Consider the following 112,951-nt stretch of genomic DNA (forward strand, 5'->3'; position numbering starts at 1 on the left):
GGCCGGAAACCGCCGTGCCGGTACTCAAGGAATCCGTCGAGGGCTACCTGGGGATGATGGGCAAGTTCGCCGCCGACCGGCACACCGCACTGATCACCGGTGTTCCGATCCGCCAGGAAGTGCACCACCAGAAGCGCTATTTCAATGGCGTCACCGTGGTGGGTGAAGGCGACGGCACCTACCTGAAGCAGAAGCTGGTGCCCTTCGGCGAGTATGTACCGCTGCAGGACATGCTGCGCGGGCTGATCGCCTTCTTCGACCTGCCGATGTCGGACTTCGCCCGCGGCCCCGCCGACCAGGCGATGCTGCAGGCCAAGGGCTATCAGATCGCGCCGTTCGTGTGCTACGAAGTGGTGTACCCGGAATTTGCCGCCGGCCTGTCGGCCCAGAGCGACTTGCTGCTGACCATCAGCAATGACACCTGGTTTGGCCGCTCCATCGGCCCACTGCAGCATCTGCAGATGGCGCAGATGCGCGCACTGGAGGCGGGTCGCTGGATGATCCGCGCCACCAACAACGGCGTGACCGGACTGATCAACCCGTTCGGGCAGATCACCGCACAGATCCCGCAATTCGAGCGCGGCATTCTGTACGGCGAAGTGGTGCCGATGCACAACCTCACGCCGTACCTGCAATGGCGCTCGTGGCCGTTGATCATCCTGTGCCTGGGGCTGTTTGGCTGGGCGCTGCTGGCGAGCCGGATGGCCAAGACAGTCTGACAGACACGACAAAACAATGTGGGAGCGGGCTTGCTCGCGAAGGCGTTAGTTCAGCCAACAGCTACGTTGACTGACACACCGCCTTCGCGAACAAGCCCGCTCCCACATTTGCAGGGCGGCGCTAGCGGTAGAACAACCGATAACCCACCTGCCCCACCGCCTCGTTGATCAACTGCCCGCTCTGCCACACCGACTTGAATTCCGGCATCCAGCCGCCCAGCGGCCGGGCATTCTCCACGCCCAGGAAGCCTACCGGCGCCGGGACCACGCTAAAGCCAGCCTTTTCAAAGCTCCACACCGAGCGCGGCATGTGCCAGGCCTGGGTCACCACCACCACGCGCTTGATGCCTTCGGGCAGCAATATCTCGGCACTCATTTGCGCATTTTCCCAGGTAGTACGGCTGCGTTCTTCCTTCCAGCGCACCGCTACGCCGAAGTCGTCGTGCATCGACACCGCCATCAATTCGGCCTCGCTGGGCGGCGTGCCGTAATGCAGGCCGCCGGAGGTCAGCACCGGCAACCCGGATGCCTTGGCCAGGCGCGCGGCATAGCGCTGGCGCTCCAGGCCGATACCGGTCGGCTGATCGGCGCCCCATGCCGGGTCACCGCGTTCGCGGCCGGAGCCCAGCACCACAATGGCATCGGCGCGCAGGGCCAGGGTCGACCAGTCTTCCCGCGCCAGCGGCGGTTCGGTCTCCAGCGCACGGGCGCCCCACTCCACCATCACCGGCAGGCTGATCAACCACATGCCGCCCAACCCGAGGGCAAAACAGACACCGGCCAAGCGTGGGCGGCTGCGACGAAACCACCAGGCAAGCGCCAGCAACAGCAAGAGGATGCCGGGCGGCAAGAGCAGTTGTTTAATGAAATAGCGAATAGGCATCGGGCATCTCCATAGATGCCCGAAGCCTAAGGTGTAACGGGGTTTAGCGACAATCTTTACGCTGACATGACGCGATAACGCAGCTCAGGGGGGAATGAACTACTTGTAGCGGACGGACCGGAGCTTTTCCGGGCCGCGACCGGCCGACAAGTCCTTGAGCCACACCACCTTGGCTGAGTGCGTGGGTTCCTTGGCTGGCGGGGGTGCTACCCAAGGAGGCGCACTGCGCCCGTTTCGTTCCAGATAAGCCTTGATCAGTTCCAGCTCCGCGCGGCTCAGACCGCGCAGTTCCAACTCGACAGGCCGTTCATCACGCAATCGGCCCGCTGTTCTCGCTGCATCCAATGCACGACCCAATCGGTCGATCAGTCCTTCGTAGATTTCCGGTTTCGTTGCGATTCGCTGCGATTCAACCATCCCCTCACCTCATTGAAGATATGACTCATTCCCCAATAAACAGCGTAGTCCTAGTGGCTGCACCTGCCTGGCGCCGCGACAGACGGCCCTGCCTGCGCAATCAGGGTTTCCCTCGATAGAGTGGGGTCATGTATGCTACGGCGCTTCCTGTAACTCCACTTCCCGCAGGGTTTGGGCACGGACGCGCCGCTTTTTGGTGTCGAACAACCCGGACAGTGCACCGAAGAGGATTAGGCCACCCCTATTCAGTTCAAAAGTAGCCATGCACGAACAATATCAGCCCCGTGAAATAGAAAATGCCGCCCAAACCTTCTGGGACGAGCAAAAGTCCTTTGAAGTCAGTGAACAGCCAGGCAAGGAGACTTACTACTGCCTATCGATGTTCCCTTACCCCAGCGGCAAGCTACACATGGGGCACGTGCGTAACTACACCATCGGCGACGTCATCTCGCGCTACCAGCGCATGCAAGGCAAGAACGTCCTGCAACCCATGGGTTGGGACGCCTTCGGCATGCCGGCAGAAAACGCCGCGATGAAAAACAACGTGGCGCCCGCCAAGTGGACCTACGAAAACATCGCCTACATGAAGACCCAGCTGCGCAGCCTGGGCCTGGCGGTGGACTGGTCTCGCGAAGTGACCACCTGCAAGCCGGATTACTACCGCTGGGAACAATGGCTGTTCACGCGCCTGTTCGAAAAAGGTGTGATCTACAAGAAGAGCGGCACCGTGAACTGGGACCCGCTCGACCAGACCGTACTGGCCAACGAGCAGGTGATCGACGGTCGCGGCTGGCGCTCCGGCGCGCTGATCGAAAAGCGCGAAATCCCGATGTACTACTTCAAGATCACCGCCTACGCGGATGAACTGCTGTCGAGCCTCGATGACCTGCCGGGCTGGCCTGAACAGGTCAAGACCATGCAGCGCAACTGGATCGGCAAGTCCAAGGGCATGGAAGTGCAGTTCCCGTACAACGTCGACTCGATCGGCGAAGCGGGCGCACTCAAAGTCTTCACCACCCGTCCGGACACCCTGATGGGCGCGACCTACGTCGCCGTGGCCGCTGAGCACCCGCTGGCCACCCAGGCCGCCCAGAACAACCCTGAGCTGCAGGCGTTCATCGCCGAATGCAAAGGCGGCAGCGTGGCCGAAGCCGACGTCGCCACCCAGGAGAAAAAAGGCCTGCCGACCGGGCTGTTCGTCGAGCACCCGCTGACCGGCGAAAAACTGCCGGTGTGGGTCGCCAACTACGTGCTGATGCATTACGGCGATGGCGCAGTAATGGCAGTACCGGCCCACGACGAACGCGATTTCGAGTTCGCCACCAAATACAGCCTGCCGATCAAGTCCGTGGTGCGCACCAGCTCGGGCGACACCAACCCGGCCCCGTGGCAAGACGCCTACGGCGAGCATGGCACACTGATCAACTCCGGTGAATTTGACGGCCTGGACTTCCAGGGCGCTTTCGACGCGATCGAAGTTGCACTGGTGAAGAAAAACCTCGGTGCCTCGCGCACCCAGTTCCGCCTGCGCGACTGGGGCATCAGCCGCCAGCGCTACTGGGGCTGCCCGATCCCGATCATCCACTGCGACAGCTGCGGTGACGTCCCCGTGCCGGAAGACCAACTGCCGGTCGTCCTGCCGGAAGACGTGGTGCCGGATGGCGCTGGCTCGCCCCTGGCGCGCATGCCCGAGTTCTACGAGTGCAACTGCCCGAAATGCGGCCAGCCTGCCAAGCGTGAAACCGACACCATGGACACCTTCGTCGAGTCCTCGTGGTACTACGCACGCTACGCTTCGCCGCACTATGAAGGCGGCCTGGTGGAAAAAACCGCGGCCGACCACTGGCTGCCGGTAGACCAGTACATCGGTGGTATCGAACACGCCATTCTTCACCTGCTGTACGCGCGCTTCTTCCACAAGCTGATGCGCGACGAAGGCCTGGTGAGCTCCGATGAGCCGTTCAAGAACCTGCTGACCCAGGGCATGGTGGTCGCCGAGACCTACTATCGCCGCGAAGCCAACGGCGCCTACACCTGGTTCAATCCGGCCGACGTCGAGCTCGAGCGCGACAGCAAAGCCAAGGTCATCAGCGCCAAGCTGATCGCCGACGGCCTGCCGGTGGAAATCGGCGGCACCGAGAAGATGGCCAAGTCGAAGAACAACGGCGTCGACCCCCAGTCGATGATCGACCAGTTCGGCGCCGACACCTGCCGCCTGTTCATGATGTTCGCCTCGCCGCCTGACATGAGCGCCGAATGGTCCGACTCCGGCGTCGAAGGTTCGCACCGTTTCCTCAAGCGCGTCTGGCGCCTGGCGCATGCCCACATCAGCCAGGGCCTGCCGGGCAAGCTGGATGTCGCAGCACTGAGCGACGAGCAGAAAGCCATTCGCCGCAGCACCCACCTGGCAATCAAGCAAGCCAGCCAGGACGTGGGCCAGAACCACAAGTTCAACACCGCCATTGCCCAGGTGATGACGCTGATGAACGTGCTGGAAAAAGCCCCACAGGCCACCGAACAGGACCGCGCGCTGGTACAGGAAGGCCTGGAAACAGTCACCCTGCTGCTCGCGCCGATCACCCCGCACATCAGCCACGACCTGTGGAGCCGCCTGGGCCACAGCGACGCGGTGATCGATGCGCGCTGGCCGGTGCAGGACGACAGCGCCCTGGTACAGGACACGCTGCAGCTGGTAATCCAGGTCAACGGCAAGCTGCGTGGCCAGATCGACATGCCGGCCACCGCTACTCGCGAGGAAGTCGAAGCAGTCGCACGCGTCAACGAGAACGTGCTGCGCTTTACCGAAGGCCTGACGATCCGCAAAGTGATCGTGGTGCCTGGCAAACTGGTCAACATCGTCGCTAGCTAATCGGATCGGGCGCAGGGCTTGAGCCCTGCGCCGAACAAAGCCTTCAGGGCCTCGATAAGGCCCACATGGTTTCAAGGGGAGCAACAAAATGATCAAACGCAACCTGCTGGTTATGGGCCTCGCCGTGCTGCTGAGCGCTTGCGGCTTCCAGCTGCGCGGTACCGGCACCAACGAACTGGCGATCAAGGAACTGGACGTCAGCGCCCGCGACGCCTACAGCGAAACCGTCACCCAGCTGCGTCAGGTCCTGGAAAACAGCGGCGTTCACGTCTACACCGGCGCGACCTACAAGCTGTTCCTGGCCAATGAAAAAGAGACCCAGCGCAACCTGAGCTACGCCAGTGCCGGCCGTGCTTCCGACATCGAACTGAGCACCGTGCTCAGCTTTGAAGTCCAGGGTCGCGATCACCTGCCCCTGATGAATGACGACATCCAGGTGCAGAAAATCGTCAGCCACGACGGCAACAACCTCGTGGGCTCGGACTCCGAAATCATCCAGGTGCGCAAGGAAATGCGTCGTGAGCTGGTACAGCGCATGGTCCTGCGCCTGTCGATGATCACCCCGGAACAACTCGCGACCTTGCAACAACGCGCTGACGACAAGGCCAAGGCCGATGCGGACGCGCTGAAAGCGGCGCAAGAGTACGAAGACAACACGCCGAAACAGTCGCCTGTTGAAGTCCCAGTCGAGTAAGCCCGACGGGGCGCCCCAGGCGCCCCGTTCGCCCTGCCTATGAAACTCGCCCCCGCCCAACTCGCCAAACACCTGCAAGGTGGCCTCGCGCCTGTCTACATTGTCAGCGGGGATGACCCGCTGCTGTGCCAGGAAGCCGCCGACGCGATTCGCACCGCCGCACGCCAGCAAGGCTTCGATGAACGCCAGGTCTTCAGCGCCGACGCCAGTTTCGACTGGGGCACGTTGCTGCAAGCCGGCGCGAGCATGTCGCTGTTTGCCGAAAAGCGCCTGCTGGAACTGCGCCTGCCTTCGGGCAAGCCCGGCGACAAAGGCGCGGCCGCCCTGATGGAATACTGCTCGCGCCCCGCCGAGGACACCGTGCTGTTGATCAGCCTGCCCAAACTTGACGGCAGCGCGCAGAAAACCAAGTGGGGCAAGGCCCTGGTGGAAGGGGCGCAAACCCAGTTCATCCAGATCTGGCCGGTGGACAGCAACCAGTTGCCGCAATGGATTCGCCAGCGCCTGTCCCAATCCGGCCTGTCGGCGACCCAGGACGCCGTGGAGCTGATCGCCGCCCGCGTGGAAGGCAACCTGCTTGCCGCCGCCCAGGAGATCGAGAAGCTCAAGCTGATGGCCGAAGACGGGCAGATTACCGTCGAGACCGTCCAGGGCGCCGTGGCCGACAGTGCGCGTTTTGACGTGTTCGGGCTGGTGGACGCGATCCTCAACGGTGAACCCGCCCACGCCCTGCGCATGCTCGAAGGCCTGCGCGGCGAAGGCGTCGAGCCACCGGTGATTCTCTGGGCGCTGGCCCGCGAACTGCGGGTACTGGCCAATATCTCCCTGCAATACAGCCAGGGCACGCCGCTGGACAAATGCTTCAGCCAGGCCCGGCCGCCGGTATGGGACAAGCGCAAACCCCTGATGAGCAAAGCCCTGCAACGGCACTCGGCGCAACGCTGGGCGCAACTGCTGCTGGAAGCGCAGCGCATCGATGCGCAGATCAAGGGCCAAGCGGCCGGTTCGCCATGGATGAGCCTGAGTCGCCTGTCGCTGTTGATGGCCGGCCAGCGCCTGACATTGCCCGCCGAATAGCCCAGCGCCCTGCAGGCGCCGGCTGGCCGGCGATGAGTCCCTAGGCCAAGAACACTATCGCCGGCAAGCAGGCTCCTACAAGTTATGGCGCACGGTCTGACATATCAGCGGGCTTTACAGCGGCGCAACTTCGGCAGATTATTTGCGCCGTTGCCCCACCCCACGAGAGTACCGACCATGAGCAAAAAGCCATCCAAGCATGGCCCCAACAAGGCCAAATCCATCATCGCCCAGCCACTGTTCCGCAGCCGTCAGGAACGCGCCGGCAAGGGCAAAGGCAGCTACCGCCGCGAAGCCTTCCAGTCTAATAGCTGGGAGGCTTCTTACTTTCTGGCTGCCTGAAGGCAAGCGCCCCTCTGGCATGATAAGGTCTGCACCTGATTTGTAATCCCTGGACCTGTGCATGCCCTCTAGTCTTTCCCGTCGTTGGCACCTTCGCCAATTGATCGCTGCCTCCAGCCTCATTCTGCTTGTCGCCTGCGCGGAAAAACCCACCGCTGCTGACGCCCAGCCCCTGCCGACGCTCCAGACCGCCCCTGTCGCAGCGCCCGCCGTCGTCGCCCCGCTGGCCGTGGACAACCTCGATATCCAACCGACCCAGACCTTTGCCGAATGGCAGGCTGGCTTTCGTGTGCAAGCCCTGCAGGCCGGCATCACTGCCGCCGTGTTCGACAATGCCTTCGCCAATGTCACCCCCGACATGGCCGTGATTCGTGCCGACCGCAGCCAGCCGGAATTTTCCCGTCCAGTGTGGGAATACCTCGACGGCGCGCTGTCGCCGGTGCGGGTGCGCAATGGCCAGGCGCTGCTGATCAAGTACGCCGACACCCTGCAAAGCATCGAACAACGCTACGGCGTCGACCGTCAGGCGCTGGTATCGGTGTGGGGCATGGAGAGTAACTTCGGCCAGTTCCAGGGCAACAACTCCGTGATCCGCTCCCTGGCGACCCTCGCCTATGAAGGCCGTCGCCCGGCCTTTGCCCAGGCGCAATTGCTCGCGGCGCTGCAGATCATCCAGCACGGCGATATCCAGGCCGACCAGATGAAAGGCTCCTGGGCTGGCGCCATGGGCCAGACCCAGTTCATCCCGACGACCTACAATACCCACGCCGTGGACTTCGACGGCGACGGTCGCCGCGACATCTGGAACAGCCCGGCCGATGCCCTCGCCTCCACCGCGCATTACCTGCAAAGCTCCGGCTGGCAGAAAGGCCAGCCGTGGGGCTTTGAAGTCAAGCAATTGCCGGCGAACTTCGACTATGCACTCGCCGATGGTGGCATCCGCAAAAGCGTGGCCGACTGGCTGAAGTTGGGGATTCAGTTGCCACCTGGCGCGAGCCTGCCACCGAATGTCGATTCGTTATCCGCCGCCCTGCTGCTGCCGGCCGGCTACCGTGGGCCGGCGTTCCTGGTGCTGGATAACTTCCGCGCGATCCTCAAGTACAACAACTCGTCGTCCTATGCATTGGCGGTGGGGCTGCTGTCGGAGCGCTTCGCCGGCGGCGGCGTGATTCGTGGCGATTGGCCCAAGGATGAGCTGCCGCTGAGTCGCTCCCAGCGCATTGACCTGCAGACGGCGCTGGGCGCCAAAGGCTATGACGCCGGCAACCCGGACGGCATCATCGGCGCCAACACGCGCAAGGCGATTCGTGCAGCCCAGCAGGCGCTGGGCTGGCCGGCGGATGGCTATCCGACGGTGAAACTGCTGGAGTCGCTGCAGAACCGGTAGGGCGTCGTAAGGCAACTACCGCTATCGCAGGCAAGCCAGCTCCCACAGGGGAATGCATTCCAAATGTGGGAGCTGGCTGGCAGATGGCTATCCGACGGTGAAACTGCTGGAGTCGCTGCAGAACCGGTAGGGCGTCGTAAGGCAACTACCGCTATCGCAGGCAAGCCAGCTCCCACAGGGGAATGCTTTCCAAATGTGGGAGCTGGCTGGCCGGCAGATGGCTATCCGACAGTGAAACTGCTGGAGTCAATGCAGACACGGTAGAGCGTCGTAAGGCAACTACCGCTATCGCAGGCAAGCCAGCTCCCACAGGGGAATGCATTCCAAATGTGGGAGCTGGCTATCCGACAGTGAAACTGCTGGAGTCAATGCAGACCCGGTAGAGCGTCGTAAGGCAACTACCGCCATCGCAGGCAAGCCAGCTCCCACAGGGGAATGCATTCCAAATGTGGGAGCTGGCTTGCCTGCGATGGCGGTGTGACAGGCAACATCAAACTCAGCCTTTGAGCACGACATCCTGCTCCAGCACCAGCTGCTTCTCCCCGGCATCCAACCGCACCAGCGCGCCCATCGGCAGCGTCAGGTTCGGGTCGCAATGTCCGCTGCGCCAGCCAGACAACACCGGAATGCCCAACGGGGCGAAGGTCTGTTTTAGCAGGCGCTCCAGCGCCACAGCGTCCACACCCGCCACATCCCCCACCAGCACACCGGCCACTTGTGCAAGCTTGCCCGCCAGGCGCAGGTGCGTCAGCAGGCGGTCGATGCGGTAGATGGGCTCGTTGACGTCCTCGATCAGCAGGATGATGCCCTGCGCGTCGATTTCAAACGGGGTGCCCATGACCGCGGCGATCATCGACAGGTTGCCACCCAGCAAGCGCCCACAGGCAATGCCAGGCTCAATCGTGGTCAACGGGTACGCCACCGGGTGTGCCAACAGGCTGCCGCTGCCCATCTGCCCCCGCAGCAGGCTGAACAAGGAAGACTCGGTGGGTTGCTGCTTGTCGCCGAGCAGGTCGGCATTGAGCATCGGCCCGTGGAAGGTCACGAAACCGGCGTAGCGGCTGATCGCCAGGTGCACCGCGGTGATGTCGCTGTAACCCACGAACGGCTTGGGATTGGCGCGCAGCAGGTCGAAATCCAGGCGATCGAGCAAGCGCGGCGTGCCATAGCCTCCGCGCAGGCAGAAGATCGCATCGATTTCAGGGTCGGCGAAGGCGGTATGGAGGTCATGCAGGCGCACGTCATCGCTGCCGGCCAGGTAGCCGTCGCGCTCATACACACCGGGAAAGATTCGCAGGTCGTAGCCACGGGCACGCATCCATTGCCCGGCTTTTTCAACGTCCAGCACGGCAGGGCCGGCGGGGGCGATCAGGGCGATGGTGCCTTCACTGCGTAAAGCAGGTACGGCGGCCGCGAGTTGAGTGGTCATCCATGCTCTCCGTATCGGTGACGCAGAAACAACTGTAGGAGCTGGCTTGCCAGCGATGCGGTCACTTCGATGCAACAGATGCACCGAGGTGAAGCTATCGCAGGCAAGCCAGCTCCCACACAAACCGGCTTCTACAATTGGATCGGGGCCGGCTTACGAAACCAGGCTGGCCTTGACCAGCTTGGCCTGTTCGTCAGCGTGGTACGAGGAACGTACCAGCGGGCCCGATGCGACGTTCTTGAAGCCCATCTTGTAGCCTTCCTCGGCGAACCAGGCGAAGGTGTCCGGGTGCACGAAGCGCTGGACCGGCAAGTGGCTGCGGGAAGGCTGCAGGTACTGGCCGAGGGTCAGCATGTCGATGTCGTGTTCGCGCATGCGCTTCATGACTTCGATCACTTCGTCGTCGGTCTCGCCCAAGCCCAGCATCAGGCCGGATTTGGTCGGGATGTGCGGCATCATCTGCTTGAATTTCTGCAGCAGGGTCAGCGACCACTGGTAGTCCGAACCCGGGCGCGCGGCCTTGTACAGGCGTGGCACGGTTTCCAGGTTGTGGTTGAACACATCCGGCGGCTCGGCAGCGGTGATTTCCAGCGCTACGTCCATGCGGCCACGGTAGTCGGGCACCAGGGTTTCGAGCATCACGTTCGGCGACAGTTTGCGAATTTCGCGGATGCAGTCGGCAAAGTGCTGGGCACCGCCGTCACGCAGGTCGTCGCGGTCTACCGAGGTGATCACCACGTACTTGAGTTTCAGGTCGGCGATGGCGATGGCCAGGCTTTCCGGTTCGTTGACGTCCAGTGGCTTCGGCCGGCCGTGGCCGACGTCGCAGAACGGGCAACGACGGGTGCAGATATCACCCATGATCATGAACGTGGCGGTGCCGCCGGAGAAGCACTCACCCAGGTTCGGGCAGGAGGCTTCTTCGCACACGCTGTGCAGCTTGTGTTTGCGCAGCAGGGCCTTGATACGGTCGACTTCCGGCGAAACCGGGATGCGCACGCGGATCCAGTCAGGCTTCTTCGGCAGTTCGGTGGTCGGGATGATCTTGACCGGGATGCGTGCAACCTTCTCGGCGCCGCGCAGCTTGACGCCGGCTTCCACCTTGGCACGCGGGGCCGGGGCCGGACGCTCGGTGATGTCCAGCGTCGGGATCATGGTTTGCACTGCATCAGTAGTCATAATCAGTCGATTCCGCCCGTGAGGGTCGTCTGCTCAGCATAGTCGAGGTGTTTGACGAGCTGCGCACGCAGCCGGGCACTTACCTCGGCAAATTTAATCGGTGTGGCGTGGTCGCTCAGTTGGGTCATCGCCAGCCCGGCGTAACCGCACGGGTTGATCCGCCGAAACGGCGCCAGGTCCATGTCCACGTTCAAGGCCAGGCCATGAAAGGAACAACCGTGGCGAATGCGCAAACCGAGGGAGGCGATTTTCGCGCCGTCCACATACACACCGGGTGCATCGGGCTTGGCCGCGGCGGTCACGCCGTAACTGGCCAACAGCTCGATCAGGCAAGCCTCCATGCGGCTCACCAGGTCGCGTACGCCAAACCCAAGCTTGCGTACGTCCAGCAGCAGATACGCCACCAGTTGACCCGGCCCATGGTAAGTCACTTGGCCACCTCGGTCGACCTGCACCACCGGAATATCACCCGGCAGCAGCAGATGTTCGGCCTTGCCGGCCTGGCCCTGGGTAAATACCGGCGGGTGTTCCACCAGCCAGATCTCATCGGGGGCCGAGCTGCCGCGCTCATTGGTGAAGCGCTGCATGGCGTGCCAGACGGGCTCATAGTCCATCTGGCCGAGCTCGCGAAAGCCCAGGGTATGCGACATCACAGCACCATGTGCACGAAGCCGGTGGCCCGCAGTTCACTGTTGATGTTGTAGAGCTGGTCCTGATCCGTGGCAACGATGTGCAACTGGATCGTGGTGTATTTGCCGGTGGAGCTCTGACGCTCGTCCACACGGTTGTCGTTGATCGTCGCGTGTTTTCTGACGATCTCGAGAATCTTGTCCTTGCGGCCCACGCCGGTATCGCTGATCACCTTGACGGGATAATCCGTCACTGGGAATTCGATCTTTGGCGCCTTTACTTCTACTTCTTTATCGGTCATGGCGAAACGGCCTCGTAAGCGTAAGCCGTGGCGACGGGCAAAGCCCCGTGTCGGATCAACACGGGGCTTTGCAGGTGCACACTAATCAGTTGAACAAGCTGTAGAAGAATAGACGGATGCTATCCCACACGCGGCGGAAGATACCACCTTCGTCGACGGCGTCCAGCGCGATCAGGTCGGCGCTGTGCACCACCTTGTCGTCCAGCTTCACTTCGACCTTACCGATCACGTCACCCTTGGCGATTGGCGCGACCAATTGCGGGTTCATGGTCATGCTGGCAGCGAGCTTTTTCAGCTGGCCTTTAGGCATGGTCAGGGTCAGGTCTTCAGCCAGGCCGGCCTTGACCTGCGAGGTTGCGCCTTTCCAGACCGGAGCGGTCGCCAGCTCAGCACCCTTCTGATAGAAGGTCTGGGTTTCGAAGAAGCGGAAACCGTAGGTCAGCAGTTTTTGCGTCTCGGCCGCACGGGCCTGCTCACTGTTGGTGCCGAATACGACGGCGATCAGGCGCTGGCCATCACGTACGGCGGACGACACCATGCAGTAACCGGCTTCTTCGGTGTGGCCGGTTTTCAGACCGTCGACGGTCTTGTCGCGCCACAGCAGCAGGTTGCGGTTAGGCTGCTTGATGTTGTTCCAGAAGAATTCCTTCTGGGAGTAGATCGCGTAGTGCACCGGGTCGACGCGGATAATCGCGCGCGCCAGGATCGCCATGTCGTGAGCCGACGAGTAGTGCTCTGGGTTTGGCAGGCCGGTCGGGTTCATGAAGTGGCTGTTGGTCATGCCCAGGTCAGCCACGGTTTTGTTCATCATGTCGGCGAACGCGTCTTCGCTGCCGGCGATGTGCTCGGACAGGGCCACGCTGGCGTCGTTACCGGACTGAATGATGATGCCGTGCAGCAGGTCGCTCACGGTCACTTGCGAGCCGACCTTGATGAACATCCGCGAACCGCCGGTGCGCCAGGCATTTTCGCTGACGGTGACCGGGTCGTTCTCGCCGATCTGGCCGCGACGGATTTCCAGGGTCGCGATGTAGGCGGTCATCAGCTTGGTCAGGCTGGCTGGGGGCAGGCGCTGGTCACCGTTGTTCTCGACCAGCACGTTGCCGCTGGCGGCATCCATGAGGACCCAGGCCTTGGCAGCCAGTTGCGGGGAAGCCGGCACCATTTCAACCGCCCAGGCGGCCGGGGTGATGATCAGCGAAAGAAGCAGGCACGTGCGTTTGGCTAAGGTGGTGATGTTCATCCGTCTCTCGAAATTGCTTATGGAAACTTGCCCTCGCGGGCAAAACTTATTCAGACAGCCCGCTACCAGACTGTCACGTGTTCGGTTGCCCGCTCACCCCTTGCCCCTGGGTTTTTATTGTTCAACGAGCCAACAACCAGGGTTCAAGCCCGCGCACGGGCCAGAACCATCAATCTTTATTATTCGGCGGTGACCACGCTGGGTTGCCCCAGGTTGGCCAGGCGCACGCTGTTCTGCACTTGCGCGACCTCGCTCGGCGAGCCGATCGGGCCCATGCGCACACGGTGCAGGGTCTGCTGGTTACGCACGATGGAGCTGATGAAGACCGGCGCGCTGACCATGCTGCTCAGCTTGGACCTTAACAGTTCTGCCGCATCCGGGTTGGCGAAAGCGCCCACCTGCAGGTACTGCCCGCCCGCCATCGAACTGCCCGGCGCGGCCTGAGGCACGGCCACGGTGTCCGGCGCGTGCTGCGCCGGCGGCGGTGTCCACTGCTCGACCTTGCCGGCCGACGCGGTAATCTGTGGTTGCGGCGTTTGCGGTTCGTTGAGCATCAACGGCGCCGGCTTGCCACGCTGGGCCCAATACTGCGCCGGGTCGATGCCTTCGACCTTGACCCGCGCGGTGCCGGTTTCGGCGTAGCCGAGTTTCTTCGCGGCGGCGTAGGACAAGTCGATGATCCGGTCCGAATAGAACGGCCCGCGGTCGTTGACGCGCAGGATCACCGTGCGATTGTTGTCCAGGTTGGTCACGCGCACATAGCTGGGCAGCGGCAGGGTCTTGTGCGCCGCGCTCATGCCATACAGGTCATACACTTCGCCGTTGGCGGTGTTCTGGCCATGGAACTTGGTGCCGTACCAGGACGCCGTGCCCGATTGCACGTAGGTCTTGGATTCCTGCAGCGGGAAATAGGTCTTGCCCAGCACGGTATACGGGTTGGCCTTGTAGGCGCCGGTGTGCAGGGTTGGCGTGGCATCCGGGATCTTCGATACGTCGACATCCCACCACGGCGCGCCATCTTTGTGCGCGCGGTTGATGTCCAGGCCAGGCTGGGAACGGATGGCGGTGCCGCCGGACTTCTGCGCCGGACCGCGACTGGTGGAACAACTGACAACCAGCAAGGACAACGCGGCGAACGCCACCAGCTTGAGCGGTTTATTGAACGGCGATGCCCGCATTACTTGTTGCCCCGTGCTTGGACCAGCATGTCTGACAGCTGATGCACGGCCATGGCGTACATCACACTGCGGTTATAACGCGTGATTGCGTAGAAATTCTTCAGGCCCATCCAGTATTCAGGGCCATTTTCGCCTTCGAGGCGGAACGCCGTCACCGGCATATCATCGCGTGGCGCATTCTGACTCGACCAGCCCAGCGCCCGCAACTCCCCGACCGTCTTGGCCGGCTCGATACCCTGGGTCAGGCCTTCATCGGCGCGATCGCCGGTCACATCGGCGCGGATCACCACCGGTTCGCCGGCGACCCAGCCGTGGCGTTTGAAGTAGCTGGCCACACTGCCGATGGCGTCGTCGGGATTGCTCCAGATATTAATGTGCCCGTCGCCGTCAAAATCCACTGCATAAGCGCGGAAGCTGCTCGGCATGAACTGCGGCAGGCCCATGGCACCGGCGTAGGAACCCTTGAGGGTCAGCGGGTCGACCTGCTCTTCGCGGGCCAACAGCAGGAACTCACGCAGCTCCTTGCGGAAGAAGTCGGCGCGCGGCGGGTAGTCGAAACCCAGGGTCGACAGGGCGTCGATCACCCGGTAGCTGCCGGTGTTGCGGCCGTAGAAGGTTTCGATGCCGATAATCGCGACAATCACCTGGGCCGGCACGCCGTACTCCTGCTCGGCGCGGGCCAGTACGGCCTCGTGCTGGCGCCAGAAGTCCACCCCACGAGCCACTCGGGCGTCGGTCAGGAACATCGGGCGATATTCCTTCCACTGCTTCACGCGCTCGGCGGGACGGGAGATGGCGTCGAGAATCGCCTGCTTGCGCTGGGCTTCGCGGAACACGCCCATCAGTTGTTCACCGGCGAAACCGTAGTCGCGGGTCATCTCACCGACAAATTCGGCGACCTGGGGTGAGCCATCGTAGTCACCGGCCTGCACCTCCTGCGTTGCCCCCAGCAGCCCGATCAGGCCCATCCAGGACGCATGCCGAGTCGCCCAGCCGCGCATTACTTGCATTGACATCTTCACCTTATTCAAACCTGTGCGATCCATTTGCGATGCGTATGAATCGACATCAAAACCCCAAACGCTGACAGCAATGTCACCAGCGAAGTTCCGCCGTAGCTAATGAACGGCAACGGCACCCCAACCACCGGCAACAGGCCACTGACCATACCGATGTTGACGAAAACGTAAACAAAAAAAGTCATGGTCAGGCTGCCGGCGAGCAATTTGCCGAACAGCGTCTGCGCCTGCGCGGTGATCACCAGGCCGCGACCAATCAACAGCAAATAAATCAGCAACAGCGCGCAAATGCCCACCAGGCCGAACTCTTCGCCCATCACCGCAATAATGAAGTCGGTGTGGCTCTCGGGCAGAAAGTCCAGGTGCGACTGGGTGCCCAGTAACCAACCCTTACCAAATACACCGCCGGAACCGATGGCGGCCTTCGACTGGATAATGTTCCAGCCGGTGCCCAGCGGGTCGCTTTCCGGGTCGAGGAAGGTCAGGATCCGTTGCTTCTGGTAGTCGTGCATGAAGAAGAACCACATGGCCACGGCCACCGGCACGGCGGCGGCCAGCACGCTGAGGATCCAGCGCCAGCGCAGCCCGCCCATGAACAGCACGAACGCACCGCCCGCCAGGATCAGCAGCGAGGTCCCGAGGTCTGGCTGGCGCACGATCAGGATAAACGGCACGCCGATCAGGAACAGGCTGATGGCCACATGCTTGAGCTGCGGCGGCAAGGTGCGCTTGGACAGATACCAGGCAATGGTCGCCGGCATCAGGATCTTCATGAATTCCGACGGCTGGAAGCGAATCACCCCGGGAATGTTGATCCAGCGCGTCGCCCCCATGGCGTTGTGGCCCATCACGTCCACCACCACCAATAGCAACACGCCAGCAACGTAGCCCAAGGGCACCCACCGCGCCATGAACCGCGGTTCGAGCTGGGCAATCACCAGCATCGACAACAGGCCAAGGCCAAACGACGAGGCCTGCTTGATCAGCAGGTCCCAGTTCTTGCCGCTGGCCGAATACAGCACGAACAGGCTGCCGGCCGCCAGGGTCAGGAGCAGGATCAGCAACGGGCCATCGATGTGCATGCGCTGCAGCAACGTCGCGCGGCGACGCATCACATCCTCGCTGGAGAGGATGCGGTCAAAATTACTCTTCACTGGCCGTAACCTCGGTGCTTGAAGGGGGGCCGCCATATTCGGGCTTGAGCCTGCCGTCGTCGGCCAACAGCCAGGCATCCATCACTTGGCGCACCACGGGCGCAGCAACGCCGGAGCCGGACTCGCCGTTCTCGACCATCACCGCCACCACGATTTTCGGGTCGTCCGCCGGGGCAAAGCCGACAAACAAGGCGTGGTCACGGTGGCGCTCCTGAACCTTGGAGCGGTCATATTTCTCGCCCTGCTTGATCGCGACCACCTGGGCGGTCCCGCTCTTGCCGGCAATCCGGTACTGCGCGCCGACCGCCGCCTTGCGCGCGGTGCCACGGGCGCCGTGCATCACTTGCTGCATGCCGTGGTTGACCTTGGTCCAGTCCGACGGGTCGCGCAGCACGATGTCCGGGATCGGGTTTTCATCCAGCGGCTTTTCGCCCTCGATGGTCCTGGCCAGGTGCGGCCGATTCCAGACGCCTTTGTTCGCCACCAGCGCCGTGGCCTGGGCCAGTTGCAGCGGCGTGGCCTGCATGTAGCCCTGGCCGATCCCGAGGATCAGGGTTTCGCCCGGGAACCAGGCCTGGCGACGGGTCGCGCGCTTCCACTCGCGAGATGGCATCAGGCCAGGGGATTCCTCGAACATGTCCAGGGAGACTTTCTGGCCCAGGCCGAACTTGCCCATGTAGGCAGACAAACGGTCGATGCCAAGCTTGTGGGCCAGGTCGTAAAAATAGGTGTCGTTGGAGCGCATGATCGCGGTGTCCAGGTCGACATAGCCATCACCGGTGCGGTTCCAGTTACGGTATTTGTGATCGTAGTTGGGCAGCATGTAGTAGCCCGGGTCGAACACGCGGCTGGAGGCGGTGACCACGCCCGCATCCAGGCCGGCAATCGCCACCGCCGGCTTGATCGTCGAACCCGGCGGGTACAGGCCGCGCAACACGCGGTTGAACAGCGGTCGGTCGATGGAATCACGCAACTCGGCGTAGGCCTTGAAGCTGATCCCGGTAACGAACAGGTTAGGGTCGAAGCTCGGCTGGCTGACCATCGCCAGCACTTCGCCGGTATTCGGGTCCAGGGCCACGACCGCGCCACGACGCCCACCCAGGGCCATCTCCGCCGCTTCCTGCAGCTTGATGTCCAGGCTCAGCACAATGTCCTTGCCCGGCACCGGGTCGGTCCGCTTGAGCACCCGCAGCACGCGGCCGCGCGCGTTGGTCTCGACTTCTTCGTAACCCACCTGGCCGTGCAGTTCCGGCTCGTAGAAACGCTCGATGCCGGTTTTGCCGATATGGTGGGTGCCGCTGTAGTTGACCGGGTCGAGGCTTTTCAGCTCTTTCTCGTTGATCCGCCCCATGTAGCCGACCGAGTGCGCAAAGTGCGGCCCCTGCGGGTAGTGACGCACTAACTGTGCGACCACTTCCACGCCCGGCAGGCGGAACTGGTTCACCGCGATCCGCGCGATCTGCTCTTCGGTCAGCTCAAACAGGATCGGCACCGGCTCGAAAGGCCTGCGCCCCTGCTTCATGCGCTTCTCGAAAATCACCCGGTCTTCCGGAGTCAGCTGCAGCACCTCGACGATGACATCGAGGATCTGCTGCCAGTCTCCGGAACGCTCGCGGGTCATGCTCAGGCTGAAGCTGGGACGGTTATCCGCGACCACCACGCCATTGCGGTCGAAAATCAGGCCACGGGTCGGCGGAATCGGCTGCACGTGCACCCGGTTGTTTTCCGACAAGGTGGAGTGATAGTCGTACTGGATCACCTGCAGGAAATACAGGCGGGCAATCAGCACCCCCAACAGCACCACGACCATGATCGCGCCAAACACCACGCGCGCGCGTACCAGACGTGCGTCTTTCTCGTGGTCCTTGATGCGGATCGGCTGGGTCATCGGGAGGGGCGCAGATTATTTGTGGTAAGGGTGCCCGGACAGAACTGTCCAGGCGCGATACAGCTGTTCACCGATCAGGATCCTTACCAACGGGTGCGGCAGCGTCAGCGCCGACAGCGACCAGCGCTGATCCGCCCGTGCGCAGACTTCCGGCGCCAGCCCTTCCGGGCCGCCGACCATGAAGTTGACCGTGCGCGAGTCCAGGCGCCAGCGATCCAGCTCAACCGCCAGTTGCTCGGTGCTCCAGGGTTTGCCGTGCACTTCGAGGGTGACGATGCGCTCGTTGGGGCCGACCTTGGCCAGCATGGCCTCGCCTTCCTGACGGATAAAGCGTGCCACGTCGGCATTCTTGCCCCGGGTATTGAGCGGTATCTCTATCAGTTCCAGCGACAGCTCAGCGGGCAGACGCTTGGCATACTCGTGCCAGCCTTCTTCCACCCACTTGGGCATGCGTGAACCGACAGCAATCAGACGCAGGCGCACAGCCGTTCCTTATTCCTGGTCTTTGTTCAGCTTGTCGAAGTGCGCGTGGCCCACTTCCGGGCTGTGGTGCTTGCCGTCAGCCGCACGGCTCTGCTCGGCGCCTTTCCACAGACGCTCCAGGTCGTAGAACTGACGGGCGTTGGAAGTCATCATGTGAACGATCACGTCGTCCATGTCCAGCAGCACCCAGTCGCTGTCGCCCTTGCCTTCTTCACCCAGCGGCTTGACGCCCTGGGCCTTGACGGCTTCGCGAACCTTGTCGAGCATCGCGCCGATCTGGCGGTTGGAGGTACCGGTGGCGATGATCATGAAGTCGGTGATGCTCTGCTTGTCGCGTACGTCCAGGACCTGGATGTCCTGGGCCTTCACGTCTTCCAAGGCCGCCACGGCGACTTTTACCAGCTCTTCGCCAGCCAGCTCAGGGCCGGTGTGCGCTTCAACCGGCAGCGGGGCGCTTTTGAACGTGCCTTTGCGCTTAACTTTGCTTACGTCTTTGTTCGTCATAAAAAACTCGTTTTGCTCGTATGTTCGGGCGCTTGCTGCACGGTTGTCCGTGCGTTCAAGCGCGCCTTTTCAGTTCGACGCACGGTAAAGCCCGTGCGCATCGATGTAGGCCAGGACCGCGTCAGGCACCAGGAAACGTACCGACTTCCCGCTGGCCAGCAGTTGACGGATCTGGGTGGCGGACACCGCAAGCGGGGTCTGCCAGACGAATGCAATATTCCCGTTCGGCCCGGTCAGGGCCAAGGGGTCACTTACCGACCGCGCGGCCAGCAGGTTGCGCAAGGCATCCGGCGGTTCGCTGTCGGCATCCGGGCGTTGCAAAACCAGGATGTGGCAATGCTGGAGGAGTTCCTCCCAGCGATGCCAAGAGGGCAGGCCGCAAAATGCGTCCCAGCCCAAAAGCAGAAACAACTGGTCATCCGCGGCCAACTCGGCGCGCATCAGCTCCAGGGTGTCGACAGTGTAGGACGGTTTATCGCGCTTGAGCTCGCGATCGTCCACCACCAGCGGCGCTATGCCTTCCACGGCAAGGCGCACCATTTCCAGGCGCTGCTGCGGCGACACCTGTGGAGTATCGCGATGCGGCGGCCGGAAATTGGGGATCAGGCGCAGTTCGTCCAACGCCAGGGCATCCGCGACTTCCAGGGCACTGCGCAAATGGCCGATGTGCACGGGGTCGAAGGTGCCACCGAGCAGCCCGATGCGTTTAGCCATCAAGTGCGCACATGACCGTCGCCGAACACCACGTACTTCTCGCTGGTCAGGCCTTCCAGGCCAACCGGGCCGCGTGCGTGGAGCTTGTCGGTGGAGATGCCGATCTCCGCCCCCAGGCCATACTCGAAGCCGTCGGCAAAACGCGTCGAGGCGTTGATCATCACCGAAGCGGAATCCACTTCGTTGAGGAAACGCCGGGCATCGCTGAAATGCTCGGAAACAATGGCATCGGTGTGCTTGGAGCCGTAGGTGTTGATGTGTTCGATGGCCTCGTCGAGGTCGTCGACAATCTTGATCGACAGGATCGGCGCGGTGTATTCGGTGTACCAGTCCAGCTCGGTCGCCTCGATCACATCCGCGCCGAGCAGCGCACGGGTGCGCTCGCAACCCCGCAGCTCCACGCCCTTGTCACGGTAGATGGCAGCCAGCGGCGGCAGCACGCGCTCGGCAATGCCTGCGTGCACCAGCAGGGTTTCCATGGTGTTGCACGGGGCGTAGCGGTGAGTCTTGGCGTTGTCGGCGATGCGGATCGCCTTGTCGATATCGGCGGCCACGTCGATAAACACGTGGCACACGCCGTCCAGGTGCTTGATGACAGGCACCTTGGCATCGCGGCTGACGCGTTCGATCAGGCTCTTGCCACCGCGCGGCACGATCACATCGACGAATTCCGGCATGGTGATCAAGGCACCCACGGCGGCGCGGTCGGTGGTTTCCACCACTTGCACCACTTCAGCCGGCAACTCGGCCACCGCCAGGCCCTGCTGGATGCAAGCGGCAATGGCACGGTTGGAATTGATCGCTTCGGAGCCGCCACGCAGGATGGTGGCATTGCCTGACTTGAGGCACAGGCTCGCGGCGTCGATGGTCACGTTCGGGCGCGACTCATAGATGATGCCGATCACGCCCAGCGGCACCCGCATCTTGCCAACCTGGATGCCGGACGGCAGGTAACGCATGTCGCGGATTTCACCGATGGGGTCAGGCAGCTTGGCCACCTGACGCAGGCCTTCGATCATATCGTCGATACGTGCCGGGGTCAGCGCCAGGCGGTCCAGCAGCGCAGCCTCCAGGCCATTGGCGCGGCCGTTGGCCAGGTCCTGTTCGTTGGCGGCGGTCAGCTCGGAGCGCGAGGCGTCCAGAGCGTCGGCGGCTGCCAGCAGGGCACGGTTCTTCTGCGCGGTGCTCGCACGGGCGATCAACCGCGAGGCCTGACGGGCAGCGCGACCCAGGCGGGTCATGTAGTCAAGAACGGACTCAGTCATGGTCAGGGAGTCTTGGCAAAGAGGAAAGCGGCAGATTATAGCTGTGACGCCGCCCGACTGACAGCGGTGAGGGGCGGATGGTCGAAATGAACTGTAAAAACCTGGGGTTCAGCGGTAATTAAGGTGGGAGTTGTTATTATTCCGTCACATTTAGCCGTAATAACCCTGAACGCCATGTCCGGTTTGACCCCGCAACTCCCCGCCAGCGCCCTGCCCGACAGCTTCTTCGACCGCGATGCACAATTGCTCGCGCGCGAATTGCTCGGAAAAGTCATACGCCATCGTGTCGGCGATATCTGGCTTTCGGCGCGAATTATTGAAACCGAAGCCTATTACGTGGCCGAAAAAGGCAGCCACGCCTCACTCGGTTACACAGAAAAGCGTAAGGCTTTGTTTCTGGATGGCGGCCATATCTACATGTACTACGCCCGTGGCGGCGATTCGCTGAACTTCAGCGCCCACGGCCCGGGCAATGCGGTACTGATCAAATCGGCCTATCCGTGGGTCGATGAACGCTCCGGCCCCGCCAGCCTGGCGCAGATGCTGTTGAACAATCCGAACGCCGACGGCAGCCCCCGCGCCTCGCAGAAGCTGTGCGCCGGGCAGACGCTGCTGTGCAAAGCGCTGGGCCTGAAGGTGCCGGTTTGGGACGCCAAGCGCTTCGATCAGGACTTGCTCTATGTGGAAGACGTTGGCCAGACACCCACACAGATCATCCAGACCACCCGCCTGGGCATCCCCAGTGGCCGTGACGAACACTTGATGTACCGCTTCGTGGACGCGGGCTATGCGCCGTATTGCACGCGCAACCCGCTGCGTCGGGGCCAGGTCGAAGGCCGCGATTATTTTTTGATGTGATGACACGGCCTGCAGGAGCCCGGCTTGCCGGGCGCGTGCAAGGTGTACGAACTTGGATGGAGTGGATTGTATGGGCCAATGGCTCGATAGCATTACCGGCTGGCTGACCCTCAACCCGCAATGGCTGGCGGTGGCGGTGTTTATCGTCGCGTGCGTGGAATGCCTGGCGATTGCCGGACTGATCGTGCCTGGCACGGTGTTGCTGTTTGCCATCGCTGCCTTGGCCGGCAGTGGTGCGCTGTCGTTGAGCGAAACCCTGTCGCTGGGGTTTCTCGGAGGGCTGTTGGGCGATGCTGTGTCCTATTATCTGGGGCGTCATTTCCACCAGAACATTCGCCGCCTGCCCGGTCTGCGCCACCACCCCGAGTGGATGAGCGGCGCAGAGACCTACTTCCACAAGTACGGCATCGCCAGCCTGTTGGTCGGACGTTTCATCGGCCCGCTGCGCCCGATGCTGCCAATGGTGGCCGGCATGTGCGACATGCCGTTTCCGCGCTTTGCCGCCGTCAGCATTCTAGCGGCCGCCGGCTGGTCGGTGGCCTACCTGTTGCCAGGCTGGGCGACCGGCGCCGCGTTTCGCCTGCCATTGCCGCCAGGGTTCTGGCCGGAAGCGGGGATTGTCGCGGCGTGCCTGGCGATACTGCTGGGGCTGAGCTTGAACAGCAGCCTGCGCGGGCATCGTCGCGCGACGCTGTGGATCGGCTGCGCCAGCCTGACGCTGTTGCTCGCACTGTTTATCGGCTATCCGCACCTCAACGACTTTGACCAGGGCCTTAGTGCGCTGGTCCAGGAACATCGCAGCGCCTGGCTGGACGAGGTGATGGTGCGGATTACGCAGTTGGGTGAGTTCAAGAAGATGTTCGTCGCCAGCGCCGTATTCACCGGCCTGCTGCTCCTGGCACGGCAATGGCGGCATGCCGTGTTTGTCGGCGCCACACTGGCCGGGGCGGCGGTGATCAATACCGGGACCAAGCTGTTTTTCGCGCGCGGTCGCCCGGAGATCCTGACCGACCCACTCACCAGCTTCAGCATGCCCAGCGGCCACGCGTCCGGCGCGTTCGCGTTTTTCCTGGCATTGGCGGTATTGGCCGGTCGCGGCCAGCCCACGCGGCTGCGTCTGACCTGGATGCTGCTGGGCTGCATCCCCGCCGCTTTTATCGCATTGTCCCGGGTGTACCTGGGCGCTCATTGGCCCACCGATATCCTGGCGGGCACGCTGCTGGCGATGACCGTGTGTGCGTTCAGCCTGACCGTCAGCCAGTACCGCAGCCCATTGCCGCCGATGCCGCAAAAAGCCTGGTGGCTGTTACTGCCGGCGATAGTGGCGGTGCTGAGTTTTATCGCCTTTACCGGCACACCGCACGCGCTGCTCAGGTATGCCTACTGACTCCGGGCCGGCCCCAACCAGTCGACGGGAGCAACGCGACGCTCAATACAGCGTTCGCGTCGCTCCAACAGCATTTCATCGGCAATCTCTGCGGCGCGCTCGGCGATGTATTCCGCACCGCGCTTGGCGTCCGACTGCAGCAATTGCCCGGCAATGCTGACAAAAAAAGCGTCCCAGACCGCCTGCTCCGATTGCGCTAGCCGAATCATGTCCATTCCCCGATCATCGTTATGTGATCGGCGACTATTTCAGGCAACGCACAGCGGGCCGCGAAGAAACGTCCGAAAGCAGCGCCGGAGTTTTCCGAAACTCAGGTGAACAGCTCGCCTTGCAGTTCATCGAGCAACATCTGGATCGCGTCCAGCCGTTGCTGCGGGTCGTCGAGCTGCAGCAGGTCGATCTTGTCGGCCTCGGTGAACGGCAGCAGATACGCCAGTTGGTTGCCCAGGGCTTGCTGGCCGTCGGCGTGGGCGCCCATGTCCAGCGAGGCGACCATCGGGTGTTCGGCCAGGGCCTGCAGCAAGGCCAGGAGGTCGGCGTCCTCTTCTTCCAGCGCCTGGTCCGGTTGTTCTTCCAGCCACTGCACCTCGGCCACCAGCAACTGGTCTTTCTGCACGCCGGCGTCACGCACGCGGAAGCGACGGCCACCTTCGACGCGAATCCCAAGCAGGCCGTTGTCCTGTTGCTTGAAGTCGCGAATCAGCGCTTCGCAGCCGATCAGCGCGTAGCCGTCCGGGGCGATGCCCACTTCCTTGCCGTCGAGGATGCACACCACGCCGAAGCTTTCGCCCTTTTTCAGGCAGCGGCTGATCATGTCCAGGTAGCGCGCCTCGAACAGTTGCAGGTCGAGGGTGCAGCCAGGGAACAGCACGGTATTGAGCGGGAACAGCGCCAGACTCATAAAGGTTTCCTTAAACCCGGTTTAAACAATCACCGACACAGCCAGCGGCAGGAACACCGCCGTGGCCACGCCCATCAGACTCATGGCCAGCGCTGCAAAGGCGCCGCACTCTTCGCTTTCCTGCAGGGCCACCGAGGTGCCGACAGCGTGGGCGGTCATCCCCAGCGCCATGCCGCGCGCCTCGGGGCTGCGCACCCCCAGGCGCGACAGGTAAGCAGGCCCGATCATCGCGCCGATCACCCCGGTGATCAGTACAAACACCGCCGCCAATGCGGCCACGCCGCCGATCTGCTCGGCCACCAGCATGGCGATCGGCGAGGTCACCGACTTGGGCGCCATCGTCATCAGCATCCTATGCTCGGCGCCAAACCACCACCCCAGCAACACACACAGGCCGGTGGCCAACACGCCACCTATCACCAGCGTAGTAAAAATCGGCCAGAACAATTGGCGAATCCGCCGCAGGTTCAAGTACAGCGGCACCGCCAGGGCCACGGTCGCGGGGCCGAGCAGGATGCTCATGATCTCGGTGCTCTTGCGGTACTCGGCGTAGCTCAGCCCGCAGGTGAGCAACACGCCAATCACCAGCAGCATGGAAACCAGCACCGGCTGCAGGAAAATCCAGCGGGTTTTCTCAAAGCCCGCGAGTACCAATTGATACGCGCCGAGGGTGATACCGATGCCAAACAGAGGGTGGTGAATCACGGCTGTCCACGCGCCTTGCCAGTCGAAGATCATTGATCCTTCTCCTTGCGCTTGACCATGTGCTCCATCAACAGGCCGACAAAGCCCATGGCGATCACCAGCGACACCACCAGCGCGCCGACGATTGCCCAGAAGTCGGCGGCAATGTCCCGCGCATACACCATCACCCCCACCGCCGGCGGCACCAGCAGCAACGGCAAATAGCGCAACAGGCTGCTGGCCGCCAGGCTCAGGGGCTCGCCGACTTCGCCGCGCCACACCAGGTAGCCGAGCATCAGCAGCAGGCCAATGATCGGGCCCGGCAGCACCGGTAACAGCAAATGATTGATCGCCGTGCCGATCAATTGAAACAGCACCAGCCATGTCAGACCGCGTAACAGCATCCGTTCTCTCCCCCCTCAAGACCCGCCCGCATTATAAGCATGCCCGCCCTATGCATCGGCATTCGCCAAAAGCATGGTGGGTTGACCGGGCTGATTGGCCATGATGATCTACATTGGTTCTCTGTAACCCATAAAAACAGCACCGATGAACCAAGGAGAGACGCAATGCCCTATGTACCCGTAGCGCAGCTCAAAGATTATGTCGGCAAGGAACTGGGACGTTCCGAATGGCTCACCATCGACCAGGCCCGTATCAACCTGTTCGCCGAGGCCACCGGCGATCACCAGTTCATCCATGTCGACCCGGTCAAGGCCGCGCAGACGCCGTTCGGCACCACCATCGCCCATGGTTTCCTGTCGTTGTCGCTGATGCCCAAGCTGATGGAAGACCTGCTGATCGTGCCCGAAGGCTTGAAGATGGCCGTCAACTATGGCCTGGACAGTGTGCGGTTTATCCAGCCGGTGAAGGTCAATTCCAAGGTGCGCCTGAACGTGACCCTCAATGACGTCACCGAGAAAAAGCCCGGCCAATGGCTGCTCAAGGCCACCGCGACCCTGGAAATCGAAGGCCAGGAAAAACCCGCTTACGTAGCCGAGTCGTTGTCGCTCTACTTCGTGTAACCACCCGCCCCCGTGTAGGAGCTGGCTTGCCAGCGAAAAACGCACAGCCGCCGCATTCCCCCTGAATGCCCGCCGGCAAGCCGGCTCCTACGGATCTGTGGAAAGGCAAAATCCTTACCACAACAGATGTAAATTTATGTATGAAACCCGCAGCTGCGGCATACTCGGCGCTCAATTATCCGGATCCCGCTATGCGCCCACTCGCTCCCCTTGCCCTTGCCCTGTTGCTCACCGCTTGCGGAGACGGCGAATCGCTGTTGCCGCCCGATGCGCGCCTGCCCGATGGCGGCCGTTACCGGGGCGATGTGGTCGATGGCTTGCTGCAAGGCAAGGGTCGCGTGGACTACCCGAACGGCAGCTGGTACGCCGGGCAGTTCGACAAAGGCCAGTGGCACGGCCAGGGCGAGTGGCATGGCAGCAATGGCGAAGTCTATAAAGGCCAGTTCCAGCAAGGCCTGTTCGACGGCCAGGGCAGCCTGACCACGGCCGGCAGCCAGTATGTCGGCGGCTTCAAGAACGGTCGGCGCAACGGCGAAGGCACCCTCAAAGAGGGGCAGATGACCTATCGCGGCGAATTCAAGGACGACCAGTATTCCGGCCTCGGCCGCCTGGAACTGGCCGATGGCAGCCAATACCAAGGCCAGTTCGCCCACGGCAAGCCGAACGGCGAAGGCCAGCGCAACGATGACAGCGGCAACCAGTTCAACGGTCACTTCGTGGATGGCCAACTGGAAGGCAACGGCACGTTCAACAGTGCTGACGGCGACATCTATGTCGGCCAGTTCAAGCAGAACCAGCTCAACGGCAAGGGCCGCTACGAAAACGCCGACGGCGATGTCTGGATCGGCCAGTTCAAGGAAGGCGCCCTCAGCGGCAAGGGCGAGTTGATCGGCGTGGACGGCAGCCATTATGTCGGCCAGTTCGTCGACTGGCGCTTTACCGGCGAAGGCCGCTTGAACCTCACCGACGGCAGCTTCTATATCGGCGGCTTCGACAGCGACAGCTATCAAGGCAAAGGCACCCTGGTGCTGACCGATGGCACGGTGCAGGCCGGTACCTGGGTCAACGGCATGCGCGTGCGGGATGCCGACGGCAAGCTGCTGCCCGATCCGCTGGAGACCGGGATCCTGGCCCAGGGCCACCTGCTCGACGCCGCCCTCGCCGCGGTGCCCGCCTCCACCTCGGCGGTGGAGCTGTACACCCTGGTACTGGCCGGCGACGGCAAACAAAGCGTGTTCCTGCGCGAAGCCGATTACGTCAGCAATATGCTCGCCACGCGCTTCGGTGCCCGCGGGCAGATTCGCCTGGTCAACCACCGCGACCATATCGCCGACCGTCCGATGGCCACGCGCGAAAGCCTGCGGCGCGCCGTCCAGACCCTCGCCGAGCGCAGCGGGCCGGAAGACCTGGTGTTCATCTACCTGACCAGCCACGGCACCCACGAACACGAGCTGGTGCTCGACCAACCGCGCATGGAGCTGGCCGACCTGCCCGCCGATGAACTGGCGGCGGTACTCACGCCGCTGAAGAATCGCGACAAGATCATCGTGATTTCCGCCTGCTACTCCGGCGGGTTTATCCCGGCGCTGAAAGATGAACACACGCTGATCATGACTGCCTCGCGCGCCGACCGCGTGTCCTTCGGCTGCTCCGAGGAAGCCGACTTCACCTACTTTGGCGACGCCCTCTTCGCCCAAGCCTTCAACCAGACCGATGACCTGCAGCAGGCGTTCAAGCTCGCGCAGCTGCATGTGACCGAACGCGAACAGGCGGACAACTTCGAAGCCTCCGAGCCGCAGATCTGGGCCCCCAAGGGCGTCATCGCCCACTGGCAATTATTACGCAAGCAGCAGGCACGAAAGGCGCTCGAAAGCGTCTCAATGAATAGCAAGGAAGCCAAAGGCAACTAAGCTGTAATGTGTAACAAGGGGGAAACACCATGTACCTGACACCGCAGCATATCTTGCTCGCCGGCGCCTCCGGGCTCACCGGCGAACACCTGCTCGACCGTCTGCTCAACGAGCCCACCGTGACCCGCGTGCTGGCACCGAGCCGCAAGCCGCTGGCCGAGCACCCACACCTGGAAAACCCGGTCGGCGACCCGGCGGTCTTCCTGCCGCAACTGAGCGGCCGGGTGGATATCGCGTTCTGCTGCCTGGGCACCACCATCAAGCAGGCCGGCTCTGAAGAGGCCTTCCGCGCCGTGGACCTGGACATGGTCGTGGCCTTCGCCAAACGTGCGCGGGAAATGGGCGCACGGCACTTGATCGTGATCAGCGCGATCGGCGCCGACCCGAAATCCTCGATTTTCTATAACCGCGTCAAAGGCGAAATGGAACAGGCGCTGAAGGCGCAGGACTGGCCGCAACTGACCATCGTGCGGCCGTCGCTGCTGCTGGGCGAACGCCTGGAGCCGCGCCTGGCCGAGCAATTGGCCGGGCCATTGTCGCGGTTGATTCCGGGCAAATACCACGGCATTGAAGTCTGCGAACTGGCCCGGGCCATGTGGCGCCTGGCGCTGGAAGAGCAGGATGGGGTGCGGGTGGTGGAGTCGGATGAGCTGCGCAAGCTCGGCAAGTAACCTGACCTAAACCCCTGGCGCAGTTTCAAGTGTGGGAGCGGGCTTGCTCGCGAAGGCGGTGGATCAGTCAGCTTATTAGTTGACTGGCATACCGAATTCGCGAGCAAGCCCGCTCCCACATTGGCTTTGTGGTGTCTTTAACATCCAGCTCAAAGACCGCCTGTGGCGTTAAACCCAACCCCAAGCACCGTCAACACCGACAGTGGCAACAACAAGGTATCGAGCAGCGCACTGGCCGGCAGGTCGACGTGCGGATAGCTCGGCGCTTCAGCACCGAAGCGGTCCTTGGCGCAGCAGCCGCCGTTGATCGCATACAAATCCAGGCGCGTGCCGGCATACACCACCGGCGCGCCGGGCTGCGCGGCGTCCAGCGTGCGTGCGGTGGCGCAGCCCGCCAATTGCAACGCCATTATCACCAACAGTGCCTTATTCATCGCTGCTCAAATGGTGCTCGCCCCAGCGCGGTAGCATGTCCTGAGGGATGTTCAGCAGGTTGAGAATCCGCGCGACTACAAAGTCCACCAGGTCATCGATGGTCTGTGGCTGGTGATAAAAGCCCGGCGACGCCGGCAGGATGGTCACGCCCATGTTCGACAGCTTGAGCATGTGCTCCAGGTGAATGCTCGAATACGGCGCTTCACGCGGCACCAGGATCAATTGGCGACGCTCCTTCAGGGTCACGTCCGCCGCGCGCTCGATCAGGTTGTTGCAGGCGCCCGTGGCAATCGCCGACAAGGTCCCGGTGGAACACGGCACTACCACCATCGCCGCCGGCGCGCCGGAGCCCGAGGCCACCGGCGACATCCAGTCTTCCTTGCCGTAAACCTTGATCTGCCCCGCCGCCGCACCGGTGTACTCGGTGAGGAACGCCTGCATCATCTGCACCTTGGCGGGCAACGCGACATCGGTCTCGGTGGCCAACACCAATTGCGCGGCCTTGGAGATCAGGAAGTGCACCTCACGGTCCTCGCGCACCAGGCAGTCCAGCAGGCGCAGGCCATAGGGCGCGCCGGATGCACCGGTCATCGCCAGGGTGACGCGCTCCGGGCCACTCATTTCAGCGCCTCGGCAAGCTTGCCATGCAGGCCGCCGAAACCGCCGTTGCTCATGACCACCACGTGGGTGCCCGGCTTGGCCTGATGCTTGACGTGTTCGATGATGCCATCGATGGAATCACAGACGGTGGATGGCACTGTGCACAGCGCGGCAATCGCCGGCAGGTCCCAGCCGAGGTTGGCGGGGGCGTACCAGACCACCTCGTCGGCATCGTTGACGCTTTCCGGCAAGCCGTCGCGGTGTGCGCCGAGCTTCATGGAGTTGGAACGCGGCTCCACAATCGCAATGATCGGGGCATCGCCGACGCGCTTGCGCAGGCCGTCGAGCGTGGTCGCAATGGCGGTTGGATGGTGGGCAAAGTCGTCGTAGATGGTAATCCCATTCACGTCGGCGACCTTCTCCATGCGGCGCTTCACGCTTTTGAAGGCGCTCAACGCGGCAATGCCCATGGACGGCACGACGCCGACATGCCGCGCAGCCGCCAGGGTCACCAGGGCGTTGGCGACGTTGTGCTGGCCCGTCATGTCCCACTCAACGATGCCCTGGGCCTCGCCTTCAAACAGCACTTCAAAGCGCGAACCGTCTTCGCTGAGCAAGTTGACTTGCCACTGCCCGCCCGCACCGGTGGTTTGCACCGGGGTCCAGCAGCCCATGTCGATCACACGCTGCAGCGCCGGCTCGGTGGTCGGGTGGATCACCAGGCCTTCGCTCGGAATGGTGCGCACCAAATGGTGGAACTGGCGCTCGATGGCCGGCAGGTCGGGGAAGATGTCCGCGTGATCGAACTCAAGGTTATTGAGGATCGCCGTACGCGGGCGGTAGTGGACGAACTTAGAGCGCTTGTCGAAGAAGGCGCTGTCGTATTCGTCAGCCTCGATCACGAAGAACGGGGTATCCCCCAGGCGCGCCGATACCGAGAAATTCTGCGGCACACCGCCGATCAGGAAGCCCGGGCTCATGCCTGCGTGCTCCAGGACCCAGGCGAGCATGCTGCTGGTGGTGGTCTTGCCGTGGGTGCCGGCGACGGCCAACACCCAGCGACCTTGCAGCACGTGATCAGCCAGCCACTGCGGGCCGGAGACGTAAGGCAGGCCTTTGTTCAACACGTACTCGACCGCCGGGTTGCCGCGCACCATGGCGTTGCCGATCACCACCAAATCCGGTACCGGGTCGAATTGCGCCGGGTCGTAGCCTTGGGTCAGCGCAATGCCCTGGGCCTCGAGTTGCGTGCTCATGGGCGGGTAGACATTGGCGTCGGAGCCCGTCACGTGATGGCCCAACTCTTTGGCCAATACCGCCATTGACCCCATGAACGTACCGCAGATACCCAGAATATGAATGTGCATAGTCGACCTCGTAAAACATCGAGGCAGGTTAGCGCAGGGAGGGCGAAATCGCACCTTTTATACGGCCAAAGGCCGAGCGAAGAGCACCTGGGTACTACACTCGGCCCGGGCTGTGTTCAGGCGCTGGCTTCGGCTTTATTTTGACTGTCTTTCATCGCGGCCAGGAACCGCAACTTCTCATAAGCCTCGGTCATGCACGCAAACTTCTTTTCCATCAGGTCGAGGCGATCTTTCGGTTCAGTGGGGATGGGCGACCCGGGCTTATAGGGTTTGAACACCAGACCGTTCTGCCGCGAGGCTTTTTTCAGGTGTTGTTCCGATACACCGAGCAACTTCTCAAGATTACCCAGGCGCCCGACATTATCAGTCGGCCAGGTGTCATCCTTGGTAAATACACTGCTTGTATCCCCGAGTGTGAACATGACCGTCGTGGCCATGCCCAGCAATTTCATTTCAACCTCATCCAACTGTGCACTGATCGGATCTGCCGATGACGGGGTCGATTGCACGGGCGCAGATCCGCCCGTGGCCTTCGGCGGGCTGGCAGCCCCCGGCAAAAACGGAGGCGGCAGCACCCCGGGCGCATAGCTCGACTTGATGGACTCCCCCGAAGCGACAGAGCCTGCGTAGGCCGCGACGTTGATCGGCGCACTGACCAAGCCGGTGATCCCCGCACTGATGAACGCGTCACGGGCGACGCGGCTGGCATTGGGGCCAGTGGATATAACGCCGGCCTTGACCAGGCTATTGGCGTCGATCACTCGCTTGGCGGCCTCGGCAACAGTGATCGGCGCCTGCTTGCGCAACTGAGTCATGAGCAATTCGTCACTCACCTTGATTTTGTTGGCATGCACGATGGCCTGCCCGGCCTCCTTGAACTTGTCCACCGACAGCGGCTGGCCCGGTTTCACGGAGGGGCCGGGCTTGGGTAAAGGCTTGGGCGCGGGTGTCGGCGGCCGGGGGATGGGCGCAGTCGCAATGCTGCCAGGCGACGGCAGGGAGGGTGGCGCTGAAGGCCTTCGTCCGAACCAGGAAAAACCCTTTATCGCCCTCTTGCTGCGCATCAAGGGCTGATCGGCAGCGTCGGCGTGTTGCTCCACGGCTCGCGCGGGCGGCTCTTCTATCGATACGGGCTGTAGAGGAATGAAAGAAACAGCAGGCGGTGCAATTTTCATTAGGGATACCCATTAAGTTTTTATTGTTTGAAAGTTCACTTGGCGTTACCCAAGTTGAGTAACCCCGTGGCACTTAACAGTTCCTGTCAGAGCAGCCCAATACAACTTGAACGGGTTATTCCAACTTAACAATAAAAGCACTTAATGACTGATAACTGCAGAACATCCTCCCTACAAGAACCGTCGAAAAACACCGAACCTATACCCCGGCCAACCGCGTGATTCGATGTTTGCGCAACTTGCGATACAGAGTATTGCGGCTTACCCCCAAGTGCTCGGCAGTTTGGGTCATGTGCCAGTGCTGACGCTCCAGCGCCGCCAGCAAGGTCTGGCGCTCGGCATCATCGAGTGGCAACTCGGTGACCTTGTGCGCAGGCGCCTGGCGCAGCAACGCGGGTAAGTCCACCAGCCCCACACGCCCGTCATCACAAAGGGCGACCAACGTGCGCAATACCGTGCGCATTTGCCGAACGTTGCCCGGCCAGGCGAACGCCAGCAGTGCCTGGCGCGCGGCGGGTTCGAGGCTGACCGATTGGCCCGCTGATTCCTCAACCAGCAGGAAGTCGAGCAACTGAGGCCGGTCACTGCGCTCGCGCAGCGGCGGCAACGCGACCTCCAGGCCATTGAGCCGGTAGTACAAGTCTTCGCGGAAACTGCCGTCCTGCACGCGCCCGAGCAAGTCACGGTGAGTTGCGCTGATAATCCTGACGTTTACCGCCTGAGGCTCACCGCCGAGGGGCACCACCATGCGGTCCTCCAGCACGCGTAATAGACGGGTCTGCAATGCCAGCGGCATGTCACCGATTTCATCGAGGAACAGCGTTCCGCCGTCAGCCTGTTGCAGCTTGCCCTGCATGCCCTCCTTGCGCGCGCCGGTGAAGCTGCCGCCGCGATAGCCGAACAGCTCGCTTTCGATCAGGCTTTCCGGGATGGCGGCACAGTTGAGGGCCACGAAAGCCTCGTCGGCGCGCTGGCTGGCCTGATGCACCGCCTTGGCGAACGCCTCTTTGCCGGAACCGGTTTCGCCGTTGATCAGCAAGGGCACGTCGCGCTCGAATACCCGCAGTGCCTTGCGAAAATCATTCTGCAGCGCCGGGTCGCCCAGGTAGATACCGGGCAGGCGCGGCCGCGCAGGTTCCGGCTTGAGCAACGGCGCGGGCTGGCTGCGCGCTTGCCCACGCAGGGCGGCGAACAGATGCCGGCCATCCCGCGTGCGCAAGGGCCAACTGGCGGTGGCATTGGCGCTGGCGCGACCGAGCAGTTGATCCAGGGAACACTCGAAAAACGCCTCCACCGGCTGCCCCAGCAGACCACCGCGCCCCTGCCCCAGCAGGTTCAGCGCACTCTGGTTGACCGCACAGATGCGCCCTTCGCCGTCGAACGCCAGCAACCCTTCACTGAACAGGCCCACGGATTCGGCCTGCAGGTGAAAGCGCAGCAACCAGTGGTGTTCAAAGTGACGCAGGAAGTAGCAACTCTCGATCATCTTCGCCGACAGGTTGACCAGCGCCATGGTGTGGAACTGGCTCTGGCGCGAGACGGCTTCGCGGGCCGAGGACACATCCAGCACGGCCAACAGCTCACCGTGGGGGTCGAACACCGGGCTCGCCGAACAGGTCAGCCCGGTATGCCGGCCACGAAAATGCTCATCACGGTGAATCGTCAGGGATTGGCGCTCCACCAGGCAGGTGCCGATGCCATTGGTGCCTTCGCAGGCCTCACTCCAATCGGCGCCCAGCCAAAGCCCGGCGCGCTCGAAGATCCTGCGCTCGGACGGCGCGGTGACACAGTTGAGGATCACGCCACGCGCATCCGTCAGCAGCACGGCATGGCCGGCACCCGAGAGCTGCTGGTGCAGGCTGTTCATCTCGCTGCCCGCGATCTGCAATACCTGTTGCAAGCGTTCGCGGCTTTCCAGCAGACGACCATGCTCGAGCACGGTGGGGGCGATGGTTTGCGCAGGGTCGAGGTGGTAGTCCTCCAGGCACCGCAGCCAGGAGCGGGCGATGGACGGGTCGCTGGACGGATCGCGGCCATGGGCCACGGTGAGGACTTGCTGGGCATGGCGACTGAAATGATCGTTGTGCATTTCTTATTATTCTCCCTGCGTGAGAACAACCAGCATCCCCCAGGCATCCGGCCAATGCAATCCCGGGGCGACCCGTCGGTCACCGGCTGTACCGCCCATGGCACAAACTGTCACCCAGGCTGTACCGAAGGTGTCACAGCAACGCCTTGCAACAAACCCCAAGCCCTTGATTTACCTGGCCCACAAAGCACTGGCCCAACCTTTGCTCTACGCTTAATCAAGCGCTTTTGCGCGCTGTACTCCAATAAACATAAAAGCCAGGAGAATCCACCATGCGTTACGCACACCCCGGTACCGAAGGCGCGATCGTTTCGTTCAAGGCCAAGTACGGCAACTACATTGGTGGCGAATTCGTTGCGCCGGTCGATGGCAACTATTTCACCAACACCTCGCCGGTCAACGGCAAGCCCATCGCCGAATTCCCGCGCTCCACTGCCAAAGACATCGACAAGGCACTCGACGCCGCCCACGCCGCCGCCGACGCCTGGGGCAAGACCTCGGCCCAGGACCGTTCGCTGGTGCTGCTGAAAATCGCCGACCGCATCGAACAGAACCTCGAACTGCTGGCCATCACCGAAACCTGGGACAACGGCAAGGCCGTGCGTGAAACCCTCAACGCCGACATCCCGCTGGCCGCCGACCACTTCCGCTACTTCGCCGGCTGCATCCGCGCCCAGGAAGGCACCAGCGCCGAAATCAACGAACACACCGCGTCCTACCACTTCCACGAGCCACTCGGCGTGGTCGGCCAGATCATCCCGTGGAATTTCCCGCTGCTGATGGCCGCGTGGAAACTCGCCCCGGCCCTGGCCGCCGGTAACTGCGTAGTGCTCAAGCCTGCCGAGCAAACCCCGCTGGGCATCAACGTGTTGCTCGAAGTCATCGGCGACCTGCTGCCGCCGGGCGTACTGAACGTGGTGCACGGCTTCGGCAAAGAAGCTGGCGAGGCCCTGGCCACCAGCAAGCGCATCGCCAAGATCGCCTTCACCGGCTCCACCCCCGTGGGCTCGCACATCATGCATGCGGCGGCGGAGAACATCATTCCGTCTACCGTTGAGCTGGGCGGCAAGTCGCCGAACATCTTCTTTGCGGACATCATGAAAGCCGAGCCGACTTTTATCGAAAAAGCCGCTGAAGGCCTGGTGCTGGCGTTCTTCAACCAAGGCGAAGTGTGCACCTGCCCCTCACGCGCCCTGGTGGAAGAGTCGATCTACGACGACTTCATGAAAGTGGTGATGAAAAAGATCGAGCAGATCAAGCGTGGCGATCCGCTGGACACCGACACCATGGTCGGCGCCCAGGCGTCCGAGCAGCAGTTCGACAAGATCCTTTCCTACCTGGAAATCGCCAAGGGCGAAGGCGCGCAACTGTTGACCGGCGGCAAGGTCGAGCAACTCACCGGCGACATGGCCGGCGGGTATTACATCCAGCCGACCCTGCTCAAGGGCACCAACGAAATGCGCGTGTTCCAGGAAGAAATCTTTGGCCCAGTGGTGAGCATCACCACCTTCAAGGACGAAGCCGAAGCCCTGGCCATCGCCAACGACACCGAGTTCGGCCTGGGCGCCGGCGTGTGGACCCGCGACATCAACCGCGCCTACCGCATGGGCCGCGCGATCAAGGCCGGCCGCGTGTGGACCAACTGCTATCACCTGTACCCGGCGCATGCCGCGTTCGGCGGCTACAAGAAATCCGGCGTGGGCCGTGAGACCCACAAGATGATGCTCGACCACTATCAGCAGACCAAAAACCTGCTGGTGAGCTACGACATCAATCCGCTGGGCTTCTTCTAACCGACAACCCGCTCCCACATTTGAACTGCAATAAAAATGTGGGAGCGGGCTTGCTCGCGAATGCGGTGGGTCAGCCTAAGACTCAGTGACTGACACACCGCATTCGCGAGCAAGCCCGCTCCCACACTTGATCTTCACAAAACCTTGCTACTCATTCGGCTTACTTAAGTAAGCCGGGAAAAAACAATAAGAAAGGGATTCCATCATGCCTAGCGAACCGAATAGCGCTCCGGCGTCCGGGTCTTCCGTCGACTTCGAAAAAGTCGACTCCCAATACTTCCAACAACGCGAACTTAAAAAAGGCGCTGCCGGCTGGGTCCTGCTGGTCGGCCTTGGCGTGGCCTATGTAATCTCCGGCGATTACGCCGGCTGGAACTTCGGCCTGGCCCAGGGTGGCTGGGGCGGCATGTTTCTCGCCACATTGCTGATGGCCACCATGTACTTGTGCATGTGTTTTTCCCTGGCCGAATTGTCATCCATGATTCCTACCGCCGGCGGCGGCTACGGCTTTGCCCGCAGCGCCTTCGGCCCCTGGGGCGGGTTCCTCACGGGCACCGCCATCCTCATTGAATACGCGATTGCCCCCGCTGCCATCGCGGTGTTTATCGGCGCTTATTGCGAGTCGCTGTTCGGCATCGGCGGCTGGATGATTTACCTGGCGTTCTACATCATCTTTATCGGCATCCACATTTTTGGTGTCGGCGAAGCCTTGAAGCTGATGTTTGTGATTACCACCATCGCCGCGATCGCCCTCGGCGTGTTCCTGGTGTCGATGGTGCCGCACTTCAATGTCGCCAACCTGCTGGACATCCCGGTCACCGAGGCCAAGGGTGCCAGCACCTTCCTGCCGTTCGGCTACGTCGGCGTGTGGGCCGCGATCCCCTATGCCATCTGGTTTTTCCTCGCGGTGGAAGGCGTGCCACTGGCCGCCGAAGAAACCAAGAACCCCAAGCGCGACCTGCCCCGCGGCCTGATCGGCGCCATTGTGGTGCTGACCAGTTTTGCCTTGTTGATCCTGGTGATTGCACCGGGCGGCGCCGGCACCTATGCGCTGGTCAAATCCGGCAACCCGCTGGTCGAGGCGCTGGCGCTGTCGTACGGCGGTTCGACCTGGATGGGCAGTTTCGTCAACCTGGTCGGCCTGGCTGGGCTGATCGCCAGCTTTTTCTCGATTATCTACGCCTATTCACGGCAGATCTTCGCCTTGTCCCGCGCCGGCTACCTGCCGCGCAAGCTGTCGCAGACCAACAAGAGCAAGGCCCCCGTGCTGGCGCTGGTGATCCCCGGCATCATCGGTTTCGGCCTGTCGCTGACTGGCCAGGGCGACTTGCTGATCCTGGTGGCGGTGTTCGGCGCGACCATTTCCTACGTGCTGATGATGGCCGCGCACATCACCTTGCGCATCCGTCGCCCCAAAATGGACCGTCCGTACCGCACGCCCGGCGGCATCTTCACCTCCGGCATTGCCCTGGTGCTGGCCTGCGTGGCCGTCGTGGCGGGCTTTCTGGTGGATCCACGGGTGGTGATTGGCGCGGCGATCATCTATGGAGTATTAATTGCTTACTTTGCTTTCTACAGCCGGCATCACTTGGTAGCAGGCACGCCCGAAGAGGAATTCGCGGCGATCCAGGCCGCAGAGGCCGCCTTGCACTGATAGCCGTAAACCTCGACGCGGGTTCGATTCTCACATCGGGCCCGTGTCATCCAGGAGACACTGTATGGCAAGCTTTTCCCACGCGGTGGGTGCACAGACCTACCGCTTCGACAGCCTCAAGGACGTGATGGCCAAGGCCAGCCCCGCGCGTTCCGGGGACTTTCTCGCCGGCGTCGCCGCGCAGAACGACGGCGAACGTGTCGCGGCGCAAATGGCGCTGGCGAATATCCCGCTGAAGCACTTCCTCGAAGAGGTGCTGATCCCCTATGAAAGCGACGAAGTCACCCGGCTGATCATCGACACCCACGATAAACCCGCGTTTGCCGCGGTCAGCCACCTGACCGTCGGCGGCCTGCGCGACTGGCTGCTCAGCGACGCCGCCGATGAACAAAGCCTACGCGCCCTGGCGCCGGGGCTGACCCCGGAAATGGCCGCTGCCGTCTCCAAAATCATGCGCGTGCAGGACCTGGTGCTCGTGGCGCAGAAGATCCGCGTGGTCACCCAGTTTCGCGGCACCATGGGCCTGCGCGGACGCCTGTCGACGCGGCTGCAGCCCAACCATCCCACGGATGAACCGGCCGGCATTGCCGCGAGCATCCTCGACGGCCTGCTCTATGGCAACGGCGACGCCATGATCGGCATCAACCCGGCCACCGACAGCATCGCCTCGATCTGCGCCATGCTCGAGATGCTCGACGCGATCATCCAGCGCTACGAAATCCCGACCCAGGCTTGCGTGCTGACCCACGTCACCACTTCCATCGAAGCCATCAACCGGGGCGTGCCCCTGGACCTGGTGTTCCAATCGATTGCCGGCACCGAAGCAGCCAACGCCAGTTTCGGCATCAGCCTGAGCGTGCTGCAGGAAGGTTACGACGCCGGCTTGAGCCTGAATCGCGGCACCCTCGGGCAGAACCTGATGTATTTCGAAACCGGCCAGGGCAGCGCCTTGTCGGCCAACGCGCATTTTGGCGTCGACCAGCAAACCTGCGAGACGCGTGCCTACGCCGTGGCCCGGCATTTCAAGCCATTTTTGGTGAATACGGTCGTAGGATTTATCGGCCCGGAGTACCTGTACAACGGTAAGCAGATCATCCGCGCCGGCCTCGAAGATCACTTCTGCGGCAAGCTGCTCGGCGTGCCGATGGGCTGCGACATCTGCTACACCAACCATGCCGAAGCCGACCAGGATGACATGGACACCCTGCTGACCCTGCTGGGCGTGGCCGGGATCAACTTCATCATGGGCATCCCCGGCTCCGACGACATCATGCTCAACTACCAGACCACCTCCTTCCACGACGCCCTCTATGCCCGGCAAACATTGGGTTTAAAACCGGCGCCGGAGTTTGAGCAGTGGCTGGCGAAAATGGGCATCTTCACGCAAGCCGACGGCAAGGTGCATTTCGGCAACAGCCTGCCACCGGCGTTTCGCCACGCCCTGGCGCAACTGGGATGAAGGAGCCGCCCGTGCAACTCGACCTGCCTGACAACCCCTGGCTCGAACTGCGCCGCCTGACGCCGGCGCGCATTGCCCTCGGCCGCACTGGCACGAGCATTCCCACCGGCGCACAACTGGACTTCCAGTTTGCCCACGCCCAGGCGCGGGACGCGGTGCACCTGCCCTTCGACCATGGCGGCCTCAGCAGCCAGCTGGCCGAGCGCGGACGTGACAGCCTGTTGCTGCACAGCGCCGCCGTTGACCGCCATACGTACCTGCAACGCCCGGACCTGGGTCGGCGCTTGAGTGACGAGTCGGCCCAATTACTGCGCGATCATGCATCGGCCAACCCCGGCGGGGTCGACTTGGCAATCGTGGTAGCCGACGGCCTGTCGGCACTGGCGGTGCATAAACATACCCTGCCGTTTCTTACACGCATGGAGGAACAGACCCACGCCGAAGGGTGGTCACTGTCACCGGTGATTCTGGTGGAACAGGGCCGCGTGGCGGTGGCGGATGAGATCGGGCAATTGCTCGGTGCGAAGATGGTGGTGATCCTGATCGGCGAGCGGCCTGGGCTCAGTTCGCCGGACAGCCTGGGCCTGTACTTCACCTACAACCCCAAGGTCGGTCTCACCGATGCCTATCGCAACTGCATCTCCAATGTGCGCCTGGAAGGGTTGAGTTATGGCATGGCGGCCCATCGCCTGCTGTACTTGATGCGAGAAGCGTGTCGCCGGCAGCTGTCGGGGGTCAATCTGAAGGATGAGGCGCAGGTTCAGACCATTGAATCCGACGACCCTGACCTGATGAAAGGCAATTTCCTACTCAGCCCGCCCACGGACTGATACCGGCACGATTGCGCTTTTTCACGCCTTTAGGCAGCATCGAGTTACGGCCGCGTGTGTGGTCATACCCCATTTGGAAGTTGAGGCCTGGCATGCGGATCACTCAAGCGACCCTGGAACACCTGGACCTGTTGACCCCGTTGTTCGTCAAATACCGCGAGTTTTATGGGGCCCTGCCCTTCCCGGATTCCTCGCGCGCCTTCCTCGAAAAACGCCTGCGCCGCAAGGAGTCAGTGATTTACCTGGCCCTCGCCGACGATGACGACAAGAAGTTGCTTGGGTTTTGCCAGCTGTATCCAAGCTTTTCGTCACTGTCGCTCAAGCGCGTATGGATCCTGAATGACATCTACGTCGCCGAGGACGCTCGTCGCCAACTGGTGGCGGACAACTTGATGCGCACCGCGAAGAAAATGGCCAAGGAAACGCAGGCCGTGCGGTTGCGGGTGTCGACCAGCAGTGACAACGAAGTGGCGCAGAAGACCTACGAGTCGATCGGGTTTCGCGAGGACACCGAGTTCAAGAACTACACATTGCCGATCAGCGAAGATTGATCCCAAACCCCACAAATCCCCTGTAGGAGCCGGCTTGCCGGCGATGGCATCACCTCGGTCTCACTGAACACCGAGGTGCCTGCATCGCAGGCAAGCCAGCTCCCACAAAGGCCAGCGGCGACAATCGGACATTCGATAACATTCAGACCGTAACCCAGCCTCTGTGCGACATCCCCCGCTACAAAACCAACAGGCTTTTCACAGCTCAATCCGTATAATGCGGACCTTTCAGGGTTGTAAGAAATGCGGCATACACTTGTAGCCTTACTTACCCGAGCTTCCGCACAGGCCTGCTGAGTCGGGCCATTCACACAGGTGCCATCCATGGATTTCAACCCGCTTGACCTTATCCTGCATCTCGACGTCTACCTCGACCTGCTGGTAACCAATTACGGTCCGTGGATCTACGCCATTCTGTTTCTGGTGATTTTTTGCGAAACCGGCCTGGTGGTCATGCCATTCCTGCCGGGTGATTCGTTGCTGTTTATCGCGGGTGCCGTGGCGGCAGGCGGCGGCATGGACCCGGTATTGCTGGGCGGCCTGCTGATGCTCGCAGCGATTCTCGGCGACAGCACCAATTACGTGATTGGGCGAACGGTCGGCGAACGCTTGTTCAACAATCCGAACTCGAAAATCTTCCGCCGCGACTACCTGCAGAAAACCCACGACTTCTATGATCGCCATGGCGGCAAGACCGTGACGCTGGCGCGCTTCCTGCCGATCCTGCGCACCTTCGCACCGTTCGTCGCCGGCATCGCGAAGATGCCTTACGCACGTTTCTTCGGTTTCAGCGTACTGGGCACCATCCTCTGGGTCGGCGGCCTGGTGACCTTGGGCTACTTCTTCGGCAATGTGCCGTTCATCAAGAAAAACCTGTCGCTGCTGGTGGTGTTCATCATTCTGCTGTCGCTGGTGCCGATGATCATTGGTGTATTCCGCAGCCGTTTTGGCCGCGCATCCTCCGAAGCCAAGCCGCACTGACCGGCAATGTGGTCCCTCAGCGCCTGGCGCCGCCGGCGCCTGCTGGCCAAGCACCCGATTGCCGATGACACCTGGCAGCGGGTGCGCCACCACCTGACCTTCCTCGACGGCCTCAGCGCCGAGCAGGACCAATGGCTGCGCGAAGCCTGCGTGGTGTTCCTCGCCGAAAAACACCTGACCGCCCTGCCCGGCGTCGAACTGCACCAGGAACAACGCCTGCTGCTCGCCGCCCAGGCGCAACTGCCGCTGATGAACCTCGGCGATCTCGACTGGTATCAGGGCTTCCATGAGATCGTGCTGTACCCCGACGACTTCCTCAGCCCCCAGCGCCATCGCGACAGCAGTGGCATCGAACACGAGTGGGACGGCGAACACAGCGGCGAAGCCTGGCAACAAGGCCCGGTCATCCTCGCCTGGCCCGGCGTGCTGGCCAGCGGTCAGTGGGAAGGCTACAACCTGGTGATCCACGAGCTGGCGCACAAGCTCGACATGCTCAACGGCGATGCCAACGGCCTGCCGCCGCTGCATCACGACATGCGCGTGCAGGAATGGGCCAGCGTGATGCAGAGCGCCTTTGATGACCTCAACCGTCAACTGGACGCCAACCCGGACGTCGAGACCGAGATCGACCCCTACGCCGCCGAGAACCCGGCGGAATTCTTCGCGGTCACCAGCGAATATTTCTTCAGCGCCCCGGATTTACTGGTCAACAGTTATCCACAAGTGTACGCCCAACTCAGCCGCTTTTACCGCCAGGATCCGCTGGCCCGCCTCGTCCAACTGCAAGCCAGCGACCCACGCTATCAGCCGCAGGACGAATAACCGTACGACGTCTGGCGCATGGCATCGGCGGCGGAATATGCCTATAATCGCCGCCACTTTTAGGCCAATCCGGCCAAGTTTCTTGGCCAATTAACGGGGGCAACGCCCAATGAGCTACAGCAAGATTCCGGCTGGCAAAGACCTGCCGAACGACATCTACGTCGCCATCGAGATTCCGGCCAACCACGCGCCGATCAAATACGAAATCGACAAAGACAGCGACTGCCTGTTCGTTGACCGTTTCATGGCCACCCCGATGTTCTACCCGGCCAACTACGGTTTTATCCCTAACACCCTGGCCGACGACGGTGACCCCCTCGACGTGCTGGTGGTCACCCCTTACCCAGTGACCCCAGGTTCGGTTATCCGCGCCCGTCCAGTCGGTATCCTGAACATGACCGACGATGGCGGCGGCGATGCCAAAGTTATCGCAGTACCCCACGACAAGCTGTCCCAGCTGTATGTGGACGTGAAGGAATACACCGACCTGCCGCCGCTGTTGCTGGAGCAGATCAAACACTTCTTCGAGAACTACAAAGACCTCGAAAAAGGCAAATGGGTGAAGATCGACGGTTGGGGCAACGCAGACGCCGCCCGCGCCGAGATCCTGAAGTCGGTCGCTGCCTACAAAGGCTGATACCGACTCCTCATTGCCTCGGCAATTGAAAAAGCCCCGATTATTCGGGGCTTTTTTTGTGGGAAAAATTAAACTCAAAGTTGAACACTTTATAAACGCTGTTTAAGTTAATTAACCATCGGAAGTATCAGACTACAACTAAGTAAAAACCTACGTCCGCCAGTCAACGCATAGTTTATTTGATCTGTTTTTCCGACCAGTAAACTTGCGTTTATGAATACATCAGGTGACCGCTTAAAAGCGCTACTGCGGGAAGTTCATCTTTCCGCCTCCGACTTCGCCAAGAACCGTGGTGTCACGCCTCAACACGTGAACAACTGGTTCAAACGCGGTGTACCCATGGGCCGACTCAACGAGATCGCAGAACTGCTGTGCATCTCCAGCCGTTGGCTACGCACCGGCGAAGGCCCCAAACACCCACCGGCCAACTTCCTGCTGGAAGGCCCGGACGCCAGGAAAGGACTCCCTGCTCGCGAAGAAACCGGAAAATACCTCACAGGCCCCGCCTGCCGCCCGGAAAAAATCGACGTGGAGATCGCCCTCCACACTTCATTCATCTCCACCGAATGCATCCGTATCTCACTGCAGACCCTGCAAGCCCTCAACGTCAACGCCGACCGCGCGCTGGGCGCCTACATGGTCGACAACAGCATGATCGACATCATCCAACAGGGCGCCACCCTCGCCATCGACAAAGGCCGCACCCAAATCATCGATGGCGAAATCTACGCGGTCGAACATGACGGCATGCTGCGCATCAAATACCTCTACAACCGACCCGGGGGTGGCTTGCGCATGCGCAGCCACAACGCCAGCGAACACCCGGACGAATACCTCACACACGAACAGCGGTTCGAGCAGAACTTCACCATCGTGGGCTGGGTGTTCTGGTGGTCCACCCTGAACAACCGCCGACCGGTGCCGCTGGACGAACACCTGCTGGGCTGGGAAGGCTCTAAATCGGATCCGGAGGTGGGCATTTGAAGTGAATGTGGGTATCATGCGCCGCACATTTGGCAGGGGGTGGCTTTGCGCTATCCACCTTGCCTGGCGAAGCGGAGGAGTTCCCGCGGATGCCCCTACTATTCAGCCAGACGCGATGTTGGCTGAGCGATTTGAAGGCTGGTGAGGTTTGTCAAAAACAAGCTGAGGCAGTCCCCGAGAAGCCGGCCACAAGCCGGCTTTTTAATGCCTGCACTCCCGCTGGCGCAATGCGGTTGGGATGCTCTCGGAAACGTCCTGCAAATGAAAGCGATCAGCCCTGCTGGCTCTTCAAGCTCCAGCCTCAATCCAATATCAAATGCGGCAAAAACCGACTTGAATCCTTGGTGATCAAACTGTTGTCTTCCCGCACGCCGATGCCGGCGGCTTGATCCCCAATCACCCAAGACCCAATCAGCGTATAGCTGTCCCCAAACCGTGGCAGCGGTGCGAACTCCTGGAGGATAAACGGCGCATCCGTGTAGGGGCCGTCCTCTTTCACAATCAGGCCATCAGCCGTCTGCAACTCGATGTTCGCCCCTTCCCGTGAGAAGAACGGCTTACGTACCCAGCCCTTCGGCACAGCTTTACCTGGCTCAGTATCCAGATGGGCCGCGAGCAAATTCGGGTGGCCTTGGTTGAATTCCCACAACAGCGGCAGGATGCCTTTGTTGGAAATAATCGATTTCCAGGCCGGCTCAAAAAACTGCGTGTCGCTCTGGGCAATCGCCGAACCGAAGGGTTCGTGGAAGATGAACTCCCAGGCGTGCAGTTTGAACAGGTGGGGAATCCAGCGATCTTCGAGGTCGACGAAGCGGCCATCGCTGGTCAGGCCGATGTCTTCGATGTCGATGTGGCGTGATTCGATGCCGACTTTTTCCGCGACCAGGCGCAGGTAGTCGGTGGTGCCTTTGTCTTCGACCGAGTCTTTCATCGAGGCGAAGTAGAACGGCTGGTTGACCTGCAGTTGGGCGAAAGCCTGATGCAGTTTGGTGTCGATGCTGTTGAACTGGTCGGCGTGTTTGGGCAGCAGGCCGCGTTCAATGCATTGTTCCAGCCAGCCCCATTGGAACGCCGCGGCTTCGTAGAGGCTGGTCGGGGTGTCGTAGTTGAGCTCGAGCAACTTGGCGGGGCCGGTGCCGTTGTAGGAGAAGTCCATGCGCCCGTAAAGGTGCGGGTGGCCTTCCAGCCATGAGGTACGGATCATGTCGTAGAAGGGCGCGGGAATGCTCAGGCGTTCGAGCAGTTCTTCGCTGTGGACCACGCGGGCGACGAGGTCCATGCACATGTCATGAATCTCGGTGGTCGGGTCTTCGAGGTCGCGCTCGATTTGCTGGAGCGTGAACTGGTAGTACGCGCTCTCGTCCCAGTAGGGTTCGTCGTCGATGGTATGGAACAGAAAGCCGAGGCTGTCGGCGGTCTGTTTCCAGTCATGGCGCTCTGCGCAAGGGATCTTCTTCATGGCCCGTCTTCCTTAACTGCTCGACCCGCCGCCCCAGCCGCTGCGCGCGCTGGCCTTGCTGCCGAAGCCGCCACGGGAGGTGGCCGAGGCCACGGAGCTAGACTTGCTGGAGGAGCGCAGCGTGTTGGTGTAATTGCTGCTGCCGTAGCGGGCCTGGTTCGAGCGGCCAAACGTGGCGCCCTTCGAGACGCGCTGATTGAGCGTCGAGGAGGCGTAGTCGCCGCGATCATCGCGATAGCGGTACACCGGCTCGGAGCGGTAGCTGTTGCGATTGTTGCTCAGCATGTTGCCGATCAACAGCCCGGTCAGCAGGCTGCTGGTGGAGAAACCCGAGCCGCCACTGTTCGCCTGGGAACCGGCCACTTGGGCATTGGCTGCGTCGACCTGGGATTGCGTCACCTGCCCTTCGGCGGTCAGCTCGAAACCGCCGAGCCTGGGGATGAATTTGCCGGTGGAGTCCTGCTGGCACCAGTCGGCGACAAAATCGGCATCGCAATCGGCCTGGTTGTCGTACACCGGCGCAATGCGGCGATGCTCGGCCATGGCCGTCATGTAGGCGTCCGAGCAGACGTCCACCGGAAGTTTTTCATCGGCGCACTGCTGAACGGACTGGAAGTTGTACTTCTTCTGCAAATCGTAGGTTTTTTCCGTCGGGCCGCAGCCGGATATCGCCATGGCGACCGACGCTGCCAGCGACAGCTGGACGTACTTGCTTCGTTTCATCGGGAGCTCCGTGCGCGATCAGTTCTGGGTAGGCGTCATGCACGCGGCATTCAACATGCCGACGCTGATGGCCACGGCTGCCACATAGATGCCGGCCGCGAGTTCGCCGTTCTTGATGCGCTCGGACGTGCCTTTGAGCACCAGGCTGGTCAGCAGGAACGCCAGCAGTTGGACGACGGCTGCGATCACCGCCCAGACAACGAAGTCGAGGATGCTGATCGAGTAAGCAATCACGTTGCTGGCCGGAATGGCGAAACCGACAATGGCGCCGCCCAGGGCGACCGCCGCGGACACGTTACCCGCCCGGATCAGCTCGAACTCCTTGTGCGGGGTCACACGGGTGTAGATGAACTGGAACAGCATGAACAGGACGGCCGCACCGAGGATGTAGGTGACAAACCCGAGCACGGCGGCTTTGTTCAGGGAAATGGAGAGAGCTTCTAGCATGGACTGCTTCCTTTTTTAGAGCGCATTCAAGTCGGTTGTATACAGCGAAATGCCCAGCGAGGTGCTCAGGCTGACGGTGCCTTCCGCGTCTTCTTCGACGGAAAACAGCAGGAACTCGCGTCGATCGGTCAGGCCTGTGTCACGGGCGTATAGCATCGAGCGGTGTTCGACGCTGTAGGAATTCTCGGGGTTTATCACCTGCTCGCTCATTGCCACCAGCTCGGTCTGGCCCTCCTCGCTGCCCCATACGCGCGTGTATTCGACGCCGTTGTGGGTGTAGGTCGGCAACCCGATCAGGCTCTGGGGCCCCGCCAGCCGGCGCAGTTCGGCTTCGCTGCTGATGGTGACGTAACTGAGGTAGTTGAACAGGATGACGGACTCGACCTGACCGGCGATGTCGCCTGTGGTGTGCACCTGCAGCCAGTAATCTTCGTCGTTCATGTAATAGCGCGACAGCCAGGTCGACTGCCCGAGGTCGACGGTGCCGTTACTCCAGATTTCCTGGGTGCCGGGGATCACCACCGAGGTATGCCCGTCGAGCAACAACTTCAGGGTGGTGTCGAACATCACCCCTTTGCCTGGAGCCAGGCCCAGCGGGCCGGTAGTCGGCAGGGCTTCGGCGGCGGGCCGGTTCGACTGTGGGTTCGCATTCGGGGCCTCAAGCCCCATCAACTGTTTAAACCATCCCATTGGAGATTTCCTTGAGGCGGGTGGAGGCAATGTAGAAGAGTTCGCCGCCTTCAACGCGCGTGGCGCTCGGCGGGTTGATCGACGGTTGCTGGGCGCCTTTGGCGCGATAGCCGATGAGGGTGGCGTTGTGGTGTTCTTTCATCCGCGTGTACAGGTCGCCGAAGGTGGCTTCGAAGGTCGAAGGCAATTTCATCAGGTATTGGGTGGCGCCCTGCCCCACGCACAGCAGCTCGTTAATGACCACCGACGAGCCCGGATCCTGGGAAGCGCGCACCAGCATCTCGATGGCCATGCTCGACGTGCACTCCAGGCTGGGTGCGTAGGAGCTGGCCAGTGCGGCAATCTCACTTTCATTGAAGTGCGCGACCACATGCCCGACAGGGTTCAATTGATTCACCGCCAGCACGGTGGCCAGCGTCAGGTCGTCGGACGGGGTTCGCACCAGCACACGCTCGGCACCGGGCACTCCGGCACGCTGCAACAGCGCGGTGGAGGACAGGCTGTCACCACGGATGAACGCTGCTTTGCCCGGCATCGGGTTTTCGTCGAGGGTGCAGTCGCAGATGACGATCAGGTTGTCGTTTGAGGTTTCGTCTTGCAGCAACAACTCAATGACCCGTTCACTGGACGCGCCTTCCCAGCCAATAAGCACGGTATGGCCGACCTTGCCGGTGAAATCGCCTTTGCCCTTCATGCCTTTTCTCCATGCATCGATGACACTGCTGGTGGTTTTGCCGATGGCTGCTGTCAGCAGCGCAATACCGCCGAGCATGACCCAGGTCGCCACGAACACGCGCCCCGCCGAAGTCTGCGGCGCAAGATCGCCATAGCCGACGGTCAGCGTGGTGGTGAGATAGAAGTAAACAAATGTGGCGGGAGCGGTGAGGTGTTGTTCGCCCAGATACACCAGGCCCAGGTAAGCCGTGCTCAGGTGGACGCCCAGGGCAATGACCAGGCCTGCCCAACCGAAGCGGTGAAAGAGGGACGAGGCGTACAGGCGCAACAGAAGAAAAATCGACATTTCAGTCCCTGACTCCCTGGGTACTTGATTCCTGATGACGTCATCGCCTCGACATCTGGATGCTCAAGTGCGCTCAGCCGGCATTAAACCTGCTGCGTGGTTTGGAGAGAAGTACCTTGGCTGCAATAAATCCGGCGAATGCACCAAACAGATGCCCTTCGAAGGAGATGCCCTGTCGAGGCAGGAAGCCCAGGACCAGCCCGCCATACAGCACCGCCACGACACCGGCCGTTAACAGGTTGCTCCAGCTTCGGTGAAACTAGGCGCGAGACAACAGATAGGCCCACAACCCGAATACCCAACCGCTGGCCCCCACATGCACACCCGCAAAACCGAACAGCCAGACCAGCGAGCCACCCAGCAGGATGATGATCGCGCTGACACTGACGAACCGATGGAGCCCTTCGATAATCACCAACGTGCCCAGGATCAAAAAGGCAATCAGGTTCGCGCTGAGGTGGGCGAAAGACCCGTGCAAAAACGGTGAGGCGAGGATGCCGAACAACCCCTGCAGTGTTCTCGGGACCAGCCCGAACGCCATGAGGCTGTAACCGGTCGCCACATTGAGCAGTTGCAGCGCGACCATGAACAGCGCCAGCCCGGCGATTGTCTTGAAACCCTTCAGGGCGTCCATCCAGACCTCAACGTAAAAAAGGGCAGAGCCTATAAAGCCAGTCCGTTAAGAAAGAGCCCTGCAGCCGTGGCGAGAGAGCTTGCTCCCCGCCACAGCTACAGTGTTCGCCCTTCGCTTACTCGGCCGACTTCTGCTTCAGACGCTCCAGGATCGCATTGGCGCTGCCTTCGTCCGGCGTGATCCCGGCTTCGCGCAGCTTGCGCTCCAGGTCGGTACCGGTCGACGCTTCGGCCAGTTCATCCTGGGCTTGCAGTTCAGCGGCGCGTTGCTGCTGCTTGGCCTGCAGACGATTCAGCGTACCGACGGCAGTCTCCAGCTTGCCGTTGGCACCACCGCTGGCGATGGACGCGCTGACCTGGGCCTTCTGCACGCTTTCGCGAGCCTTGGCCATGTCCACCTGCTGGCGCAGGCTCTTGATCCGGCTTTCAGCCTTGGTGATGTCCTTGCGCATGCTGTCCGCGTAGCCGCCGAACTCGGTGGCCTGCTTGTGCTCTACTTCCCGCTCGTTGGTCAGGGTCGAAATAGCTTCGGCCACTTCCAGGGCGAGGTCTTCACGATTGGCCTGCAGGGCTGCAACCGCCTTGGCTTCCAGATCCTTGATCTTGGCGTCGTACTCGCTGACGCGATCGGTCGCCAATTTGTGCTTGGCCATGATGCTGACCAGCTCACGCTTGGCGTTGGCCAGCGCGGTGTCGGCATCGCGAATTTCCTGATCGAGGATGCGCAGGGCCTGTTGGTCGACGATCGATTCGCCGACTTCGCTGGCACCGCCACGCAGCGCGGTGAACAGTTTGCTCCAGATGGACTGAGTCATTGGATACTCCCGAATACTTAATTGAAGAAACGTTCGAAGGCTTCGCTGGCGCGTTGCACGTTGTCGACGAGGGTTTTCACCTCGGTCACGATATTGGTCAGGCTGGAGTCGGAGCTCAACGCGCCGAACATGTTGTAGACCACCTGCCCGTTCGGCATGGACTCGATACCGATCGAGGACAGCGGGAACATTTCCCGGCTGCGCAACACCGCGTCATTGAACTTCGCGACATCATTGATGGACTCGACATCGACCAGCACGGTATCCACGATGATCTGCTCGCCCACCACCGCGATGTAAATCGGCAAGCCACCGAAGTCGTTCATTTCCAACTTGATGCTGGACTCGGAGCCTTGAACGAGAGAAAGCGTAATGTCGTTGGAGACCACTTCATCCAGGGCCTGGAAGGCCGTGAAGAGGCGATCGATATTCCAGTTGGTACCTGCGCTCATGAAATTCTCCGACATGAATGAGCCAGCCAGAATCGGCTGGCGAAGCTGTTTCTCCATCTGCTTGAGCAGGCTTCGGTTTTCGGGAAGCACCCAAGTTTCGTGTTTCACGTAGCCGGCGGCCGCCAGGCCTGCGCGCATCTGCTTCATGTAAAAGCTCGATGGTTTTTTCGCAGACGGCTTCAAGCGCTCTCCCTGAAGGCTTGCTGGATCGGAATCGAGCCCGGCGGGCGGGTTCGATGGAGAGCTGCTTTTCATGGTACTGACCTCGGTGTGAAAAACTCACGCGTGAGAAAATCTACAGGCTATTTCTGACGTACTCAATAGCTCACGCGTGAGATTTTTCTCCTTACATTTTCATGTCACTAAAAAGACCTATCCTCTTGCCCACCCGACAATTGTCTCTTCTGAGTTGACGGTATTACCTGTCCCAGCCGATTTATCCCCCGCAGCCCACCCATTAATCTGTGCCCATGTTGAACGCAACGCCCAACCAACCTAAACAAAAAAGGATTCAACCATGAGCACTGCAACCTACAACCGCTTGAACAAAGACGACGCCATCGTACTGCTGGTCGACCACCAGACCGGCCTGATCTCCCTGGTCCAGGACTTCTCGCCCAACGAGTTCAAGAACAACGTGCTGGCCCTGGCCGACCTGGCGAAGTTCTTCAACCTGCCGACGATCCTCACCACCAGCTTCGAGCAAGGCCCCAATGGCCCGCTGGTGCCGGAGTTGAAAGCGATGTTCCCGGACGCGCCGTACATCGCCCGACCTGGTCAGATCAACGCGTGGGACAACGAAGACTTCGTCAAGGCAATCAAGGCCACCGGCCGCAAGCAGATCATCATCGCCGGCGTGGTCACGGATGTGTGCGTAGCGTTCCCGACCTTGTCGGCGCTGGCGGAAGGGTTCGAGGTGTTCGTGGTGACCGATGCTTCCGGCACCTTCAACACCACGGTGCAGCAGGCCGCATGGAGCCGTATGACACAGGCCGGTGCACAGTTGATGAACTGGTTCTCGGTAGCGTGTGAGTTGCAGGGCGACTGGCGCAACGACATTGAAGGCCTGGGGAATCTGTTGTCGCAGCGTATTCCGAACTATCGCAACTTGATGAATGGGTATGCGGCGCTGACGGCTCATCAGCAGTAAGTCAGCCGAGATTCGCGACAAGCCTGCCCTGAAAAGCAGGCTTTCGTTGTTTCAGGCACGCCTTGAGTCTCACCTATACGCGCTGCGCCCTCACGACACTTGCCATCGCCCGCGATAAGCGAGAGCTGTCCACGCCAATTGCCGCGTTGCAAAGAATGCAGACGCAGCCGGTGGAATTTGAAACCCCGCTAAAAAGAAGCAGCGGGCACTGTTCGTCAATGAGCAAGGTCGCCATTGGAGGTAGCAATCGGCTGTGAGTTAGCGCTGACTTTTACGCTTCAGTAGTAAGCCCTTTCTGATTTTCCCCGCCGTTCATCCAGCCGCTTTTTACTGCGGCAGACTCCGACGCCTTGCCCTTTGCCGAGACGTCACGGATGACCAACGCTTCCCACATTGCCTCTATCGAACATGAGCTGGATGGCTTTCATCAGAGCCTGGTGACTTATCGCCAGCAGATGGGCGCCTGGTATTCGCAGGCGCTGGATTCGATGAGCCATGCGGCGGATATGCCGTCGTTGCTGGGGATGGATCGGGTGTTGCGCGTCGGTGACTCGCAGACAACCGTGAGCATGAGCGACCCGAACTTTATCGGCAGTGTTGCCGTGTGCCCGTTGGGCGGCGAGCTGAAGATAGAGAGCAAATTCGACTCGGTGTATGACGTGCCGATTGGCGACATTCCGGTCGAGGTGATCGGGCTGGATGACGGCAGTTCCACGCGGGTCATGCTGGATGAGCATGGCAAGGGCTCACACCACTGCGCCGCGGGCGGGCGCTATCAGGTGCGGGTACAGGGCGCAGTTTCCGAGGAGCAGGTGGATGCGCTCTTCGCCTCCTACGCCGGACTGATGACGGACCTGGAGCGGTGGCTTCGCGAACAGTGGCAAGGCTTCAAGCCGCATTGGCAGCAGTCCACGGCCAGTGCGATTGGCAGCGGCGTGCTGGCGGGCAGTTGGGCCGCCATCCGGGACGTGTGGGACAGCATTCAGCTGGTGCGGGCGATGCTTGCAGACCCGTTGAAGTACGTCGAACAGCTGGGGGCTGAAGCGGCCAAGCTCGCACAAATCGCCACCGATGCGCCCAAGGTCATGGAACAGGCGATGTTGCTCGCCAGTGATGAGGCGGCGCTGTTCCTGCTGGTGCGCACGGCGATGATCTGGTTGGACGCATTGCCGCCCAGTGAGATTGCGCAAGTGGCCGCTGGGTTTGTGGTGTCGCTGCTGATTGACCTGGTGATTGGCGCGGTGCTGACCATCGCATTGCCAGCGGCGGCTGTGGCGTATTTGAGCCTGCGGCTGGCCAGGTATGGCGCACAGATTGTTAAGGCGGCTGTAGGTTTTGTTCAGAGCGTGCTGGAGATTCTGACGAAATTCATGCGGGCGGTGGATCGCTACAAGGCGGTAGCGGTTCGCGGCGTGGTCGGCGGGGTGAAGCAAGGCACGCTGCAGATGCGCTGGCGGGCGCGGCAGAACGCGGTACTGAAGCAAAAAGAGCGTGTGGATGATGTGCCTGTTTCGGGGAAGAACCTGAACGGGGACTCGGCAGCGCCTGCGGATAAGACCGCCACTAATGGCTGCCCGGTGTCGATGGTGACGGGCGAGGAATTGCTCACTCTCACCGATGGCACGTTGGATGGAGTCTTGCCGTTTGAGTGGAGCCGCTTGTACCGCACCAGCGCGGTGGAAATGGATGGCGGGTTGGGGTTTGGCTGGAGTCACTCGTTGGCGCATCGGCTGAGTGTTTCCGGTGATTGCGTCGTGTGGACGGACCATGAGAATCGCATTACTTCGTTTCCGATGCCGACTGTTGCTCGACCTGCAATCACCAATAGCCTGGCCGAAGCGGCGATCTATTTGGGTGCTTCGCCGGATGAGTTGGTGTTGGCGCAGGCGTCGCGCTTCTACCACTTTCGTGACGGCATACTGACCGCGATCAGCGATGCGTATGACAACCGGCTGCGCATTGCCCGGGATCTTTTGGGGCGCATTGAGCGGCTGGATAACGGTGTCGGGCGTTCGCTGTTCCTGCGTTATGAGTTGGGTCGCATCGTGGCGGTGGACTACCAGATCCAGCGCGCCAAGGGCCATGGCCCTTTCGAGTGGATGACTGAGCACAACGTTGTTTCCTACGCCTACGACGACACTGGCCGACTGGTCTCGGCGACCAATGCCGTCGGCGAAAGCGAGGTTTATCGGTACGACGATCAGCACGTCATTCTTGAGCGGCAGTTGGCCGGTGGCGCGAGTTTCTTTTGGGCGTGGGAACGCGCTGGCAAGGCCGCGCGCTGTGTCCGCCACTGGGCGAGCTTTTCGCAGATGGACACGCGCTATGCCTGGGATGACCACGGGCAGGTCACGGTGTTTAACGCTGATGGTAGCCAGGAAGTCTACGTGCACGACCAGCGGGCGCGACTGGTGCAGCGCATTGATCCGGATGGTGCCGAGCATTTCAGATCCTACGACGACAAAGGCCGGCTGACGGTCGAGCAGGATCCGCTGGGCGCGGTGACGGCGTATCAGTACGACGATGCCGGACGCTTGGTGGCGGTGTTTCCGGGGGACGATGAGCCGACGTCCTACGAGCATGACAATGGGTTCGTACGGGTGGTAAGGCGTGGTGAAGCTGCCTGGAAATACGAGCGTAATGATCAGGGCGATATCGTTCGTAAGACTGATCCCGACGGCAACGTAACGGACTACAGCTACGACAAGCAGGGACAACTGACCGGGGTCTGGTTTCCCGACAACAGCTGCCATCGGCTGGTGTGGAACGAGCGTGGTCAGTTGCTGGAAGAACAACTGCCAAATGGCGGCGTCAAGCGCTACCGCTATGACGACCTCGGGCGGCAGGTGGCGCGGGAGGATGAGCATGGGGCGCTGACCGAGTATCAGTGGGACAGCGTCGGTCGATTGACTCGTGTCGTGTTGCCAGGTGGTGCGGCGCGGGAATACAGCTACAACCCCTACGGAAAGATCACCTCCGAGCGAGATGAGCTGGGGCATGTCACCCGCTACGAATATGCCGATGGGTTGCACCTGATCAGCCGGCGCATCAATGCCGATGGCACTCAGGTCAAATACCGTTACGACAACGTGCGGTTATTGCTCACCGAGATCGAAAACGAGGTTGGCGAGACCTACACACTCGACTATCACCTCAATGGCCTGATCCAGCAGGAAGTCGGCTTTGACGGCCAACGGACGGCTTATGCCTACGACCTCAACGGCAACCTGCAGGAAAAAACCGAGTACGGCGACGATGGCAGTCAGCTGGTTACCCGTTATGAGCGAGACCACGCTGGCCGTCTCGTAAGAAAAGTACTTCCCGATGCCAGCGTCGTCGATTATGCCTACGACCGCCAAGGCAACCTCCTTAGCGTCGAGGACGGCCACTGGGCGCTCGCCTACGCATACGATGCGCAAAACCGCCTCACCGCCGAACACCAAGGCTGGGGCACCTTGCGCTATGGCTACGATGCTTGCGGGCAGCTGCAACACCTGCGTCTGCCCGATAACAATCGCGTGGTGTTCAATCACGCCAAGGGCGGCCACCTGTCCACCGTCGAACTGAACGGTGAAGTCCTTACTGCTCACCTATTCAAAGCTGGCCAGGAACACCGACGCCAACAAGGCCAGTTGATCAGTCACTACCACTACGACGACCAGCAGCGCCTGCACGCCCATGCCGTCAATCAACAGCAGCACACCCTTTACCAACGCCAGTACGACTACGACAAATCCGGCAACCTCACCCGCCTGCTCGACACCCGCAAAGGCGAACACCACTACCACTACGACCCACTAGGCCGCCTCACCCGCGCCGACCATTCCCAAGACCTGCAGGAACGCTTCGGCCACACCCCGGCCGGCACCCTGCTCATGCAAGACCGCCCCGGCCCCGACATCGTTGCCGGCAACCGCCTGATGATCCAGGGCGACCGCCACTACGACTATGACGCCTTCGGCAATCTCATCCGCGAGCGGCGTGGCAAAGGCCATCAACTCGTCACCGAATACCGCTACGACTGCCAGCATCGGCTGATAGGCCTCACCCAACCCAACGGCCAAACCGCCAGCTATCGCTATGACCCGTTTGGGCGACGCATCAGCAAAACCGTTGAAGGCATAACGACGGAGTTTTTCTGGCAAGGCGACAGGCTGATTGCCGAGCACCATGCGGATCGCCATCGCAGCTATCTCTATGAACCGGACAGCTTTCGCCCGCTGGTTTTGTTGGAAGGCTTCGGCCCAAAAGATACCAAGCCCTATCATTACCAACTCGACCACCTTGGCACGCCGCAGGAACTCACCGACCCCGACGGCGCCATCGTCTGGTCCGCGCATTACCGCGCCTACGGCCAGATCAGCCGACTCGACAAAGGCACAATCGACAACCCGCTACGTTTTCAGGGTCAGTACTTTGATCAGGAAAGCGGACTGCACTACAACCGTCATCGCTACTACAATCCGGATGTTGGTCGCTACCTGACGCCGGACCCGGTGAAGTTGGGCGGCGGGATCAATGCGTACTTGTACGCGCCCAACCCTACTGGGTGGGTGGATCCCCTGGGACTGAGCGTCTGCCCAGGTGGGGATGGATGTAAACCATCCTACAACGCTGAGAGCCCAACAAAGCACGCAAAAGCTAACAATGGCGAGCCAACGCTCCCCGCTCCCGCGTCAAAACAAGACACCACCGTCAGAGTACGGCATTACACAAGCAGAGCAGGCTCAAAAGGAATTGAAAAAACAGGAGTGATATTGGCCCAAGATAACAACAGAGTCTATCTCGAACCTGCAAAGAGCAAAGTGCTAAGTCCTAGAGATGCACAGGAAAAATATCAGATCGACAAAAGCAAAGGCCGAGATTACATTGAAACGGACGTACCTGAGTCACAATTAGAACTGGTAAAAAACCCCAGATACAGCACCATGGAACTAACCGCAAAAGGTAACCTGACATTAAACAACCCTACCTTTACGAGGAGAAAGTAATGCTAGAGCAAAATCAAAAAATAGTTCTTACCGGAAAAGAAGCACTTGACGCCCTTAAAGAAATTGAATACATACTTATATCCCTACACAAAATGGGCAGCTTTTATGCTGAAAAACCTGGCGCGCTGGAAGAGTATCGCAAAGCGACCACTGACTTTATCGATGACTGTGCCGTTACCCAACGATTGTCAAAGGTACGCACGATAATTTCTCAACACTTTGACGACTCTCTCGGCGATGACGAACTGGATGATATAGAGAGACATTTTTCCGACTTGAAATTTTGGAAACCCGATCAACCCTTGAATAAAAAAACACCTGAAACAGAAGTACCGGAAGTCTCGAAGGGAACCATTCAACAAGTAACGTGCAAGCGTAACGAATTACTGATGGTTTTTACCAACCAGCAAGATGAACTTCTACTAATCACCTTTCACAACCCCGTAGCATTCAAAGGCATTAGCGCGATTGGAACCGAAACAGATGGCCTTTTTAAAGAAAGAGACCCTACGCTTTTAGAAGACGCAAAATGCATTACCCCTCTGCAAAATACGGAAACTTATTGCTTCAAAGCAACCACGAGCAGAGAGATTATTTTTATAGTAACTTCAGAAGGATACAGCGTTGAAAAGATATGATTGAAAACGCAACAGCCTTTCCAGATCAAAAATTCAAATTTTAGCGACCACCCAACGTATGAAACACTGATCAATACTCCTAATGAGCAAACCGCTACTTACCGTTACGACCTGCTTGGAAGGTTCGCAAAAAAAATTAGCTATTTTGATTACGAGCTAATTACGGAGCTGAAATCCCAGAATATTGCCTTTGATATTCCACCCACAAATGACCACGCTTCCATTGTTAGAGAACCTAATGAAAACATACCTTTTTCAGGAAGCAAGATTGCCTGAAACAAACTGCACAAAAGCATTAAGTTTGCGGACAACCTCCCGAACTTGGCAACCTCACGACTGGCCAGGAAAATAATAAAAATCGCCGACAATAAGATAATTATTGTGGGTGATTCGGTTTGTGACGAAGCGTATTGCATAAATATCCAACAACCAGAAGAAGCACTCAGAGTCTTCTCCAAAATACCACGACACACATATATTCTTCAGAGAAATCCAGATTGGATTGCTTGCATTTTATTTAAGGGAGATATCGACTTCACACTATTAAAACCCTCTACACTACAAAGCCCCATGCATTGAATGGCGCTGCCGTTTCTAAAACACTCTATACGTACAAAATATCAACCTAGTTGGACGAGAAAGCTACTGCTTTATGGTGAGCGATGCCAGGTATGTAATCTTCTATTGGTTGCTGATCGATATATGCTCCAAGAAGCATAAGTCAAAACTTCACATCACAAAAACTACAGAAAACACCGATCACCAGACTAGACCCTGAGCCGAATCCGCAGCACAATCGGCTCACCAAATGAGCTGAATAACCTCTCTATTCGGCTCACGCACCCAGGCATTCCACCATGGCTCATCCGTACTGGATCTGGCAACACGCCGACTGGCCTCACTTCCACTGGCAACCCGCTCGCCTCGCGGCTTTACTGCGCGAATGCGGACAAGCCCAAGGCAAGCTGTTGGGCATGCTCGGCTCCGTCAGCCAGGCAGTCAGCGCACAGAATGAACTGGATGCGCTGCTGCAAAATATCCTGACGTCCTCGGCGATTGAGGGTGAGCAGTTGAATGTCGGCTCAGTGCGCTCGTCCCTGGCAAGGCGGATGGGCCTGGAAGCGATGGAAGACGGTCAGGTAAGCCGCCGCAGCGAAGGCCTCGCCGAGTTGATGATGGATGCCACTCAACAATTCACCCAGCCGTTTACCCTCGCCCGCCTACTGAACTGGCATCACTTATTGTTCCCGGCCCCGGAAGCGAGCTATGCCGCTCGAACGCTCAGTATTGGATCCTTGAGGGGAGATGAGCCGATGCAAGTGGTGTCGGGCCGGCTTGATCGGCCGACCGTGCATTTCGAGGCCCCGCCACGTCTGGGACTGGAGCAGGCGCTGGCGGATTTCCTGGAGTGGTTCGAAACCAGCCGCGATCAGCCGGAACTGGACCCATTGGTACGCGCCGCCGTCGCGCACTTCTGGTTTGTCACACTGCACCCCTTCGATGACGGCAATGGTCGCCTGACACGCGCTATCACCGATTTGGCACTGGCCCAAGGTGAACACCAGGCCATCCATTTCTATGCCATGTCAGCCAGCATCCTCGAAGACCGCACCGGCTACTACAACGCGCTGGAATCCAGCCAGAAGTCCTCCCTGGATATCACTGCCTGGCTGGAGTGGTTCCTTAAAACCCTGTTACGCAGCGTGCAGCAGGCCATGGCGCGGATTGACCGGGTGCTGGAAAAAAGTCGGTTCTGGCAGCAACACCGCGACCGTCCTTTGTCGGCTGAACAGATCAAGGTCCTCAATCGCCTGCTCGACAGTGGTGAGAAGGGCTTCGAGCACGGCATCAGCGCGGCGCAGTACCAGGCGGTGGCAAAGGTCTCCAAGGCGACAGCGACGCGACACCTGGCGGACCTGCTGGAAAAAAGCTGCCTGGTCCGCCTCCCCGGAGGCGGCCGCAGCACGCGTTATCAGGTCAATACAGGGGGCGAGTGACACCCCACTCATTTGCCCAGAATCCCCATGTCTGCTAGTGTCGCGCCGGTTTACCGTCTACCGGAATAGCCGCCATGGCCCGCAAAAAAGTTGCACTCGATTTCGAACAATCACTCGCCGACCTGCAAACCCTGGTCGAGCGTCTGGAGAACGGCGAGCTGTCGCTGGAAGACTCGCTGACGGCGTTTGAGCAAGGAATCGGCCTGACCCGCGACTGCCAGAGCGCCTTGGCGCAGGCGGAGCAGAAGGTGCAGGTCCTGCTGGAACGTGACGGGGAGTTGGCCGAAGAACCTTTCGATGCGGAACAGCCGGAATGATCGACGCGTATCAGGCCAGTAGCCAAGCCCGGGTAAATGCGGCGCTGGAGCCCTTGTTTGTTGCGCCAAGCCCGGAAATGACGCGCCTGTATGAAGCCATGCGCTACAGCGTGATGAATGGCGGCAAGCGTGTGCGCCCGCTGCTGGCCTACGCGGCCTGCGAAGCCCTGGGAGCGCCAGCCGAAGAGGCGAATGGCGCGGCCTGTGCGGTGGAGCTGATTCACGCCTATTCCCTGGTGCATGACGATTTGCCGGCGATGGACGACGACGATCTGCGTCGCGGCCAGCCGACCACCCACAAAGCGTTCGATGAAGCCTATGCGATCCTGGCCGGCGATGGCCTGCAGAGCCTGGCGTTCAGCGCGTTGCTGGACCCGGCGCTGAGCAGCGTCAACGCCGAGATCCGGTTGCGCATGGTCACCGCCCTGGCCCACGCGGCAGGCCCGGCCGGCATGGTAGGCGGGCAGGCGATCGATATGGGTTCGGTCAGCCTCAAGCTGGACCAGCAAGCCCTCGAGCACATGCATCGCCACAAGACCGGCGCGCTGATCGAAGCCGCCGTGCACCTCGGCGCCCTGGCCAGCGGGCGTGCCGAAGCCGCGCAATTGGCGGCCCTGACCACCTATTCCCGGGCCATCGGCCTGGCGTTCCAGGTGCAGGACGATATTCTCGACGTAGAAAGTGACACCGCCACCCTGGGCAAGCGCCAAGGTGCGGATATCGCACGGGACAAACCGACTTATCCTGCGTTGCTCGGCCTTGAAGCCGCCAAGGCCTATGCCCTGGAACTGCGTGACCAGGCCCTGGACGCCCTGCGACCTTTCGACGCGGCGGCCGAGCCCCTGCGCGGCCTGGCGCGGTATATCGTCGAACGCCGCCACTGATAACGGCGGCTATTGCAGCCGCATATCAGCCAAGTTCGGCGCTCTGCGTGGGCAGTTTGCGATGCTTGAGGTAAACTGCCGCCTCTTCTATACCTATAACGATTCGCCTGATGCCCACGACGTTCCAAGAGATTCCCCGCAAGCGCCCGTCCACGCCCCTGCTCGACCGTGCTGCCACGCCGGCCGGCCTGCGTCGACTGGGTGAAGCCGAGCTGGAAACCCTGGCCGATGAACTGCGCCTGGAATTGCTCTACACGGTCGGCCAGACCGGTGGGCATTTCGGTGCCGGCCTGGGCGTCATCGAGCTGACCATCGCGTTGCACTACGTGTTCGACACCCCGGACGACCGGCTGGTGTGGGACGTGGGCCACCAGGCATATCCGCATAAAATCCTTACCGGCCGTCGCGAGCGCATGGGCACCCTGCGCCAGAAGGACGGCATCGCGGCCTTCCCGCGTCGCTCCGAGAGCGAGTACGACACCTTTGGCGTCGGCCACTCCAGCACCTCGATCAGTGCAGCGCTGGGCATGGCCATTGCCGCCCGCCTGCAAGGCAGCGACCGCAAGGCGATTGCCGTGATCGGCGACGGCGCGTTGACCGCCGGCATGGCCTTCGAGGCGCTGAACCACGCGCCGGAAGTGGACGCCAACATGCTGGTGATCCTCAACGACAACGACATGTCGATCTCGCGCAATGTCGGCGGCCTGTCCAACTACCTGGCCAAGATCCTCTCCAGCCGTACTTACGCCAGCATGCGCGAAGGCAGCAAGAAAGTGCTCTCGCGTCTGCCCGGCGCGTGGGAAATTGCCCGCCGTACCGAAGAATATGCCAAGGGCATGCTGGTCCCCGGCACCCTGTTCGAAGAGCTGGGCTGGAACTACATCGGCCCGATCGACGGCCATGACCTGCCGACCCTGATCGCCACGCTGCGCAACATGCGTGACCTCAAGGGCCCGCAGTTCCTGCACATCGTCACCAAGAAGGGCAAGGGTTTCGCCCCGGCGGAAGTCGACCCGATTGGTTACCACGCGATCACCAAGCTCGAACCCGTCGATGCACCCGCTGCCGCGCCGAAAAAAGCCAGCGGGCCGAAGTATTCCGGTGTGTTCGGTGAATGGCTGTGCGACATGGCCGCCGCCGACCCGCGCCTGGTGGGCATTACCCCGGCAATGAAGGAAGGCTCCGACCTGGTGGCCTTCAGCGAGCGTTTCCCGCTGCGCTACTTCGACGTGGCGATTGCCGAGCAGCACGCGGTGACCTTCGCCGCCGGCATGGCCTGTGAAGGCGCCAAGCCAGTGGTCGCGATCTACTCCACCTTCCTGCAACGCGGCTATGACCAACTGGTCCACGATGTGGCGGTGCAGAACCTCGACGTGCTGTTCGCCATCGACCGCGCCGGTTTGGTCGGCGAAGACGGCCCGACGCACGCCGGCAGCTTCGATCTGTCCTACCTGCGCTGCATCCCCGGCATGCTGGTGATGACACCGAGCGACGAAAACGAATTGCGCAAGATGCTCAGCACCGGCCACCTGTACAACGGCCCGGCTGCCGTGCGCTACCCGCGTGGCAACGGCCCGAATGCGGTGATCGAGAAAGACCTCGAGCCAATCGAGATCGGCAAGGGCATCGTGCGTCGCCAAGGCAGCAAGACTGCGTTCCTGGTGTTCGGCGTGCAGCTGGCCGAAGCCTTGAAAGTCGCCGAGAAAATCGACGCGACCGTGGTCGACATGCGCTTCGTCAAACCCTTGGATGAAGCCCTCGTGCGCGAAATCGCCGGCAGCCACGAGCTGCTGGTGACTGTCGAAGAAAACGCCATCATGGGTGGCGCTGGTGCGGCGGTCAGCGAGTTCCTGGCGCGCGAGAACATCCTCAAGTCGGTGTTGCACCTGGGCTTGCCGGATGTGTACGTCGAACACGCCAAGCCGGCGCAGATGCTCGCTGAGTGCGGGTTGGATGAGGCCGGCATCGAAGCATCGGTGCGCGAGCGCCTGGCACTGCTCGGCCTGTAACCCGAATCACCTGTAGGCGCTGGCTTGCCTGCGATAGCATCACCTCGGCCTCACTGAAAAACCGAGGTGCCTGCATCGCAGGCAAACCAGAGCCTGCATTGGTTTCGTGCCGAGTTCAAATGCAATGGACAGCCCATGAGTCGCCTTCGCTTCGCCCTGCCCTTCCTTCTCCTGCCCGCCAACGACCTGCTCGCCGATACCTTCGAGCGCGACGACGCCCTGAAACTCCCCGACGTCGTCATCAGCGCCAACCGCCAGGTCCAGGCGCGCAACGACAGCAGCGCTGCCAACACCGTATTCACCCGCGACGACATCGACCGCCTGCAGCCCACCAGCCTCACCGACCTGCTCAGCCGCGTGCCCGGCGTGCAAGTCGCGCCCACCGGTGGCCGTGGCAGCTTGCCGGGCATTTACATTCGCGGCACCAAATCCGCACAAAGCCTGGTGCTGGTGGACGGCCAGCGCATCGCCAACACCACCTCCGGCGACAGCGGCCTGCAGTACTTGAATGTCGACCAGATCGAGCGGGTGGAAGTGCTGCGCGGCTCGCGCTCGGTGATCTACGGCAGCGACGCGATTGGCGGGGTGATCCAGGTGTTTACCCGGCGCAACGCCGAGCAAGGCCTGCAACCGCGCATGAAGCTCGGGTTTGGCAGCAACGGGACGTGGGAGCGCAGCCTCGGCGTATCTGGCGGCGACGAACACACGCGCTTCAACCTGGGTGCGAGCCTGGATGAAACCGCGGGCATCAACTCGACCCACCAATCGTTTCCCAGCGATGGCGATCATGATGCCTACCGCAATCAGTCCCTCAGCCTGAACCTCAGCCACGCGTTCAGCGACACGCTGGAGGCGGGTTTCAACCTGTTGGATAACCGCGGTAAATCGGAGTACGACAACAGCTTCGGCCGCTACGACGTCGCGACCGGCCAGACCGTTGGGCAAAAGCCCTACACCGATTACACCGTCAGCAGCGCCAGCGGCTATGTCGACGCCACGCTCAATCAGCACTGGCAATCGCGCCTGGAGCTGGGCCACAGCGAAAATCGCGATACCAAGCGCGATACCCTCAGCGATGACTCCAGTGTGTTCAACACCTATCGCGACTCGGTCAATTGGCAGAACGACCTGACGCTCAATGAGCACAACAGCCTGATCCTCGGCGGCGACTGGTACGAAGACCGCTTCCACGGCTCCACCACCTTTACCGAAAACAGCCGCTGGAACCGTGCCGCCTTTGTGCAGCATCGCTTTCGCGGGGAGTGGTTTTCCACCGAGCTGGGCCTGCGCCGCGACCAGAACCAGCAGTTCGGCAGCCAGAACAGCTGGAGCGGCACCCTGACCGTGCCGGTCAACCCCGACAATGACCTGTTGCTGAGCTACAGCGAAGGCTTCCGAGCGCCGACCTTCAACGACCTGTATTACCCGCAGACGCAATACAGCAACCCCGACCTGCAACCCGAAACCTCCAAGAGCTACGAGCTGCAATGGCGCAGCCAATTGACTGACAGCACGCGCCTGGAGGCCTCGCTGTACCGCACCGACTTGAGCGATGCGATTATCCTCGATCGCACCGGCAAGCCGCAGAACGTGGCGTCGGCGCGCATCAACGGGTTTGAAGCGGCGCTCAAGCAGGACCTGTTCGGCTGGCAAGGCAACCTTGGCCTCGCGGTCATCGACCCGCGCGACCGCGACAGCGGCCACACCCTGGCCCGCCGGGCGCGGCGCACAGTGAGCCTGGACCTGGACCGTCAATTCGATAAGTTGGGCCTGGGTGCCAGCTGGCAGGCGATCAGCAGCAGCTACGACGATGAAGACAATCGCAATCGCCTGGGCGGTTATGCGCTGCTGGGGCTGCGCAGCAGTTGGGCATTGAACCGTGAAGTGTTGCTGTCGGTGAAGGTCGATAACCTGCTGGACAAGACGTACGCCCGCGCGATGTACAGCTACAACGACCCGGCGTTCCTGAACAATCACGATTATCGCGAAGAAGGCCGGGTGTGGATGTTTGGGGTGACCTGGACGCCTGAGATGTGAGGCGCGTGTGCAGGCCTCATCGCCGGCAAGCCAGCGTCTACGACGGGAATGCGCTCACCCTCTAGCAGCCGGCTTGCCGGCGATAGCAGTCTCACCGGCTCGGCGCAATCACCTCACACAGCCGCCCCACCGCCTCCAGCATCTGCCCGCTGGGCCGCTCCAAGCCTTTATCCGGCACCACGCGCACCCGTCCTGCCATCGCCGGCCAGACCTTCCAGGCCTGCAGCTGAGCCGGATCACCCACCAGGATCATCTCGGGATCACGCTGCAACACTGACTCGATGCTGACCTGCGGCGCGGGCAGCTTGAGATCGTCGAACACATTGCGCGCGCCGCACACATTCAACGCATCGCTGATGATCTGCCCGCCGCCCACGGTGTACAGCGGCTGGTCCCACACCTGGTAAAACACCCGCAATGGCTCGGCACGTTGATAGCGCTGGCGCAATTCGGCCAGGCGTTGGCGCAACTGCACGGCCAGTTGCCGGCCGGCCTCGGCGCGGCCCAGCTGTTCGGCAATCGTCTGGACCTGGGTAGTGAGTTGTTCGAGGCTGTGGGGTTCGGTGACGAAAATCGGGATGTTCAGGCGCCGCAACTGCTCGCGCTGGGCCGGGCCGACGCTGCCGGGCCACAGCAGGATCAGGTCGGGCTTGAGGCTGAGCAGGCGCTCCATGTCCAACTGGCCGTACTTGCCAACCGACGGCACGTTGACCAGCGCTTCCGGGCGCTCACCGCCATCGAGCACGCCGACCAGCAGGTCGGCAGCGCCCAGTTCCGCCACGATTTCAGACAAGGATGGCGCCAGGCTCACTACGCGCTCGGCCGCCCACGCCGGGGCACTCAGCGCCAGCAGCAGGACCGCCAGCCAGTGACGCTTCATCCCAGTTGACGGGGAATGCGGTAGAGGTAGAACAGCACCAGGGTCGACAGCGCCAGCAGAAACAGCGGTACCGCTTCCAAGCCGACGAACACCGCCAGCGCACCGATCCACGCGGGTATGGCAGCCACCAGCAACGCCGTGCGCCGGCGGGCCGCTAGGGTGATCCAGGCAGCCGGTTCTTCGGGGGTATCGAGGGCTTTGGCGGTGGCGATCAGCGCGTGTTTATAGCCGTGAAAGTAGCGCAGGCTGAGGAACATCGAGGCCACGCCGGCGATAAAGAATGGCATGGCCAGCACCGGCAGCAGGGACTCGGCCTGGCCAAACACCAGGTTGATCACGAACAGCGGGAGCAGCGCCAGGGCCAGGTACTGCCACCAGTTGAAGGACAGTCGCCGTTTCACCTGGCCGCGGGTCACGCGCGATCGACCTCGCCCTGATGCTCGTTGCCCATCATATGGTCGAGCTTGCTGGCCTTGGTCGCGAGGTAGAGCTTGTTATGCGGGTTGTGCCCGGTGTGCAGCGGCACGCGTTCGGCCACAGTGATGCCCATCTCGGTCAAGGCCTTGACCTTGCGCGGGTTGTTGGTCATCAGGCGCAGGGATTTGACGCCCAAGTGCTCGAGCATCGGCAGGCAGATCGCGTAGTCACGCTGATCGGCGGCGAAGCCCAGGCGCTCATTGGCCTCGACGGTATCGGCGCCGCCATCCTGCAGCTCGTAGGCGCGGATCTTGTTCAGCAAGCCAATGCCACGGCCTTCCTGACGCAGGTACAGCAGCACGCCACGACCTTCACGGGCGATGGCCTGCAGCGCGGCTTCCAGTTGCGAACCGCAGTCGCAGCGCTGGCTGAACAGCGCGTCACCGGTCAGGCATTCGGAGTGCACGCGCCCCAGAACCGGCGCGCCATCAGCGATATCCCCCAGGCTGAGCACAACGTGCTCGCGACCGGTGGCTTCTTCGAGAAAGCCGTTCATGGTGAACGTGGCAAAAGGGGTAGGCAGCTTGGAAGCAGCGACGAAAACGACGGGCACCGTGTGCTCCTGATTTCAGTTTTTACAGTGGCGGCCATTGTAACAGCAGGTTCCTACAGACGCTTAAGCTGAATTATCGCTGATAAAGATCAATCGGTTCGATTGGCCTTCATCCCGGTTCTATGCAGGTCAGAACGGATACGGCTGTTTCCAGCGCTCGAAAATCGGCTTCAGCTCGGCATTTTTCACCAGGGTCGCCATGCGCTGGTCGAACAGTGCCATTAACCCCCGTCCACGCTCGTTGTCGGCAAACCCGACATACAACGGCAGTTCGGCAATATGCGTCAGCCTGAAGCGCGACGGGTCGTCGGCCTGCTTGAGGACGTAGGACGCTTCGGTCAGGGCATCGATGTAGAAGTCGGCCCGGCCGTGCAGCAGCATCGGCAGAATGCCGTCGCGCCGCTGGATCTGGTCGAAACGGTGCACATTGGGCAAGTACTCCTCGTACTTGTAGCCGCGCACCCAGGCCAGGCGGTAATTGCCGAGGGTGGCCACGGTCGGCGTCGCGGTGCTGGCCAGGCCGAGGGCGTAGATATGATCGGAATCGAAGTTCCAGTGCGGGTACAACACACCCTGGGCTTCTTCGCGATAGGAACCGACCCAGCCATCCACCTCGCCACGCTGGGTCAGGCCGACCGAACGGGTATAGGGCAGGGTGCGGGTCTGCAGCCTGATCCCCGCAGGCTCGAACACCTGACGCAGCACATCCCAGGCCAGGCCGCTGCCGTCGGCGTTGGTGTAGTCGTCCCAGGCCTCACTGGCCAGCAGCACCTTGCCGGGCACCACCGGCACTTCCCGCGCCTGAGTGGGCGCCGCGACAGCACACAGCAGTATCAGCAGCCAGCGGCGCACATCCATGGTGACGACCTCCTGCAAAGCCTTGCATCCGTGATAACGCTATAGAGGGTAGCGCAGCTCGCCGACTCAGGGCGCCTCGCGAAAATGCTGATAGCCGCGAACGGCCGGGGTGATGTCCTGCCCGGCTGCATCCAGCAGCGTCACGCCCTGCCCCGCCTCGACCCGGCCGATCACATGGATCGGCCAGCCGCCGGCCAGCAGCGGCGCCAACTCGACAGGTGGCAGGGTGAACGCCAGGACATAATCGTCGCCGCCGCTCAAGGCCGCCACGCGCGCGGCGTCATCACCGACAAACGCCAGCAGCGGCGCCGACAACGGCAACCGCTCGCGCTCGATCAATAGGCTGACGGCCGATGCCTTGGCGATATGCCCGCAATCGGCGAGCAGCCCGTCGGAGATATCCATCGCGGACGTAGCCTTGCCACGCAGCGCCAGCCCCAGGGCCAACTGCGGCTGCGGTGACCAGTAATGGGCCAGCAGCGGATCGGCGATGGCCGCGTCGGCGCTGCGCTGCCCCAGGACCAGCGGCAAGGCACCGGCGGCATTGCCGAGCTCACCGCCCACGCACAGCAGGTCGCCCGGCTGCGCACCGCTGCGGGTCAGCGCCTGCCCGGCGGGTACACGACCAAACACGGTCAGGGTCAGGCTCAACGGCCCGCGTGTGGTGTCGCCGCCCACTAGGCCCACACCGCAGCGTTGCGCCATGGCGTTCAAACCCTGGGCATAGCGTTGCAGCCAATCGGCATCGACCGTCGGTGTCGTCAGGGCAAGGGTAAACGCGAGGGGGTGGGCGCCCATGGCGGCCAGGTCGCTCACCGCCACGGCCAGCGAGCGCTGGCCGAGCAGGAACGGGTCACAGGGGTCGGCAAAGTGCACGCCGGCCACTAACGTATCGGTGGAGATTGCCAGCTGCTCCCCGGCAGGGAGCGCCAGCAGGGCGCAGTCATCGCCAATCCCCAGGGCAACGCCTTCGCCGCCCTGCGCACAGGGCGCGGCGGCGAAGTAGGTGTGGATCAGCTCAAACTCACCCATGGGAACTCAAGCGCGGCTTAGCGCTTGTGTTCCTTCACTTCGGCTTCGCGCAGGCGCGGGGCCAGCTTGTCGAGCACGCCGTTGACGAACTTGTGGCCGTCGGTCGAACCGTAGACTTTCGCCAGTTCGATCCCTTCGTTGATCACCACGCGGTACGGCACGTCGACGCGCTTGAGCAGTTCCCAGGTGGACAGGCGCATGACGCACAGTTCAACCGGGTCCAGTTCCTCGATGGTCAGGTCCAGGCAAGGTGCCAGGGCCGTATCGATCTCGGTCAGGTTGGCGTGGACGCCGTGCAGGATGTCGTGGAAGTAGCTCTGGTCGGCGAACGTAAAGTCGTTGTCGACACGAAACTGTGCCTCGATTTCGTTCAGCGAAGCGCCTGCCAGGTGACGCTGGTACAGCGCCTGGGTCGCGAGCTGACGCGCCTTGCGACGCTTCTCGCTCTTGGAGGGCTTGCCGGCATCCGCAGGACGTGGCTCCTGAGGGTTGAACTGATCGCTCTCGTCGGAAATCACTTGGCCTCCAACTGCGACAGCAGGCTGACCATTTCCAGGGCGGACAGGGCAGCTTCAGCGCCTTTGTTACCGGCCTTGGTGCCGGAACGCTCGATGGCTTGCTCGATGGAATCCACGGTCAGCACGCCAAACGCAACCGGCACGCCGAACTCCATGGACACCTGGGCCAGGCCCTTGGTGCATTCGCCAGCCACGTATTCGAAGTGCGGAGTACCGCCACGAATGACCGCGCCCAGGGCGATGATCGCCGCGTATTCACCCTGTTGTGCAACTTTTTGCGCAACCAGTGGAATTTCGAAGGCGCCAGGCGCACGGATGATAGTGATGTCGCTCTCGCTCACACCGTGGCGAACCAGGGCGTCCACGGCACCGCTTACCAGGCTTTCAACCACGAAGCTGTTGAAGCGGCCAACCACCAGGGCATAGCGGCCTTTGGGGGCGATGAAGGTACCTTCGATGGTCTTCAGGGTCATTCGACAAATCTCTTAAAGAGCCGGGACGCGAAAACTGCGTCCCTCAGTGATGATTTAACCGCGAACAAGGGGCAGGAATCGCCGGCCTTTATTCGGAGGGCACGTATTCTACAACTTCCAGGTCGAAACCGGATATCGCATTAAATTTCATTGGCGCACTCATCAGGCGCATTTTGCGCACACCGAGGTCGCGCAGGATCTGCGAACCGGCGCCGACGATGCTGTAGGTGGTCGGCGTCTTGACCTGGGCATGCTCGGCGGTTTCGCGAATATGCGCGAGCAGGACGTCGCCATCCACCGGGTTGCCGAGCAACAGCACCACACCACTGCCGGCCTCGGAAACCGCAGCCATGGCGGCGCGCAGGCTCCAGCGGCCGGGTTGCTTGACCATCAGCAGGTCGCGCAGCGGGTCCATGTTGTGCACCCGCACCAGGGTCGGTTCGTCGGCGCAGATGGTGCCCAGGGTCAGGGCCATGTGCACGTCGCCTGCCACCGAATCACGGTAGGTCACCAGGTTGAATTGGCCCAGTTCGCTGTCCAGCGGCTGCTCGGCAATCCGCTGAACGGTACGTTCGTGGATCATGCGGTAGTGAATCAGGTCGGCAATCGTGCCGATCTTGATGCCGTGTTCAGCGGCGAAGGCTTCGAGTTCGGCGCGACGGGCCATGGTGCCGTCGTCGTTCATCACTTCGCAGATCACCCCGCTCGGCTCGAAACCGGCCATGCGCGCCAGGTCGCAGGCCGCTTCGGTGTGGCCGGCGCGCGCCAGGGTCCCGCCCGGCTGGGCCATCAGCGGGAAGATATGGCCGGGGCTGACAATGTCTTCAGCCTTGGCGTCTTTCGCGGCAGCCGCTTGCACGGTGCGCGCGCGGTCGGCGGCGGAGATACCGGTGGTGACGCCGGTGGTCGCCTCAATCGACACGGTGAACTTGGTGCCGAAGCCCGACCCATTGCGCGGCGCCATCAACGGCAGCTTGAGCAGTTCGCAGCGCTCACGGCTCATGGGCATGCAGATCAGCCCACGGGCGTGCTTGGCCATGAAGTTGATATGCTCGGGCTTGCAGGCCTCGGCGGCCATGATGATGTCGCCTTCGTTCTCGCGGTCTTCGTCATCCATCAGGATGACCATCTTGCCTTGGCGGATGTCTTCAACCAGTTCTTCGATGCTATTGAGCGCCACGCGGCACCCCCTTGGTCAGGATTTCAGGTAGCCGTTAGCGGCCAGAAAACTTTCAGTGATGTTCCCGGCAGTTGGCTCTGCGGCCTTATCGCCCAACAACAGGCGCTCCAGGTAACGGGCAAGCAAGTCGACTTCCAGGTTCACCCGGCGACCCGGCTGGTAGGACGCCATGATGGTTTCGCTGAGGGTGTGGGGAATAATCGTCAGTTCGAATTCGGCGCCATTCACGGCGTTCACGGTCAGGCTGGTGCCGTCGACGGTGATCGAGCCTTTGTGGGCGATGTACTTGGCCAGCTCTTTCGGCGCGCGGATGCGAAATTCCACGGCACGCGCGTTTTCACTGCGGGCAACCACTTCGCCGACGCCGTCGACGTGGCCGCTGACCAGATGGCCACCGAGGCGGGTGGTCGGGGTCAGGGCTTTTTCCAGATTGACCGGGCTGCCGGCCTTCAGGTCGTTCATCGCGGTGCAGTCCAGGGTTTCCCGGCTGACATCGGCGGCAAAGCCGTTGCCCGGCAGTTCGATGACGGTCAGGCACACGCCGCTGACGGCGATGCTGTCGCCCAGCTTGACGTCGCCGAGGTCGAGCTTGCCGGTTTCAACCAGCAGGCGCACGTCGCCGCCTTTGGGGGTCATGGCGCGGATGCTGCCGATGGATTCGATAATGCCGGTGAACATGGCCTTCTCCTGGAAAACGGTGCGGGCACTTGAGCGCCCGGTCAGAATTATACGCTCGCGGGTGGAAGCGGGACGGCAGTGACTCGCCAGTCGTCGCCTACCGCGCGCATTTCAGTGATCTTGAGTTGGGGGGCGTCGGCCAGTTTCTCAAGCGGCCAGTCCAGCAAAGGCCGCGCGGCGGAGCCAAGGAACTTGCCGGCGACGAAAATCACATACTCGTCGACCAGCCCCTGCTGGGCAAACGCACCGGCCAGGCTCGGGCCGGCCTCGACCAACACTTCGTTGACGCCACGGGCGGCCAGCGCCACCAGTGCCGAGCGCAGGTCGACCTGACCGTCCACGCCCGGCACCACAAGGCACTCGGGCCCGCGCGGAAACTGGTTTTCCGGGGTCACGCAGGTGATCACCAGCGCGGGGCCCGCCTTGAAGAACGGCGCATTGAGCGGCACCCGCAGGCGCCCGTCGATCAACACGCGCAGCGGTGGGCGCGACAGGGCGAGTGCCGTAGTGTCCGCATCCAGGCCCAGCTCGGCGGCGCGCACGGTCAGGCGGGCGCCGTCGGCCAGCACTGTGTCGGCGCCGGTCAGCACCACGCTGGCTTCGGCGCGCAGACGCTGCACGGCGGCGCGGGCAGCCGGGCCGGTGATCCATTGGCTTTCGCCGCTGGCCATCGCGGTGCGACCGTCGAGGCTCATCGCCAGCTTGACCCGCACAAAGGGCAGGCCATGCTCCATGCGCTTGAGAAACCCAGGGTTCAGCGCACGCGCCTGTGCCTCGAGCACACCGCTGTGCACCTCGATACCCGCCTGAGCCAGGCGCTGCATGCCCCGCCCGGCCACTTCCGGGTTCGGGTCCTGCATCCCGGCGACCACCCGCGCGACGCCGGCGCTCACCAGTGCGTCGGCACACGGCGGCGTGCGGCCATGGTGGCTGCAAGGTTCGAGGGTCACGTACACGGTGGCGCCGCGTGCCTTGTCACCGGCGGCGCGCAGGGCGTTGGGCTCGGCATGCGGTTCGCCGGTGCGTTCATGCCAGCCTTCGCCGACCACCTGCCCATCGCGCACAATCACGCAGCCGACCCGAGGATTGGGATGGGTGGTGTACAGGCCCTTGCGCGCCAATTCGAGGGCGCGGGCCATGTAATGGGCGTCGAGGACGGCCTGTTCAGCAGAAGGTGGGTTCATTCTTTGACCGGCTCACGGGCCAGGCGGTCGATCTCTTCGCGGAACTCATTGAGGTCCTGGAAGCGTCGATACACCGAAGCGAAACGGATATAGGCGACTTCGTCGAGCTTTTGCAGCTCGCCCATCACCAGCTCTCCAACCACCAGGCTCTTGACCTCGCGCTCGCCGGTCGCACGCAGCTTGTGCTTGATATGCACCAGCGCCGCTTCCAGCCGCTCGACACTCACCGGGCGTTTTTCCAGGGCGCGCTGCATACCGGCGCGCAGTTTTTCTTCGTCGAAGGGCTGGCGGCTGCCGTCGGACTTGATCAGCCGTGGCAACACCAGTTCGGCGGTTTCAAAGGTGGTGAAACGTTCACCGCAGGCCAGGCATTCGCGCCGGCGACGCACTTGATCGCCCTCGGCGACCAGACGCGAGTCAATGACCTTGGTGTCGTTGGCACCGCAGAAGGGACAGTGCATGGTGGCAGGCAACAAAAAAAGGGAGGGCCATGGTAGCGCATCCCCGTGGCAAGACAAGCCATAGCCTTTACGGTATATAGGCTGACTATTATGTTTCATATTTTTTAAGCCACGGATTTTGTCCTTTCTGGAGCCGTACATGCAGTTACGACCACTTGTTTTGCTTACCCTGTTCAGTTTCCTGGTCGCCTGCAGCAGCGAAGCCCCCAAGCCGGCCGCGCCTCAACCCACGCCTGCGCAAGAGAAAAAAGTCCCAGGCATCGAGGACCTCGGCCCCCTGCCCGCCTACCAGCGTGAAATCAGCGGCAGCCTGACCAACGTGCCGGCCGGCGCCGAAGTCGAGATGGCGCTGCTGGTCATCGATGACCGTTCGCGCCCGCAACAACTGCTGGCCAGCAGTGTGCTGACCGGCAACGGCCAGCCGCTCGCCTTCCGCCTGCGCTACAACCCCGAAGCCTTCCCGGCCGGTGCGCGGGTTGAATTGCGCGGTCGCGCCAGCCAGTCCGGCCAGTTGATCCTGCACCTGCCCGCCGTGCGCATCACCCAGCCGATCACCCAGACCACCGGCCCCCTGCAACTCGTCAAGGCACCATGACGCCACCGCTGGACCTGCAAGCAGCGCTAAGCGAGCTGATCGGCGACGCGCACTTGGTGCCCTGCCCTTTGCCGGGCACCGAGTTGTCGTTGTGGTTGCTTGACGCCGACAACATGGACCGCGCCTTCAGCCCCGAAGAAACCCGGCGTATCCTGCACGAGCCGCCTTACTGGAGCTTTTGCTGGGCCAGCGGCCTGGCTCTGGCACGCTACCTGGCGGCGAACCCGCAATGGGTTGCGGGAAAACGCGTGCTCGACTTCGGCGCCGGCTCCGGTGTGGCCGCGATTGCGGCGCTCAAGGCTGGAGCGCTGGAAGTGGTGGCCTGCGATCTGGATCCGCTGGCGTTGGCGTCCTGCCGGGCGAATGCCGAGCTCAACGGCGTAGAGCTGAGCTACTCGGCGGACTTTTTCGCCGAAGCCGACCGCTTCGACCTGATCCTGGTCGCCGACGTGCTCTACGATCGGGCCAACCTGCCGCTGCTGGACCAGTTCCTGAGCCGAGGCCGCGAAGCGTTGGTGGCGGATTCTCGCGTGCGTGATTTCCAGCATCCGGATTACCAGCGGCTGGAGATCCTGGATGCGCTGACGTTGCCGGATTTGGCCGAGCCTTGGGAGTTTCGCAAGGTGAGCCTGTACCATTCGCGGCGTTCTTGAGGCCATCGCCGGCAAGCCAGCGCCTGCAGGTGAGCGCATTCGCCTGCCGGACACGCTTTCAGCCAATCGCGCCAGCCCTTATAGTTGCCCCATTCCCGCTTTATTCGAGACGCCCCATGAGTGAGCCCACGCCGTACATCTTCGACGTCACCACCGCCAACTTTGATCAGGCAGTGATCCAGAACTCCTTCGAAAAACCCGTGCTGGTGGATTTCTGGGCCGAGTGGTGCGCGCCGTGCAAGGCGCTGATGCCGATGCTCGCGCAGATCGCCGAGAGCTATCAGGGCGAGTTGCTGCTGGCCAAGGTCGATTGCGATGCCGAGCAGGATATCGTCGCGCGGTTTGGCATTCGCAGCCTGCCGACCGTGGTGCTGTTCAAGGATGGCCAGCCGGTCGACGGATTTGCCGGGGCGCAGCCGGAGTCGGCGGTGCGGGCGATGCTGGAGCCGCATGTGCAGATGCCACCACCGGCCGCGGCAGATCCGCTTGAGCAGGCCCAGGCGCTGTTTGCCGACGGCCGCATCAGCGATGCCGAAGCGGTGCTGGTGGCGCTGCTGGGCGAGGACAATACCAACGCCGCGGCGTTGATCCTGTATGCGCGCTGCCTGGCCGAGCGCGGTGAGCTGGGTGAAGCCCAGACTGTGCTGGACGCGGTCAAGAGCGACGATCACAAGGCCGCCCTCGCCGGGGCCAAGGCGCAAATCACCTTCCTGCGCCAGGCCGCCGACCTGCCGGACGCTGCCGACTTGAAAAGCCGCCTGGCGCAAGACCCGCAGGACGACGAAGCGGCTTATCAACTGGCCATCCAGCAACTGGCGCGCCAGCAGTACGACGCGGCGCTCGAAGGCTTGCTCAAGCTGTTTATCCGCAATCGCAGCTACAGCGAAGGCTTGCCGCACAAGACCTTGCTGCAGGTGTTCGAACTGCTGGGCAATGATCACCCGCTGGTGACCGCGTACCGCCGCAAGCTGTTTGCCGCGCTGTACTAATCGCCGATCCAACTGTACAGCGGCGTATCCCCGCCGCTGCTCACCTTGACCTTGGCACTATGGCGCAGGCGCACCAGCAGGCGCTTGCCCGCCGACGCGTCGCCCGCCAAACCTTCAAGCTGGTCGAGCAACTCCAGGCCGTTCAGCTGGCCGGCGTTGCGCAACAGGTCCTGGGCGCCCTGCCACTGGTCGTCATTGTGCTTGGCCGGCGCCACCGGCGCGGCAGCCGCACTCGTCACGGGCGCAGCCTGCAACTGCGCGCCGAGTCGCGCCCAATCGCCGTCATCCAGTTCCAGCGTCAAGTCCACCGGCAGGTCGCCGACGGTTCCACGAATTCGCAACATCGTCCTTACTCCTGCACTTTTCTGACGGGCATGCTCCCATGCGGCTTGCGCAACGCCAAGCGGGCGGTCAAACTCTCGGCACTATTGTTATAAGATCACATAACAAAACTTTCATGTTCTGGAGCCTTCTCATGCGCCGTCTGCTGCTTGCTTTGCCGTTTGCCCTGTTGCCACTCGCCATCGCCCATGCTGCCGACGAGCACGACCATGAACACGAGCACGGTAGCCTGGGTGCCCACGAACACGGCGTCGGTCGCCTCAATGCCGTACTCGACGGCCAGGCCCTGGAGCTTGAGCTCGACAGCCCGGCGATGAACCTGGTGGGCTTCGAACACCTGGCCACCACCGCTGCAGACAAGGCCAAGGTCGCCACTGCACGCAAGCAGCTGGAAAACCCTGTCGCCCTGTTCAACCTGCCCAAAAGTGCCGGTTGCGTCGTGAGCACCCAGGAACTCAACAGCCCACTGTTCGGCGACAAACCCGAAGTTGACCACGACGACGATGATGACGATCACGACGCCAAAGACGGCGCCCACGAGCATCATCACGACCACAGCGAAATCCACGCGCATTACCAATTCACCTGCGCCACGCCGACAGCCCTGAGCAACCTGGACCTGAGCCAGGTGTTCAAGACCTTCCCTGCCACGCAGAAAATCCAGGTACAACTGATCGGCCCGAGCGGCCAGCAAGGTGTGGAAGCGACGGCACAGGCAGCTACCCTGAAATTTTGAGTTCATGCCTCAGTCAAGGTGGGCGCTGGCTTGCCTGCGATAGCATCGATGCAGTGTTTCTGCCACACCGCGTCGCTTGCATCGCAGGCAAGCCAGCTCCCACACTCGATCGGTGTCATCATCCAAATCAAACCAGACCACTGACTCCCCATGACCCAAGCGTTAATCGAACTGTCTGACCTGGGCTTCAACTGGCCCGGCCACCCACAGTTGCTGGACATCCCCGCGTTCCGCCTGGAAGCAGGGGAAACCCTGTTTCTGAAGGGCCCGAGCGGCAGTGGCAAAACCACCTTGCTCGGCCTGCTCGGCGGCGTGCAGAAGCCCAGCCGCGGCAGCATTCGCCTGCTCGGCCAGGAGCTGACCGAACTCTCGGCCGGCGCCCGCGACCGCTTTCGCGTCGACCACACCGGCTACATCTTCCAGCAGTTCAACTTGCTGCCGTTCCTGTCGGTGCGCGAAAACGTCGAGCTGCCCTGCCACTTTTCCAAGCTGCGTGCGCAGCGGGCGATCCAGCGCCACGGCAGTGTCGACCAGGCCGCTGCCACCCTGCTCGCGCACCTGGGCTTGAAGGACCGGGATTTGCTGGAGCGCCGCGCCGACTCGCTGTCGATCGGCCAGCAACAACGCGTTGCCGCCGCCCGTGCGTTGATCGGCCAGCCAGAATTGGTGATCGCCGACGAGCCCACCTCGGCCCTGGACTACGACGCCCGCGAAGCCTTCATCCAGTTGCTGTTCGCCGAATGCCGCGAGGCCGGCGCCAGCCTGTTGTTTGTCAGCCATGACCAGAGCCTGGCGCCGCTGTTCGACCGCAACCTGTCGCTGGCCGAACTCAATCGCGCCGCCACGCCCGCAGAGGTTTGAGATGTATTTGTTCCGTCTAGCCATGGCCAGCCTGGCGAACCGCCGCTTTACTGCGATCCTCACCGCCTTCGCCATCGCCTTGTCGGTGTGCCTGCTGCTGGCGGTGGAACGCGTGCGCGTTGAGGCGCGCAACAGCTTTGCCAGCACCATCAGCGGCACCGACCTGATCGTCGGCGCGCGCTCCGGCTCGGTCAACCTGCTGCTGTACTCGGTGTTTCGCATCGGCAACGCCACCAACAACATCCGCTGGGACAGCTACGAACACTTCGCCGCCAGCCCCCAGGTGAAATGGGCCATCCCGATTTCCCTGGGCGACTCCCACCGCGGCTACCGCGTAATGGGCACCAACGAATCCTACTTCGAGCACTACCAATACGGCCGCAAGCAGAACCTCGAACTGGCCAGCGGCCGCGCCTTCGCCACTGACCCCTTCGAGGTGGTGCTCGGCGCCGAAGTCGCCGATGCGCTGCATTACAAGCTCGGCGACAAGCTGGTACTGGCCCACGGCGTGGCAGTGGTCAGCCTGGTGAAACACGATGACAAGCCGTTCACCGTGGTCGGCATCCTCAAGCGCACCGGCACACCGGTGGACCGCACGCTGCATATCAGCCTGGGCGGCATGGAAGCGATCCACATCGACTGGCACAACGGCGTGCCCGCCCAGGGCAAAGGCCGCATCAGCGCCGACCAGGCGCGCAACATGGACCTCACCCCGCAGGCCATCACCGCGTTCATGCTCGGCCTGAACAACAAGATTTCCACCTTCGCGCTGCAACGCGAGATCAACGAGTTCCGTGGCGAGCCGATGTTGGCGATCCTGCCGGGCGTGGCGCTGCAGGAGCTGTGGAGCATGATGGGCACCGCCGAAAAGGCCTTGTTCGTGATCTCGCTGTTCGTGGTGCTGACCGGGCTGATCGGCATGCTCACCGCGATCCTCACCAGCCTCAACGAACGCCGCCGCGAAATGGCGATCCTGCGTTCGGTGGGCGCACGGCCCTGGCATATCGCGACCTTGCTGATCTTCGAAGCCTTCGCGCTGGCGTTGTCCGGCGTGATCGCGGGGGTCGGCCTGCTGTACGTGTGCATCGCCGCGTCGCGCGGGTATCTGCAGGCCAATTACGGCCTGGACCTGCCGATGTCGTGGCCGAGCGAATATGAATGGACGCTGCTGGCCGGTATCCTCGGCGCAGCGCTGTTGATGGGCAGCGTGCCCGCGTGGCGCGCCTATCGACAATCCCTGGCCGATGGCCTGTCCATACGTTTATGAGGAAGGCTTTGATGCGTCGCGTCCTGTTTGCACTGTTTCTGCTGATGGCCCTGCCGGCCTGGGCCGCTGAGCCTAAAGAGCTGACCTGGTCGGAGCTGATCCCGCCGGATGCCGAACCGGAAATACCGAACATGCAGCCGCTGCACAACTTGTCCGGGATGGCCGACGCGCTGGAGTCGGCGCCAGCGGCCAAGCAGGAAATGCCCCACGCGCCGGTGGTACAGGGCCTCGATGGCCAGCATATTCGTCTGCCGGGGTATATCGTGCCGCTGGAAGTCAGCGAAGCGGGCCGCACCACCGAGTTCTTGCTGGTGCCGTATTTCGGCGCGTGCATCCATGTACCGCCGCCGCCGTCGAACCAGATCGTGCATGTGAAAAGCGAAGTCGGCGTGAAGCTCGATGAGCTGTACCAGCCGTACTGGATCGAAGGCGCGATGCAGGTCAAACCGTCCACCAGCGAACTGGCCGACGCTGGTTACCAGATGGACGCCGAGAAGATTTACATCTACGAACTGCCGCAATAGCGCTGATCGACCTTTCATTGAGCTGAGTCAAAAGATCGAGCGGAACGATCTTTACCATTGGACGTACAACTTTTAAACGTCCTTTTGGAGCTCCCATGAACAAGTCTCTGCTCGGCGCGTCCCTCTTCGCGCTCGCCCTCGCCGCCCCGGTCGTCCACGCTCACGAAGCGGGCGATATTCTGGTGCGCGCCGGTGCAATCACCGTGAACCCGAAAGCCGACAGCGGTCACGTGAAGGTTGACCAGGGTCCATTGGCGGGCACCAACCTGGGCGGCAAGGCGACCATGAGCAGCGACACCCAGCTGGGCTTGAACTTTGCCTACATGCTGACCAACCATGTGGGTATCGAGCTGCTGGCGGCCACCCCGTTCGAGCACGACGTGAAGATCAAAGGCACCGCCCTGAGCCCGGCCAACGGCAAGCTCGGCACCCTCAAACACCTGCCGCCGACCCTGAGCGTCGTGTACTACCCGCTGGACAACAAGTCTGCGTTCCAACCGTATGTGGGCGCCGGTATCAACTACACCTGGATCTACGACGAACACGTCGGCAGCCGCGCACAGGGCGAAGGCTTCAGCAACTTCAAGGCCGAGAACTCCTGGGGCTGGGCGGCGCAGATCGGCGCGGACTACATGATCAACGACAAGTGGATGATCAACGCCCAGGCGCGCTACATCGACATCAGCACCAAGGCGACCGTGGAAAACAACGCCGTGGCACCTGGCACTCGCGCCAAGGTAAACGTTGATGTGGACCCGATGGTGTACATGGTGGGCATCGGCTACAAGTTCTAACCCAGGTTCCACTCACGCTGCATAACCTATGTGGGAGCGGGCGGGTGCAGGAGCTGGCTTGCCTGCGATAGCATCGCCTCGGTGCAACTGACAGACCGAGGCGATTTTATCGCGGGCAAGCCCGGCTCCACACCCGCCCGCTCCCACGTTGGGTTTGGGGTTGGGTCAGCCGTGCCGGTAGAACCGATCCAGCAACGCCGGCAACCCCGCCCGCCACGCCCGTGGCTTGATGCCGAAGGTGTGGAGGATTTTCTTGCAGGCCAGCACCGCGTGCTGCGGTTCGTCGCCGGCATCCGGCCGGGCCGCGTGGGCCTGGGCGGTGGGCGCTTCGATAGCCAGCGGGTGGAAGTTGCGCGCCTCGGTCAGGATCGCCTGGCCCAGCGCCAGCGGTGTGGTCGCCTCATGCCCGGCGTAGTGGTAGGTGCCCCACAGTGGCGCGGCACAATCGAGTTGCTTGAGCACCGAGATGATCACCCGCGCGGCGTCGTCCACCGGCGTCGGGTTGCCGCGACGGTCATCTGCCATCAGCAATTCATCCGGCTTCTCGGCCCGCGCGAGGAAGCGCCCGAGCGTGCCGTCGATGCTGTCATCCAGCAGCCAGCCAAAGCGCAGCAGCACATGTTGCGGGCACGTGGCGCGCACACTTTGCTCGATACGCCACAGCGCCTGGCCGCGCAGGCCCAAGGGCACCGGCTCGTCTTTTTCGCTGTAGGCGGTGGCGCGGGAGCCATCGAACACGCGGTAGCTGGACGGTTGCAGCAAGGTGATGTTGTGGTGCTGGCACAGTTCGGCCAGGCGTTCGATGGCGAACTCCTGGGCAGCCAGGCGGGTTTCGCTGACAGCCTCGGCCTGGAACCAGTCGAAATAGTAGGCGAGGTTGATCAACGCATCGGGACGGGTGTCGTCGAGCAATTGGGTGAGGCTTGCGGCATCCCAGCCGTCGGTGGGCGGTTTGGGTGCGAGGAAACCAATGTCTTCCTCTGCACCGAGGCGAATCAGCGCCTGCCCGAGGGCATTCCCGCCGCCCAGTAACATAAGGCGCATTCGCATAGATTGAGCAGGCCCGGTCTGTTTGGAACGATGGTTATTGTCGGCAGGCCCGTGAGCCAGCCGTAGGTGTATTCCAGAATCGTTGCATTTTGCGGGTTTGTAGCGCAACCGTCACGGATAAAGTGCGGGGGTTGCAACTTGACCTCATGGGTTGCATATAAGAGTCATGAACCTTCCCGAATCAACGGACACGGTATTGGACGGCTTCCACCCCGCCGTCAGCACCTGGTTCCGCAGCACCTTCCCTTCGGTGACCAGCGCGCAGGCCCAGGCATGGCCGCTGATCCGTCAACGCCGCTCGACCCTGATCGCCGCCCCCACCGGCTCGGGCAAGACGCTGACCGCGTTCCTGGCGGTGCTGGACGACCTCGTCCACCAGGGCCTGGCCCACGGCGGGCAACTGCCGGACGAAACGCTGGTGGTGTACGTGTCGCCGCTCAAGGCGCTGTCCAACGATATCCAGATCAACCTGCAAACCCCGCTGGCGGGGATCACCGAGCACCTGCAGGCCATGGACTTGCCGCCGCTGGTGATCCGCACCGCCGTACGCACCGGCGACACCCCGCAAAAAGACCGGGCGCTGATGCGCAAGCGCCCGCCGCATATCCTGGTGACCACCCCGGAATCGCTCTACGTGCTGCTGGGCTCCGACTCCGGCCGGCAAATGCTGGCCAGCACGCGCACGGTGATCGTCGATGAAATCCACGCGATCGCCGCCGGCAAGCGCGGTAGCCACCTGGCCCTGAGCCTGGAGCGCCTGCAGGGTTTATGCGGCGAACCGCTGACCCGCATCGGCCTGTCGGCCACGCAGAAGCCTATCGAGGCCGTGTCGCGCTTTCTCGTCGGCACGGGCCGCTCGTGCGACATCGTTGATATCGGCCATGCCCGCCCCCGCGACCTGGATATCGAAGTGCCGCCGGTGCCGCTGTCGGCAGTAATGGCCAATGATGTCTGGGAACTGGTCTACGATCGCCTCGCTGCGCTGGCCCGCGAACACCGCACCACGCTGATTTTCGTCAACACCCGGCGCCTGGCCGAGCGCCTGGCCCGGCACTTGAGCGAGCGCCTGGGCAAGAACGCTGTCGCCGCCCACCACGGCAGCCTGGCCAAGGAACTGCGCCTGGACGCCGAGCAACGGCTCAAGGCCGGCGCGCTGCAAGTGCTGATCGCCACCGCCTCGCTGGAGCTGGGGATTGATATCGGTGACGTCGACCTGGTGTGTCAGATCGGCTCGCCAGGATCCATCAACGGCTTTCTGCAACGGGTCGGGCGCTCCGGCCACCAGGTTGGCGGCACGCCCAAGGGTCGTCTGTTCGCCACCACCCGTGATGACCTGATCGAATGCGCCGCGCTGCTCGACTGCGTACGCCGGGGCGAACTCGACACGTTGCACATTCCCGTGGCGCCGCTGGACGTGCTGGCCCAGCAGATCATCGCCGAGGTCAGCGCCCAGGAGTGGTCGGAAGCGGCGCTGCTGACGCTGATCCGCCGCGCCGCGCCGTATGCCGCACTGGATGAGCGCCACTACCAGGCGCTGCTGCAGATGCTCACCGACGGCTACAACGGTCGCCAGGGCATCCGCAGCGCCTACCTGCACCGCGACGCCGTGACCCATACCCTGCGCGGCCGCCGGGGCGCCCGGCTGACCGCCGTTACCAGCGGCGGCACCATACCGGACAATGCCGACTACAGCGTGTTGCTGGAGCCGCAGAGCCTGAACATCGGCAGCGTCAACGAAGACTTCGCGGTGGAAAGTATCGCCGGGGATATCTTCCAGCTCGGTAATACGTCCTACAGGATTTTGCGGGTCGAGGCCGGCAAGGTGCGCGTCGAGGATGCCCACGGCCAGCCACCTACCATTCCGTTCTGGCTCGGCGAGGCACCGGGGCGCAGCCATGAATTGTCGGCGGCCGTGGCACGTTTGCAGGGGCAGTTGGACTCGCTGCTCAGCGCCAGCCCCGGTGACCTGCAACCGGCGCAGGACTGGCTCACCGACACCCTCGGCCTGAACCGCGCCAGCGCCGAACAGATCCTCGACTACCTGGCCCGTGCGCGCCTGGCCCTCAGTGCGCTGCCGTCCCAGGACACGTTGATCATGGAGCGGTTTTTCGACGAGTCCGGTGGCACCCAACTGATCATCCACACGCCTTTCGGCAGCCGCATCAACCGCGCCTGGGGCCTGGCCCTGCGCAAGCGTTTTTGCCGTACGTTCAACTTCGAGCTGCAGGCGGCGGCCAGCGAAAATGCCATCGTGCTGTCGCTGTCCACCAGCCACAGTTTCGAGCTGGACGAAGTGTGGCGCTATCTCAACAGCCACAGCGCCGAACACCTGCTGATCCAGGCGGTGCTGGACGCGCCGCTGTTCGGCGTGCGCTGGCGCTGGAATGCCGGCGTGGCCCTGGCGCTGCCGCGTTATACCGGCGGGCGCAAGGTCGCGCCGCAAATCCAGCGCATGAAGAGCGAAGACCTGATCGCCAGCGTGTTCCCCGACCAGATCGCCTGCCTGGAAAACCTCGCCGGCGAACGCGAAGTGCCCGCGCATCCGCTGGTGGAACAAACCCTCGATGACTGCCTGCACGAAGCCATGGACAGCGACGGTTGGCTGGCCCTGCTGCGGCGCATGGAGGGCGGCGACGTGCGCTTGATCAGCCGTGACCTGCCGGCGCCCTCGCCGATGGCCGCGGAAATCCTCAGCGCGCGCCCCTACACTTTTCTCGACGATGCCCCGCTGGAAGAACGCCGCACCCAGGCCGTGCTCAACCGACGCTGGAGCGACCCGCAGAGCACCGACGACCTTGGCGCACTGGATGCGGATGCCATCGCCGGGGTCCGCGAAGAAGCCTGGCCTGCGCCCCATAGCCTGGATGAAATGCATGAGGCGTTAATGAGCCTGGCCTGCATCGCCGCTCACGAAGTCACGCCGCAATGGGCCGAGTGGCTGCACGCCTTGGCCAAGGGTGGGCGCGCCTCTGCATTGCACAACGGCCTGTGGGTGGCGGTCGAGCGCCTGAGCTGTTTGCAGGCGATTTATCCCGACGGCTTGCCGTTGCTCCCGGGCTTCGATGAGCCCTGGACCTACGACGAAGCGCTGGTGGAAGTGCTGCGCGCGCGCCTTGGCGGCTTCGGCCCGCTGACCTTGATCGAGATCGCCGCGCCCCTGGCCTTGCCGGTGGCTGATGTCACGCAGGCGTTGGCCCGCCTGGAGCAGGAAGGCTACGTGCTGCGTGGGTGCTTCAGCCCTGGCGCCGACGCAGAGCAATGGTGCGAACGCCACCTGCTGGCGCGCATTCATCGCTACACGGTCAAGCGCCTGCGCCGGGAAATCGAGCCGGTGGCGCTGCAGGACTTCATGCGTTTCCTGTTCGATTGGCAGCACTTGTCCGAGAGCACCCGAGGCCAGGGCAGCGCGATGTTGGCGCAGATCGTCGGCCAGTTCGAAGGCTACGCCGCTGCCACGTCCGCCTGGGACACTGATTTGCTCAGCGCGCGGCTCAAGGATTATTCCTCCACCTGGCTCGATGAGTTGTGCCGCAGCGGCAAGCTGGTGTGGACGCGCTTGAGCAACAAGGCCAGCGCCATCGCCCTGCGCAGCACGCCGGTAGTGCTGTTGCCGCGCAGCCAGGTGCCGCTGTGGAGTGGACTGACCGAACTCACCGACAGCACGACGCTGTCGCCCAAGGCGCAGAAAGTCCACCTGGCCCTGCGCGAACATGGCGCGCTGTTTTTTGATGAGCTGGTGCACGAAGCCCACCTGCTGCGCAGCGAGCTGGAAAGCGCCTTGCAGGAACTGGTCGGTGCCGGCCTGGTGAATGCCGACAGCTTTGCCGGGCTGCGGGCGTTGACCACGCCGGCGAGCAAACGCCAGGCGCGCAGCAGCCGGCGCGGGCGTGGGGCGTTTGTCGGCGGCATGGACGATGCCGGGCGCTGGGCGCTGATCCGGCGTCCCGCGACCGCCGCCGGCGCGCACTCGGCAGAGACCTTGGAGCATGTGGCGATGACCTTGCTGCGCCGCTACGGCGTGGTGTTCTGGCGGCTGCTGGAGCGTGAGGCGGACTGGTTACCGAGCTGGCGCGAATTGCTGCGCACGTTCCATCGGCTGGAAGCGCGCGGGGAGATTCGCGGCGGGCGCTTTGTCAGTGGCTTGGCGGGGGAACAGTTTGCATTGCCGGAAGCAATCCCGCTGCTGCGTGAGGTGCGACGGCGCCCGCATGATGGAAGTCTGATTGCCGTGTGCGGGGCCGATCCGCTGAACCTGGTGGGCACCTTGTTGCCCGGCAGCAAAGTGCCGGCGGTCAGCGGTAATCGGATTGTGTACCGCGATGGGTTGCCGGCGGCGGTGATGGTCGCGGGCAAGCAGCAGGTGTTGCTGGAGGTGGACCCGCAGGCGGTGCAGGAGAAGTTGATCAGGCATTAGGGGTGCCTGATCTGACGCCATCGCAGGCAAGCCAGCGCCCACATTTGTATGGGTTCACACGGTCGAGAATGTGGGCGCCGGGCGTGCCCGCGATGAGGCCAGCCCGGGCGACATCAATCACTGGGTACGCGGCTGCTCCGTCAGCACCACCGACGCCGGTACTTCGTCATCCGGCTCATCCACTGGGGCTGTGCGCTTGGGCAGCAGCACCTGCTGTGGATAAGTCTGCGCGAAGTGCACCTCATCACAGTTATCCACAAGCTTTTTCAGGCGCTGGTTGAACGCGCGACTGACTGCATATTGCCCACCCGACACGGTGCGGAATTGCGCGGTGAGTACCACGCCGTTGAGGTCCATCTTGTCGACGCCAAACACCTCCAGTGGCCCTTGCAGGTTGTACTTGAGGAACACGTCGTCGCGTATCGACTGCCCGGCTTCGCGGATCAGCTCCACGGCCTTGTCCACATCGGTGTCGTAGGTGAACTGCACCGAGAAGAACGCATAGGCAAACTGGCGTGACTGGTTGGTGACCGCCTTGATCTGCCCGAACGGCACCGAGTGCACGAAGCCCTTGCCGTCGCGCAGGCGCAGAGTGCGGATGGTCAGGCCTTCGACGGTGCCGGCATGGCCGGAGTCGAGCACCACCCAGTCGCCGATGGACAGTGTGTCTTCGATGATGATGAACAGGCCGGTGATCACGTCCTGCACCAATTGCTGGGAGCCGAAACCAATCGCCAGGCCGACCACACCGGCACCCGCCAGCAGCGGCGCGACGTTGATGCCCAGGTTGGCCATGGTGGTGATCGCGCAGATCACCACCAGGATGATTTTCACCGCATTGCGCAGCAGCGGCAGGATGGTCTTGACCCGCGTGCTGGGCTGACGGCTGGAGCGTTTGTTCACCGGTGGCTTCAGCGCTTCCTGGATCGCCGTGTCGAGCACCACCCAGAACAGCCACGTCACCAGCAGGATCAGGCCGATGCTGCTGAGCGAGTCGCTGATGGCGCGGCCCACCGAATTGCGCTGGGCGAATTCGAACAGCGAGACACCCCAGATACGCCCGAGGATTTCGATAAAGGCAATCGCCATGGCGATGCGCAGGATCGCGTGCAGCAGGCTGAGGAAGCGCTCCTTGTAGGCGCTGCTGCGCTGGATCGCCACCTGGCTGCGCGACTTGAACAGGTGTTGCAGCACGGTGCTGAGGAACACCGTGCCAATCAACAGGATGGTGGTGAACAGCGCGCAACGCAGGGCCTTCTGATTGTCGTCGCCGGCGCCGATCAGGTTGATTGCCGAGACCAGCACCATCAACAGGATCGGCCAGTACCACAGCCCCGAAAACACCCGCAGCGACTGTTGCAGCGCCGGGTGTTTCAGGCGCTGGGCCAAGGGTCGGTTGCGGATCAGGTGCGCCACCGGACGGCGCAGGCGCACCACCAGCACGCCGAAGATCACCGCGGCAAACAGGCCGGTAAACACCGCGATGCTGCTGGTGATATTGCCGCCGAGCTGACGGGCGATCTGCGGGCTGGTCAGCGCATCACTGAGGGCGGCGAGGAAGCCGATCAGGAACAGCGGCTTGGGGCAGTAATCGCGAATGATCTGCACCGCCGGGCGCTTGTGCCCTACATTGAACATCACGATGACGCACAGCAGCATCGAGGTAGAGAAGATGCCGCTGCTGGTGGCGTAGGCAAAACACAGCGCCAGCGCGCGGCCGATAGAGGTGGGTAAAAAATGGCTGACGTAGAGGGTCAGCGGCAGGCAGATCAGCGCGGGGATCGTGTAGGGCAGCACATACCCGAGCACCGCCTGCAATCGCTTGCGCTGCTGAATGAACGTGCGCTGGCTCAGGCGCCGTACGATGAGGCGCGCGAGCAACGTCAACACCGCGAAGGCGCCTATCCACACCCCCGACAGCAACAGGAAATCCCCGGCGACGCTCCACGGCGAGCGCTCGGCCGTCTGATCGACCAGCCGGCCGACTTCATCCGCGGCGCGGTCGGCACGCAAACGCCATTCATCGATCAGGTTCTGATTGAGGTCGAGCTTCTCCTGCACATCATCGATGCTGGAGCTGATGGCACCGAGCAGGCCGCCTTCGACGAGCAATTCCGGCTTGGCCGGCGCTTCGGGTTCAGGCGCGGTGGCCGCGGCTTGCAGTGCGCCGCTGGCACAAAACAGCAGCGCGCCGAGCAGTAATGCAGTCTTGAGATTCAGCAAAACACCGGGCCTCCATCAACAGGGTGTGTAAGGAACTGACGGGTTTGAACCCTGATCGTTCCCCTGTTTCGAGATCTTTGACCTGCAGGCAAATATCAAATGCCGATCCCTGGCTTTTTCCGCACAGGCCAAAACCAGACACTGCGCTCCTGAATGAAACCCACCGGAGTTGCAGCCATGCCCATTGCCTTGCTCGCGCTGACCCTCAGCGCTTTCGCCATCGGGACGACCGAGTTCGTCATCGTTGGCCTGTTACCCACTATCGGCGCCGACCTGGGTGTCGACCTGCCGTCTGCCGGCCTGTTGGTCAGCCTCTACGCCCTCGGCGTGGCCATCGGCGCGCCGGTGCTGACCGCACTCACCGGCAAGGTGCCGCGCAAATTCCTGCTGCTGTCGCTGATGGTGCTGTTCACCCTTGGCAACTTGCTGGCCTGGCAGGCGCCGAGTTATGAATCGCTGGTGCTGGCGCGGATCGTTACCGGCCTGGCCCACGGGGTGTTTTTCTCGATCGGCTCGACCATCGCCACCAGCCTGGTGCCCAAGGAAAAGGCCGCCAGCGCGATTGCCATCATGTTTACCGGCCTCACCGTCGCCCTGGTCACGGGTGTGCCGCTGGGCACCTTTATCGGCCAGCACTTCGGCTGGCGCGAAACCTTCCTCGCCGTGTCCGCCCTGGGTGTGATCGCGTTTATCGGCAGCCTGATCTACGTGCCCAAGCACATCGCCCACAGCAAACCCGCGTCGCTGCTGCAACAACTGCAAGTGCTCAAGCAACCGCGTTTGCTGCTGGTGTACGCGATGACAGCCGTCGGCTACGGTGGCTCGTTTATCGCGTTTACCTTCCTGGCGCCGATCCTTCAGGACATCTCCGGCTTCAGCGCCGGCACGGTCAGCCTGGTGCTGCTGGTGTATGGCATCTCGGTCGCGGCCGGGAACATCTGGGGCGGCAAGCTGGCGGATAAACGCGGCCCGATCAGCGCGTTGAAAATCATCTTTGCCCTGCTCGCGGCCGTGCTGTTTGTCCTGACGATGACCGCCAGCAATCCTTGGCTGGCCCTGGCCACCGTGCTGGTGTGGGGCGCGGTCGCCTTCGGCAACGTGCCCGGCCTGCAGGTGTATGTGGTGCGCCAGGCCGAACATCACACGCCGAATGCGGTGGACGTGGCGTCGGGGCTGAATATCGCCGCGTTCAACCTGGGAATCGCCGGCGGTGCCTGGGCGGGTGGTTTGATCGTGGCCCATATGGGCCTGATCCACACGGCGTGGATTGGCGGGCTGGTGGTGCTGGTGGCCCTGGCGCTGACCGCGTGGAGTGGCCGACTGGACCGCCTTGGTCCGGTGTATCCCGAGAGTTCGACACGCAGTGTGGTCGGGCACTGATCCGGTAGCACCTTCAATCCTATGTGGGAGCTGACTTGCCGGCGATGGCGGGGTGTCAGTCGATGAATTGATTGCTGACAAATCGCTATCGCAGGCAAGCCAGCTCCCACAGTTTCTACCGGGCGCTGATCCGGCAACACCTTCAATCCCACAGTTTTTTTTCCGGGCACTGATTCGGCCACGCCTCAACCCCATGTGGGAGCTGGCTTGCCTGCGATGGCGGTGGGGCAGTCGATGAATTGATTGCTGACAGATTGCCTTCGCGAGCAAGCCCGCTCCCACAGTTTTTACCGGGCGCTGATCCGGCCACGCCTCAACCCCATGTGGGAGCTGGCTTGCCGGCGATGGCGGTGGGTCAGTCGATGAATTGATTGCTGACAGATTGCCTTCGCGAGCAAGCCCGCTCCCACAGTTTTTTACCGGGCGCTGATCCGGCAACACCTTCAATCCCACAGTTTTTTCCGGGCACTGATTCGGCCACGCCTCAACCCCATGTGGGAGCTGGCTTGCCGGCGATGGCGGTGGGTCAGTCGATGAATTCATTGCTGACAGATTGCCTTCGCGAGCAAGCCCGCTCCCACAGTTTTAGCGGGTGCCGTCTGTAGGACCGTGGAAACTTTCGCGCAAATAGCGCAGTCATTCCAGAACGGAGGTCACTCGACCCACCATTCACGGGAGTCACCATGGCGGCGATTCATATCGGCATTTCCGGCTGGCGCTACACGCCCTGGCGCGGGGATTTCTACCCCGAGGGGCTGACCCAGAAACGCGAGTTGCAGTTTGCGTCACGTGCCGTCAACAGCATTGAAATCAATGGCTCGTTCTACGCGCTGCAAACCCCCAAGCGCTACGCCGAGTGGTACGCCGACACCCCTGAAGACTTCATGTTCAGCGTCAAGGCACCGCGCTATATCACGCATATCCTGCGCCTGCGTGAGGTGCACAAGCCAATGGCGAATTTCTTCGCCTCCGGGGTACTGGAGCTGCAGGAAAAACTCGGCCCCATCCTTTGGCAATTTCCGCCCAGCTTCACCTTCGACCCAGCGCTGTTCGAAGCCTTCCTCGCCGACTTGCCCACTGACACGGTGCAAGCCGCGACCCTCGCCCGCCAGCATGAGCCACGCCTGAACGGCAAGGCGAGCCTGCAGGCTCATGGCAAGCGCGCCCTGCGTCATGCGGTGGAGATCCGACACAAGAGTTTTGCGGTGCCTGAGTTTGTGCAGATGCTGGCTCGGCACGGCGTGGCCCTGGTGGTGGCGGACACCGCCGGCAAGTGGCCGTACCTTGAAGACGTCACCGCCAATTTCCTCTACCTGCGTTTGCATGGCGACAAGCAGCTGTACGCCAGCGGCTACACCGATGAAGCCCTCGAGCGCTGGGGTAATCGCATCGAGCGCTGGGCACACGGCAAGCAGCCTACGGATGCGCACCTGGTCGACCCGCAGCGCAAGCCCGCCGCGCGCAAGCAGCGCGAGGTCTTCTGTTTTTTCGACAACGACATCAAGGTGCGGGCGCCCTTCGATGCCCGTCAGTTGCTTGGGCGTTTCGGGCTGGATAAGCACCTCCTCACCGAACCCGGCAAGTTGCCTGAACCCGGGGTGTTGCCATGACACAGCCGGAATGGGTACCCATCGCCCCCACCACCGCGATAACGCGTTTTACCGTGTTGACGGTGAATATTCACAAGGGCTTCACTGCGCTGAATCGGCGTTTCATCCTGCCCGAGTTGCGTGAAGCGGTGCGCAGTATCGGCGCCGATATGGTGTTCCTGCAGGAAATCCATGGCACCCACGAGCGCCATCCCCAGCGCTATAGCGACTGGCCGAACATGCCGCAGTACGAGTTTCTCGCCGACAGCATCTGGCCGCAGTTCGCCTACGGGCGCAACGCGGTCTACCCGCATGGCGACCACGGCAATGCGCTGCTGTCGAAATTCCAGATCGTGCGCTACGACAACCTCGACATTTCGCAAAGCGGGCATGAAAACCGTGGCCTGTTGCATTGCGTGCTGCGCCTGCCGGGCACCGGCCAAGAGGTGCACGCGATCTGTATTCACCTGGGCCTGCGCGAGGTGCATCGCCAGCAGCAATTGCGCTTGCTGGAGCAGCGCATCCGCGAGATTCCGGCCGATGCACCGTTGGTGGTTGCCGGCGATTTCAACGACTGGCGCCAGCGTGCCGATCTCAGCCAGAGCGGCCTGAAGGAAGTGTTCATCGAAACCCACGGCAAACCTGCACGCACCTTCCCGGCGCGCCTGCCATTGCTGCCGCTGGACCGCATTTATGTGCGCAACGTGAAGGTGCATAACCCGCGAGTGCTCACTGCCCGCCCCTGGTCACATTTGTCAGACCACGCGCCCCTGTCGGTGGAGATTGAGCTATGAACGTTGCCGTGGAACACATCGCTACCGATCAGCCGCCGGATGAAGCCAAGGCCCGCGACCTGGATTACGGCTGGCAGAGCGACAACCGGGTCGAGTTGCTGGAGAACGGCGAGGCGTATTTCCCCCGGGTCTTCGAAGCGATGCGTGAAGCGCATCGGGAGATCCTGCTGGAGACCTTTATCCTCTTCGAAGACAAGGTCGGCCACGAGCTGCAGGGCATCCTCATCGAGGCGGCGCAACGCGGGGTCAAGGTGGTGGTAAGCCTGGACGGTTTTGGCTGCGGCGAGCTGAGCCCGGGGTTTCTCGGTGAGCTGGCGGAGGCAGGAGTGACGGTGCAGATGTTTGACCCGGCGTCCAAGACACTGGGCATCCGCACCAACTGGTTTCGCCGCCTGCACCGCAAGATTGTGGTGGTGGATGCGGCCGTGGCGTTTATCGGAGGGATCAATTTTTCCGCCGACCATCTGGGCGATTTCGGCCCCGAAGCCAAGCAGGATTACGCGGTGCAGGTGACCGGCCCGGCAGTGGCCGACCTGCATCATTTCGCCCTCGCGCAAAGTGGTCGACAGGTCCGCACACGCCGCGGCTGGCGCCGGCGCCAGCAACGGCCTTCACTGTGGGCCACCGAGAAAGGCAAAGGCCTGGTGCGCCTGATCTATCGCGACAACGTCCAGCATCGCGACGACATCGAAGAGGCGTATATCCACGCCCTGAGCAAGGCGCAGAAACGCGTGGTGATCGCCAACGCGTATTTCTTCCCCGGCTACCGCCTGCTGCGCGAGATTCGTAACGCCGCGCGCCGTGGCGTGCACGTGCAGCTGATCATGCAGGGCCAGCCTGACGTGCTGCTGGCCAAGCTGGCTGCGCGCATGCTCTACGACTACCTGCTCAAGGACGGTGTGGTGATTCACGAATATTGCCAACGGCCGCTGCACGGCAAGGTTGCGCTGGTGGATGACGAATGGAGCACCGTCGGTTCGAGCAACCTCGACCCGCTGAGCCTGTCGTTGAACCTGGAAGCCAATGTGCTGATTCGTGACCGCGCCTTCAACCAGCAGTTGTACGAGCGCCTGGAAGTACTCGCTGACACGCATTGCCGGACCATGCCGGAGAACCGCAAGCCGCGCCTGTGGCTGTGGCGGCTGACCGTGGGTTTCCTGGTGTTCCATGTGATGCGCCACTTCCCCGCGCTGACGGGCTGGTTGCCGGCGCACAAGCCCCGCCTGAAACCTTTCGAGCGTTCGCCCCATGACGTCTGAAGCCAGCGGTTCTCGGTTCGCGCGCTGGAAGAAACCGCTGACTGTCGCGTTCTTCCTGTTGTTGATCGTGCTGTTCACCCTGCTCGCCCGGCGCATCGACTGGAGCGAGGTGTTCGAGACCCTTGGCAATTTCAAGGTGCGCACGCTGATCATCGCGGGCGGGCTGACAGCGTGCAGCTTTGTCGTCTACGCCTGCTTCGACCTGATCGGCCGCACCTACATTCGTCAGCCCCTGCGCTGGAAACAGATCCTGCCAGTGGGCATCATCAGCTATGCGTTCAACCTCAACCTGAGCGCCTGGGTCGGTGGGATTGCCATGCGCTATCGGCTGTATTCGCGGCTGGGGGTGAGCACTGGCAACATCGCCAAGATCCTCGGCCTGAGCCTCGCCACCAATTGGTTTGGCTATATGGCCTTGGCCGGGGTGGTGTTCAGCAGCGGTTTGGTGACGATGCCGCCAGGGTGGAAAGTCAGCAGCGGTGCCTTGCAGGGCATTGGTGTGTTGCTGGTCCTGGCCAGCCTGGGGTATCTGGCGGCCTGCCAGTTTTCGAAAAAGCGCGCCTGGTCGATTCGCGGGATCGAGATCAACCTGCCGTCGCTGCGCATGGCATGTCTGCAATTGGCGCTGGGGGCGTTGAACTGGTCGTTGATGGCCGCGGTGATTTTCACCTTGCTGCCGGCGAAACTGGATTATCCGCTCGTGCTCGGCGTGTTGCTGATCAGCGCGATTGCCGGCGTGATCACGCATATCCCCGCCGGGCTGGGCGTGCTGGAGGCGGTGTTTATTGCTCTGCTGCAACATGAAGCCTCGCGCGGCAGTTTGCTTGCCGGGCTGATTGCCTACCGCGCGATCTACTTTATTCTGCCGCTGCTGATCGCGCTGGTGATGTACGTCGGTGTCGAGGCGAAGGCCAAGGCGTTGCGGGTGAAGAAAACACCGGCTTGAGAAAGATGTTGCCGGGTGCATCGCTATCGATGGCAAGCCAGCGCCTACATTGCGGTGCGTTCCCCTGCAGGTGTCGGCTTGCCGCCAATAGCGATCCAAAGCCCCCCTATTGGGACTGGATAATGCTCAACCGCTCGCCCACCACCATCTCGGTAATCCAGTCCACCAGGATCGAGGTGTAGGCCTGCTGGGACACTGGATCGCTAAGGGAGTGATCCGCGCCATCGATGATGCGGTGAGTCAGCGAGTGCGTCTGCTGGCAGGCCGCGCGGTAGCTCATGATGGTCGCATGGGGCACATGGTCGTCGGTTTCCGATTCGACGATCAGCACATCCCCGGTGAATTGCGCGCAGGCATGCAGCGCGCGATTGGTCTCAGCGTGGACCAGCGTGCTGCGGTAATCCATCAGGTCGGCCTTGTCCAAATCGCGCTTGGGCTTAAGCCATTCCTGATCGCGATACAGCGCCGGCACACGCAGCGCCAGCCAGCGCACCGGGCGCAACGAGGTCAGAATCGCCGCCAGGTAACCGCCGTAGCTGGTTCCCACCACCGCCACTGCGGAGGTGTCGATGGCCGGGTGCGAGAGCAGCCGGTCATAGGCTGCCAGCAGGTCGCGCAGGTTGTCTTCGCGGGTGACGCGCGACAACGGGATACCGGTGCCGGCATGCCCCCGCAGGTCGAAGGTCAGGCACACGCAGCCGAGGCCGGCGATGCCTTTGGCACGCTCCAGGTCGCGCTCCTGGCTACCTCCCCAGCCGTGCACAAACAACACGCCCGGCACTTTGGATTTGGGGCTCAGGAAGGTGGCGCTCATCTGTTCGTCGTCGATATCGATCACAATGCTTTCGCTTCTAGCCGTCATAAGATTTAACCGTCACATACTTGAGAAGAAACTCGCTGTTTTCCGCCGGGCCGCGGTACACCTCGATGGCATCGGCCGGCAGCGCCTGCTCCACGTAGGTTTCCACCGAGGACACCCGGATCGCGCGTAGACCGGGGTGGTTGATGAAGCTTTGCAACGCCGCGACTTCCGCGCTGCTGGCCCCGCCCATGCGCCAGGATTGTTCGAGCACGCCACTGCGGCGCTGGCCGTCACTGTCCAGGCCCTGGGCGATGTCGTAGTTGCGCCGCGAGGCATAGAAGCCAGGGTAGGCCTCATCGGCGGCCGCTTCGAAAACCTGCGCTTGTTCGATGGCCTGGCGCACGTCGTCCGGCAGCGCGAGGGCGAGCAGCTTTTCGTAGTCGCCCGGGACCACGATTAAATCGGAACCGCCGTACACCTCTTCGCCGTGTGCGTCTTGTGTCAGGAACTGCTCGCCGCAATAACTGAGCACGTGCTCGCCAATAAAGCTCTGGCCCACGCTGTGGGTGATGACGTCGTGCAAGTCCTGCTCCAGCACCACGCCGCTCTCAAACAGTTGCGCGGCGTTCGGTCGCGCCAGCACCACATCGAACGCGTCGAGACTGCGGATCACTTCCTGGCCACGCCCGGCGCAGGCATGCACCGGTTTCAAACGGATCGGGCCGCTGTAGAGCAAGCGTGTCGCGGCTTCGCGTGCATCCTGCAGGGCAAATACGCTGAGGCCGTCGAGCACGACGTCGCGTACCCGCTCGCAGAACAATGGCGACCAGCCGGGTGGGGTCACCGCATCAGGGCCCAAAACGCCATGGCTGATGGCTTTGGTGCAGATAAAGTCGTGATCCACATAGCCGCCCCAAAGGTCTTCGGGGCCATTGACGTTCAGCGCGCGGGCCTGGGCCGCGCCGACCAGGGTCTGCGTGGGCAACAGGTAGAGGGCTCGGTCGGCGTGCTGGTCGGGGTCGTAGCTGCCGCCGAACTTCAGCCCGAGGATCTGCGCCAGCCAGCGCGCCAGCGCACGATTGGTTTCCACCTCATGCTGTGGCGCCCCCTCCCGCGTGGAGTGGGCAACTACGAGTTTCTTGCGATTCTTCGGGGTCATGCGTCCCCCTTGGCCTTCCCGCCATGTGTGTAGTGGGAAGGTTGCAGGGATCAGGCCAAGGTGCTTTCAAAGAGGATGCGAGTGAAATCAATCGCTTGTCGAAAAAGCGATGGCAGTTGGCCTGTTTGATTCTGCACGACGCCGCCTTGATGCTGCGGCGTTCTGCACGATTCACACGCCGAAACGGTTGCGATAATCGCTGGGGGCCAGGCCAGTGATCTTCTTGAAGATGGCTCGAAATGCACTGGGGTCCTGGTAGCCCACGGTCCAGGCGATATGGTCGATGGTGCCGTTGGTGAACTCCAGCATCTGCCGCGCCTTGCCGACGCGCAGGTGCTGGCAGTATTCGGTGGGTTTCAAGCCGGTGGCGGCGCGAAACCGCCGCAGGAAGGTGCGTTCTTCCAGGCCCGCCTCCTGCGCCATCGCCGCCACCGACACGTCCACTGCGCCACTGGCTTGCAGCCAATGCTGCACCTTGAGGATCGCGCTGTCGCCGTGCCCCAGGATCGGCGCAAAGTTGCTGCCGCATTGGCTGGCGCTGTCACTGTGTTCGATCACCAGGAAGCGCGCGGTACCGGCGGCGATGCTCGGGCCCATCAGGCGATCGACCAGGCGCAGGCCCAGTTCGGACCAGGCCATCAGCCCGGCAGTGGTGATCAGGTCGCCGTCATCGACGATAGGTTTATCGGCCTCCAGGCGCACCGCCGGATACCGTGTGGCGAAGGCACTGGCGGAGGACCAATGGGTGGTGGCGCTGCGCCCGTCCAACAGGCCGCTGCGCGCCAGCATGATTGAGCCGATGCACACACCACCGAGCACTGTGCCCACCGCATGTTGCTGGCGAATCCACTCGAGCAGCGCGGGCGGTGCCTGTTCTTCGCTGAACTCACCGATTGAAGGCGGCACCAGCAGGGCCATCATCGGTTGCTCAGGGCCGGGGTGAGTGTCGAATACCCGCGCAGGCGTGCCATGGGCATCCACCTGCCAGTGGCTGACCCGCAGCAACGGCAGTTGCGCGGATTGATGCTCGGCAGCAATCCGGTTGGCCACCCCGAACAAATCGGTCAGGCCGTGGACAGCCGCCAACTGTGCACCGTGGTAGATCAACACGCCCAGCTCCACAACCGCCATTGTCAGTTTTCCCCCTGTTATTGTCGGTGCAGCCAATCCCGCGCGCCGGCGCCAGCTAACATACTGGCCCCATCAACCCATCACGAGGCAACACCCATGGCCAAGCAAGCGCTCATCCTAATCGATATCCAGAACGACTACTTCCCCCAGGGCAAGTGGCCGCTCGACGGCGTGGAAGCCGCGGCAGACAAGGCCGCGCAGGTGCTCCAGGCCTTTCGCCAGGCGGGCGATGCGGTGATTCATGTGCGCCATGAATTTACCTCGGATGACGCGCCCTTCTTCACCCCGGGCTCCGAGGGCGCTTATTTGCACCCCAAGGTGCTGAATGAGGGCAGCGAGCCGGTGGTGCTCAAGCATTTCGTCAATGCGTTTCGCGAGACCAACCTGCGCGCACTGCTGGAACAACGCAGCATCACGGAGTTGGTGGTGGTCGGCAGCATGAGCCATATGTGCATTGATGCGGTGGTGCGAGCGGCGGCGGACTTGGGCTACAAGGTCACACTGATCCATGACGCCTGCGCCACGCGGGACCTGGAATTCAATGGCAAGGTGATCCCGGCGGCGCACGTGCATGACACCTACATGGCATCGTTGGCGTTTGGTTATGCCGGCGTGGTGTCGGCACAGGAGTATTTGCAGGCACAAGCGGCGGCCGCGTAACCGCCACTCGTGTGGAACGCCTCAGCGCGTGGCGATGATGAACAGGCGCGGAAATGGCAGCAACACGGTGCCATCGTTCAGGGCTGGATAAGCTTGGGTAATTCGCGCCTGATATTCACGTAGGAAGGCGGCCTTTTCTTCGTCGGTCAACGGCGCCAGAAACGGCCGCAACGCCGAGGCCTTGAACCACTCCACCACAGCCGCGTGGTCAGCCAGTGGATGCAGGTACGTGGTGCGCCAGACGTCCACGGTGCTGTGTTTGCTCAGCAACTCGTAATAGTAGTTCGCGCTGTGCCGCTCATTGTGTTTGACCGTACCGATCCTGGCCGCCCATGGGCCGTCGGCAGCCACCTCGCGGGCCAGCCGGTGGGCAGGTTCGTCGAGGTTGTCCGGTGTCTGCACGGCCAGCGTGCCGCCGGGCGTCAGTTGGTTGACCAGATGCGGGTAGAGCGTGGCGTGGTCGGGCAGCCATTGCAGGGAGGCATTGGCCAGGATCACATCGTAAGCCTGTGCAGGGCGCCAGGCACCGATATCCGCCAGTTCGAAGCTCAACGCCGGCAGCCGTTTGCGGGCATCGACCAGCATGTCATCGGAGCTGTCCATGCCCGTGACGTGCGCCTGCGGGAAGCGCTCGGCGAGTACTTCGGTGGAATTGCCGGGGCCGCAGCCCAGGTCAACGGCATTGCGCACCTCAGTATTCGGAATGGCCGCGACCAGGTCACGGACGGGACGAGTGCGCTGCTGTTCGAACATCGTGTACTGCTTGGCTGACCAGGTCATCACGGCTTTCCTTCTTTTTGAGGTTGGCTACAGCCTAATTCTTGTGAGCCATGAGAACAAATGCCAGGATTGGCTACCTCCCATACCTCAAAAGTATTCCTATGCTGGAGCTTCGCCAACTCAGAGCTTTCGTTGCCATTGCCGAAGAAGGCTACATCACCCGCGCTGCGCAACGCCTGGGCATGCAGCAGCCACCGTTGACGCGCTTGCTGCAAAGCCTTGAAGCCGAATTGGACGTGGTGCTGATGGAACGCCTGCCACGCGGCGTGCGGCCGACCCCGGCCGGGTTGGCCCTGCTGGATGAAGCACGCGAGGTGCTGGCGCGCGTCGACGGTGTCGCCGATGTCGTGCGTCGCGCCGCTCGGGGAGAACGCGGGCGCCTGGCCATCGGCTTTACCAGCTCAGCGGCCTTGCACCCGTTTGTACCGAGTGTATTGCGGCTGTTTCGGGAAACCTTCGTGGGAGTCTCGGTCGTACTGGAGGAAGCCGGAACCGGCGAACTACTGGACGCGCTGGCGCATGAGAAACTCGACGCGGCGTTTATCCGCTCACCGCTCAGCGGCACGCAATCATTGCAGGACGAGCCGATCCTGGTGGAGCCGATGTTGCTGGCGCTGCCGACCGATCATCCGTTGGCGATCGACTTTGACATCCCCCTGCCCCTGTCTGCGCTGGCCACCGAGTCTTTCGTGCTCTATCGCCGTCGTGTCGGACTGGGGTTGTATGACGCAATCCTGGTGGCCTGCCGTGAAGCGGGGTTCAGTCCGCAGGTGGTCCAGGAAGCCCCGCGCATGACCGCCACGTTGAGCCTGGTGGCTGCGGGTCTTGGGGTGTCGATTGTGCCGGCGTCGATGCAGCGCCTGCGCGGGGATGGCATCGTCTACCGGGAGTTGAGCGAGTGCCGCAGCCTGGTGGCGCCCTTGCATCTGGCGACGCGGGTGGGTGATGGCTCGGCAGTGCTGCAACGCTTCAAGGAAATGGTGGTGCGAGCGGCCTCGACAGACGCCTGACAAACGGCAATAAAAAACCCCCGAGGCTTGCGCCGTCGGGGGTTTTGCTCGTTCCGGTGGTTAAACCTTAGAACGGGATATCATCGTCAAAGCTGTCGAAATCCGGCGCAGGCTGCGGCGCGGCCTGTTGTGGCGCTGGACGCGACTCACGCTGTGGCTGCTGGCTTGGCTGCGGACGCGACTGTTGTGGACGCGGTGCCGAGTTGGACATGCCGCCCTGGCCCTGTTGGTCGCCCTGTGGACGGCCGCCCAGCAGTTGCATGGTGCCTTGCATGTCGACCACGATTTCGGTGGTGTAACGCTTGATGCCGTCTTTTTCCCACTCGCGGGTCTGCAGCTTGCCTTCGATGTAGACCTGCGAACCTTTGCGCAGGTACTCACCGGCGATCTCGGCGACCTTGCCGAACATCGATACGCGGTGCCATTCGGTTTTCTCGACCTTCTGGCCGGTCTGCTTGTCGGTCCACTGTTCGCTGGTCGCCAGACTCAGGTTGGTCACGGCGTTACCGTTAGGCAAGTAGCGAACTTCGGGATCCTGGCCGCATGTACCGACCAATATGACTTTGTTAACCCCACGGGCCATAACGTTCTCCTAGGCTGGGCGCGCTGTCGGCACTGGGTTGACCAGTTGCTCGAGCGTCGCGCGATCCAATAATTCGGTGTCCAGTTTGATGTAAATGGCCGCCTCTTCAGCGACCACGACTGCATCTGTTACCCCTACGACGGCCTTCAGGCGCTCTACCAGACCGCTTTCACGGATCGCCTCTGGCGACAGCGGCAAACGCAGACTTGTGACGTAGGGAGGTTCGCGCATGGTAACAGCAAAGGCCAGCCAAAGTGCAGCCAGCCCGGCGCATCCGAGGAACACAACCGACAAACCGCCATGCTGGAACATCCAGCCGCCCATGATGCCGCCCAGTGCGGAACCCAGGAACTGGCTGGTGGAATACACCCCCATCGCAGTGCCCTTGCCCCCGGCCGGTGAAACTTTGCTGATCAGCGACGGCAGCGAGGCCTCCAGCAGGTTGAACGCGGTGAAGAACACCACCGTGCCGATTACCAGCGTCCGCAGGCTGTCGCCGAACTGCCAGAAGAATAGCTCAGTGAGCATCAGCGTCGTGACGGCGCCGAGCAAAACTCGTTTCATTTTGCGTTTCTTCTCGCCGTAGATGATGAACGGGATCATGGCGAAGAACGAAACCAGCAGCGCTGTCAGGTAGACCCACCAGTGCTGCTCCTTGGGCAGACCGGCTTTTTCCACCAATGCGAGAGGCAAGGCGACGAAGCTGCACATCAGCATCGCGTGCAATACGAAGATACCTAAATCCAGGCGCAGCAGGTCCGGGTGCTTGAGCGTCGGTAATAACGCCTTGCGTGCGACACCCGATTCACGGTGCTGCAGGGTGCCGGTCGAGCGCGGCACCATAAAGGCCACGATCACGATACCGAACAACGCCATGCCGCCAGTGGCCAGGAACAGCCCGTGCAAACCGAAGGCACGCGTGAGCAAGGGGCCGACCACCATCGCCACGGCGAAGGACAGACCGATGGTCATGCCGATCATGGCCATGGCCTTGGTGCGGTGTTGCTCGCGGGTCAGGTCCGACAACAGCGCCATGACAGCGGCGGAAATTGCCCCGGCGCCTTGCAGGATTCGTCCGGCGATCACGCCCCAGATCGAATCGGACTGGGCCGCGAGCACACTGCCGAGGGCGAACACGATCAGCCCCAGGTAAATCACCGGACGACGGCCGATGCGGTCGGAAATGATCCCGAAAGGAATCTGGAAAATTGCCTGGGTCAGGCCATAGGCGCCAATCGCCAGGCCGATCAATGCGGGGGTCGCGCCTGCGAGGTCCATCCCATAGGTCGCCAGCACCGGCAACACCATGAACATGCCAAGCATACGGAAGGCGAACACCAGGGCCAGACCGCTTGCTGCTCGGGTCTCGCCGCTACTCATGCGTTCGCTGTGGGGATCGTGCATGGAAAAACCTCGTGTGAACCGGCGGCGATTCTACCAGTCCCATCGATTGAGAGGGTATATGCGGCGGTTTGCCGCGCAGCTTTCATGTAAGGCTGCAAGCGGCCTTTTGACAGTGTATATTCATCCAGTCTTTAGCCGTATACTCCGGCATTATTTACGCCCGCCGTGCGAGGCCATCTTGGACAAGATCCTGATTCGTGGGGCTAGAACCCACAACCTGAAGAACATCGACCTGACCCTGCCCCGGGACAAACTGATCGTCATCACCGGCCTGTCCGGCTCCGGCAAATCGTCCCTGGCGTTCGACACGCTGTATGCCGAAGGCCAGCGCCGCTATGTGGAGTCGCTGTCGGCCTACGCCCGCCAGTTCCTGTCGATGATGGAAAAGCCAGACGTCGACACCATTGAAGGCCTGTCGCCGGCGATCTCCATCGAACAGAAGTCGACCTCCCATAACCCACGTTCCACCGTGGGCACCATTACCGAGATCTACGACTACCTGCGCCTGCTCTACGCGCGAGTAGGTATTCCGCGCTGCCCGGACCACGACATTCCGCTGGAGGCCCAGACCGTCAGCCAGATGGTCGACCTGGTGCTGGCGCAGCCGGAAGGCGCGAAGCTGATGCTGCTGGCACCAGTGATTCGCGAGCGCAAGGGTGAACACCTTTCGGTCTTCGAAGAGCTGCGTGCGCAAGGTTTTGTACGCGCGCGCATCAATGGCAAGCTCTATGAGCTGGACGAAGCGCCCAAGCTCGACAAGCAGAAGAAGCACTCGATCGATGTGGTGGTCGACCGCTTCAAAGTGCGCGCCGACCTGCAGCAGCGTTTGGCGGAATCGTTCGAGACCGCGCTGAAGCTGGCCGATGGCATCGCCCTGGTCGCGCCGATGGACGACGAGCCAGGCGAAGAGATCATCTTCTCCGCGCGCTTCGCCTGCCCGATCTGTGGCCACGCCATCAGCGAGCTGGAACCCAAGCTGTTTTCCTTCAACAACCCGGCCGGCGCCTGCCCGACCTGTGATGGCCTGGGCGTGAAGCAATTCTTCGACATCAAGCGCCTGGTGAATGGCGAACTGACGCTGGCGGAGGGGGCGATACGCGGCTGGGACAGGCGCAACGTCTATTACTTCCAGATGCTCGGGTCGTTGGCCTCCCACTATAAGTTCAGTCTTGAAGTGCCCTTCAACCAACTGCCGGCCGACCAGCAGAAGGTCATTCTCAACGGCAGTGGTTCGCAGAACGTCGACTTCAAGTACCTGAACGACCGTGGCGACATCGTCAAGCGCTCGCACCCGTTCGAAGGCATCGTGCCGAACCTGGAACGCCGTTACCGCGAGACCGAGTCGGCAAGCGTGCGCGAGGAGCTGGCGAAATTCCTCAGCACCCAGCCGTGCCCGGATTGCCGTGGCACGCGCCTGCGCCGTGAGGCCCGGCATGTTTGGGTCGGCGAGAAGACCCTGCCGGCGGTGACCAACCTGCCAATCGGCGATGCCTGTGAATACTTTGGCGTACTGAAGCTGACCGGACGCCGCGGGGAAATTGCCGACAAGATCCTCAAGGAAATCCGCGAGCGCCTGCAGTTCCTGGTTAACGTGGGCCTGGACTACCTGTCGCTGGATCGCAGCGCCGATACCTTGTCCGGCGGTGAGGCCCAGCGGATTCGACTGGCCAGCCAGATCGGTGCCGGCCTCGTGGGCGTGCTGTATATCCTTGATGAACCTTCGATTGGCCTGCATCAGCGCGACAACGACCGCCTCCTGGGTACGCTGAAACACCTGCGGGATATCGGCAACACGGTGATCGTGGTCGAGCACGATGAAGACGCGATCCGCCTGGCGGATTATGTCGTCGACATTGGCCCGGGTGCGGGTGTGCATGGCGGGCATATCGTCGCTGAGGGCACACCTGCTGAAGTCATGGCGCACCCGGACTCGCTGACCGGCAAATACTTGTCTGGCCGCGTGAAGATTGAAGTGCCGGCCAAGCGCACACCGCGCAACAAGAAGCTCGCGCTGCACCTCAAGGGAGCGCGTGGCAACAACCTGCGCAACGTGGACTTGGAGATCCCCTTGGGCCTGTTGACCTGCGTGACCGGCGTGTCCGGCTCGGGCAAGTCGACGCTGATCAACAACACGCTGTTCCCGCTGAGTGCCACCGCCCTGAATGGCGCAACTACGCTGGAAGCTGCGGCGCACGACAGCATCAAGGGCCTGGAACACCTGGACAAGGTGGTCGATATCGACCAGAGCCCGATTGGCCGTACACCGCGCTCCAACCCGGCAACCTACACCGGGCTGTTCACGCCGATTCGCGAGCTGTTCGCCGGTGTACCGGAGTCCCGCTCGCGGGGCTACGGGCCGGGCCGGTTCTCGTTCAACGTCAAGGGGGGGCGCTGCGAGGCGTGCCAGGGCGATGGCTTGATCAAGGTCGAGATGCACTTCCTGCCGGACATCTACGTGCCATGCGATGTGTGCAAGAGCAAGCGCTATAACCGCGAAACCCTGGAGATCAAATACAAGGGCAAGAGCATCCACGAAACCCTCGAGATGACCATCGAGGAAGCCCGGGTGTTCTTCGACGCCGTCCCGGCGTTGGCGCGCAAGCTGCAGACACTGATGGATGTGGGCCTGTCGTATATCAAGCTGGGGCAATCGGCGACCACCCTGTCCGGCGGTGAAGCGCAGCGGGTGAAGTTGTCGCGCGAGCTGTCCAAGCGCGATACAGGCAAGACCTTGTATATCCTCGATGAGCCAACCACCGGCCTGCACTTCGCGGATATCCAGCAACTGCTGGACGTGCTGCACCGCCTGCGGGACCACGGCAACACCGTGGTAGTGATCGAGCACAACCTGGATGTGATCAAGACCGCCGACTGGCTGGTAGACCTGGGGCCGGAAGGCGGCTCCAAGGGCGGCCAGATCATTGCAGTGGGGACGCCGGAGCAGGTCTCCGAGATGCCACAGTCCCACACCGGTTACTACTTGAAACCGCTGCTGGCGCGCGATCGGGCCTGACCTTCCCGGGCTCAATAAAAAGCCCCTGTCACTTCAAGATGACAGGGGCTTTTTTGTAGCCGGAAATCAGAACTGCGATTGCAGGTAGTTCTCCAGGCCGATCAGCTTGATCAGGCCAAGCTGTTTTTCCAGCCAGTAGGTGTGATCTTCTTCGGTATCGTTCAACTGCACCCGCAGGATTTCCCGAGTGACGTAGTCGTTGTGCTGCTCGCAAAGCTCGATGCCTTTGCAGAGGGCGGCACGGACCTTGTACTCGAGGCGAAGATCGGCAGCGAGCATGTCAGGCACCGTGGTGCCCACATCCAGATCGTCGGGCCGCATACGTGGCGTGCCTTCGAGCATCAGGATACGGCGCATCAGAGCGTCGGCGTGCTGTGCCTCTTCTTCCATTTCGTGGTTGATACGCTCGTAGAGCTCGGTAAAGCCCCAGTCTTCGTACATACGCGAGTGGATGAAATATTGGTCACGAGCTGCCAGTTCGCCCGTCAGCAACGTGTTGAGGTAATCGATTACGTCGGGGTGACCTTGCATCGCCCTACATCTCCCTGCTTGAAAGCCTGTAGTTTGAACCATGCTGACCTATAGGTCACGGGATCAACGGCAGAAAAGTGAAGATTTCCGGAGAAAAGTAGCTGAAATAACGCAAAAACCGCCCAAATGAGGGCGGTTCTGCTTATCGTTTAGAGTTGGTTAAGCGATACACCCAGTGCCTTTGCGATTGCTTCTCCATAAGCAGGGTCTGCCTTGTAGAAGTGCTGCAATTGACGCTGAACCACATCGCTGGAAACCCCGGACATTGCACCGGCGATGTTACTGGTGAGCAATGCTTTCTGCTCATCATTCATCAGGCGGAACAGCGCACCTGCATGGCTGTAGTAATCGGTGTCTTCGCGGTGATCGTAGCGATCCGCGGCACCGCTCAGCGCCAGGGCAGGCTCAGCGTACTGCGGCGCTTGCTTCGGTGCGTCACTGTAGCTGTTAGGCTCATAGTTGGGCGCCGCACCACCGTTGCTGCCGAATGCCATCGAGCCGTCACGCTGGTAGCTATTTACCGGGCTACGCGGGGCATTCACCGGCAGTTGCTGGTGATTCGTGCCGACGCGGTAGCGGTGGGCATCTGCGTACGCGAACACACGCCCCTGCAGCATGCGGTCTGGCGACAAGCCAACACCTGGCACCATGTTGCTCGGACCGAACGCAGCTTGTTCCACTTCGGCGAAATAGTTCTGCGGATTGCGATTAAGCTCCAGCTCACCCACTTCGATCAGCGGAAACTCTTTCTGCGACCAGGTCTTGGTTACGTCGAAAGGGTTCTCATAGTGAGCGTTTGCCTGGGCTTCAGTCATGATCTGGATGCAGACGCGCCATTTCGGGAAATCACCGCGCTCGATTGCACCGAACAAGTCGCGCTGGGCGTAATCAGGATCGGTACCGGCCAGGCGCGCAGCCTCGGCAGGCGCCAGGTTCTTGATGCCTTGCTTGGTCTTGTAGTGCCACTTCACCCAGTGACGCTCGCCCTTGGCGTTGATCAGGCTGTAGGTATGGCTGCCGAAGCCATGCATGTGACGGTAGCCATCGGGGATGCCACGGTCCGAAAACAGGATGGTGACCTGGTGCAGCGCCTCAGGGGAGTGCGACCAGAAGTCCCACATCATCTGCGCGCTTTTCAAGTTGCTTTGCGGCAGACGCTTCTGCGTGTGGATGAAATCAGGGAACTTCAATGGATCACGAATGAAGAATACCGGCGTGTTGTTACCCACGATGTCCCAGTTGCCTTCTTCGGTGTAGAACTTCAGGGCGAAACCACGCGGATCGCGCTCGGTGTCAGCCGAACCACGCTCGCCGCCTACCGTGGAAAACCGCAGGAAGGTTGGGGTTTGCTTGCCAATAGACTCGAACAGTTTGGCACTGGTGTATTGAGTAATGTCTTTTGTCACGGTGAATGTACCGTAAGCACCCGAGCCTTTGGCGTGTACGCGACGCTCAGGGATGTTCTCACGGTTGAAATGGGCAAGCTTCTCGATCAGGTGAAAGTCGTCAAGAAGCAGCGGGCCACGAGGGCCGGCGGAACGGGAATTCTGGTTATCCGCAACGGGCGCGCCACTGGCAGTAGTAAGGATTTTGTTCTGGCTCATGCTCAATTTTCCTCAGGTCGGACTTGGAACTGCCGGCTATCGGCTTGGAGGAAGTATCGATCATCAACATGACGTCTACAAATTCATTAAATTGCAGACATCAATAGAGAAAAACTACCGACAATCCCTCCATTCATAGTGCCAATCTTGACCTGACGAAAGCTTGTACACGTGGCGCTTTTATTACGCGCACAAAAAAACCGGGCACTAGGCCCGGTTCTTCATTACAGCTTGTCGTCTTACTCGGCGCTTACAGCTTCGCCAGCAGTAGCACGATCAACCAACTCGACGTACGCCATAGGCGCGTTGTCGCCAGCGCGGAAGCCGCACTTGAGGATGCGCAGGTAGCCACCCTCACGGGTAGCATAACGCTTGCCCAGGTCGTTGAAGAGCTTACCAACGATAGCTTTCGAACGAGTACGGTCGAAAGCCAGACGGCGGTTAGCCAGGCTGTCTGTCTTGGCCAAAGTAATCAGCGGCTCAGCAACGCGACGCAGTTCTTTAGCTTTCGGCAGTGTAGTTTTGATCAGCTCGTGCTCGAACAGCGACACCGCCATGTTTTGGAACATGGCCTTGCGGTGCGAGCTGGTACGGCTCAGGTGACGACCACTTTTACGATGACGCATGGTTCATTCCTTACCAAACTCACGTTCGGTGATTACGACGATCAGGCAGTCGCCTTGTCGTCCTTCTTAAGACTTGCAGGCGGCCAGTTGTCGAGGCGCATGCCGAGGGACAGACCGCGGGAGGCCAGAACGTCCTTGATTTCAGTCAAGGATTTCTTGCCCAGGTTCGGAGTCTTCAACAGTTCTACTTCGGTACGCTGAATCAGGTCGCCGATGTAGTAAATGTTTTCCGCCTTAAGGCAGTTAGCCGAACGTACAGTCAGTTCCAGATCGTCAACCGGGCGAAGCAGGATCGGATCGATCTCGTCTTCCTGCTCGATTACCACTGGTTCGCTGTCACCTTTGAGGTCGACGAACGCAGCCAACTGCTGTTGCAGAATGGTTGCAGCGCGGCGGATAGCCTCTTCAGGATCCAGAGTACCGTTGGTTTCCAGATCAATAACCAGCTTGTCCAGGTTAGTACGCTGCTCGACACGGGCGTTTTCCACCACGTATGCGATACGGCGAACCGGGCTGAACGAAGAGTCAAGCTGCAAGCGACCAATGCTGCGGCTTTCGTCTTCATCGCTCTGACGCGAGTCGGCCGGTTCATAACCACGACCACGAGCTACGGTGAGCTTCATGTTCAGGGCGCCGTTAGACGCCAGGTTAGCGATTACGTGATCGGGGTTAACGATCTCGACATCATGATCCAGCTGAATATCGGCAGCGGTAACCACCCCCGAACCCTTCTTCGACAAGGTCAGCGTAACTTCGTCACGGCCGTGCAGCTTGATAGCCAGACCTTTAAGGTTCAACAGGATTTCAATTACGTCTTCCTGTACACCTTCGATGGCGCTGTACTCGTGGAGCACACCGTCAATCTCGGCCTCGACTACTGCACAGCCGGGCATTGAGGACAACAGGATGCGGCGCAGCGCGTTGCCCAGGGTGTGGCCAAAACCACGCTCGAGAGGCTCGAGAGTGATCTTGGCGCGGGTTGGACTGACAACCTGCACATCAATGTGGCGGGGTGTCAGGAACTCATTTACCGAAATCTGCATGGATGCACCTATTTTCTAGCCCTTACTTGGAGTAGAGCTCGACAATCAGGCTTTCGTTGATGTCGGCGGACAGATCACTGCGAGCAGGAACGTTCTTGAAAACGCCCGACTTCTTCTCAGTGTCTACTTCTACCCATTCTACGCGGCCACGTTGGGCACACAGATCGAGAGCTTGGACAATGCGAAGTTGGTTTTTTGCTTTCTCGCGAACTGCGACCACGTCACCAGCACGAACCTGGTAGGACGGAACGTTTACGGTCTGACCGTTAACGCTGATCGACTTGTGCGATACCAGCTGACGGGATTCGGCACGAGTCGAACCAAAGCCCATACGGTATACAACGTTGTCCAGACGGCATTCGAGCAGTTGCAGCAGGTTTTCACCGGTTGCACCTTTCTTGCCAGCAGCTTCTTTGTAGTAGCCGCTGAACTGACGCTCGAGAACGCCGTAGATACGACGGACCTTCTGCTTTTCACGCAGTTGGGTGCCGTAATCGGACTGGCGACCGCGGCGTTGGCCGTGGATACCAGGTGCTGCTTCAATGTTGCACTTCGATTCGATCGCGCGCACGCCGCTCTTCAGGAAGAGATCGGTGCCTTCGCGACGAGCGAGTTTGCATTTTGGACCAATGTAACGAGCCATTCTTTACAATCTCCTGGATTACACGCGGCGCTTCTTCGGCGGACGGCACCCGTTGTGCGGGATTGGCGTCACGTCGGTGATGCTGGCGATCTTATAGCCACAGCCGTTCAAAGCACGGACAGCAGACTCACGACCTGGACCTGGACCTTTGACGTTAACGTCGAGGTTTTTCAGGCCGTATTCCAGCGCAGCTTGACCAGCACGTTCAGCAGCTACTTGAGCAGCAAACGGCGTGGACTTGCGGGAACCGCGGAAACCCGAACCACCGGAGGTAGCCCAAGAAAGCGCGTTACCTTGACGGTCGGTGATGGTCACGATGGTGTTGTTAAAAGAAGCATGGATGTGGGCGATGCCATCAACCACTGTCTTTTTAACTTTTTTACGAGGACGAGCAGCAGGTTTTGCCATGATAATTTTCCTGTCGATTCGCTGGGGCGATTACTTGCGGATCGGCTTACGCGGACCTTTACGGGTACGCGCGTTAGTCTTGGTACGCTGACCGCGTACTGGAAGACCACGACGATGACGCAGACCGCGATAGCAACCGAGGTCCATCAAACGCTTGATTTTCATGTTGATTTCGCGACGCAGGTCACCTTCAGTGGTGAACTTCGCCACTTCGCCACGCAGCTGTTCAATCTGCTCGTCGCTCAGATCCTTGATCTTAGCGGCTGGGTTTACCCCAGCAACTGCGCAAATTTTCTGCGCAGTAGTGCGACCAACACCATAGATGTAGGTCAGCGAGATAACAGTGTGCTTGTTATCTGGAATGTTAACGCCTGCAATACGGGCCATTCAGTGGGACTCCAATTGACAGCTACCTACGCCCCGGAAGCCAAGAAATAGGGCGCGAGATAATATCGCTGTAATAACAAATAATCAACCCGGCAGCGCACTAGCTGCCGGGCTTCAAGCGGATCACACTCAGCCTTGGCGCTGTTTGTGACGCGGTTCCGCGCTGCAAATTACTCGAACAACACCTTCGCGGCGAATAATCTTGCAGTTACGGCACAGCTTTTTCACCGATGCACGAACTTTCATCACCAACTCCTCGAACCTTATGGGGTACTCAGCGCAACATGCCGCTGCCGTAGCCCTTCAGGTTGGCTTTCTTCATCAGGGATTCGTACTGGTGCGAAACGAGGTGCGATTGTACTTGGGACATGAAGTCCATCACAACCACGACCACGATCAGCAACGAGGTCCCGCCAAGGTAGAACGGAACGTTTGCTGCAACCACCAGGAACTGGGGCAACAAGCACACGGCCGTCATATATAGAGCACCGAACAGGGTCAAACGAGTCAGAACGCCATCAATGTAGCGTGCAGACTGCTCACCTGGACGAATACCCGGAATAAAGGCACCGGACTTCTTCAGGTTTTCCGCTACGTCTTTCGGATTGAACATCAACGCCGTATAGAAGAAGCAGAAGAAAATAATCCCTGCACTAAACAGCAGAATATTCAACGGCTGACCAGGAGCGATCGACTGAGAGAGGTCCTGCAGCCAGCCCATATTTTCAGACTGACCAAACCAGGTACCCAACGAAGCCGGAAACAGCAAAATGCTGCTCGCGAAAATTGCCGGAATAACACCGGCCATATTCACTTTCAGCGGCAAGTGGCTGGTCTGCGCAGCAAAAACCTTACGGCCCTGCTGACGCTTGGCGTAGTGAACAGCAATACGACGCTGGCCACGCTCAATGAACACCACAAAACCGATAATCGCTACTGCCAGCAAACCGATGGCAACCAGGGCGAAAATATTGATATCACCCTGACGCGCAGACTCGAAAGACTGCCCGATTGCTCTCGGAAGACCGGCGACGATACCTGCGAAAATCAACATCGAGATACCGTTGCCAACACCACGCTCAGTAATCTGCTCACCCAGCCACATCATGAACATCGCACCAGCCACAAAAGTGGATACCGCGACGAAATGGAAGCCAAAGTCACCAGTGAACGCAACACCCTGCCCGGCCAGGCCAACGGACATGCCGATAGCTTGAACCAGGGCGAGGATGACAGTGCCGTAGCGGGTGTACTGGCTAATCTTGCGACGGCCAGCTTCACCTTCCTTCTTCAACTGCTCCAGCTGCGGGCTGACGGCGGTCATCAGTTGCATGATGATCGATGCCGAAATGTACGGCATGATCCCCAGTGCAAAGATGCTCATCCGTTCCAGCGCGCCGCCGGAAAACATGTTGAACAAGCTAAGAATGGTCCCCTCATTCTGTCGAAACAGGTCTGCGAGTCGGTCCGGGTTGATACCTGGAACCGGGATGTGTGCGCCTATTCGGTAGACGATAATCGCCAGGAACAGAAAACGCAGACGAGCCCAAAGTTCAGACATACCGCCTTTGCCGAGCGCTGAGAGAGCACCTTGCTTAGCCATTTATTCCTCGAACTTGCCGCCAGCTGCTTCGATAGCCGAACGCGCACCTTTGGTGGCGCCGATTCCCTTGCCGATAGTGACAGCGCGAGTCACTTCACCGGACAGCATGATTTTCACACGCTGTACGTTGACGTTGATCACGTTGGCATCTTTCAGGGTCTGCACAGTAACGATGTCGCCTTCCACTTTGGCCAGCTCGGACAGACGCACTTCTGCGCGATCCATGGCTTTCAGGGAAACGAAACCGAACTTAGGCAGGCGACGATGCAGCGGCTGTTGACCGCCTTCAAAGCCTGGAGCAATGGTGCCACCGGAGCGGGAGGTTTGACCTTTGTGGCCACGGCCACCAGTCTTACCCAAACCGCTACCGATACCACGGCCCGGACGATGCTTTTCGCGACGGGAACCCGGCGCTGGACTCAGATCATTGAGTTTCATCGATTAACCCTCTACACGCAGCATGTAGTAAGCCTTGTTGATCATCCCGCGATTCTCGGGAGTATCCTGGACTTCTACAGTGTGACCGATGCGACGCAGACCCAGACCTTTAACGCACAGTTTGTGGTTAGGGATGCGGCCGGTCATGCTTTTGATCAGCGTTACTTTAACGGTAGCCATGATCAGAAGATCTCCTGGACGCTTTTGCCACGCTTGGCGGCAATGGATTCAGGGGATTGCATAGCTTTCAAACCTTTGAAAGTGGCGTGAACCACGTTTACCGGGTTAGTCGAGCCGTAGCACTTGGCCAGAACGTTCTGAACGCCAGCAACTTCGAGGACAGCACGCATAGCGCCGCCAGCGATGATACCGGTACCTTCAGAAGCAGGCTGCATGTACACCTTCGAAGCGCCATGAGCGGACTTCATTGCGTACTGCAGCGTGGTGCCGTTCAGATCAACTTGGATCATGTTGCGGCGAGCAGCTTCCATTGCCTTCTGGATCGCAGCAGGCACTTCACGCGACTTGCCACGGCCGAAGCCAACGCGCCCTTTACCATCACCCACCACGGTCAACGCGGTGAAAGTGAAGATACGGCCGCCTTTAACGGTTTTGGCTACGCGGTTAACTTGAACCAGCTTCTCAATGTAGCCTTCGTCGCGCTTTTGGTCGTTATTTGACATAACTTAGAACTCCAGCCCAGCTTCACGAGCAGCATCAGCCAGCGCTTTAACGCGGCCGTGGTACTTGAAGCCAGAGCGGTCGAAAGCCACTTGCGAGACGCCAGCGGCCTTAGCACGCGTAGCGACCAGCTGGCCAACCTTTGTGGCCGCGTCGATGTTGCCAGTGGCACCATCACGCAGTTCTTTATCCAAAGTCGAGGCGCTTGCCAGGACTTTGTTGCCGTCGGCCGAGATGACCTGGGCGTAGATGTGCTGCGACGAGCGGAACACGCAGAGACGCACGACTTCGAGTTCGTGCATTTTCAGGCGTGCTTTGCGAGCGCGACGCAGTCGAGTAACTTTTTTGTCGGTCATTTGCTATGCCCTACTTCTTCTTGGCTTCTTTACGACGGACGACTTCGTCCGCGTAGCGCACACCTTTGCCTTTGTACGGCTCTGGTGGACGGAAGTCGCGGATCTCAGCAGCCACTTGACCTACCAGCTGCTTATCGATGCCCTTGATCAGGATATCGGTCTGGCTAGGAGTCTCAGCGGTGATGCCTTCCGGCAGTTCGTAATCCACTGGGTGCGAGAAGCCAAGGGCCAGGTTCAAAACCGTGCCTTTTGCTTGCGCTTTGTAACCAACACCGACCAGCTGGAGCTTACGCTCGAAGCCTTGGCTTACGCCTTGGACCATGTTGTTTACCAACGCACGCGTGGTACCGGCCATTGCGCGAGTTTGTTGATCGCCATTGCGAGCAGCGAAACGCAGCTCACCAGCTTCTTCAACGATCTCAACGGACGAATGGATGTTCAGTTCAAGAGTACCCTTGGCACCCTTCACCGAAAGCTGTTGGCCTGCGAATTTGACTTCGACACCGGCTGGCAGCTTAACGGGGTTCTTAGCGACGCGAGACATGCTTATCCCCCCTTAGAACACAGTGCAAAGAACTTCGCCGCCGACACCGGCAGCGCGCGCAGCACGATCCGTCATCACACCTTTGTTGGTGGAGACGATAGACACGCCAAGACCGCCACGAACTTTCGGCAGATCCTCAGCGGACTTGTACTGACGCAGGCCTGGACGGCTAACGCGCTTCACTTCCTCGATGACCGAACGGCCTTCGAAGTACTTCAGCTCGATGGACAGCAGTGGCTTGGTTTCGCTGCTGATCTGATAACCCGCAATGTAGCCTTCGTCTTTCAGGACTTTGGCAACAGCTACCTTCAACTTGGAAGATGGCATGCTTACGACGGACTTTTCAGCCATCTGGGCATTACGGATACGAGTTAGCATGTCCGC

Annotated in this window: 112 protein-coding genes and 1 pseudogene (2 of these 113 only partly in view); 46 read left to right on the forward strand and 67 right to left on the reverse strand. The window is 61.5% G+C overall.

What is annotated here, in order from left to right:
• Window positions 1-719, forward strand: the 3' portion of a protein-coding gene (gene lnt, locus JFU04_RS25875) for an apolipoprotein N-acyltransferase (protein WP_201145955.1). 805 nt of this gene lie to the left of the window's left edge; only the last 719 of its 1,524 coding nucleotides appear in the window; the start codon falls outside the window, past its left edge; the stop codon is at window positions 717-719.
• 121 nt (window positions 720-840) lie between these two features.
• On the opposite strand, the gene JFU04_RS25880 is transcribed toward lnt, so the two are convergent.
• On the reverse strand, window positions 841-1,602 hold the full coding sequence (locus tag JFU04_RS25880; protein ID WP_201145956.1) for a YdcF family protein: 762 nt from the start codon (window positions 1,600-1,602) through the stop codon (window positions 841-843).
• A gap of 99 nt (window positions 1,603-1,701) precedes the next feature.
• The gene (locus JFU04_RS25885) at window positions 1,702-2,019 is read right to left on the reverse strand and encodes a hypothetical protein (RefSeq protein ID WP_065910089.1); all 318 of its coding nucleotides are present in this window, start codon (window positions 2,017-2,019) and stop codon (window positions 1,702-1,704) included.
• 262 nt (window positions 2,020-2,281) lie between these two features.
• On the opposite strand from JFU04_RS25885, the gene leuS reads away from it, so the two are divergent.
• The 5 genes from leuS to JFU04_RS25910 all read left to right on the forward strand — a co-directional run bounded on the left by leuS (window position 2,282) and on the right by JFU04_RS25910 (window position 8,388).
• Entirely contained in the window at window positions 2,282-4,888 is a 2,607-nt protein-coding gene (leuS, locus tag JFU04_RS25890; protein WP_201145957.1) for a leucine--tRNA ligase, read from the forward strand.
• 88 nt (window positions 4,889-4,976) lie between these two features.
• Window positions 4,977-5,582: an LPS-assembly lipoprotein LptE gene (locus JFU04_RS25895; protein ID WP_120450085.1), complete on the forward strand. Its 606-nt coding sequence runs from the start codon at window positions 4,977-4,979 to the stop codon at window positions 5,580-5,582.
• 39 nt (window positions 5,583-5,621) lie between these two features.
• Window positions 5,622-6,659, forward strand: coding sequence for a DNA polymerase III subunit delta (gene holA, locus JFU04_RS25900; protein ID WP_065910085.1), 1,038 nt, complete (start codon window positions 5,622-5,624; stop codon window positions 6,657-6,659).
• A 177-nt stretch (window positions 6,660-6,836) separates the two neighbouring features.
• The gene (gene arfA / locus JFU04_RS25905; protein ID WP_003176285.1) at window positions 6,837-7,001 is read left to right on the forward strand and encodes an alternative ribosome rescue factor ArfA; all 165 of its coding nucleotides are present in this window, start codon (window positions 6,837-6,839) and stop codon (window positions 6,999-7,001) included.
• Between the two features lie 61 nt (window positions 7,002-7,062).
• On the forward strand, window positions 7,063-8,388 hold the full coding sequence (locus tag JFU04_RS25910) for a lytic murein transglycosylase (RefSeq protein ID WP_201145958.1): 1,326 nt from the start codon (window positions 7,063-7,065) through the stop codon (window positions 8,386-8,388).
• 496 nt (window positions 8,389-8,884) lie between these two features.
• Here JFU04_RS25910 and JFU04_RS25915 read toward each other — a convergent pair whose 3' ends face one another.
• The 13 genes from JFU04_RS25915 to JFU04_RS25975 all read right to left on the reverse strand — a co-directional run bounded on the left by JFU04_RS25915 (window position 8,885) and on the right by JFU04_RS25975 (window position 21,375).
• Window positions 8,885-9,817, reverse strand: coding sequence for a S66 peptidase family protein (locus JFU04_RS25915; protein WP_201145959.1), 933 nt, complete (start codon window positions 9,815-9,817; stop codon window positions 8,885-8,887).
• Window positions 9,818-9,970: 153 nt separating this feature from the next.
• Complete coding sequence (lipA, locus tag JFU04_RS25920) at window positions 9,971-10,972, reverse strand: lipoyl synthase (RefSeq protein ID WP_162473202.1); 1,002 nt, start codon at window positions 10,970-10,972, stop codon at window positions 9,971-9,973.
• Between the two features lie 26 nt (window positions 10,973-10,998).
• Window positions 10,999-11,646: a lipoyl(octanoyl) transferase LipB gene (gene lipB / locus JFU04_RS25925; protein WP_065910077.1), complete on the reverse strand. Its 648-nt coding sequence runs from the start codon at window positions 11,644-11,646 to the stop codon at window positions 10,999-11,001.
• Entirely contained in the window at window positions 11,646-11,927 is a 282-nt protein-coding gene (locus tag JFU04_RS25930; RefSeq protein WP_043047980.1) for a DUF493 domain-containing protein, read from the reverse strand. Before JFU04_RS25930 ends, lipB begins: the two co-directional genes overlap by 1 nt.
• A gap of 85 nt (window positions 11,928-12,012) precedes the next feature.
• Window positions 12,013-13,170 (reverse strand): D-alanyl-D-alanine carboxypeptidase family protein, encoded by a 1,158-nt coding sequence (locus JFU04_RS25935; protein ID WP_065910075.1) that lies wholly within the window; start codon window positions 13,168-13,170, stop codon window positions 12,013-12,015.
• 179 nt (window positions 13,171-13,349) lie between these two features.
• The gene (locus JFU04_RS25940) at window positions 13,350-14,348 is read right to left on the reverse strand and encodes a septal ring lytic transglycosylase RlpA family protein (RefSeq protein WP_065910074.1); all 999 of its coding nucleotides are present in this window, start codon (window positions 14,346-14,348) and stop codon (window positions 13,350-13,352) included.
• Entirely contained in the window at window positions 14,348-15,358 is a 1,011-nt protein-coding gene (mltB, locus tag JFU04_RS25945; protein WP_065910072.1) for a lytic murein transglycosylase B, read from the reverse strand. The genes JFU04_RS25940 and mltB overlap by 1 nt, the downstream gene beginning before the upstream one ends.
• 17 nt (window positions 15,359-15,375) lie before the next feature.
• Window positions 15,376-16,479, reverse strand: coding sequence for a rod shape-determining protein RodA (gene rodA, locus JFU04_RS25950; protein ID WP_065910334.1), 1,104 nt, complete (start codon window positions 16,477-16,479; stop codon window positions 15,376-15,378).
• 31 nt (window positions 16,480-16,510) lie between these two features.
• On the reverse strand, window positions 16,511-18,409 hold the full coding sequence (mrdA, locus tag JFU04_RS25955) for a penicillin-binding protein 2 (RefSeq protein WP_065910070.1): 1,899 nt from the start codon (window positions 18,407-18,409) through the stop codon (window positions 16,511-16,513).
• A gap of 15 nt (window positions 18,410-18,424) precedes the next feature.
• Complete coding sequence (rlmH, locus tag JFU04_RS25960; RefSeq protein ID WP_201145960.1) at window positions 18,425-18,892, reverse strand: 23S rRNA (pseudouridine(1915)-N(3))-methyltransferase RlmH; 468 nt, start codon at window positions 18,890-18,892, stop codon at window positions 18,425-18,427.
• Window positions 18,893-18,901: 9 nt separating this feature from the next.
• Entirely contained in the window at window positions 18,902-19,396 is a 495-nt protein-coding gene (gene rsfS / locus JFU04_RS25965) for a ribosome silencing factor (RefSeq protein WP_003215432.1), read from the reverse strand.
• 69 nt (window positions 19,397-19,465) lie between these two features.
• Window positions 19,466-20,110 (reverse strand): nicotinate-nucleotide adenylyltransferase, encoded by a 645-nt coding sequence (nadD, locus tag JFU04_RS25970; protein WP_120450098.1) that lies wholly within the window; start codon window positions 20,108-20,110, stop codon window positions 19,466-19,468.
• The gene (locus JFU04_RS25975; RefSeq protein WP_201145961.1) at window positions 20,110-21,375 is read right to left on the reverse strand and encodes a glutamate-5-semialdehyde dehydrogenase; all 1,266 of its coding nucleotides are present in this window, start codon (window positions 21,373-21,375) and stop codon (window positions 20,110-20,112) included. Before JFU04_RS25975 ends, nadD begins: the two co-directional genes overlap by 1 nt.
• A gap of 174 nt (window positions 21,376-21,549) precedes the next feature.
• Here JFU04_RS25975 and JFU04_RS25980 point away from each other — a divergent pair, with 174 nt between their 5' ends.
• Both JFU04_RS25980 and JFU04_RS25985 read left to right on the forward strand, forming a co-directional pair.
• The gene (locus JFU04_RS25980; protein ID WP_065910061.1) at window positions 21,550-22,233 is read left to right on the forward strand and encodes a DNA-3-methyladenine glycosylase; all 684 of its coding nucleotides are present in this window, start codon (window positions 21,550-21,552) and stop codon (window positions 22,231-22,233) included.
• A 70-nt stretch (window positions 22,234-22,303) separates the two neighbouring features.
• Window positions 22,304-23,620: a bifunctional DedA family/phosphatase PAP2 family protein gene (locus JFU04_RS25985; RefSeq protein WP_201145962.1), complete on the forward strand. Its 1,317-nt coding sequence runs from the start codon at window positions 22,304-22,306 to the stop codon at window positions 23,618-23,620.
• On the opposite strand, the gene JFU04_RS25990 is transcribed toward JFU04_RS25985, so the two are convergent.
• The 4 genes from JFU04_RS25990 to JFU04_RS26005 form a co-directional block, all read right to left on the reverse strand.
• On the reverse strand, window positions 23,614-23,829 hold the full coding sequence (locus JFU04_RS25990) for a hypothetical protein (RefSeq protein WP_065910332.1): 216 nt from the start codon (window positions 23,827-23,829) through the stop codon (window positions 23,614-23,616). The two genes, JFU04_RS25985 and JFU04_RS25990, sit on opposite strands and share 7 nt — an antisense overlap.
• Before the next feature lie 101 nt (window positions 23,830-23,930).
• Window positions 23,931-24,521 carry an LON peptidase substrate-binding domain-containing protein gene (locus tag JFU04_RS25995; RefSeq protein ID WP_065910057.1) on the reverse strand — a complete coding sequence of 197 codons (591 nt, stop codon included), beginning with the start codon at window positions 24,519-24,521 and terminating at the stop codon, window positions 23,931-23,933.
• A gap of 21 nt (window positions 24,522-24,542) precedes the next feature.
• Complete coding sequence (locus tag JFU04_RS26000; RefSeq protein ID WP_065910055.1) at window positions 24,543-25,259, reverse strand: LrgB family protein; 717 nt, start codon at window positions 25,257-25,259, stop codon at window positions 24,543-24,545.
• On the reverse strand, window positions 25,256-25,609 hold the full coding sequence (locus JFU04_RS26005) for a CidA/LrgA family protein (protein ID WP_065910053.1): 354 nt from the start codon (window positions 25,607-25,609) through the stop codon (window positions 25,256-25,258). Before JFU04_RS26005 ends, JFU04_RS26000 begins: the two co-directional genes overlap by 4 nt.
• A 165-nt stretch (window positions 25,610-25,774) precedes the next feature.
• Here JFU04_RS26005 and JFU04_RS26010 point away from each other — a divergent pair, with 165 nt between their 5' ends.
• From JFU04_RS26010 to JFU04_RS26020, 3 genes are all read left to right on the forward strand, one after another.
• Complete coding sequence (locus tag JFU04_RS26010) at window positions 25,775-26,230, forward strand: MaoC family dehydratase (RefSeq protein ID WP_065910051.1); 456 nt, start codon at window positions 25,775-25,777, stop codon at window positions 26,228-26,230.
• A 191-nt stretch (window positions 26,231-26,421) separates the two neighbouring features.
• Entirely contained in the window at window positions 26,422-28,140 is a 1,719-nt protein-coding gene (locus JFU04_RS26015; RefSeq protein WP_065910049.1) for a C13 family peptidase, read from the forward strand.
• 29 nt (window positions 28,141-28,169) lie between these two features.
• Complete coding sequence (locus tag JFU04_RS26020; protein ID WP_065910047.1) at window positions 28,170-28,811, forward strand: oxidoreductase; 642 nt, start codon at window positions 28,170-28,172, stop codon at window positions 28,809-28,811.
• 149 nt (window positions 28,812-28,960) lie between these two features.
• Here JFU04_RS26020 and JFU04_RS26025 read toward each other — a convergent pair whose 3' ends face one another.
• The 5 genes from JFU04_RS26025 to JFU04_RS26045 form a co-directional block, all read right to left on the reverse strand.
• Complete coding sequence (locus JFU04_RS26025; protein ID WP_201145963.1) at window positions 28,961-29,245, reverse strand: YceK/YidQ family lipoprotein; 285 nt, start codon at window positions 29,243-29,245, stop codon at window positions 28,961-28,963.
• The gene (gene ubiX, locus JFU04_RS26030; protein WP_065910043.1) at window positions 29,238-29,867 is read right to left on the reverse strand and encodes a flavin prenyltransferase UbiX; all 630 of its coding nucleotides are present in this window, start codon (window positions 29,865-29,867) and stop codon (window positions 29,238-29,240) included. The genes JFU04_RS26025 and ubiX overlap by 8 nt, the downstream gene beginning before the upstream one ends.
• Entirely contained in the window at window positions 29,864-31,213 is a 1,350-nt protein-coding gene (mpl, locus tag JFU04_RS26035) for a UDP-N-acetylmuramate:L-alanyl-gamma-D-glutamyl-meso-diaminopimelate ligase (RefSeq protein ID WP_120450111.1), read from the reverse strand. Before mpl ends, ubiX begins: the two co-directional genes overlap by 4 nt.
• A 116-nt stretch (window positions 31,214-31,329) precedes the next feature.
• Entirely contained in the window at window positions 31,330-32,388 is a 1,059-nt protein-coding gene (locus tag JFU04_RS26040; protein ID WP_242485933.1) for a hypothetical protein, read from the reverse strand.
• Between the two features lie 199 nt (window positions 32,389-32,587).
• Window positions 32,588-34,477 (reverse strand): sigma-54-dependent Fis family transcriptional regulator, encoded by a 1,890-nt coding sequence (locus JFU04_RS26045; RefSeq protein ID WP_201145964.1) that lies wholly within the window; start codon window positions 34,475-34,477, stop codon window positions 32,588-32,590.
• Window positions 34,478-34,749: 272 nt separating this feature from the next.
• Between JFU04_RS26045 and exaC the strand changes: the two genes are divergently transcribed.
• The 9 genes from exaC (at window position 34,750) to JFU04_RS26090 (ending at window position 44,188) form a co-directional block, all read left to right on the forward strand.
• The gene (gene exaC, locus JFU04_RS26050; RefSeq protein WP_065910036.1) at window positions 34,750-36,270 is read left to right on the forward strand and encodes an acetaldehyde dehydrogenase ExaC; all 1,521 of its coding nucleotides are present in this window, start codon (window positions 34,750-34,752) and stop codon (window positions 36,268-36,270) included.
• 205 nt (window positions 36,271-36,475) lie between these two features.
• Complete coding sequence (gene eat, locus JFU04_RS26055) at window positions 36,476-37,924, forward strand: ethanolamine permease (RefSeq protein ID WP_201145965.1); 1,449 nt, start codon at window positions 36,476-36,478, stop codon at window positions 37,922-37,924.
• Between the two features lie 64 nt (window positions 37,925-37,988).
• The gene (locus JFU04_RS26060; RefSeq protein ID WP_065910032.1) at window positions 37,989-39,383 is read left to right on the forward strand and encodes an ethanolamine ammonia-lyase subunit EutB; all 1,395 of its coding nucleotides are present in this window, start codon (window positions 37,989-37,991) and stop codon (window positions 39,381-39,383) included.
• The gene (eutC, locus tag JFU04_RS26065) at window positions 39,380-40,213 is read left to right on the forward strand and encodes an ethanolamine ammonia-lyase subunit EutC (protein ID WP_106802526.1); all 834 of its coding nucleotides are present in this window, start codon (window positions 39,380-39,382) and stop codon (window positions 40,211-40,213) included. The genes JFU04_RS26060 and eutC overlap by 4 nt, the downstream gene beginning before the upstream one ends.
• 92 nt (window positions 40,214-40,305) lie before the next feature.
• Window positions 40,306-40,764 carry a GNAT family N-acetyltransferase gene (locus JFU04_RS26070; protein ID WP_065910028.1) on the forward strand — a complete coding sequence of 153 codons (459 nt, stop codon included), beginning with the start codon at window positions 40,306-40,308 and terminating at the stop codon, window positions 40,762-40,764.
• Window positions 40,765-41,088: 324 nt separating this feature from the next.
• Window positions 41,089-41,745, forward strand: coding sequence for a DedA family protein (locus JFU04_RS26075; RefSeq protein WP_065910026.1), 657 nt, complete (start codon window positions 41,089-41,091; stop codon window positions 41,743-41,745).
• Window positions 41,746-41,751: 6 nt separating this feature from the next.
• Window positions 41,752-42,567: a M90 family metallopeptidase gene (locus JFU04_RS26080; RefSeq protein WP_201145966.1), complete on the forward strand. Its 816-nt coding sequence runs from the start codon at window positions 41,752-41,754 to the stop codon at window positions 42,565-42,567.
• Window positions 42,568-42,676: 109 nt separating this feature from the next.
• Window positions 42,677-43,204: an inorganic diphosphatase gene (ppa, locus tag JFU04_RS26085; RefSeq protein ID WP_003219382.1), complete on the forward strand. Its 528-nt coding sequence runs from the start codon at window positions 42,677-42,679 to the stop codon at window positions 43,202-43,204.
• Window positions 43,205-43,417: 213 nt separating this feature from the next.
• Window positions 43,418-44,188, forward strand: a complete 771-nt coding sequence (locus tag JFU04_RS26090; RefSeq protein ID WP_106802525.1) for a LexA family transcriptional regulator — start codon at window positions 43,418-43,420, stop codon at window positions 44,186-44,188.
• A gap of 301 nt (window positions 44,189-44,489) precedes the next feature.
• Here the strand turns inward: JFU04_RS26090 and JFU04_RS26095 are convergent, their stop codons facing one another.
• The 8 genes and pseudogenes from JFU04_RS26095 to JFU04_RS26130 all read right to left on the reverse strand — a co-directional run bounded on the left by JFU04_RS26095 (window position 44,490) and on the right by JFU04_RS26130 (window position 50,683).
• The gene (locus JFU04_RS26095) at window positions 44,490-45,647 is read right to left on the reverse strand and encodes a glutathionylspermidine synthase family protein (RefSeq protein WP_201145967.1); all 1,158 of its coding nucleotides are present in this window, start codon (window positions 45,645-45,647) and stop codon (window positions 44,490-44,492) included.
• A gap of 12 nt (window positions 45,648-45,659) precedes the next feature.
• The gene (locus tag JFU04_RS26100; RefSeq protein WP_065910018.1) at window positions 45,660-46,370 is read right to left on the reverse strand and encodes a DUF1190 domain-containing protein; all 711 of its coding nucleotides are present in this window, start codon (window positions 46,368-46,370) and stop codon (window positions 45,660-45,662) included.
• An 18-nt stretch (window positions 46,371-46,388) separates the two neighbouring features.
• Window positions 46,389-46,817 carry a DUF350 domain-containing protein gene (locus tag JFU04_RS26105; RefSeq protein WP_065910015.1) on the reverse strand — a complete coding sequence of 143 codons (429 nt, stop codon included), beginning with the start codon at window positions 46,815-46,817 and terminating at the stop codon, window positions 46,389-46,391.
• Window positions 46,818-46,832: 15 nt separating this feature from the next.
• A complete protein-coding gene (locus tag JFU04_RS26110) occupies window positions 46,833-47,507 on the reverse strand; it encodes a DUF2491 family protein (RefSeq protein WP_201145968.1) in 675 nt (224 codons plus the stop codon).
• On the reverse strand, window positions 47,494-48,528 hold the full coding sequence (locus JFU04_RS26115; protein WP_106802522.1) for an ion channel: 1,035 nt from the start codon (window positions 48,526-48,528) through the stop codon (window positions 47,494-47,496). Before JFU04_RS26115 ends, JFU04_RS26110 begins: the two co-directional genes overlap by 14 nt.
• Before the next feature lie 73 nt (window positions 48,529-48,601).
• Window positions 48,602-49,162 (reverse strand): annotated as a pseudogene (locus JFU04_RS26120) (rhomboid family intramembrane serine protease).
• Between the two features lie 115 nt (window positions 49,163-49,277).
• On the reverse strand, window positions 49,278-49,976 hold the full coding sequence (locus JFU04_RS26125; protein ID WP_106802520.1) for a PspA/IM30 family protein: 699 nt from the start codon (window positions 49,974-49,976) through the stop codon (window positions 49,278-49,280).
• A 17-nt stretch (window positions 49,977-49,993) separates the two neighbouring features.
• The gene (locus JFU04_RS26130) at window positions 49,994-50,683 is read right to left on the reverse strand and encodes a YjfI family protein (protein ID WP_065910000.1); all 690 of its coding nucleotides are present in this window, start codon (window positions 50,681-50,683) and stop codon (window positions 49,994-49,996) included.
• Window positions 50,684-50,945: 262 nt separating this feature from the next.
• Here JFU04_RS26130 and ycaC point away from each other — a divergent pair, with 262 nt between their 5' ends.
• The 9 genes from ycaC (at window position 50,946) to JFU04_RS26175 (ending at window position 64,451) form a co-directional block, all read left to right on the forward strand.
• A complete protein-coding gene (gene ycaC, locus JFU04_RS26135; RefSeq protein ID WP_065909998.1) occupies window positions 50,946-51,578 on the forward strand; it encodes an isochorismate family cysteine hydrolase YcaC in 633 nt (210 codons plus the stop codon).
• Window positions 51,579-51,952: 374 nt separating this feature from the next.
• Window positions 51,953-56,569, forward strand: coding sequence for an RHS repeat-associated core domain-containing protein (locus JFU04_RS26140; RefSeq protein ID WP_201145969.1), 4,617 nt, complete (start codon window positions 51,953-51,955; stop codon window positions 56,567-56,569).
• The gene (locus JFU04_RS30375; RefSeq protein WP_242485934.1) at window positions 56,569-57,207 is read left to right on the forward strand and encodes a hypothetical protein; all 639 of its coding nucleotides are present in this window, start codon (window positions 56,569-56,571) and stop codon (window positions 57,205-57,207) included. The genes JFU04_RS26140 and JFU04_RS30375 overlap by 1 nt, the downstream gene beginning before the upstream one ends.
• Window positions 57,208-57,483, forward strand: a complete 276-nt coding sequence (locus JFU04_RS26150) for a hypothetical protein (RefSeq protein WP_141697329.1) — start codon at window positions 57,208-57,210, stop codon at window positions 57,481-57,483. It begins immediately after the preceding gene.
• Between the two features lie 581 nt (window positions 57,484-58,064).
• The gene (locus tag JFU04_RS26155) at window positions 58,065-59,204 is read left to right on the forward strand and encodes a Fic family protein (protein WP_201145970.1); all 1,140 of its coding nucleotides are present in this window, start codon (window positions 58,065-58,067) and stop codon (window positions 59,202-59,204) included.
• 74 nt (window positions 59,205-59,278) lie between these two features.
• Window positions 59,279-59,521, forward strand: a complete 243-nt coding sequence (locus tag JFU04_RS26160) for an exodeoxyribonuclease VII small subunit (protein ID WP_003176346.1) — start codon at window positions 59,279-59,281, stop codon at window positions 59,519-59,521.
• Window positions 59,518-60,405 carry a (2E,6E)-farnesyl diphosphate synthase gene (gene ispA, locus JFU04_RS26165; RefSeq protein ID WP_065909986.1) on the forward strand — a complete coding sequence of 296 codons (888 nt, stop codon included), beginning with the start codon at window positions 59,518-59,520 and terminating at the stop codon, window positions 60,403-60,405. The genes JFU04_RS26160 and ispA overlap by 4 nt, the downstream gene beginning before the upstream one ends.
• 110 nt (window positions 60,406-60,515) lie before the next feature.
• Complete coding sequence (dxs, locus tag JFU04_RS26170) at window positions 60,516-62,414, forward strand: 1-deoxy-D-xylulose-5-phosphate synthase (protein WP_120450131.1); 1,899 nt, start codon at window positions 60,516-60,518, stop codon at window positions 62,412-62,414.
• 135 nt (window positions 62,415-62,549) lie between these two features.
• Complete coding sequence (locus JFU04_RS26175; RefSeq protein WP_201145971.1) at window positions 62,550-64,451, forward strand: TonB-dependent receptor domain-containing protein; 1,902 nt, start codon at window positions 62,550-62,552, stop codon at window positions 64,449-64,451.
• Window positions 64,452-64,542: 91 nt separating this feature from the next.
• Here JFU04_RS26175 and JFU04_RS26180 read toward each other — a convergent pair whose 3' ends face one another.
• From JFU04_RS26180 to nrdR, 11 genes are all read right to left on the reverse strand, one after another.
• Window positions 64,543-65,331: a cobalamin-binding protein gene (locus JFU04_RS26180; RefSeq protein ID WP_201145972.1), complete on the reverse strand. Its 789-nt coding sequence runs from the start codon at window positions 65,329-65,331 to the stop codon at window positions 64,543-64,545.
• Window positions 65,328-65,747: a nuclear FMR1 interacting 1 family protein gene (locus tag JFU04_RS26185; RefSeq protein ID WP_201145973.1), complete on the reverse strand. Its 420-nt coding sequence runs from the start codon at window positions 65,745-65,747 to the stop codon at window positions 65,328-65,330. Before JFU04_RS26185 ends, JFU04_RS26180 begins: the two co-directional genes overlap by 4 nt.
• The gene (ribA, locus tag JFU04_RS26190) at window positions 65,744-66,361 is read right to left on the reverse strand and encodes a GTP cyclohydrolase II (RefSeq protein WP_065909979.1); all 618 of its coding nucleotides are present in this window, start codon (window positions 66,359-66,361) and stop codon (window positions 65,744-65,746) included. Before ribA ends, JFU04_RS26185 begins: the two co-directional genes overlap by 4 nt.
• A gap of 129 nt (window positions 66,362-66,490) precedes the next feature.
• Window positions 66,491-67,219, reverse strand: a complete 729-nt coding sequence (locus JFU04_RS26195; RefSeq protein WP_201145974.1) for a substrate-binding periplasmic protein — start codon at window positions 67,217-67,219, stop codon at window positions 66,491-66,493.
• 66 nt (window positions 67,220-67,285) lie between these two features.
• Window positions 67,286-68,251 carry a thiamine-phosphate kinase gene (thiL, locus tag JFU04_RS26200; RefSeq protein ID WP_201145975.1) on the reverse strand — a complete coding sequence of 322 codons (966 nt, stop codon included), beginning with the start codon at window positions 68,249-68,251 and terminating at the stop codon, window positions 67,286-67,288.
• A 17-nt stretch (window positions 68,252-68,268) separates the two neighbouring features.
• Window positions 68,269-68,769 (reverse strand): transcription antitermination factor NusB, encoded by a 501-nt coding sequence (gene nusB / locus JFU04_RS26205; protein WP_044269051.1) that lies wholly within the window; start codon window positions 68,767-68,769, stop codon window positions 68,269-68,271.
• The gene (ribH, locus tag JFU04_RS26210; protein ID WP_003176356.1) at window positions 68,766-69,242 is read right to left on the reverse strand and encodes a 6,7-dimethyl-8-ribityllumazine synthase; all 477 of its coding nucleotides are present in this window, start codon (window positions 69,240-69,242) and stop codon (window positions 68,766-68,768) included. Before ribH ends, nusB begins: the two co-directional genes overlap by 4 nt.
• An 88-nt stretch (window positions 69,243-69,330) precedes the next feature.
• Complete coding sequence (gene ribBA / locus JFU04_RS26215) at window positions 69,331-70,422, reverse strand: bifunctional 3,4-dihydroxy-2-butanone-4-phosphate synthase/GTP cyclohydrolase II (protein WP_065909973.1); 1,092 nt, start codon at window positions 70,420-70,422, stop codon at window positions 69,331-69,333.
• Window positions 70,423-70,437: 15 nt separating this feature from the next.
• Entirely contained in the window at window positions 70,438-71,100 is a 663-nt protein-coding gene (locus tag JFU04_RS26220) for a riboflavin synthase (protein ID WP_065909971.1), read from the reverse strand.
• A gap of 47 nt (window positions 71,101-71,147) precedes the next feature.
• Window positions 71,148-72,284: a bifunctional diaminohydroxyphosphoribosylaminopyrimidine deaminase/5-amino-6-(5-phosphoribosylamino)uracil reductase RibD gene (ribD, locus tag JFU04_RS26225; protein WP_120450141.1), complete on the reverse strand. Its 1,137-nt coding sequence runs from the start codon at window positions 72,282-72,284 to the stop codon at window positions 71,148-71,150.
• On the reverse strand, window positions 72,281-72,745 hold the full coding sequence (gene nrdR, locus JFU04_RS26230) for a transcriptional regulator NrdR (RefSeq protein ID WP_016978538.1): 465 nt from the start codon (window positions 72,743-72,745) through the stop codon (window positions 72,281-72,283). The genes ribD and nrdR overlap by 4 nt, the downstream gene beginning before the upstream one ends.
• 139 nt (window positions 72,746-72,884) lie before the next feature.
• Between nrdR and JFU04_RS26235 the strand changes: the two genes are divergently transcribed.
• The 3 genes from JFU04_RS26235 to trxA all read left to right on the forward strand — a co-directional run bounded on the left by JFU04_RS26235 (window position 72,885) and on the right by trxA (window position 74,982).
• Window positions 72,885-73,340, forward strand: coding sequence for a YbaY family lipoprotein (locus tag JFU04_RS26235; RefSeq protein ID WP_065909967.1), 456 nt, complete (start codon window positions 72,885-72,887; stop codon window positions 73,338-73,340).
• Window positions 73,337-73,993 (forward strand): class I SAM-dependent methyltransferase, encoded by a 657-nt coding sequence (locus JFU04_RS26240; protein WP_120450143.1) that lies wholly within the window; start codon window positions 73,337-73,339, stop codon window positions 73,991-73,993. The genes JFU04_RS26235 and JFU04_RS26240 overlap by 4 nt, the downstream gene beginning before the upstream one ends.
• Window positions 73,994-74,109: 116 nt before the next feature.
• Window positions 74,110-74,982, forward strand: coding sequence for a thioredoxin (gene trxA, locus JFU04_RS26245; RefSeq protein ID WP_065909965.1), 873 nt, complete (start codon window positions 74,110-74,112; stop codon window positions 74,980-74,982).
• Here trxA and JFU04_RS26250 read toward each other — a convergent pair.
• The gene (locus JFU04_RS26250; protein ID WP_106802509.1) at window positions 74,979-75,326 is read right to left on the reverse strand and encodes a hypothetical protein; all 348 of its coding nucleotides are present in this window, start codon (window positions 75,324-75,326) and stop codon (window positions 74,979-74,981) included. The two genes, trxA and JFU04_RS26250, sit on opposite strands and share 4 nt — an antisense overlap.
• A gap of 131 nt (window positions 75,327-75,457) precedes the next feature.
• Between JFU04_RS26250 and JFU04_RS26255 the strand changes: the two genes are divergently transcribed.
• The 5 genes from JFU04_RS26255 (at window position 75,458) to JFU04_RS26275 (ending at window position 79,506) form a co-directional block, all read left to right on the forward strand.
• On the forward strand, window positions 75,458-76,060 hold the full coding sequence (locus JFU04_RS26255) for a DUF2796 domain-containing protein (protein WP_201145976.1): 603 nt from the start codon (window positions 75,458-75,460) through the stop codon (window positions 76,058-76,060).
• A 150-nt stretch (window positions 76,061-76,210) separates the two neighbouring features.
• The gene (locus JFU04_RS26260) at window positions 76,211-76,921 is read left to right on the forward strand and encodes an ABC transporter ATP-binding protein (protein ID WP_065909959.1); all 711 of its coding nucleotides are present in this window, start codon (window positions 76,211-76,213) and stop codon (window positions 76,919-76,921) included.
• A 1-nt stretch (window position 76,922) separates the two neighbouring features.
• On the forward strand, window positions 76,923-78,188 hold the full coding sequence (locus JFU04_RS26265; RefSeq protein ID WP_065909957.1) for an ABC transporter permease: 1,266 nt from the start codon (window positions 76,923-76,925) through the stop codon (window positions 78,186-78,188).
• Window positions 78,189-78,199: 11 nt separating this feature from the next.
• Complete coding sequence (locus tag JFU04_RS26270) at window positions 78,200-78,712, forward strand: DUF3299 domain-containing protein (protein ID WP_106802506.1); 513 nt, start codon at window positions 78,200-78,202, stop codon at window positions 78,710-78,712.
• A gap of 95 nt (window positions 78,713-78,807) precedes the next feature.
• Entirely contained in the window at window positions 78,808-79,506 is a 699-nt protein-coding gene (locus JFU04_RS26275; protein WP_106802505.1) for an OmpW/AlkL family protein, read from the forward strand.
• A gap of 165 nt (window positions 79,507-79,671) precedes the next feature.
• On the opposite strand, the gene JFU04_RS26280 is transcribed toward JFU04_RS26275, so the two are convergent.
• Window positions 79,672-80,556 (reverse strand): sugar nucleotide-binding protein, encoded by an 885-nt coding sequence (locus tag JFU04_RS26280; protein WP_083221509.1) that lies wholly within the window; start codon window positions 80,554-80,556, stop codon window positions 79,672-79,674.
• Between the two features lie 166 nt (window positions 80,557-80,722).
• On the opposite strand from JFU04_RS26280, the gene JFU04_RS26285 reads away from it, so the two are divergent.
• On the forward strand, window positions 80,723-84,970 hold the full coding sequence (locus JFU04_RS26285) for an Lhr family helicase (RefSeq protein WP_201145977.1): 4,248 nt from the start codon (window positions 80,723-80,725) through the stop codon (window positions 84,968-84,970).
• Between the two features lie 117 nt (window positions 84,971-85,087).
• Here the strand turns inward: JFU04_RS26285 and JFU04_RS26290 are convergent, their stop codons facing one another.
• Window positions 85,088-87,193: a mechanosensitive ion channel family protein gene (locus tag JFU04_RS26290; RefSeq protein WP_201145978.1), complete on the reverse strand. Its 2,106-nt coding sequence runs from the start codon at window positions 87,191-87,193 to the stop codon at window positions 85,088-85,090.
• Between the two features lie 177 nt (window positions 87,194-87,370).
• Between JFU04_RS26290 and JFU04_RS26295 the strand changes: the two genes are divergently transcribed.
• The 5 genes from JFU04_RS26295 (at window position 87,371) to JFU04_RS26315 (ending at window position 93,161) form a co-directional block, all read left to right on the forward strand.
• Window positions 87,371-88,573, forward strand: coding sequence for an MFS transporter (locus JFU04_RS26295; protein WP_106802502.1), 1,203 nt, complete (start codon window positions 87,371-87,373; stop codon window positions 88,571-88,573).
• 683 nt (window positions 88,574-89,256) lie between these two features.
• Window positions 89,257-90,183 carry a DUF72 domain-containing protein gene (locus JFU04_RS26300; protein WP_201145979.1) on the forward strand — a complete coding sequence of 309 codons (927 nt, stop codon included), beginning with the start codon at window positions 89,257-89,259 and terminating at the stop codon, window positions 90,181-90,183.
• Window positions 90,180-90,956 carry an endonuclease/exonuclease/phosphatase family protein gene (locus JFU04_RS26305; RefSeq protein ID WP_106802500.1) on the forward strand — a complete coding sequence of 259 codons (777 nt, stop codon included), beginning with the start codon at window positions 90,180-90,182 and terminating at the stop codon, window positions 90,954-90,956. The genes JFU04_RS26300 and JFU04_RS26305 overlap by 4 nt, the downstream gene beginning before the upstream one ends.
• Entirely contained in the window at window positions 90,953-92,215 is a 1,263-nt protein-coding gene (clsB, locus tag JFU04_RS26310) for a cardiolipin synthase ClsB (RefSeq protein ID WP_201145980.1), read from the forward strand. Before JFU04_RS26305 ends, clsB begins: the two co-directional genes overlap by 4 nt.
• A complete protein-coding gene (locus tag JFU04_RS26315; protein ID WP_065909945.1) occupies window positions 92,205-93,161 on the forward strand; it encodes a lysylphosphatidylglycerol synthase domain-containing protein in 957 nt (318 codons plus the stop codon). Before clsB ends, JFU04_RS26315 begins: the two co-directional genes overlap by 11 nt.
• 106 nt (window positions 93,162-93,267) lie before the next feature.
• Here the strand turns inward: JFU04_RS26315 and JFU04_RS26320 are convergent, their stop codons facing one another.
• The 3 genes from JFU04_RS26320 to JFU04_RS26330 form a co-directional block, all read right to left on the reverse strand.
• Window positions 93,268-94,023, reverse strand: coding sequence for an alpha/beta hydrolase family protein (locus tag JFU04_RS26320; RefSeq protein ID WP_201145981.1), 756 nt, complete (start codon window positions 94,021-94,023; stop codon window positions 93,268-93,270).
• Window positions 94,013-95,122 carry a DUF3182 family protein gene (locus JFU04_RS26325; protein ID WP_201145982.1) on the reverse strand — a complete coding sequence of 370 codons (1,110 nt, stop codon included), beginning with the start codon at window positions 95,120-95,122 and terminating at the stop codon, window positions 94,013-94,015. The genes JFU04_RS26320 and JFU04_RS26325 overlap by 11 nt, the downstream gene beginning before the upstream one ends.
• Window positions 95,123-95,293: 171 nt before the next feature.
• Window positions 95,294-96,253, reverse strand: coding sequence for a GlxA family transcriptional regulator (locus tag JFU04_RS26330; RefSeq protein ID WP_065909942.1), 960 nt, complete (start codon window positions 96,251-96,253; stop codon window positions 95,294-95,296).
• 96 nt (window positions 96,254-96,349) lie between these two features.
• Between JFU04_RS26330 and JFU04_RS26335 the strand changes: the two genes are divergently transcribed.
• Window positions 96,350-96,913 (forward strand): cysteine hydrolase family protein, encoded by a 564-nt coding sequence (locus tag JFU04_RS26335; protein WP_106802497.1) that lies wholly within the window; start codon window positions 96,350-96,352, stop codon window positions 96,911-96,913.
• Window positions 96,914-96,934: 21 nt separating this feature from the next.
• Here the strand turns inward: JFU04_RS26335 and tam are convergent, their stop codons facing one another.
• Window positions 96,935-97,693, reverse strand: a complete 759-nt coding sequence (gene tam / locus JFU04_RS26340; RefSeq protein ID WP_201145983.1) for a trans-aconitate 2-methyltransferase — start codon at window positions 97,691-97,693, stop codon at window positions 96,935-96,937.
• 101 nt (window positions 97,694-97,794) lie between these two features.
• Here tam and JFU04_RS26345 point away from each other — a divergent pair, with 101 nt between their 5' ends.
• The gene (locus JFU04_RS26345; RefSeq protein ID WP_201145984.1) at window positions 97,795-98,703 is read left to right on the forward strand and encodes a LysR family transcriptional regulator; all 909 of its coding nucleotides are present in this window, start codon (window positions 97,795-97,797) and stop codon (window positions 98,701-98,703) included.
• A 67-nt stretch (window positions 98,704-98,770) separates the two neighbouring features.
• On the opposite strand, the gene JFU04_RS26350 is transcribed toward JFU04_RS26345, so the two are convergent.
• The gene (locus JFU04_RS26350; RefSeq protein WP_003232445.1) at window positions 98,771-99,286 is read right to left on the reverse strand and encodes a single-stranded DNA-binding protein; all 516 of its coding nucleotides are present in this window, start codon (window positions 99,284-99,286) and stop codon (window positions 98,771-98,773) included.
• Window positions 99,287-99,295: 9 nt separating this feature from the next.
• The gene (locus JFU04_RS26355; protein ID WP_201145985.1) at window positions 99,296-100,690 is read right to left on the reverse strand and encodes an MFS transporter; all 1,395 of its coding nucleotides are present in this window, start codon (window positions 100,688-100,690) and stop codon (window positions 99,296-99,298) included.
• A gap of 178 nt (window positions 100,691-100,868) precedes the next feature.
• Between JFU04_RS26355 and uvrA the strand changes: the two genes are divergently transcribed.
• Window positions 100,869-103,703: an excinuclease ABC subunit UvrA gene (uvrA, locus tag JFU04_RS26360; RefSeq protein WP_106802493.1), complete on the forward strand. Its 2,835-nt coding sequence runs from the start codon at window positions 100,869-100,871 to the stop codon at window positions 103,701-103,703.
• Between the two features lie 66 nt (window positions 103,704-103,769).
• Here the strand turns inward: uvrA and bfr are convergent, their stop codons facing one another.
• The 15 genes from bfr to rpsH all read right to left on the reverse strand — a co-directional run.
• Window positions 103,770-104,234, reverse strand: coding sequence for a bacterioferritin (gene bfr / locus JFU04_RS26365; RefSeq protein WP_003176400.1), 465 nt, complete (start codon window positions 104,232-104,234; stop codon window positions 103,770-103,772).
• A gap of 149 nt (window positions 104,235-104,383) precedes the next feature.
• Window positions 104,384-105,838, reverse strand: a complete 1,455-nt coding sequence (locus tag JFU04_RS26370; protein WP_201145986.1) for a catalase — start codon at window positions 105,836-105,838, stop codon at window positions 104,384-104,386.
• 239 nt (window positions 105,839-106,077) lie between these two features.
• The gene (rplQ, locus tag JFU04_RS26375; protein WP_003176402.1) at window positions 106,078-106,464 is read right to left on the reverse strand and encodes a 50S ribosomal protein L17; all 387 of its coding nucleotides are present in this window, start codon (window positions 106,462-106,464) and stop codon (window positions 106,078-106,080) included.
• A 41-nt stretch (window positions 106,465-106,505) separates the two neighbouring features.
• On the reverse strand, window positions 106,506-107,507 hold the full coding sequence (locus tag JFU04_RS26380) for a DNA-directed RNA polymerase subunit alpha (RefSeq protein WP_003176403.1): 1,002 nt from the start codon (window positions 107,505-107,507) through the stop codon (window positions 106,506-106,508).
• Window positions 107,508-107,529: 22 nt separating this feature from the next.
• Window positions 107,530-108,150, reverse strand: a complete 621-nt coding sequence (rpsD, locus tag JFU04_RS26385; RefSeq protein WP_003176404.1) for a 30S ribosomal protein S4 — start codon at window positions 108,148-108,150, stop codon at window positions 107,530-107,532.
• An 18-nt stretch (window positions 108,151-108,168) separates the two neighbouring features.
• A complete protein-coding gene (gene rpsK, locus JFU04_RS26390) occupies window positions 108,169-108,558 on the reverse strand; it encodes a 30S ribosomal protein S11 (protein ID WP_002555466.1) in 390 nt (129 codons plus the stop codon).
• Window positions 108,559-108,588: 30 nt separating this feature from the next.
• Complete coding sequence (rpsM, locus tag JFU04_RS26395) at window positions 108,589-108,945, reverse strand: 30S ribosomal protein S13 (RefSeq protein WP_003194635.1); 357 nt, start codon at window positions 108,943-108,945, stop codon at window positions 108,589-108,591.
• A gap of 129 nt (window positions 108,946-109,074) precedes the next feature.
• Entirely contained in the window at window positions 109,075-109,191 is a 117-nt protein-coding gene (gene rpmJ / locus JFU04_RS26400) for a 50S ribosomal protein L36 (protein ID WP_002555468.1), read from the reverse strand.
• Between the two features lie 28 nt (window positions 109,192-109,219).
• Window positions 109,220-110,548, reverse strand: a complete 1,329-nt coding sequence (gene secY / locus JFU04_RS26405; RefSeq protein WP_003176406.1) for a preprotein translocase subunit SecY — start codon at window positions 110,546-110,548, stop codon at window positions 109,220-109,222.
• Window positions 110,549-110,986 (reverse strand): 50S ribosomal protein L15, encoded by a 438-nt coding sequence (rplO, locus tag JFU04_RS26410; RefSeq protein WP_003176407.1) that lies wholly within the window; start codon window positions 110,984-110,986, stop codon window positions 110,549-110,551.
• Between the two features lie 3 nt (window positions 110,987-110,989).
• On the reverse strand, window positions 110,990-111,166 hold the full coding sequence (gene rpmD / locus JFU04_RS26415) for a 50S ribosomal protein L30 (RefSeq protein WP_003176408.1): 177 nt from the start codon (window positions 111,164-111,166) through the stop codon (window positions 110,990-110,992).
• Between the two features lie 2 nt (window positions 111,167-111,168).
• On the reverse strand, window positions 111,169-111,669 hold the full coding sequence (gene rpsE / locus JFU04_RS26420) for a 30S ribosomal protein S5 (protein ID WP_010566852.1): 501 nt from the start codon (window positions 111,667-111,669) through the stop codon (window positions 111,169-111,171).
• Window positions 111,670-111,672: 3 nt separating this feature from the next.
• A complete protein-coding gene (rplR, locus tag JFU04_RS26425; RefSeq protein ID WP_003186037.1) occupies window positions 111,673-112,023 on the reverse strand; it encodes a 50S ribosomal protein L18 in 351 nt (116 codons plus the stop codon).
• Between the two features lie 10 nt (window positions 112,024-112,033).
• The gene (gene rplF / locus JFU04_RS26430) at window positions 112,034-112,567 is read right to left on the reverse strand and encodes a 50S ribosomal protein L6 (RefSeq protein WP_003176412.1); all 534 of its coding nucleotides are present in this window, start codon (window positions 112,565-112,567) and stop codon (window positions 112,034-112,036) included.
• 12 nt (window positions 112,568-112,579) lie between these two features.
• Window positions 112,580-112,951, reverse strand: the 3' portion of a protein-coding gene (gene rpsH / locus JFU04_RS26435) for a 30S ribosomal protein S8 (protein ID WP_010566853.1). 21 nt of this gene lie beyond the right edge of the window; 372 of the gene's 393 nt are visible here — the last part of the coding sequence; its start codon lies off the right edge, out of view — the gene reads right to left on this strand; its stop codon occupies window positions 112,580-112,582.

The sequence above is a fragment of the Pseudomonas sp. TH21 genome, from assembly GCF_016651025.1.
In the GTDB taxonomy this organism is placed as follows: Bacteria; Pseudomonadota; Gammaproteobacteria; order Pseudomonadales; family Pseudomonadaceae; genus Aquipseudomonas; species Aquipseudomonas aylmerensis.

Coding starts and splice junctions, on each gene's coding strand:
- JFU04_RS25880 (WP_201145956.1), bottom strand. CDS start 1,602: ATGCCTATTCGCTATTTCATTAAACAACTGCTCTTGCCGCCCGGCATC.
- JFU04_RS25885 (WP_065910089.1), bottom strand. CDS start 2,019: ATGGTTGAATCGCAGCGAATCGCAACGAAACCGGAAATCTACGAAGGA.
- leuS (WP_201145957.1), top strand. CDS start 2,282: ATGCACGAACAATATCAGCCCCGTGAAATAGAAAATGCCGCCCAAACC.
- JFU04_RS25895 (WP_120450085.1), top strand. CDS start 4,977: ATGATCAAACGCAACCTGCTGGTTATGGGCCTCGCCGTGCTGCTGAGC.
- holA (WP_065910085.1), top strand. CDS start 5,622: ATGAAACTCGCCCCCGCCCAACTCGCCAAACACCTGCAAGGTGGCCTC.
- arfA (WP_003176285.1), top strand. CDS start 6,837: ATGAGCAAAAAGCCATCCAAGCATGGCCCCAACAAGGCCAAATCCATC.
- JFU04_RS25910 (WP_201145958.1), top strand. CDS start 7,063: ATGCCCTCTAGTCTTTCCCGTCGTTGGCACCTTCGCCAATTGATCGCT.
- JFU04_RS25915 (WP_201145959.1), bottom strand. CDS start 9,817: ATGACCACTCAACTCGCGGCCGCCGTACCTGCTTTACGCAGTGAAGGC.
- lipA (WP_162473202.1), bottom strand. CDS start 10,972: ATGATCCCGACGCTGGACATCACCGAGCGTCCGGCCCCGGCCCCGCGT.
- lipB (WP_065910077.1), bottom strand. CDS start 11,646: ATGTCGCATACCCTGGGCTTTCGCGAGCTCGGCCAGATGGACTATGAG.
- JFU04_RS25930 (WP_043047980.1), bottom strand. CDS start 11,927: ATGACCGATAAAGAAGTAGAAGTAAAGGCGCCAAAGATCGAATTCCCA.
- JFU04_RS25935 (WP_065910075.1), bottom strand. CDS start 13,170: ATGAACATCACCACCTTAGCCAAACGCACGTGCCTGCTTCTTTCGCTG.
- JFU04_RS25940 (WP_065910074.1), bottom strand. CDS start 14,348: ATGCGGGCATCGCCGTTCAATAAACCGCTCAAGCTGGTGGCGTTCGCC.
- mltB (WP_065910072.1), bottom strand. CDS start 15,358: ATGCAAGTAATGCGCGGCTGGGCGACTCGGCATGCGTCCTGGATGGGC.
- rodA (WP_065910334.1), bottom strand. CDS start 16,479: ATGCGTCGCCGCGCGACGTTGCTGCAGCGCATGCACATCGATGGCCCG.
- mrdA (WP_065910070.1), bottom strand. CDS start 18,409: ATGACCCAGCCGATCCGCATCAAGGACCACGAGAAAGACGCACGTCTG.
- rsfS (WP_003215432.1), bottom strand. CDS start 19,396: ATGACGAACAAAGACGTAAGCAAAGTTAAGCGCAAAGGCACGTTCAAA.
- nadD (WP_120450098.1), bottom strand. CDS start 20,110: ATGGCTAAACGCATCGGGCTGCTCGGTGGCACCTTCGACCCCGTGCAC.
- JFU04_RS25975 (WP_201145961.1), bottom strand. CDS start 21,375: ATGACTGAGTCCGTTCTTGACTACATGACCCGCCTGGGTCGCGCTGCC.
- JFU04_RS25980 (WP_065910061.1), top strand. CDS start 21,550: ATGTCCGGTTTGACCCCGCAACTCCCCGCCAGCGCCCTGCCCGACAGC.
- JFU04_RS25985 (WP_201145962.1), top strand. CDS start 22,304: ATGGGCCAATGGCTCGATAGCATTACCGGCTGGCTGACCCTCAACCCG.
- JFU04_RS25990 (WP_065910332.1), bottom strand. CDS start 23,829: ATGATTCGGCTAGCGCAATCGGAGCAGGCGGTCTGGGACGCTTTTTTT.
- JFU04_RS25995 (WP_065910057.1), bottom strand. CDS start 24,521: ATGAGTCTGGCGCTGTTCCCGCTCAATACCGTGCTGTTCCCTGGCTGC.
- JFU04_RS26000 (WP_065910055.1), bottom strand. CDS start 25,259: ATGATCTTCGACTGGCAAGGCGCGTGGACAGCCGTGATTCACCACCCT.
- JFU04_RS26005 (WP_065910053.1), bottom strand. CDS start 25,609: ATGCTGTTACGCGGTCTGACATGGCTGGTGCTGTTTCAATTGATCGGC.
- JFU04_RS26010 (WP_065910051.1), top strand. CDS start 25,775: ATGCCCTATGTACCCGTAGCGCAGCTCAAAGATTATGTCGGCAAGGAA.
- JFU04_RS26015 (WP_065910049.1), top strand. CDS start 26,422: ATGCGCCCACTCGCTCCCCTTGCCCTTGCCCTGTTGCTCACCGCTTGC.
- JFU04_RS26020 (WP_065910047.1), top strand. CDS start 28,170: ATGTACCTGACACCGCAGCATATCTTGCTCGCCGGCGCCTCCGGGCTC.
- JFU04_RS26025 (WP_201145963.1), bottom strand. CDS start 29,245: ATGAATAAGGCACTGTTGGTGATAATGGCGTTGCAATTGGCGGGCTGC.
- ubiX (WP_065910043.1), bottom strand. CDS start 29,867: ATGAGTGGCCCGGAGCGCGTCACCCTGGCGATGACCGGTGCATCCGGC.
- mpl (WP_120450111.1), bottom strand. CDS start 31,213: ATGCACATTCATATTCTGGGTATCTGCGGTACGTTCATGGGGTCAATG.
- JFU04_RS26040 (WP_242485933.1), bottom strand. CDS start 32,388: ATGAAAATTGCACCGCCTGCTGTTTCTTTCATTCCTCTACAGCCCGTA.
- JFU04_RS26045 (WP_201145964.1), bottom strand. CDS start 34,477: ATGCACAACGATCATTTCAGTCGCCATGCCCAGCAAGTCCTCACCGTG.
- exaC (WP_065910036.1), top strand. CDS start 34,750: ATGCGTTACGCACACCCCGGTACCGAAGGCGCGATCGTTTCGTTCAAG.
- eat (WP_201145965.1), top strand. CDS start 36,476: ATGCCTAGCGAACCGAATAGCGCTCCGGCGTCCGGGTCTTCCGTCGAC.
- JFU04_RS26060 (WP_065910032.1), top strand. CDS start 37,989: ATGGCAAGCTTTTCCCACGCGGTGGGTGCACAGACCTACCGCTTCGAC.
- eutC (WP_106802526.1), top strand. CDS start 39,380: ATGAAGGAGCCGCCCGTGCAACTCGACCTGCCTGACAACCCCTGGCTC.
- JFU04_RS26070 (WP_065910028.1), top strand. CDS start 40,306: ATGCGGATCACTCAAGCGACCCTGGAACACCTGGACCTGTTGACCCCG.
- JFU04_RS26075 (WP_065910026.1), top strand. CDS start 41,089: ATGGATTTCAACCCGCTTGACCTTATCCTGCATCTCGACGTCTACCTC.
- JFU04_RS26080 (WP_201145966.1), top strand. CDS start 41,752: ATGTGGTCCCTCAGCGCCTGGCGCCGCCGGCGCCTGCTGGCCAAGCAC.
- ppa (WP_003219382.1), top strand. CDS start 42,677: ATGAGCTACAGCAAGATTCCGGCTGGCAAAGACCTGCCGAACGACATC.
- JFU04_RS26090 (WP_106802525.1), top strand. CDS start 43,418: ATGAATACATCAGGTGACCGCTTAAAAGCGCTACTGCGGGAAGTTCAT.
- JFU04_RS26095 (WP_201145967.1), bottom strand. CDS start 45,647: ATGAAGAAGATCCCTTGCGCAGAGCGCCATGACTGGAAACAGACCGCC.
- JFU04_RS26100 (WP_065910018.1), bottom strand. CDS start 46,370: ATGAAACGAAGCAAGTACGTCCAGCTGTCGCTGGCAGCGTCGGTCGCC.
- JFU04_RS26105 (WP_065910015.1), bottom strand. CDS start 46,817: ATGCTAGAAGCTCTCTCCATTTCCCTGAACAAAGCCGCCGTGCTCGGG.
- JFU04_RS26110 (WP_201145968.1), bottom strand. CDS start 47,507: ATGGGATGGTTTAAACAGTTGATGGGGCTTGAGGCCCCGAATGCGAAC.
- JFU04_RS26115 (WP_106802522.1), bottom strand. CDS start 48,528: ATGTCGATTTTTCTTCTGTTGCGCCTGTACGCCTCGTCCCTCTTTCAC.
- JFU04_RS26125 (WP_106802520.1), bottom strand. CDS start 49,976: ATGACTCAGTCCATCTGGAGCAAACTGTTCACCGCGCTGCGTGGCGGT.
- JFU04_RS26130 (WP_065910000.1), bottom strand. CDS start 50,683: ATGAAAAGCAGCTCTCCATCGAACCCGCCCGCCGGGCTCGATTCCGAT.
- ycaC (WP_065909998.1), top strand. CDS start 50,946: ATGAGCACTGCAACCTACAACCGCTTGAACAAAGACGACGCCATCGTA.
- JFU04_RS26140 (WP_201145969.1), top strand. CDS start 51,953: ATGACCAACGCTTCCCACATTGCCTCTATCGAACATGAGCTGGATGGC.
- JFU04_RS30375 (WP_242485934.1), top strand. CDS start 56,569: ATGCTAGAGCAAAATCAAAAAATAGTTCTTACCGGAAAAGAAGCACTT.
- JFU04_RS26155 (WP_201145970.1), top strand. CDS start 58,065: ATGGCTCATCCGTACTGGATCTGGCAACACGCCGACTGGCCTCACTTC.
- JFU04_RS26160 (WP_003176346.1), top strand. CDS start 59,279: ATGGCCCGCAAAAAAGTTGCACTCGATTTCGAACAATCACTCGCCGAC.
- ispA (WP_065909986.1), top strand. CDS start 59,518: ATGATCGACGCGTATCAGGCCAGTAGCCAAGCCCGGGTAAATGCGGCG.
- dxs (WP_120450131.1), top strand. CDS start 60,516: ATGCCCACGACGTTCCAAGAGATTCCCCGCAAGCGCCCGTCCACGCCC.
- JFU04_RS26175 (WP_201145971.1), top strand. CDS start 62,550: ATGAGTCGCCTTCGCTTCGCCCTGCCCTTCCTTCTCCTGCCCGCCAAC.
- JFU04_RS26180 (WP_201145972.1), bottom strand. CDS start 65,331: ATGAAGCGTCACTGGCTGGCGGTCCTGCTGCTGGCGCTGAGTGCCCCG.
- JFU04_RS26195 (WP_201145974.1), bottom strand. CDS start 67,219: ATGGATGTGCGCCGCTGGCTGCTGATACTGCTGTGTGCTGTCGCGGCG.
- thiL (WP_201145975.1), bottom strand. CDS start 68,251: ATGGGTGAGTTTGAGCTGATCCACACCTACTTCGCCGCCGCGCCCTGT.
- ribH (WP_003176356.1), bottom strand. CDS start 69,242: ATGACCCTGAAGACCATCGAAGGTACCTTCATCGCCCCCAAAGGCCGC.
- JFU04_RS26220 (WP_065909971.1), bottom strand. CDS start 71,100: ATGTTCACCGGCATTATCGAATCCATCGGCAGCATCCGCGCCATGACC.
- ribD (WP_120450141.1), bottom strand. CDS start 72,284: ATGAACCCACCTTCTGCTGAACAGGCCGTCCTCGACGCCCATTACATG.
- nrdR (WP_016978538.1), bottom strand. CDS start 72,745: ATGCACTGTCCCTTCTGCGGTGCCAACGACACCAAGGTCATTGACTCG.
- JFU04_RS26235 (WP_065909967.1), top strand. CDS start 72,885: ATGCAGTTACGACCACTTGTTTTGCTTACCCTGTTCAGTTTCCTGGTC.
- JFU04_RS26240 (WP_120450143.1), top strand. CDS start 73,337: ATGACGCCACCGCTGGACCTGCAAGCAGCGCTAAGCGAGCTGATCGGC.
- trxA (WP_065909965.1), top strand. CDS start 74,110: ATGAGTGAGCCCACGCCGTACATCTTCGACGTCACCACCGCCAACTTT.
- JFU04_RS26250 (WP_106802509.1), bottom strand. CDS start 75,326: ATGTTGCGAATTCGTGGAACCGTCGGCGACCTGCCGGTGGACTTGACG.
- JFU04_RS26255 (WP_201145976.1), top strand. CDS start 75,458: ATGCGCCGTCTGCTGCTTGCTTTGCCGTTTGCCCTGTTGCCACTCGCC.
- JFU04_RS26260 (WP_065909959.1), top strand. CDS start 76,211: ATGACCCAAGCGTTAATCGAACTGTCTGACCTGGGCTTCAACTGGCCC.
- JFU04_RS26265 (WP_065909957.1), top strand. CDS start 76,923: ATGTATTTGTTCCGTCTAGCCATGGCCAGCCTGGCGAACCGCCGCTTT.
- JFU04_RS26270 (WP_106802506.1), top strand. CDS start 78,200: ATGCGTCGCGTCCTGTTTGCACTGTTTCTGCTGATGGCCCTGCCGGCC.
- JFU04_RS26275 (WP_106802505.1), top strand. CDS start 78,808: ATGAACAAGTCTCTGCTCGGCGCGTCCCTCTTCGCGCTCGCCCTCGCC.
- JFU04_RS26280 (WP_083221509.1), bottom strand. CDS start 80,556: ATGCGAATGCGCCTTATGTTACTGGGCGGCGGGAATGCCCTCGGGCAG.
- JFU04_RS26285 (WP_201145977.1), top strand. CDS start 80,723: ATGAACCTTCCCGAATCAACGGACACGGTATTGGACGGCTTCCACCCC.
- JFU04_RS26295 (WP_106802502.1), top strand. CDS start 87,371: ATGCCCATTGCCTTGCTCGCGCTGACCCTCAGCGCTTTCGCCATCGGG.
- JFU04_RS26300 (WP_201145979.1), top strand. CDS start 89,257: ATGGCGGCGATTCATATCGGCATTTCCGGCTGGCGCTACACGCCCTGG.
- JFU04_RS26305 (WP_106802500.1), top strand. CDS start 90,180: ATGACACAGCCGGAATGGGTACCCATCGCCCCCACCACCGCGATAACG.
- clsB (WP_201145980.1), top strand. CDS start 90,953: ATGAACGTTGCCGTGGAACACATCGCTACCGATCAGCCGCCGGATGAA.
- JFU04_RS26315 (WP_065909945.1), top strand. CDS start 92,205: ATGACGTCTGAAGCCAGCGGTTCTCGGTTCGCGCGCTGGAAGAAACCG.
- JFU04_RS26320 (WP_201145981.1), bottom strand. CDS start 94,023: ATGACGGCTAGAAGCGAAAGCATTGTGATCGATATCGACGACGAACAG.
- JFU04_RS26325 (WP_201145982.1), bottom strand. CDS start 95,122: ATGACCCCGAAGAATCGCAAGAAACTCGTAGTTGCCCACTCCACGCGG.
- JFU04_RS26330 (WP_065909942.1), bottom strand. CDS start 96,253: ATGGCGGTTGTGGAGCTGGGCGTGTTGATCTACCACGGTGCACAGTTG.
- JFU04_RS26335 (WP_106802497.1), top strand. CDS start 96,350: ATGGCCAAGCAAGCGCTCATCCTAATCGATATCCAGAACGACTACTTC.
- tam (WP_201145983.1), bottom strand. CDS start 97,693: ATGACCTGGTCAGCCAAGCAGTACACGATGTTCGAACAGCAGCGCACT.
- JFU04_RS26345 (WP_201145984.1), top strand. CDS start 97,795: ATGCTGGAGCTTCGCCAACTCAGAGCTTTCGTTGCCATTGCCGAAGAA.
- JFU04_RS26350 (WP_003232445.1), bottom strand. CDS start 99,286: ATGGCCCGTGGGGTTAACAAAGTCATATTGGTCGGTACATGCGGCCAG.
- JFU04_RS26355 (WP_201145985.1), bottom strand. CDS start 100,690: ATGCACGATCCCCACAGCGAACGCATGAGTAGCGGCGAGACCCGAGCA.
- bfr (WP_003176400.1), bottom strand. CDS start 104,234: ATGCAAGGTCACCCCGACGTAATCGATTACCTCAACACGTTGCTGACG.
- JFU04_RS26370 (WP_201145986.1), bottom strand. CDS start 105,838: ATGAGCCAGAACAAAATCCTTACTACTGCCAGTGGCGCGCCCGTTGCG.
- rplQ (WP_003176402.1), bottom strand. CDS start 106,464: ATGCGTCATCGTAAAAGTGGTCGTCACCTGAGCCGTACCAGCTCGCAC.
- JFU04_RS26380 (WP_003176403.1), bottom strand. CDS start 107,507: ATGCAGATTTCGGTAAATGAGTTCCTGACACCCCGCCACATTGATGTG.
- rpsD (WP_003176404.1), bottom strand. CDS start 108,150: ATGGCTCGTTACATTGGTCCAAAATGCAAACTCGCTCGTCGCGAAGGC.
- rpsK (WP_002555466.1), bottom strand. CDS start 108,558: ATGGCAAAACCTGCTGCTCGTCCTCGTAAAAAAGTTAAAAAGACAGTG.
- rpsM (WP_003194635.1), bottom strand. CDS start 108,945: ATGGCCCGTATTGCAGGCGTTAACATTCCAGATAACAAGCACACTGTT.
- rpmJ (WP_002555468.1), bottom strand. CDS start 109,191: ATGAAAGTTCGTGCATCGGTGAAAAAGCTGTGCCGTAACTGCAAGATT.
- secY (WP_003176406.1), bottom strand. CDS start 110,548: ATGGCTAAGCAAGGTGCTCTCTCAGCGCTCGGCAAAGGCGGTATGTCT.
- rplO (WP_003176407.1), bottom strand. CDS start 110,986: ATGAAACTCAATGATCTGAGTCCAGCGCCGGGTTCCCGTCGCGAAAAG.
- rpmD (WP_003176408.1), bottom strand. CDS start 111,166: ATGGCTACCGTTAAAGTAACGCTGATCAAAAGCATGACCGGCCGCATC.
- rpsE (WP_010566852.1), bottom strand. CDS start 111,669: ATGTCAAATAACGACCAAAAGCGCGACGAAGGCTACATTGAGAAGCTG.
- rplR (WP_003186037.1), bottom strand. CDS start 112,023: ATGACCGACAAAAAAGTTACTCGACTGCGTCGCGCTCGCAAAGCACGC.
- rplF (WP_003176412.1), bottom strand. CDS start 112,567: ATGTCTCGCGTCGCTAAGAACCCCGTTAAGCTGCCAGCCGGTGTCGAA.